101 protein-coding genes and 2 pseudogenes (2 of these 103 only partly in view) are annotated in these 115,343 nt (G+C 72.3%); 36 read left to right on the top strand and 67 right to left on the bottom strand.

From position 1 onward, the window contains the following. A protein-coding gene (locus tag AB0K03_RS11065) for an alpha-amylase family glycosyl hydrolase (protein ID WP_364683045.1) crosses the window boundary here: on the top strand, window positions 1-139 show its end. It extends 1,118 nt beyond the left edge of the window; the window shows 139 of its 1,257 coding nt (coding positions 1,119-1,257); its start codon lies beyond the left edge, outside the window; its stop codon occupies window positions 137-139. 168 nt (window positions 140-307) lie between these two features. Here AB0K03_RS11065 and AB0K03_RS11060 read toward each other — a convergent pair whose 3' ends face one another. Continuing rightward, complete coding sequence (locus AB0K03_RS11060; protein ID WP_364683079.1) at window positions 308-2,167, bottom strand: sulfatase-like hydrolase/transferase; 1,860 nt, start codon at window positions 2,165-2,167, stop codon at window positions 308-310. A 187-nt stretch (window positions 2,168-2,354) separates the two neighbouring features. Between AB0K03_RS11060 and AB0K03_RS11055 the strand changes: the two genes are divergently transcribed. The 3 genes from AB0K03_RS11055 (at window position 2,355) to AB0K03_RS11045 (ending at window position 6,536) form a co-directional block, all read left to right on the top strand. Next, the gene (locus tag AB0K03_RS11055) at window positions 2,355-5,216 is read left to right on the top strand and encodes a GH92 family glycosyl hydrolase (protein WP_364683043.1); all 2,862 of its coding nucleotides are present in this window, start codon (window positions 2,355-2,357) and stop codon (window positions 5,214-5,216) included. 162 nt (window positions 5,217-5,378) lie between these two features. Continuing rightward, entirely contained in the window at window positions 5,379-6,050 is a 672-nt protein-coding gene (locus tag AB0K03_RS11050; protein ID WP_364683041.1) for a DedA family protein, read from the top strand. Window positions 6,051-6,101: 51 nt separating this feature from the next. After that, entirely contained in the window at window positions 6,102-6,536 is a 435-nt protein-coding gene (locus AB0K03_RS11045; RefSeq protein ID WP_364683039.1) for a hypothetical protein, read from the top strand. 80 nt (window positions 6,537-6,616) lie between these two features. On the opposite strand, the gene AB0K03_RS11040 is transcribed toward AB0K03_RS11045, so the two are convergent. Further along, window positions 6,617-7,396 carry a hypothetical protein gene (locus AB0K03_RS11040; RefSeq protein ID WP_364683037.1) on the bottom strand — a complete coding sequence of 260 codons (780 nt, stop codon included), beginning with the start codon at window positions 7,394-7,396 and terminating at the stop codon, window positions 6,617-6,619. Window positions 7,397-7,528: 132 nt separating this feature from the next. Here AB0K03_RS11040 and AB0K03_RS11035 point away from each other — a divergent pair, with 132 nt between their 5' ends. From AB0K03_RS11035 to AB0K03_RS11025, 3 genes are all read left to right on the top strand, one after another. After that, window positions 7,529-8,359, top strand: a complete 831-nt coding sequence (locus tag AB0K03_RS11035) for an SDR family NAD(P)-dependent oxidoreductase (protein WP_364683035.1) — start codon at window positions 7,529-7,531, stop codon at window positions 8,357-8,359. 66 nt (window positions 8,360-8,425) lie between these two features. Then, on the top strand, window positions 8,426-9,391 hold the full coding sequence (locus AB0K03_RS11030; protein WP_364683033.1) for an ATP-binding cassette domain-containing protein: 966 nt from the start codon (window positions 8,426-8,428) through the stop codon (window positions 9,389-9,391). Continuing rightward, the gene (locus AB0K03_RS11025; protein WP_364683031.1) at window positions 9,388-10,224 is read left to right on the top strand and encodes an ABC transporter permease; all 837 of its coding nucleotides are present in this window, start codon (window positions 9,388-9,390) and stop codon (window positions 10,222-10,224) included. The genes AB0K03_RS11030 and AB0K03_RS11025 overlap by 4 nt, the downstream gene beginning before the upstream one ends. Here AB0K03_RS11025 and AB0K03_RS11020 read toward each other — a convergent pair. After that, window positions 10,217-13,363 carry a BTAD domain-containing putative transcriptional regulator gene (locus AB0K03_RS11020; RefSeq protein ID WP_364683029.1) on the bottom strand — a complete coding sequence of 1,049 codons (3,147 nt, stop codon included), beginning with the start codon at window positions 13,361-13,363 and terminating at the stop codon, window positions 10,217-10,219. The two genes, AB0K03_RS11025 and AB0K03_RS11020, sit on opposite strands and share 8 nt — an antisense overlap. A gap of 28 nt (window positions 13,364-13,391) precedes the next feature. Next, window positions 13,392-14,145: pseudogene (locus tag AB0K03_RS11015) on the bottom strand (helix-turn-helix transcriptional regulator); the annotation flags it as partial. Window positions 14,146-14,254: 109 nt separating this feature from the next. On the opposite strand from AB0K03_RS11015, the gene AB0K03_RS11010 reads away from it, so the two are divergent. Then, a complete protein-coding gene (locus AB0K03_RS11010; RefSeq protein ID WP_364683027.1) occupies window positions 14,255-14,458 on the top strand; it encodes a 4-oxalocrotonate tautomerase family protein in 204 nt (67 codons plus the stop codon). A 21-nt stretch (window positions 14,459-14,479) separates the two neighbouring features. Here AB0K03_RS11010 and AB0K03_RS11005 read toward each other — a convergent pair whose 3' ends face one another. Together AB0K03_RS11005 and AB0K03_RS11000 are read right to left on the bottom strand one after the other, a co-directional pair. Then, a complete protein-coding gene (locus tag AB0K03_RS11005; RefSeq protein ID WP_364683025.1) occupies window positions 14,480-15,625 on the bottom strand; it encodes a hypothetical protein in 1,146 nt (381 codons plus the stop codon). Between the two features lie 7 nt (window positions 15,626-15,632). Further along, window positions 15,633-17,744 carry an alkaline phosphatase family protein gene (locus AB0K03_RS11000; protein ID WP_364683023.1) on the bottom strand — a complete coding sequence of 704 codons (2,112 nt, stop codon included), beginning with the start codon at window positions 17,742-17,744 and terminating at the stop codon, window positions 15,633-15,635. 115 nt (window positions 17,745-17,859) lie between these two features. Here AB0K03_RS11000 and AB0K03_RS10995 point away from each other — a divergent pair, with 115 nt between their 5' ends. Beyond that, window positions 17,860-18,327: a DUF6174 domain-containing protein gene (locus tag AB0K03_RS10995; RefSeq protein WP_364683021.1), complete on the top strand. Its 468-nt coding sequence runs from the start codon at window positions 17,860-17,862 to the stop codon at window positions 18,325-18,327. Window positions 18,328-18,361: 34 nt separating this feature from the next. Continuing rightward, a complete protein-coding gene (locus AB0K03_RS10990; protein ID WP_364683019.1) occupies window positions 18,362-19,579 on the top strand; it encodes a glycosyl hydrolase family 18 protein in 1,218 nt (405 codons plus the stop codon). Between the two features lie 11 nt (window positions 19,580-19,590). Here the strand turns inward: AB0K03_RS10990 and AB0K03_RS10985 are convergent, their stop codons facing one another. From AB0K03_RS10985 to AB0K03_RS10975, 3 genes and pseudogenes are all read right to left on the bottom strand, one after another. Beyond that, window positions 19,591-20,391: a LamG-like jellyroll fold domain-containing protein gene (locus AB0K03_RS10985; protein WP_364683017.1), complete on the bottom strand. Its 801-nt coding sequence runs from the start codon at window positions 20,389-20,391 to the stop codon at window positions 19,591-19,593. Window positions 20,392-20,505: 114 nt separating this feature from the next. After that, window positions 20,506-22,011 carry an MFS transporter gene (locus tag AB0K03_RS10980; RefSeq protein ID WP_364683015.1) on the bottom strand — a complete coding sequence of 502 codons (1,506 nt, stop codon included), beginning with the start codon at window positions 22,009-22,011 and terminating at the stop codon, window positions 20,506-20,508. Window positions 22,012-22,135: 124 nt separating this feature from the next. Further along, window positions 22,136-23,383 (bottom strand): annotated as a pseudogene (locus AB0K03_RS10975) (NAD(P)/FAD-dependent oxidoreductase); the annotation flags it as partial. A gap of 176 nt (window positions 23,384-23,559) precedes the next feature. On the opposite strand from AB0K03_RS10975, the gene AB0K03_RS10970 reads away from it, so the two are divergent. Beyond that, entirely contained in the window at window positions 23,560-25,362 is a 1,803-nt protein-coding gene (locus tag AB0K03_RS10970; RefSeq protein ID WP_364683013.1) for a glycoside hydrolase family 15 protein, read from the top strand. 48 nt (window positions 25,363-25,410) lie between these two features. Here AB0K03_RS10970 and AB0K03_RS10965 read toward each other — a convergent pair whose 3' ends face one another. The 9 genes from AB0K03_RS10965 to AB0K03_RS10925 all read right to left on the bottom strand — a co-directional run bounded on the left by AB0K03_RS10965 (window position 25,411) and on the right by AB0K03_RS10925 (window position 33,511). After that, complete coding sequence (locus tag AB0K03_RS10965) at window positions 25,411-26,349, bottom strand: sporulation protein (protein ID WP_364683012.1); 939 nt, start codon at window positions 26,347-26,349, stop codon at window positions 25,411-25,413. Window positions 26,350-26,357: 8 nt separating this feature from the next. Next, a complete protein-coding gene (locus AB0K03_RS10960; protein ID WP_364683010.1) occupies window positions 26,358-27,671 on the bottom strand; it encodes a hemolysin family protein in 1,314 nt (437 codons plus the stop codon). A 59-nt stretch (window positions 27,672-27,730) separates the two neighbouring features. Continuing rightward, on the bottom strand, window positions 27,731-28,984 hold the full coding sequence (locus AB0K03_RS10955) for an ATP-binding protein (protein ID WP_364683009.1): 1,254 nt from the start codon (window positions 28,982-28,984) through the stop codon (window positions 27,731-27,733). Window positions 28,985-29,102: 118 nt separating this feature from the next. Next, entirely contained in the window at window positions 29,103-30,731 is a 1,629-nt protein-coding gene (gene ptsP, locus AB0K03_RS10950; RefSeq protein WP_364683007.1) for a phosphoenolpyruvate--protein phosphotransferase, read from the bottom strand. Then, a complete protein-coding gene (locus AB0K03_RS10945; protein ID WP_364683005.1) occupies window positions 30,724-30,996 on the bottom strand; it encodes an HPr family phosphocarrier protein in 273 nt (90 codons plus the stop codon). The genes ptsP and AB0K03_RS10945 overlap by 8 nt, the downstream gene beginning before the upstream one ends. Further along, the gene (locus tag AB0K03_RS10940) at window positions 30,993-31,439 is read right to left on the bottom strand and encodes a PTS sugar transporter subunit IIA (protein ID WP_364683003.1); all 447 of its coding nucleotides are present in this window, start codon (window positions 31,437-31,439) and stop codon (window positions 30,993-30,995) included. The genes AB0K03_RS10945 and AB0K03_RS10940 overlap by 4 nt, the downstream gene beginning before the upstream one ends. Next, entirely contained in the window at window positions 31,436-32,188 is a 753-nt protein-coding gene (locus AB0K03_RS10935; protein WP_364683001.1) for a magnesium transporter MgtE N-terminal domain-containing protein, read from the bottom strand. The genes AB0K03_RS10940 and AB0K03_RS10935 overlap by 4 nt, the downstream gene beginning before the upstream one ends. A gap of 14 nt (window positions 32,189-32,202) precedes the next feature. Next, window positions 32,203-32,523: a PTS lactose transporter subunit IIB gene (locus tag AB0K03_RS10930; protein WP_364683000.1), complete on the bottom strand. Its 321-nt coding sequence runs from the start codon at window positions 32,521-32,523 to the stop codon at window positions 32,203-32,205. A 1-nt stretch (window position 32,524) separates the two neighbouring features. Continuing rightward, window positions 32,525-33,511 (bottom strand): PTS mannitol transporter subunit IICB, encoded by a 987-nt coding sequence (locus AB0K03_RS10925; RefSeq protein WP_364683077.1) that lies wholly within the window; start codon window positions 33,509-33,511, stop codon window positions 32,525-32,527. Window positions 33,512-33,993: 482 nt separating this feature from the next. Here AB0K03_RS10925 and AB0K03_RS10920 point away from each other — a divergent pair, with 482 nt between their 5' ends. The 3 genes from AB0K03_RS10920 to AB0K03_RS10910 are packed head-to-tail and all read left to right on the top strand — an operon-like array spanning window position 33,994 to window position 36,718. After that, complete coding sequence (locus AB0K03_RS10920) at window positions 33,994-34,521, top strand: SigE family RNA polymerase sigma factor (RefSeq protein ID WP_364682998.1); 528 nt, start codon at window positions 33,994-33,996, stop codon at window positions 34,519-34,521. Next, window positions 34,518-35,678 carry a hypothetical protein gene (locus AB0K03_RS10915; RefSeq protein WP_364682996.1) on the top strand — a complete coding sequence of 387 codons (1,161 nt, stop codon included), beginning with the start codon at window positions 34,518-34,520 and terminating at the stop codon, window positions 35,676-35,678. The genes AB0K03_RS10920 and AB0K03_RS10915 overlap by 4 nt, the downstream gene beginning before the upstream one ends. Before the next feature lie 20 nt (window positions 35,679-35,698). Continuing rightward, window positions 35,699-36,718 carry a lysylphosphatidylglycerol synthase transmembrane domain-containing protein gene (locus AB0K03_RS10910; protein WP_364682994.1) on the top strand — a complete coding sequence of 340 codons (1,020 nt, stop codon included), beginning with the start codon at window positions 35,699-35,701 and terminating at the stop codon, window positions 36,716-36,718. Here the strand turns inward: AB0K03_RS10910 and AB0K03_RS10905 are convergent. The 4 genes from AB0K03_RS10905 to AB0K03_RS10890 all read right to left on the bottom strand — a co-directional run bounded on the left by AB0K03_RS10905 (window position 36,681) and on the right by AB0K03_RS10890 (window position 40,942). Next, on the bottom strand, window positions 36,681-37,421 hold the full coding sequence (locus AB0K03_RS10905) for a tetratricopeptide repeat protein (protein WP_364682992.1): 741 nt from the start codon (window positions 37,419-37,421) through the stop codon (window positions 36,681-36,683). The genes AB0K03_RS10910 and AB0K03_RS10905 overlap by 38 nt on opposite strands. Before the next feature lie 97 nt (window positions 37,422-37,518). Continuing rightward, entirely contained in the window at window positions 37,519-38,472 is a 954-nt protein-coding gene (locus AB0K03_RS10900; protein WP_364682991.1) for a cyclase family protein, read from the bottom strand. A gap of 19 nt (window positions 38,473-38,491) precedes the next feature. Further along, window positions 38,492-39,079, bottom strand: coding sequence for a TMEM165/GDT1 family protein (locus AB0K03_RS10895; protein ID WP_364682989.1), 588 nt, complete (start codon window positions 39,077-39,079; stop codon window positions 38,492-38,494). A 258-nt stretch (window positions 39,080-39,337) separates the two neighbouring features. Further along, entirely contained in the window at window positions 39,338-40,942 is a 1,605-nt protein-coding gene (locus tag AB0K03_RS10890) for an alpha/beta hydrolase (protein WP_364682987.1), read from the bottom strand. 300 nt (window positions 40,943-41,242) lie between these two features. Here AB0K03_RS10890 and AB0K03_RS10885 point away from each other — a divergent pair, with 300 nt between their 5' ends. Further along, on the top strand, window positions 41,243-41,791 hold the full coding sequence (locus tag AB0K03_RS10885; protein WP_364682985.1) for a hypothetical protein: 549 nt from the start codon (window positions 41,243-41,245) through the stop codon (window positions 41,789-41,791). Here the strand turns inward: AB0K03_RS10885 and AB0K03_RS10880 are convergent. The 6 genes from AB0K03_RS10880 to AB0K03_RS10855 form a co-directional block, all read right to left on the bottom strand. Beyond that, window positions 41,772-43,187 carry an APC family permease gene (locus AB0K03_RS10880; protein WP_364682983.1) on the bottom strand — a complete coding sequence of 472 codons (1,416 nt, stop codon included), beginning with the start codon at window positions 43,185-43,187 and terminating at the stop codon, window positions 41,772-41,774. The two genes, AB0K03_RS10885 and AB0K03_RS10880, sit on opposite strands and share 20 nt — an antisense overlap. A gap of 122 nt (window positions 43,188-43,309) precedes the next feature. After that, window positions 43,310-44,299 (bottom strand): zinc-dependent alcohol dehydrogenase family protein, encoded by a 990-nt coding sequence (locus tag AB0K03_RS10875; protein WP_364682982.1) that lies wholly within the window; start codon window positions 44,297-44,299, stop codon window positions 43,310-43,312. Then, window positions 44,296-45,132 carry a carbohydrate ABC transporter permease gene (locus AB0K03_RS10870; protein ID WP_364682980.1) on the bottom strand — a complete coding sequence of 279 codons (837 nt, stop codon included), beginning with the start codon at window positions 45,130-45,132 and terminating at the stop codon, window positions 44,296-44,298. Before AB0K03_RS10870 ends, AB0K03_RS10875 begins: the two co-directional genes overlap by 4 nt. Continuing rightward, entirely contained in the window at window positions 45,129-46,061 is a 933-nt protein-coding gene (locus tag AB0K03_RS10865; protein ID WP_364682978.1) for a sugar ABC transporter permease, read from the bottom strand. The genes AB0K03_RS10870 and AB0K03_RS10865 overlap by 4 nt, the downstream gene beginning before the upstream one ends. A gap of 58 nt (window positions 46,062-46,119) precedes the next feature. Beyond that, complete coding sequence (locus AB0K03_RS10860; protein ID WP_364682976.1) at window positions 46,120-47,481, bottom strand: sugar ABC transporter substrate-binding protein; 1,362 nt, start codon at window positions 47,479-47,481, stop codon at window positions 46,120-46,122. A 69-nt stretch (window positions 47,482-47,550) separates the two neighbouring features. Continuing rightward, window positions 47,551-48,312, bottom strand: a complete 762-nt coding sequence (locus AB0K03_RS10855) for a DeoR/GlpR family DNA-binding transcription regulator (RefSeq protein ID WP_364683075.1) — start codon at window positions 48,310-48,312, stop codon at window positions 47,551-47,553. A 378-nt stretch (window positions 48,313-48,690) separates the two neighbouring features. Between AB0K03_RS10855 and AB0K03_RS10850 the strand changes: the two genes are divergently transcribed. Both AB0K03_RS10850 and AB0K03_RS10845 read left to right on the top strand, forming a co-directional pair. Next, window positions 48,691-50,952 (top strand): EAL domain-containing protein, encoded by a 2,262-nt coding sequence (locus tag AB0K03_RS10850; protein WP_364682974.1) that lies wholly within the window; start codon window positions 48,691-48,693, stop codon window positions 50,950-50,952. Window positions 50,953-51,075: 123 nt separating this feature from the next. Continuing rightward, the gene (locus AB0K03_RS10845; RefSeq protein ID WP_364682972.1) at window positions 51,076-53,313 is read left to right on the top strand and encodes an MMPL family transporter; all 2,238 of its coding nucleotides are present in this window, start codon (window positions 51,076-51,078) and stop codon (window positions 53,311-53,313) included. Between the two features lie 105 nt (window positions 53,314-53,418). Here the strand turns inward: AB0K03_RS10845 and AB0K03_RS10840 are convergent, their stop codons facing one another. The 6 genes from AB0K03_RS10840 to AB0K03_RS10815 are packed head-to-tail and all read right to left on the bottom strand — an operon-like array spanning window position 53,419 to window position 59,572. Next, window positions 53,419-54,447 (bottom strand): hypothetical protein, encoded by a 1,029-nt coding sequence (locus AB0K03_RS10840; RefSeq protein ID WP_364682970.1) that lies wholly within the window; start codon window positions 54,445-54,447, stop codon window positions 53,419-53,421. Continuing rightward, window positions 54,444-55,409 (bottom strand): hypothetical protein, encoded by a 966-nt coding sequence (locus AB0K03_RS10835; protein ID WP_364682968.1) that lies wholly within the window; start codon window positions 55,407-55,409, stop codon window positions 54,444-54,446. Before AB0K03_RS10835 ends, AB0K03_RS10840 begins: the two co-directional genes overlap by 4 nt. Then, the gene (locus AB0K03_RS10830; protein ID WP_364682967.1) at window positions 55,406-57,001 is read right to left on the bottom strand and encodes a hypothetical protein; all 1,596 of its coding nucleotides are present in this window, start codon (window positions 56,999-57,001) and stop codon (window positions 55,406-55,408) included. Before AB0K03_RS10830 ends, AB0K03_RS10835 begins: the two co-directional genes overlap by 4 nt. 18 nt (window positions 57,002-57,019) lie before the next feature. Next, on the bottom strand, window positions 57,020-58,060 hold the full coding sequence (pseI, locus tag AB0K03_RS10825) for a pseudaminic acid synthase (protein ID WP_364682965.1): 1,041 nt from the start codon (window positions 58,058-58,060) through the stop codon (window positions 57,020-57,022). Then, window positions 58,057-58,524, bottom strand: a complete 468-nt coding sequence (locus tag AB0K03_RS10820) for a GNAT family N-acetyltransferase (RefSeq protein WP_364682963.1) — start codon at window positions 58,522-58,524, stop codon at window positions 58,057-58,059. The genes pseI and AB0K03_RS10820 overlap by 4 nt, the downstream gene beginning before the upstream one ends. A gap of 4 nt (window positions 58,525-58,528) precedes the next feature. Further along, complete coding sequence (locus AB0K03_RS10815) at window positions 58,529-59,572, bottom strand: glycosyltransferase (RefSeq protein WP_364682961.1); 1,044 nt, start codon at window positions 59,570-59,572, stop codon at window positions 58,529-58,531. Between the two features lie 148 nt (window positions 59,573-59,720). Here AB0K03_RS10815 and AB0K03_RS10810 point away from each other — a divergent pair, with 148 nt between their 5' ends. Together AB0K03_RS10810 and AB0K03_RS10805 are read left to right on the top strand one after the other, a co-directional pair. Next, window positions 59,721-62,015 carry an EAL domain-containing protein gene (locus tag AB0K03_RS10810; protein ID WP_364682960.1) on the top strand — a complete coding sequence of 765 codons (2,295 nt, stop codon included), beginning with the start codon at window positions 59,721-59,723 and terminating at the stop codon, window positions 62,013-62,015. Window positions 62,016-62,052: 37 nt separating this feature from the next. After that, on the top strand, window positions 62,053-62,226 hold the full coding sequence (locus tag AB0K03_RS10805; RefSeq protein ID WP_364682958.1) for a CsbD family protein: 174 nt from the start codon (window positions 62,053-62,055) through the stop codon (window positions 62,224-62,226). 55 nt (window positions 62,227-62,281) lie between these two features. On the opposite strand, the gene AB0K03_RS10800 is transcribed toward AB0K03_RS10805, so the two are convergent. From AB0K03_RS10800 to AB0K03_RS10755, 10 genes are all read right to left on the bottom strand, one after another. Continuing rightward, window positions 62,282-64,465: an MMPL family transporter gene (locus tag AB0K03_RS10800; protein ID WP_364682956.1), complete on the bottom strand. Its 2,184-nt coding sequence runs from the start codon at window positions 64,463-64,465 to the stop codon at window positions 62,282-62,284. A gap of 87 nt (window positions 64,466-64,552) precedes the next feature. After that, window positions 64,553-65,200, bottom strand: a complete 648-nt coding sequence (locus AB0K03_RS10795) for a response regulator transcription factor (protein WP_364682954.1) — start codon at window positions 65,198-65,200, stop codon at window positions 64,553-64,555. 241 nt (window positions 65,201-65,441) lie between these two features. Continuing rightward, window positions 65,442-66,617 (bottom strand): UDP-N-acetylglucosamine--N-acetylmuramyl-(pentapeptide) pyrophosphoryl-undecaprenol N-acetylglucosamine transferase, encoded by a 1,176-nt coding sequence (locus tag AB0K03_RS10790; protein ID WP_364682952.1) that lies wholly within the window; start codon window positions 66,615-66,617, stop codon window positions 65,442-65,444. A 263-nt stretch (window positions 66,618-66,880) separates the two neighbouring features. Beyond that, the gene (locus AB0K03_RS10785; protein WP_364682951.1) at window positions 66,881-67,156 is read right to left on the bottom strand and encodes a hypothetical protein; all 276 of its coding nucleotides are present in this window, start codon (window positions 67,154-67,156) and stop codon (window positions 66,881-66,883) included. Window positions 67,157-67,209: 53 nt separating this feature from the next. Beyond that, window positions 67,210-67,959, bottom strand: a complete 750-nt coding sequence (locus AB0K03_RS10780) for a hypothetical protein (RefSeq protein WP_364682949.1) — start codon at window positions 67,957-67,959, stop codon at window positions 67,210-67,212. A 74-nt stretch (window positions 67,960-68,033) separates the two neighbouring features. Then, entirely contained in the window at window positions 68,034-69,158 is a 1,125-nt protein-coding gene (locus AB0K03_RS10775) for a DegT/DnrJ/EryC1/StrS family aminotransferase (RefSeq protein ID WP_364682947.1), read from the bottom strand. Continuing rightward, window positions 69,155-70,192, bottom strand: a complete 1,038-nt coding sequence (locus AB0K03_RS10770) for an ATP-grasp domain-containing protein (RefSeq protein ID WP_364682946.1) — start codon at window positions 70,190-70,192, stop codon at window positions 69,155-69,157. The genes AB0K03_RS10775 and AB0K03_RS10770 overlap by 4 nt, the downstream gene beginning before the upstream one ends. Then, window positions 70,182-71,195 carry a dTDP-glucose 4,6-dehydratase gene (locus AB0K03_RS10765; RefSeq protein ID WP_364682944.1) on the bottom strand — a complete coding sequence of 338 codons (1,014 nt, stop codon included), beginning with the start codon at window positions 71,193-71,195 and terminating at the stop codon, window positions 70,182-70,184. Before AB0K03_RS10765 ends, AB0K03_RS10770 begins: the two co-directional genes overlap by 11 nt. A gap of 204 nt (window positions 71,196-71,399) precedes the next feature. Continuing rightward, the gene (locus AB0K03_RS10760; protein ID WP_364682942.1) at window positions 71,400-72,077 is read right to left on the bottom strand and encodes an SAM-dependent methyltransferase; all 678 of its coding nucleotides are present in this window, start codon (window positions 72,075-72,077) and stop codon (window positions 71,400-71,402) included. A 167-nt stretch (window positions 72,078-72,244) separates the two neighbouring features. Further along, window positions 72,245-72,991: a GntR family transcriptional regulator gene (locus tag AB0K03_RS10755; protein ID WP_364682940.1), complete on the bottom strand. Its 747-nt coding sequence runs from the start codon at window positions 72,989-72,991 to the stop codon at window positions 72,245-72,247. A gap of 69 nt (window positions 72,992-73,060) precedes the next feature. On the opposite strand from AB0K03_RS10755, the gene AB0K03_RS10750 reads away from it, so the two are divergent. Then, window positions 73,061-74,158: a DUF1152 domain-containing protein gene (locus tag AB0K03_RS10750; RefSeq protein ID WP_364682939.1), complete on the top strand. Its 1,098-nt coding sequence runs from the start codon at window positions 73,061-73,063 to the stop codon at window positions 74,156-74,158. 58 nt (window positions 74,159-74,216) lie between these two features. Here AB0K03_RS10750 and AB0K03_RS10745 read toward each other — a convergent pair whose 3' ends face one another. Beyond that, complete coding sequence (locus tag AB0K03_RS10745) at window positions 74,217-74,342, bottom strand: hypothetical protein (RefSeq protein WP_364682937.1); 126 nt, start codon at window positions 74,340-74,342, stop codon at window positions 74,217-74,219. 2 nt (window positions 74,343-74,344) lie between these two features. On the opposite strand from AB0K03_RS10745, the gene AB0K03_RS10740 reads away from it, so the two are divergent. Then, window positions 74,345-74,839, top strand: coding sequence for a topology modulation protein (locus AB0K03_RS10740; protein ID WP_364682935.1), 495 nt, complete (start codon window positions 74,345-74,347; stop codon window positions 74,837-74,839). Window positions 74,840-74,877: 38 nt separating this feature from the next. On the opposite strand, the gene AB0K03_RS10735 is transcribed toward AB0K03_RS10740, so the two are convergent. Then, window positions 74,878-76,185: a sensor histidine kinase gene (locus tag AB0K03_RS10735; protein WP_364682933.1), complete on the bottom strand. Its 1,308-nt coding sequence runs from the start codon at window positions 76,183-76,185 to the stop codon at window positions 74,878-74,880. A gap of 129 nt (window positions 76,186-76,314) precedes the next feature. On the opposite strand from AB0K03_RS10735, the gene AB0K03_RS10730 reads away from it, so the two are divergent. Further along, window positions 76,315-77,418, top strand: coding sequence for a serine hydrolase domain-containing protein (locus tag AB0K03_RS10730; protein WP_364682931.1), 1,104 nt, complete (start codon window positions 76,315-76,317; stop codon window positions 77,416-77,418). 11 nt (window positions 77,419-77,429) lie between these two features. Here AB0K03_RS10730 and AB0K03_RS10725 read toward each other — a convergent pair whose 3' ends face one another. From AB0K03_RS10725 to AB0K03_RS10690, 8 genes are all read right to left on the bottom strand, one after another. Continuing rightward, window positions 77,430-77,978, bottom strand: coding sequence for a DUF1062 domain-containing protein (locus AB0K03_RS10725; protein ID WP_364682930.1), 549 nt, complete (start codon window positions 77,976-77,978; stop codon window positions 77,430-77,432). Window positions 77,979-78,156: 178 nt separating this feature from the next. After that, window positions 78,157-80,370, bottom strand: coding sequence for a hypothetical protein (locus AB0K03_RS10720; RefSeq protein WP_364682928.1), 2,214 nt, complete (start codon window positions 80,368-80,370; stop codon window positions 78,157-78,159). Beyond that, window positions 80,367-81,434 carry a glycosyltransferase family 2 protein gene (locus AB0K03_RS10715; RefSeq protein WP_364682926.1) on the bottom strand — a complete coding sequence of 356 codons (1,068 nt, stop codon included), beginning with the start codon at window positions 81,432-81,434 and terminating at the stop codon, window positions 80,367-80,369. The genes AB0K03_RS10720 and AB0K03_RS10715 overlap by 4 nt, the downstream gene beginning before the upstream one ends. Beyond that, complete coding sequence (locus AB0K03_RS10710) at window positions 81,431-82,630, bottom strand: acyl-CoA reductase (RefSeq protein ID WP_364683073.1); 1,200 nt, start codon at window positions 82,628-82,630, stop codon at window positions 81,431-81,433. The genes AB0K03_RS10715 and AB0K03_RS10710 overlap by 4 nt, the downstream gene beginning before the upstream one ends. A gap of 83 nt (window positions 82,631-82,713) precedes the next feature. After that, window positions 82,714-83,751: an acyl-protein synthetase gene (locus tag AB0K03_RS10705; protein ID WP_364682924.1), complete on the bottom strand. Its 1,038-nt coding sequence runs from the start codon at window positions 83,749-83,751 to the stop codon at window positions 82,714-82,716. Continuing rightward, on the bottom strand, window positions 83,748-85,079 hold the full coding sequence (locus tag AB0K03_RS10700; RefSeq protein ID WP_364682922.1) for an AMP-binding protein: 1,332 nt from the start codon (window positions 85,077-85,079) through the stop codon (window positions 83,748-83,750). Before AB0K03_RS10700 ends, AB0K03_RS10705 begins: the two co-directional genes overlap by 4 nt. After that, the gene (locus AB0K03_RS10695; RefSeq protein ID WP_364682920.1) at window positions 85,076-85,813 is read right to left on the bottom strand and encodes an SDR family oxidoreductase; all 738 of its coding nucleotides are present in this window, start codon (window positions 85,811-85,813) and stop codon (window positions 85,076-85,078) included. Before AB0K03_RS10695 ends, AB0K03_RS10700 begins: the two co-directional genes overlap by 4 nt. After that, complete coding sequence (locus AB0K03_RS10690; RefSeq protein ID WP_199515053.1) at window positions 85,806-86,048, bottom strand: acyl carrier protein; 243 nt, start codon at window positions 86,046-86,048, stop codon at window positions 85,806-85,808. Before AB0K03_RS10690 ends, AB0K03_RS10695 begins: the two co-directional genes overlap by 8 nt. 194 nt (window positions 86,049-86,242) lie before the next feature. On the opposite strand from AB0K03_RS10690, the gene pseB reads away from it, so the two are divergent. The 9 genes from pseB to AB0K03_RS10645 all read left to right on the top strand — a co-directional run bounded on the left by pseB (window position 86,243) and on the right by AB0K03_RS10645 (window position 94,168). Then, entirely contained in the window at window positions 86,243-87,217 is a 975-nt protein-coding gene (pseB, locus tag AB0K03_RS10685) for a UDP-N-acetylglucosamine 4,6-dehydratase (inverting) (RefSeq protein ID WP_364683071.1), read from the top strand. Further along, on the top strand, window positions 87,217-88,341 hold the full coding sequence (locus AB0K03_RS10680; RefSeq protein WP_364682918.1) for an aminotransferase class I/II-fold pyridoxal phosphate-dependent enzyme: 1,125 nt from the start codon (window positions 87,217-87,219) through the stop codon (window positions 88,339-88,341). Before pseB ends, AB0K03_RS10680 begins: the two co-directional genes overlap by 1 nt. Before the next feature lie 4 nt (window positions 88,342-88,345). Then, window positions 88,346-89,149 (top strand): hypothetical protein, encoded by an 804-nt coding sequence (locus AB0K03_RS10675; RefSeq protein WP_364682917.1) that lies wholly within the window; start codon window positions 88,346-88,348, stop codon window positions 89,147-89,149. Next, window positions 89,146-90,570: a hypothetical protein gene (locus AB0K03_RS10670; protein WP_364682915.1), complete on the top strand. Its 1,425-nt coding sequence runs from the start codon at window positions 89,146-89,148 to the stop codon at window positions 90,568-90,570. The genes AB0K03_RS10675 and AB0K03_RS10670 overlap by 4 nt, the downstream gene beginning before the upstream one ends. Window positions 90,571-90,577: 7 nt before the next feature. Beyond that, on the top strand, window positions 90,578-91,312 hold the full coding sequence (locus AB0K03_RS10665) for a cytidylyltransferase domain-containing protein (RefSeq protein ID WP_364682913.1): 735 nt from the start codon (window positions 90,578-90,580) through the stop codon (window positions 91,310-91,312). A 71-nt stretch (window positions 91,313-91,383) separates the two neighbouring features. Beyond that, window positions 91,384-92,445, top strand: coding sequence for a spore coat protein (locus AB0K03_RS10660; RefSeq protein ID WP_364683069.1), 1,062 nt, complete (start codon window positions 91,384-91,386; stop codon window positions 92,443-92,445). Window positions 92,446-92,455: 10 nt separating this feature from the next. Beyond that, the gene (locus AB0K03_RS10655) at window positions 92,456-92,761 is read left to right on the top strand and encodes a pyrophosphatase (protein ID WP_364682912.1); all 306 of its coding nucleotides are present in this window, start codon (window positions 92,456-92,458) and stop codon (window positions 92,759-92,761) included. A 31-nt stretch (window positions 92,762-92,792) separates the two neighbouring features. Further along, complete coding sequence (locus AB0K03_RS10650) at window positions 92,793-93,128, top strand: PadR family transcriptional regulator (protein WP_364682910.1); 336 nt, start codon at window positions 92,793-92,795, stop codon at window positions 93,126-93,128. Next, window positions 93,125-94,168, top strand: coding sequence for a hypothetical protein (locus tag AB0K03_RS10645; protein WP_364682908.1), 1,044 nt, complete (start codon window positions 93,125-93,127; stop codon window positions 94,166-94,168). Before AB0K03_RS10650 ends, AB0K03_RS10645 begins: the two co-directional genes overlap by 4 nt. A gap of 9 nt (window positions 94,169-94,177) precedes the next feature. On the opposite strand, the gene AB0K03_RS10640 is transcribed toward AB0K03_RS10645, so the two are convergent. After that, on the bottom strand, window positions 94,178-94,444 hold the full coding sequence (locus tag AB0K03_RS10640; RefSeq protein WP_364682906.1) for a helix-turn-helix domain-containing protein: 267 nt from the start codon (window positions 94,442-94,444) through the stop codon (window positions 94,178-94,180). 194 nt (window positions 94,445-94,638) lie between these two features. On the opposite strand from AB0K03_RS10640, the gene AB0K03_RS10635 reads away from it, so the two are divergent. Both AB0K03_RS10635 and AB0K03_RS10630 read left to right on the top strand, forming a co-directional pair. Next, window positions 94,639-95,130, top strand: a complete 492-nt coding sequence (locus AB0K03_RS10635; protein ID WP_364682904.1) for a response regulator — start codon at window positions 94,639-94,641, stop codon at window positions 95,128-95,130. A 45-nt stretch (window positions 95,131-95,175) separates the two neighbouring features. Continuing rightward, complete coding sequence (locus AB0K03_RS10630; RefSeq protein ID WP_364682902.1) at window positions 95,176-96,219, top strand: S66 peptidase family protein; 1,044 nt, start codon at window positions 95,176-95,178, stop codon at window positions 96,217-96,219. On the opposite strand, the gene AB0K03_RS10625 is transcribed toward AB0K03_RS10630, so the two are convergent. The 3 genes from AB0K03_RS10625 to alr are packed head-to-tail and all read right to left on the bottom strand — an operon-like array spanning window position 96,203 to window position 99,332. Beyond that, a complete protein-coding gene (locus AB0K03_RS10625) occupies window positions 96,203-97,249 on the bottom strand; it encodes a CapA family protein (RefSeq protein WP_364682900.1) in 1,047 nt (348 codons plus the stop codon). The two genes, AB0K03_RS10630 and AB0K03_RS10625, sit on opposite strands and share 17 nt — an antisense overlap. Further along, window positions 97,246-98,217: a hypothetical protein gene (locus tag AB0K03_RS10620; protein ID WP_364682898.1), complete on the bottom strand. Its 972-nt coding sequence runs from the start codon at window positions 98,215-98,217 to the stop codon at window positions 97,246-97,248. Before AB0K03_RS10620 ends, AB0K03_RS10625 begins: the two co-directional genes overlap by 4 nt. After that, entirely contained in the window at window positions 98,214-99,332 is a 1,119-nt protein-coding gene (gene alr / locus AB0K03_RS10615) for an alanine racemase (protein ID WP_364682896.1), read from the bottom strand. The genes AB0K03_RS10620 and alr overlap by 4 nt, the downstream gene beginning before the upstream one ends. 372 nt (window positions 99,333-99,704) lie before the next feature. Between alr and AB0K03_RS10610 the strand changes: the two genes are divergently transcribed. After that, window positions 99,705-101,102, top strand: a complete 1,398-nt coding sequence (locus AB0K03_RS10610; protein WP_364682894.1) for a hypothetical protein — start codon at window positions 99,705-99,707, stop codon at window positions 101,100-101,102. Here AB0K03_RS10610 and AB0K03_RS10605 read toward each other — a convergent pair. The 7 genes from AB0K03_RS10605 to AB0K03_RS10575 form a co-directional block, all read right to left on the bottom strand. Next, window positions 101,017-102,315 carry an acyltransferase gene (locus AB0K03_RS10605; protein ID WP_364682892.1) on the bottom strand — a complete coding sequence of 433 codons (1,299 nt, stop codon included), beginning with the start codon at window positions 102,313-102,315 and terminating at the stop codon, window positions 101,017-101,019. The two genes, AB0K03_RS10610 and AB0K03_RS10605, sit on opposite strands and share 86 nt — an antisense overlap. Next, complete coding sequence (locus tag AB0K03_RS10600) at window positions 102,312-103,382, bottom strand: D-alanine--D-alanine ligase family protein (protein ID WP_364682890.1); 1,071 nt, start codon at window positions 103,380-103,382, stop codon at window positions 102,312-102,314. The genes AB0K03_RS10605 and AB0K03_RS10600 overlap by 4 nt, the downstream gene beginning before the upstream one ends. Before the next feature lie 90 nt (window positions 103,383-103,472). Beyond that, on the bottom strand, window positions 103,473-103,886 hold the full coding sequence (locus AB0K03_RS10595; RefSeq protein WP_364682888.1) for a CAP domain-containing protein: 414 nt from the start codon (window positions 103,884-103,886) through the stop codon (window positions 103,473-103,475). After that, window positions 103,874-104,782: a GlcNAc-transferase family protein gene (locus AB0K03_RS10590; RefSeq protein WP_364682886.1), complete on the bottom strand. Its 909-nt coding sequence runs from the start codon at window positions 104,780-104,782 to the stop codon at window positions 103,874-103,876. The genes AB0K03_RS10595 and AB0K03_RS10590 overlap by 13 nt, the downstream gene beginning before the upstream one ends. Next, window positions 104,779-107,331 carry a hypothetical protein gene (locus tag AB0K03_RS10585; protein ID WP_364682884.1) on the bottom strand — a complete coding sequence of 851 codons (2,553 nt, stop codon included), beginning with the start codon at window positions 107,329-107,331 and terminating at the stop codon, window positions 104,779-104,781. Before AB0K03_RS10585 ends, AB0K03_RS10590 begins: the two co-directional genes overlap by 4 nt. Window positions 107,332-107,335: 4 nt before the next feature. After that, window positions 107,336-107,959, bottom strand: coding sequence for a response regulator transcription factor (locus AB0K03_RS10580; RefSeq protein ID WP_364682883.1), 624 nt, complete (start codon window positions 107,957-107,959; stop codon window positions 107,336-107,338). 127 nt (window positions 107,960-108,086) lie between these two features. Further along, entirely contained in the window at window positions 108,087-108,461 is a 375-nt protein-coding gene (locus tag AB0K03_RS10575) for a hypothetical protein (protein WP_364682881.1), read from the bottom strand. A gap of 392 nt (window positions 108,462-108,853) precedes the next feature. On the opposite strand from AB0K03_RS10575, the gene AB0K03_RS10570 reads away from it, so the two are divergent. Then, a complete protein-coding gene (locus AB0K03_RS10570) occupies window positions 108,854-111,175 on the top strand; it encodes a BTAD domain-containing putative transcriptional regulator (RefSeq protein WP_364682879.1) in 2,322 nt (773 codons plus the stop codon). A gap of 56 nt (window positions 111,176-111,231) precedes the next feature. After that, window positions 111,232-114,681 carry a BTAD domain-containing putative transcriptional regulator gene (locus tag AB0K03_RS10565; protein ID WP_364682877.1) on the top strand — a complete coding sequence of 1,150 codons (3,450 nt, stop codon included), beginning with the start codon at window positions 111,232-111,234 and terminating at the stop codon, window positions 114,679-114,681. On the opposite strand, the gene AB0K03_RS10560 is transcribed toward AB0K03_RS10565, so the two are convergent. Next, window positions 114,678-114,989: a YbaB/EbfC family nucleoid-associated protein gene (locus AB0K03_RS10560; RefSeq protein WP_364682875.1), complete on the bottom strand. Its 312-nt coding sequence runs from the start codon at window positions 114,987-114,989 to the stop codon at window positions 114,678-114,680. The genes AB0K03_RS10565 and AB0K03_RS10560 overlap by 4 nt on opposite strands. Before the next feature lie 68 nt (window positions 114,990-115,057). After that, on the bottom strand, window positions 115,058-115,343 hold the final stretch of the coding sequence (locus AB0K03_RS10555) for a right-handed parallel beta-helix repeat-containing protein (protein ID WP_364682873.1). It continues 3,017 nt past the right edge of the window; the window shows 286 of its 3,303 coding nt (coding positions 3,018-3,303); its start codon lies beyond the right edge, outside the window; the stop codon is at window positions 115,058-115,060.

Raw genomic sequence — 115,343 nt, 5'->3', positions numbered from 1 at the left:
GCAGTTCGTCTACGAGGCGTCGGCCGACGGGCACCGGCTGGTCATGGCCCTGAACGTGGCGGACGAACCCGCCGAGGTGCCGGCCCCGGGCGGCGGCACCGTCACCCTGGAGCCGCACACCTGGCGGGTGCTGGCCTGACGGCGAGCCCGGCGGTCTCGGCCCGTTCGGCGAGTGAACCGTCCGGGCCGGGCCTTCCTCAGCGGAAGTCGCCGCGTGGTCGCGCGCCCACTCGGCGAAGGTCAGGGCCGGCCGGCCGAGGAGCACCGGGTAGGCGCCGGCCAGCAACGCTCGCGCTTGCGGCGCCGGTCAGCGGCGCGGCGGCGACAGGGACCGGGCCACGTCACCCGAGGGGCCGTACGCGGTCAGGAACTTGTCCCGGAACTGGTTCATCGGGAACGCCGGCACGTCCGCGGCGGGACGCAGGCCGTCGGTCCAGCCCCAATCGGCGATCTTGTCGAGCACGGCCGGGTCCTTCGCGACGATCGTGATGGGCACGTCGTGGCTGGCGTCCTCGCCGACCACGATCGGTGCGGGCTGGTGGTCGCCCAGGAACACCATGACGGTGTTGTCGTCGCCGTACTTCTCCAGGTACGAGATCAGCGTCGACAGCGTGTACTGGATCGACCGGCTGTACTCGCGCTTGACCTTCGCCGGGTCCTTCCACACCGCGCCGGGCTTCTTCGCATTGGCGTGGATCTTCTCGTACACCGAGCCGTCGCCCACGTCGTTCCAGTCGATCATGCTGGGGATCGGCGCCCACGGGGTGTGGCTGGACACCAGCGGCATCTCGACGAACAGCGGCGCGTGCGACGGGCCGTGGACGTTCTTCTGCAGCCACGAGAGCGTGTACTGGTCGGGCTGGGGACCCCAGCCGAAGCGCGGGCCCGCGTACCCCATGTTGCGGGAGTCGTAGACGCGGTTGTACCCGTAGAAGTTGCCCTCCGGCCACGCCCGGGTCGCTCCCGGCATGACGCTCATCGTGTCGTAGCCCGCCTTGCGGGTCAGGCTCGTGAGCGTGAGCCGCTCGCTCGAGGTGAGGTTGCGGTAGCGCTGCTGGTTGTTGATCCACAGGCCGGACAGCAGCGTCGAGTGGGCCAGCCAGCTCCCGCCGCCGAAGGTCGGAGAGGTCAGCCAGCCGCTCTTCGCGGCGTACCCGGCCTTGGTCAGCGTCGCGGTGCCCTGGTCGAGGACCTTGACCGTCCCGGCGTTGAGCACCGGGTCCTCGACCGCCGAGCGGCCGTAGCTCTCCACGAACGTGAGCAGCAGGTCCTTGCCGCGCAGCGAGGTGAGCAGCTGGTCGCCGGGCACGTTCGCGAACGCGTCGACCTTCACCTCGCGGGCGAAGTCGGCCTCGTCACGGATGCCACCGCGGACCATGTGGGCGCGGTCCCAGGCGTACATGGCGCTGGCACGGGCGGCCACCGGCATGGTGCCGAAGACCTGGACGCCGAGCGCGAAGCAGGCCACCCAGGCGGCCGTGCCGGCCAGGGCCGTCCGCGCGGTCGCCGTACGGTGCGTCGCGGCCACCCGGGCGATGCGCAGCGCCGCCAGCGTGGTCAGCGTCATGATCGCCAGCACGAGGACGATCACGCCGATCAGCGCGCCGATCGCACCCGCCTGGCCGGCCGAGTCCCGCAGGAACGCCTCGGCGTCGTCGAGCAGCACCCAGTCGAGGACCGGGTCGAACGGGCGGGCCAGCACCTGGTAGAAGCCCATGTCCACGGTCTTCTCGACCATCAGCAGGCCGAGTCCGGCGCCGAGCACGCCGGCGACGATCCGCTTCCAGCGGCCGGGCAGGACCAGCAGCAGGCCGAGCGCGACGAAGCCCTCGATCGGCAGGCGGAAGTAGGTGCCGGGGCGCTCCAGGCGGTTGACGATGTTCGGCATGATCAGCCCGGCGAAGATCAGGGCGATCGCGCCGGCCGTGAGGGCCCGGCCGCCGATCCGCCGCAGCCGGCTGCGCGGGGGAACGGGCTCAGCGGGCGCGGCCGGCTCCTCGGCGGCCGGCGCCGCAGCCGTCTCCGCGGCCGGCTCGGCGGCGGACTCCGCAGCCGGCTCGGCGGCCGCGGGGGACGACTCATCGCCGCAGGTGGAGGGGGATTCGTCCGGGGAGGGCGGCGAGGCCGGCCGGCGCAGGCGGGTGGCCAGCACTTCCCGCAGGGACACAGACAAGACGGGGTCCTCCTCGTGGCGAACGTTCCAGGAGGGGGAACGGATCTCGCCGGGCGACGGTTCAACCACGGTCCGAGTTCACCGGGCGTACACCTTCGCGCAGGCGGTTGACACATCGGATCAAGTCGATGGAGGCTGACCTCCGACATGGTCTGACATCGATGTCATCAGGGGGACCCGCATGCTCGGACTCCGTACCGCCGCCGCCCTGGCCGGGGTGGCGCTGACCGTACCGATCGGCGCAGCCGCGCAGGCCGCCGCGCCCTTACCGCCCTTGGTCGCGGAGCCGGCGTCGTACGTCAATCCGTTCATCGGCACGACGAACCTCGGCAACACGTACCCGGGAGCGGTCACGCCGTTCGGCATGCTGGCGTGGAGCCCGCAGACCTCGCGCGGCAACCAGCTGTCGACGCCCGCGCCGGGCGGCTACCAGTACACGGCGACGCGCATCCGCGGGCTCAGCCTGACGCACCTCAGCGGCGTCGGCTGCTCCGGCGCCAACGGGGACATCCCGATCATGCCGCACGTCGGCGAGGTCGCCGGGTCGCCGACCGCGGACGCGACCGACGCCGTGTACGCCAGCACGTTCTCGCACGCCAATGAGGCCGCCAAGCCGGGCTGGTACAAGGTCGGGCTGGACAGCGGCGCCGGGGCCGAGCTGACCGCGACGCCGCGTACCGGGTTCGGGAAGTTCACGTTCCCCGCCGACAAGCCGGCCAGCCTGCTGTTCCGCACGTCGCTGTCGGAGACCGGCAGCGAGGACGCGACCGTCCACATCGACCCGGCGACGCAGACGGTGACCGGCTCGGTGAGCGCGGGCAACTTCTGCGGCCCGCAGAGCACGAACAACTCGCACGCGTACTACACGCTGCACTTCGTCGCGAAGCTCGACAAACCGTTCGCGGCGACGGGCACGTGGAAGGACACCACGCTCACCCCCGGCGGCACGGACGCTCAGGGTGGCAGCGGCTACAGCTCCACCGGCCGGCCGAACCCGAACAAGGGCTCCGGCGGGTACGTGACCTTCGCACCTGGCACGACGAGCGTGAGCATGCGCGTCGCCATCTCGTACGTGAGCCTCGACGGCGCGCAGAACAACCTCGCCGCGGAGTCGCCGGAGCGGCTGAGCTTCGCCGCGATCCAGGCCGGTGCGCGAGCCGCGTGGTCGCAGCGGCTCAAGAAGATCGGCATCGGCGGCGGCACCGAGGATCAGAAGACCACCTTCTACACGGCGCTGTACCACTCGATGCTCGAGCCGACGCTGACCAGCGACGTCGACGGCCGCTACTACGGCGCGGACGACGAAATCCACACGTTATCCACAGGACAGAAGGCGCAATACGGGACGTTCTCCGGCTGGGACGTGTACCGGGCGCAGGTCCAGCTGCTCGCGCTGCTCGACCCGAAGATGGCGAGTGACTACGCGCAGAGCCTGTTCAACTACGCCACCCAGCGCGACGGCGAGTGGGACCGGTGGCTGCTGCAGCACGGCAAGACGGCGGTCATGTCCGGCGACCCCGCGGCGGCAGCCGTGGCGGGCATGCACGCCTTCGGCGCCCGCGACTTCGACGTCAAGGGCGCGTTCGACTCGCTGGTGCACGCGGCCACCGTGCCGACGGCCAACGACTCCAGCGACGCGGGCTGCAACGTCGAGTGCGTGGGCCAGCGCCCGGCGCTCGACAAGTACCTGAAGCTCGGCTACGTCCCCGCCGACGACTGCCATTGCTGGGGCGGCGCGGCGGAGACCCTCGAGGACGCGGCGGCCGACTACGGCATCGCGCAGCTGGCCAAGGCGCTCGGCGACGACGAGAAGCACGCGCAGTTCCTCGAGCGTTCGCACAACTGGCGCAACGTGTTCGATCCGCAGGCCAAGGCCGACCCGGGTCTCGAGCACAACATCCGGGAACGGATCACCGAGATCCAGGCCAGCGCCGAGAACGCCCCGTTCGAGGGCAAGGCGCAGGCCTTCGACGGCGACAAGGGCACCAAGTGGCTCACCTTCGCCACCACCGGCTGGATCCAGGCCGAGCTGAGCTCCCCGCTGACCGTCAACCGGTACGCGATCACCTCCGCCAACGACGTACCCGAGCGCGACCCGAAGGACTGGCAGCTGCAGGGCTCGGCCGACGGCAGCACGTGGACGACGATCGACTCCCGCTCCGGCGAGAGCTTCGACAAGCGCGGCCAGACCAAGGAGTACGAGGTCAGCGACCCGAAGCCGTACGCGTACTACCGGCTGAACGTGACCGCCAACGGCGGCGCGCCGATCGTGCAGCTCGCCGAGCTGGAGCTGGCCGACCCGGCCGTGCCGACCCCGGTGCCGGCCGACGGCTCGGCCGTGGGCTGGATGCGCGACCGCTACAGCGACGGCACGTGGGCCGAGGGTTTCAGCCCGTCCACCGGCACCGGGTTCGTCGAGGGCAGCAGCGCCCAGTACACCTGGATGGTGTACTCCGACGTGGTGACGCTCGCCGAGAAGATGGGCGGTAACGCGACGGCGATCGAGCGGCTGGACGGCTTCTTCCGCAAGCCGGACGGCACGTTCGACCTGAGCGCCACGAGCGGCACGAAGTTCGACGCGACCAACGAGCCGGACATCCAGACGCCGTACCTCTACAACTACTTCGGGGCCGCGTACAAGACGCAGGAGACGGTCCGCGCGATCATCGACGGCAAATGGAGCAACGGCACCGGTGGCATCCCCGGTAACGACGACGCCGGCACGATGAGCGCCTGGTACGTCTTCTCCGCGCTGGGCCTCTACCCCACGGTCCCGACCCGCGCCGAGCTGGCCCTGACCAGCCCGCTGTTCCCCCGCGCGGTGGTGCACCTGGGCAGCGGCGCGGATCTGACGATCGAGGCGCCGCGTACCGACGCCAAGGCGATCTACGTGCAGAAGCTGACGGTCGACGGCAGGTCGACCACCAAGGGCTGGCTTCCCGCGTCGGCGGTCACCAAGGGCGCGAAGCTCAGTTACACCCTGGGCACGACCCCGAGCCGTACGTGGGGCAGCGGCCCGGGCGATGTGCCACCGCAGAACTAACCTTCGTTGCATAGCGGTTGCTATCACCGCGTAAGCACGACATGGGGTGCCCCGGCGAGGGATCGTCGGGGCACACCCGTGTTTGGCCGCCCGCCCGGCGGATACCGTGTCAGGCCGAAGGGGCCGCCGCCCCACACCGATGACGGGAGCGCTTGAGGACCCATGCCGCCCACCGACGACCTGCCGAGCTTCCTGCACGGGGTGGCCCCGATCCTGGACAACTGGGGTTACCTGGCGGTGGCCGGCGTGATCGGGGTGGAGAGCTTCGGCGTGCCGGCGCCCGGTCAGACGATCATGGTTGCGGCCGCGATCTACTCCAGCTGGGGGCGGCTCGACATCTTCGCGGTGGCGGCGATCTCCTTCGTCGCGGCGGTGCTCGGCGACAACGTCGGTTACTGGATCGGCGTCCGCGGCGGACGCAAGGCGGTGCACCGGTTCGGCCGGTACATCTTCATCACGCCCGAGCGGCTCGAACGGGCCGAGAAGTTCTTCGCCCGGCGCGGCAACCGGGTCGTCGTGGTGGCCCGGTTCATCGACGGGCTGCGGCAGCTCAACGGCGTGATCGCGGGCATCACCGCGATGCCGTGGCGCACGTTCCTGCTGTACAACGCCATCGGGGCCGCGCTCTGGGTGGGCTGGTGGACCACGGTGGCGTACCTGCTCGGCACCCACCTGGTCGAGATCATCGACCACGCGCACAAGTACAAGTGGTGGGCGCTCATCGCGATCGTGCTCGCGATCGGCGCGTACGTCGCCCTGCACATGCGCCACATCAGGCGGCGCCGGGCCCGGGCCGCCGCCGAGGATACGGTGGAAGTCGACTCGCAGGCTTGACCGTCACCCGTCCGGGTACCGCTGAAACAGAACCGGATGGGAGTGATGACTGTGACCGACCGGACACTCGACCGCCGCCGGGACCGCGCCGGTGCCGCCGGCGCCGCCGCCGAGCGGGCCGAGGCGGCCGTGACCGACCTCGACAACCAGCTGCGGACCATCGCCGACCTGACGCTGCAACAGCGGCAGTCGCTGCGCAACGCCGTCGACGAGGCGGCCCGCCTGAAGCGCTCGCTGAAGGCCGCACGCCAGCGGCGGGCCGAGCTGCTCAAGGACCGCAAGAAGGCCGCGCTCAAGGCGGGCAAGGCGCGCGACAAGGCCCGCACCGCCGAGGCGAAGTACGACAAGCAGCTGCTGGCCGACATGATCCGCCGCGAGAAGGAACGGGACCGGGCGGCCTCGGCCCCGGATCCGCAGCCCGAGCGGGAGACCGCGAGCACCGCGACGGCCCGCCGCACTGCCGCGCGCAAGACCGCGCGATCCTGAGCTTCTTCCAGGTACGCGTCACCGAGGCGGGACAACCGCAGCACCGGGGCGCCGCCCTCGGGGCTCCCGCGGCCGGGTCCTCACGTACCGGTCGCGGCCCCACCCTGCGTGCCCTGATCCGGCGCCGCGCCGTCATCCGGCCCGCCCTGCGACAGCCCGCCACCGTCCCGCTGCTGTGCGCCGGCGAGGTCGGAGTCGATGACCGCGGTGGCCGTGGCCGTGTCCCCGGACCTCGTCGCGACGACCCGTACGGTGTGCCCGCTCTGCACGTCGGAGATCTGGTCGGCGCCGTTGTCCACGGTCGTCGAGCCACCGACGACGTACGTCCGGCTGTAGCCGTCCGCGCTCTTCACCGTGATCGAGGTCGAGCTGACCGCCGACACCGTGCCGGTCTGGGTCTCCTGGGTCACGTAGCCGCCGTTGCCGTCCGGCACGACGTACGTGCCGTGCAGCGCGGCGGCCATGCCGGGACCGCCGCCGCCACCGCGACCGAACTGTCCGCGGTCACCGCCGCCGGGCAGCCCTCGGCCCCCGTCCTGAGGGTCCCGCGAGCCCTGGTCCCCTGACGATCCGCCGGCCGCGGCGCTGGTCGTACCGCCGCCCTCGCCTCCGGAACCGACCACTGCGGCCGTCACCCCGGCGGTCGCGACCACCGCGGCCGCGACAGCGCCGGCCAGCACCAGCTTGCCCCTCGCTCCCCTGCGTGGTGCGCCGGGCTCTGCGGGCTGCGCGGTCACCGGCGGATGCCATTCCGGCGGCCCGCCGGACGAGCCCGCGGTGACCGGATAGGCGTCGATCACCGTAGGTTCGTCCGCGGGCCGGGCTTGCATGCTGTCGGTCGGGCGGTCGTTGACGGTCATCGGGTTCGACGTCTCCTCGGGTTCGGTTCGGCGCTGCTGGAACCACCGTGACCGGGCGGCCTGTGCGCGGCCTGTGCGACCAGTAGGCGTCACATGTGGCCCGGTGCGCCGCCCTGCCGCGATAATCGATCGATGGAGCGATTCGCGTTCGCGGGGCGTACGTGTGTGATCACCGGCGCGGCGAGCGGCATCGGCGCCGCGCTCGCCCTGGACCTCGCGAAGCGCCGGTCGGTGCTCGTGCTGGTCGACAAGGACGCCGACGGGCTGGCGCGGGTCGCCGAGACGGCCCGGCAGATCGGCGCCGCGCAGGTCGGCACGTTCGTGATCGACCTGGCCGACGGCGGCGACCGGGCCGACCTGGCCGCCGAGGTCGCCGCCCGGCACGGCGGCGCGGACCTGCTCGTCAACAACGCCGGCGTCGCCCTCAGCGGCACGTTCGACCAGGTCAGCCTCAAGGACTTCGACTGGCTGATGGAGATCAACCTGCACGCGGTGGTACGCCTGACCAAGGCGTTCCTGCCGCAGCTGATGGGCCGCCCCGGCTCGCACGTCGTCAACATCTCCAGCCTCTTCGGGCTCATCGCGCCGCCGGCCCAGGTCGCGTACGCGACGAGCAAGTACGCCGTCCGCGGCTTCTCCGAGGCGCTTCGGCACGAGCTGGCCGGCCGCGTAGGCGTGACCGTGGTGCACCCGGGCGGCGTACGCACCAACATCGCCCGCAACGCGCGGCTCAGCGGGCCCGACGTCGACGGCCGGCAGGCGGCGCAGATCGAACGGTTCACCGAGAAGGCGCTGACCCTGCCCCCGGAGGAGGCGGCCCGGCAGATCGTCGCGGCCGTGCAGGCCCGCAAGCCGCGGCTGGTGATCACCCGGGTCGCGAAGCTGGCCGACCTGCTGGCCCGGTTCGCGCCGGGACGCTACTGGACCGTCATCGAGCGGCAGATCCGCGACCGCGGCTTGTAGGAGCCTGTCAGGCCGTGTCGGCGCGATGTCGGCGCCGTGTCAGCGGCGCCGCGCACGCTGGGCGGCATGACAACAGACCTGGTGATCGAGGCCGAAGGCCTCGTCAAGCGCTTCGGCGCGACGAAGGCGCTGCAGGGCGTCGACCTGGCCGTACCGCGCGGCACGGTGCTGGGGGTGCTGGGGCCCAACGGCGCCGGCAAGACCACCGCCGTGCGCATCCTGTCCACGCTGCTCACCCCCGACGGCGGCTCCGCGCGGATCGCCGGCCACGACGTGGTGCGCGACGCCGAGCGGGTCCGGCAGGCGATCGGCCTCACCGGCCAGTACGCCTCCGTCGACGAGGACCTCACCGGCCGGCAGAACCTGGAGCTCTTCGGCACGCTGCTCGATCTCGGCCGGGCCGGCGCGCGGCGGCGGGCCGCCGAGCTGCTCGAGTGGTTCGACCTGACCGACGCGGCCGACCGGATGGCGAAGACGTACTCCGGGGGCATGCGGCGGCGCCTCGACCTGGCCGCGAGCCTGGTGGGCTCACCTCAGGTGATCTTCCTCGACGAGCCCACCACAGGCCTCGACCCGGCCAAGCGCGAGGACATGTGGGACGTCGTCCGCACGCTGGTCACCGGCGGCGCGACGGTGCTGCTCACCACGCAGTACCTGGAGGAGGCCGACGCGCTGGCCGACGCGATCACCGTGATCGACCACGGCCGGGTCATCGCCCACGACACCCCGGACGGGCTCAAGCGGGTGGTCGGCGGCCAGACGCTGGAGGTACGCCCGGCCGCTCTCGCCGATCTGGGGCGTACCGCGGCGATCCTCTCCGAGGTCTCGACGGGCGCGGCGGCCGACGAGATCCGCAAGGGCGTCCTCGCCGTCCCGGTGGCCGGTGACGCGGCGCTGACCGAGGCGGTCGCACGGCTGGCCGGGGCGGGCGTACCCGTCACCGAGCTCTCCCTGCACCTCCCCAGCCTCGACGAGGTGTTCTTCACCCTCACCGGCGCTCCCCACCACGAGAAGGAAGAGGTTGCCGCATGACCACCACCATCGCCACCGAGCCGCCCCGTTCCAACCCGGTCGTGCCGGCCGAGGCCGTACCCCGGAAACGCCCGCTGAGGTTGTTGCGGCATTCACTCGCCCTGACGAAACGCAGCCTCATCAAGACCGCGCGTACGCCCGAGGCGCTCATCGACGTGACCCTGCAGCCGGCGCTGTTCCTGGTCATCTTCGTGTACATCTTCGGCGGCGCGGTGGCCGGCTCCACCCACGACTACCTGCAGTTCCTGCTGCCCGGCATCCTCGCGCAGACCATCGCCACCGGCTGCATCGCGATCGGCGTCAACCTCAACACCGACCTGCAGAAAGGCATCTTCGACCGGTTCCGGTCGCTGCCGGTGCCCCGGTCGGCCCCGCTGGTCGGCGCGGTGCTCGGCGACATCGTCCGCTACGTGATCGTCACCGGGGTGACCCTGGCGATGGGGTACGTGATGGGCTTCCGCATCACCACCGACCCGCTGAGCGCGCTCGCCGGCTGCCTGCTCGCCGTACTCTTCGCGCTGTGCCTGAGCTGGCTGCCGGTCTTCGTCGCGATGAACGTCCGGACCCCCGGCGCGGTGCAGGGCCTGATGTTCGCGCTGATCATGCCGCTGAGCTTCGCGTCGAACGTCTTCGTCGGCACCGACACGCTGCCCGGCTGGATGCAGGGCTTCGTGGACGTCAACCCGCTGACCCACCTGGTCGGCGCGACCCGGGGACTCTTCCTCGGTACGCCGATCGGCGACCACGTGTGGTGGACGCTCGCCTGGTGCGCCGGGTTCGTCGTGGTGTTCATGCCGCTGGCGCTGCGGGCGTACCGGCGGAAGGCTAGCTGAGCAGGCGGGCCATGAGCTCGTGGATCCGCGCGACGGTCGCCGCCACGGTCTCGTCGGCGCAGGCGGCCAGCAACGCCCGGCGGTGGTCCTCGTCCCCGAGGGCCACCGCCAGCCGGCCGCTGTCCCCGGAGGGGAACATCATCCGGTCGTACGCGCCGATCCGGCGTGCCGCCGCCCAGAGCTCCCCGGCGCTGTCGGCGTCCCCGCGGTACGCGGCCAGCACCGCCCCGCCCAGCCCCCACCCGCCCGCGAACTGGGCGTCCTGCAGCGGCAGCCCCTCGTCGCGGACCTGCGCGAGCAGCGCCGTCGCCCGCGCGTCGGCCCCCTCGACCGGCCGCTCACCGGCGACCGTCACGTACAGGGCGGCAACGGTGACCGCGAACAAGACCCGCAGCTGAGGCATCGGCTCGGTGAACCCGCCGAACGTCCCGATCACCGCGTCGGCGTACCGCAGCACCTCGTCGTGCTCCCGCCGCTGCCACGCCACGTGGGCGAGGCCGAGGTACGCCTGAGCGACCTGCTCCGGCTCGGCGTGGCCCGACGTCACCGTCTCGTGCAACCGGCGTTCCGCCTCGGCGTCGCCCGCGCGGGCGAGCTGCCCGTCCAGCACCACCCGGAACGACCGGGCGTCCTGCGCGGCGCCCAGCATCTCCATGTGCTGCACTCCGCGCCTGAGCCACCGCACCGCCTCGTCATGCCGCGGCGGCATCGCCTGCCCGATCGAGCCGGCCGCCATCGCCATGCCCCAGTGGTCGCCGACCGCCTCGAAGCGGGCGTACGCGGTCCGGGCGTCGGCCAGCGACTCCTCGGGCATGCCGCCGTTGTCCCGCAGCACCGCGCGCATGAACAGCCCTAGAGCCTGCACGTACGGGTCGGGGTGCCCGATCAGCGTCTCGGCGCCCGCCAGTCCCTCCCGCGAGTCGAACGGGTCGAGCCGGGGAAGCTGCGCCGCCAGCGCGAGGTAGCGCGACGAGATCTCGGCGGACCGCTGCTTGACGACCCGGTCCAGGGCGCGCCGGGCCAGGACGGAGAGCCGTACCGGGCCGGTGATGCCCGCGTTGATCCCCAGCATCAGGCACAGCCCGGCCAGCCGGTCGGCGTCCGGCGGCTCCTTGCCCTCGGCCGGCCCGCCGGCCAGCGCCGAGCGGGTCCGGGCGACCGGGTCGTCGATGTGCAGCAGCGTCCGTGCCCAACCGGAGACCTCGACGTGCAGGCCCCGGACCTGCCACAGATAGAACAGCGCGGCACTCACGTCGACCACGGCGGCCTCGTCGTCGTGGTCCATCGCCCAGCGCAGCGCCGCGGTGAGATTCTCCTGGTCCCGGGCCGTCGCGGCGAGCACCTCGAGCTGCCGCGGCCCGATCTGGCCGGCGGCCAGCTCCACCGAGCGGGCGCGGGCCCACGTGACCAGGCCGGCCATCGCCGCACCGCGGTCGCCGAGGCGGGCCTCGCCGTACTCGCGCACGGTCTCGAGCATCCGGTAGCGCGGCGGACCGCCGTCGCCGTCCTCCAGGGTGAGCAGGGACTGCTCCACCAGCACGGCCAGTCCCCGGCGTACGTCGGGCACCTCCGCGACGGCGGCCGCCGTGCCGGCGGTGAACGCGGCGGGGATCACGGCCAGCCGCTGCATCAGCTCCTGGTCGGCGGGCTTGAGCAGCTCGCGGCTCCAGTCGACCATCGCCCACAGGCTCGCGTGCCGCTCGGGCAGCCCCCGCAGGGCGTCGTCCAGCAGCGCGAACCGGTCGTCGAGGCCGGTCAGGACATCCTCGAGCGGCATGTGCCGCAGGCGGGCGGCGGCCAGCTCGAGGGCGAGCGGCAGATTGTCGAGACGATGGCACAGGGCGAGCGCCTGCCGGCCGTCCCAGGTGGACGGCGCGCCACCGGCCCGGGCCCGGGTCTCCAGCAGGTTCAACGCCTCCGCGTCGGGCAGCATGCGCAGCCGGTGCACGACCTCCCCGGCCAGCCCGAGCGGCGCCCGGCTCGTGGTCAGCACCGCCAGCTCCGGCGAGGCGACCGCGAGCAGGTCGGCGACCACGGCGGCCGCGGCGTCCAGGAGGTGCTCGCAGTTGTCCAGCACGAGAAGCCCGTCGAGCTCCGGCGCCGCCGCGCGCAGCCGCTCCTCCGGGCTCAGCACCCGCCGGTCCCGGCTCAGCGCCGGTGCCGCCACGGCCGTCTCGGCGCCGCCCAGCGCGGCGAGGACCGCGGGCAGAACCTCGCCCGGTGCCCGGACGCCGGCCAGCTCGATGACGCGGACCGGGCCGGGCGCGCGGCGGGCCACCTCGGCCGCGAGCCGGGTCTTGCCGGCGCCTCCGGTCGCCACGATCGTCACGAGCGGCGCTTCGCGCAGCGCCTCCTCCACGGCGGTCACATCGGCGTCCCGGCCGACCAGTGCGGTGCCGGGACGCTGCCACGAACGCGGCATCGTGGCGCGGGCCGGGTGGCGGGGCGCCGCTGCGGGCTTGAGCTGCCCGCGCAGCAGAGCCAGGTGGACCTCCGCGATCACCGGGGACGGGTCGGTGCCGTACCGGTCGGCCAGCTCGCGGCGCAGGTCGTCGACCACCGCCAGCGCCTCGGCGTCTCGGCCCTGCGCCGCCAGCACCCGGACCAGCAGCGCGGCGGCGGGCTCGTCCGGCGGCGTACGCCCGGCCAGCAGCCGCAGGTCCGCCTCGTCGTACGGGCCCCCGCCGGCCAGCGCCACACCGGCCCGCAGCGCCGCGACGTCGCCGAACAGCCGGAGAGTCTCGGCGCCGGTCAGCTCCGGCACCTCCGGGAACAACCCGCGCGCCTGCTCGGCTGCTCGGCGCGCGTCCGGCACCGCGCCGGCGCTCAGGGCGGCACGGCCCTCGTCCACCAGCGCCCGCGCGGCGACGACGTCGATCTCGACCTGGTCGGCGGGCACCCGGTAGCCACCCGCCCCGGCCACCACGGGCAGGCCGAGGCGGCGTACCCGGGAGATCAGCGCCTGCACCGCGCCGGTGGCGTCCTCGGGCGGATCGCCGTCCCAGACGGCGTCGACGAGCGCGGCCGCGGAGACCGGGCGGCCCCGGGCGGCGGCGAGCTCGCGGATCACCGCGGCGAGGCGCTCCCCGCGCACCGGCCGGCCGTCGACGGCCAGCGGGCCGAGCGTCGTGATCCGCACCGGCTCATTGTGTTACACCGGGCAAGGGCGTGAAGAACTGGAGGCGCTGGCGGCCGTCCTCGCTGAACAGGTTCTCGCAGATCACCGTGAGGGTGCCGCGTACCGGATGGTTGATGCGTTTCCGGTCGCCGCGCCGGACCGCGACGTCGCCGGTCTCCCACAGCGCGCGGAACTCGGCGCTGGCCTCGCGGAGGCGGGCCACCAGGTCGGAGGCGTCCGTGTGCGGACCGCGGCGGGCGACCGCCGCGCGCAGGTCGTGGACGAGCACGCGGGAGTGATGCGGGTGGTCCTCGGCCGGGTAGACGTCCCGGGCGGCCGGGTCGGTGAACCAGCGCTCGACGAAGCTGTCCGGCTCGGGCTCGCCGAGCAGCTCGGTGGCGAGGTCGTTCTGCGCGAGGGTCTCGTGCAGATCGGTGAGGACGCGGGCCGGGGTGGCGGTCGAGGCGGTCGAGCAGCGACCGCAGGGCCGGCTGGACCTCCTGCGGCGTGGCCGACCGCGGCGGCGGGGCGAGGTGACCGGCGAGCCGGAAGAGGTAGTCGCGCTCGTCCTGGCCCAGGCACAGGGCCCGGGCCAGCGCTTTGAGCATCTGGGGCGAGGGCTGCGCGCCGCGACCGCGCTCCAGCTCGGTGTAGTAGTCCACCGACGCCCCGGCGAGCACCGCGACCTCGTCCCGGCGCAGGCCCGCGACGCGGCGGCGCGGGCCGGGCGGCAGACCGACCTCGGCGGGCGTGATCCGCGCGCGCCGGGACTGCAGGAAGGCGCCCAGCTCGGGGAGATCCATCTGCCCAGTGTCGCCGCACCGGCAAGGCTCATCCAGGGGTTGGTGTCCCCTGGTTCCGCCCCGGGCGGCCGGTGATCGTGGAGCCGGTAACCACGACGAAGGAGACACCATGCCGTTCGCGAATCTCAAGGTGCCCGCCGGCCTGCTCGACCACGCGCAGAAGGAGGAGCTCATCACCAAGGTCACCGACATGTACGCCGAGGCCTTCGGCGACGACGTCCGCGCCAACACGATGGTGCTGGTCGACGAGGTCGCCGACGGCGGTTGGGGGATCCGCGGCGAGGTGCTCACGCTGGCCAGACTCCAGCAGTGAGCACCTGCGCCGGGCCCCCGGTCAGTGGAAGGACGCGTACCGCTTGCGGTTCTGGCCGCCGATCGTGGTGAAATCGCCGCCCGCGCCGATCGCCCCGCGGCTCCGGTCCACCGCCAGGGCCCGGACGCCGATCACGCCGTTGGCCTGCGGCGCCCAGCCGGTGAGCACACCCTTTCCGCTGATCGCGGCGAGCTTGACGCGCGACACCGAGCCGTCGGTGCAGGCGCCGTGCGCGCCGTTGTTGACGGTCGTGCAGGCCCGGTCGAAGTGCCCGCCCACGTAGACGGTCCCGCCCAGCGTGGCGATGGCCGCCGCGTCGCCGTCGAAGACCCGCTGCCAGCGCATCGCGCCGCCGGCGGTGTACGCGATCGCCCGGCCTCCCTGGCCGCCGGTGGCCGCGTACACCCCGGCGGAGTCGGTGGCGAGACCGTTGACCTGCGCCGGGGCCGTCGGCAGGAAGCCACGGTCGACGGCCCCACCGGACGGGCTGAGCGCCGCGACGCGCAGGGTCCGGCTGACCCCGTTGATCTGGTGGAACGCGCCGCCCACGTAGACCCGCGAGCTGGTGACGGCCAGCGCGTGCACCGAGTCCTCGGCGCTGGGCCGCCAGCCGCGGTCCAGGGCGCCGCTGGACAGCGAGAACGCGGCGAGGTTGCGCCGGGCCGAGCCGTCCACCGCGGTGAAGCTGCCACCGGCGTAGAGCCGGCCGTTGCCGGCGGCGAGGGCGTACGGCGCCCCGCTGACCCGGTGCGCGAAGGCGCCGACCGCGCCGCTGACCGCGTCGAGGCGGGCGAGGTTGTCCCGGGAGCGGCCGGAGACGCTGGTGAAGTCGCCACCCGCGTACACCGCGGAGCCGCTGACGGCGAGGGCTCGTACGGTGCTGTTGGCCGTCGGCGCCCACGGCAGCAGCACGCCGGAGGACGCGTCGAAGGCGGCGAGGCGGGCCCGCGCGTACGTGCGTCCGCCCCAGCTGACGCTGGTGAACGACCCGCCGACGTACGCCGTCGCGCCGCGGTACGCGATCGCGTACACCGAGCCGTTGAAGAGCGGAGCCTTGTCGGGGCCGGCGCCGACAGCGAGCGCGGGGGCCGGTCCGGAGGCGGTGACCAGGGTGGTGGCGGCGAGCGCGGTCAGCAACGCCCGCCGAGCAAAGTGGATGAAACGCACATTTCAATCAACCATCACGGCTGTGTGAAAGTCGCGCCGCCGCGCCGTCGCGGTCCTCCCCGGCGACCGCGAACTCCTCGGCCGCCGGCGTGCCGGCCGCGGTGAGTTCGTCCTGCCGCGGGCTCTGCGTCCGCAGTCCCAGCAGGTCCAGCCAGTCCACCAGCTGCCGGTGCACGGCGTCCGGCCCGTCCAGGTCGCCCTGGGTGATCTGCCACTCGGCCGGGTGCACCAGCATCGCCTCGGTCTGCCAGCCGCCCAGCCCGCCGTGCGAGCCGACCAGCTCCTCGAACGCGGCGACCTCGCTGGTCACCGGGTCCACCGTGCTGATCAGCACCAGGTCGCCGACGTGCTCCGCGCGCTGGTGGCGCAGCAGGTCGGCGCGGGCCAGCGGGCCGTACGGCAGCAGCGGGTCCACGCCCTCGACGGTGCCGTCCGCCAGCCGGTGACTGCCGGCGGAGCCGTACGCGATCGGCCCGTCCTCGTCCTGCACCACCACGAGCCCGATGCCGGGATGCCCGGCGAGCCCCGGGATGAGCCGCGGGTAGACCCGCTCGATGCCCGCGCGGTCCAGCCGCTGCGGATACCGGGTCAGGTAGATCAGCGCCAGGTTGCCCGAAGAGACCACCAGCACCGGAGCGACCGGCGACGTCGGGTATTCCGGCTCCTTCGTCGCCTCCTGCTCGGCGGGTGAGCGGGGCGCCTCGGCCGGGTCCGGCTCGCAGAACCGCGCGACGGCCTGGTCGAGCGTCTCGCCGTGGCGCTGCCGGAACGTGGCGCCCTGGCTCTGCCCGTGGTCGGAGACCACCACGATGCGGTACGCCCGCGCCGCCTCGGCCCCCAGCCGTTCCAGCACGCCGAGCATCCGGTCGAGGCTCTCCAGCTGCCGCATCGTCTCCGGCCGGGCGGGCCCCGCGTGATGCGCCACCTCGTCGTAGTCGACGAGGTCGCAGTACACGACCGGCGCGCCGCGGGCCATCTGCTCGGCCACCAGCGACACGTTGACGTCGCGCAGCAGCATCGAGGCGGGCCGCAGCGCCAGGAACGCGCCGGACCGGCTGACCCGCGGCTGCAGGTTGCGGCGGCGCTGCAGGCGGGCCTGGTGCAGCTCGGTGAAGACCTCGCCGACGCCGAGGACCAGCGCGCGGGTGAAGCCGAACGGGCTCGCCATGAACGCCGCCCAGCCGCGCGCCGAGCGTCCCGGCAGCGCCGCATGGCTGACCGTGAGCAGGTTGATCGCGGCGTCGCCGGAGAACGCGTTGCCGATGCTGACTCCGCCGTCGCGCAGCAGGCCACGGCCGTCGGAGAGGCGCGGCTCGATCACCGCGGCGTCGCGGGGGCGGTTGGAGACCATCAGCCGGCCGGCCTCCTTCTCGTACCACCGGAAGCCGGGGATCTTGCCGGAGGCGCCGTGCAGGATGCCCGCCTGGGAGGCGGGCGTGGTCGACGGCAGGCCGGTGTGCCAGCCGCGCATCGCGTGGGTGCCGGAGCGCAGCCAGCGGCCGATGGTCGGCAGATTCCCCGCGCGGACGGCCCAGCGCAGCACCGGCTCGCTGACCCCGTCCAGCTGGATGATGAGCAGCCCCGGCTCGGCGCCCGGCCGCGGGCGGCGCAGCGTCAGCAGCCGGCCGCCGGCCTGCCGGGCCTGGCGGCGCCGGATGCCGCGCATGAGCCGCCGGGCCTCCTTGATGAAGGTGTCCTCGGTGCCGCTGTCCACCATCCAGTCGAAGATCGCGGCGCAGACCACCGCGAGCAGCGCGGCGACCCCGACGGTGGGCCACCCGCTGAGCCGCTTCGAGGGGTCGAGCTCGAGGGCCACCGCCATCACGGTGACCTGGGCCACCACCCCGAACAGCATGGCGCCCCAGCCGCCGAGCGCGATGATCCCGGCCAGCAGCAGCGGCCGCAGCACCGCGCCGACCAGCGCGACGAGCAGGACGAGGCCCATGGTGTCGACGACGTCCGTGGCGCGTACGCCCGGCATCAGCCACAGCGTCACGGTGAGCACGACGAAGGTCGTCACGCCGTTGCGGATGACCGCCTTCACCCGGTCGTAGACACGCGGCCAGGCGAACAGCGCGCGCAGCTCGTCCCTGCGCCTGCCACCTGGTTGTACGGCCACGAGAAAACGATCGCACAATGCGTCGCAGCTGCGCCGACCGCGTCGGGAACGGGCACTGGAACCGTGCCGCGGCCGTGGCCGTCGGACCGGGTACGTCGACTCCCTGGAGGAACCCGTGCGCCGTCTTCTTCCGTACGCGACTCTGGCCGTGCTCCTGGGCGGCTGCGCGAACGCCGAGCCCGCCACCCCGGCCGCGGCGCCGGCGACCTGGACGCCCCCGGCCAAGTACGCGTTCACCCTCAGCTCCGAGTGCGGCGAGCGCGCGCTGATCGGCCGGTTCCGCGTCACCGTGGAGGACGGCAAGGTGGCCCACGCGGAAGGCCTGGACCAGGCGGCGAAGCGGGCCCTGATGCTGCGCATCGCGAACCTCGTGCCCACCTTGCAGCAGCTCGAGGAAGAGGCCGCCAAGGCGAAGAGCGCGGGTGCCGACGTGGTGCGGGTGGATCGGGACCCGGCGGACGCCCACCCGGTGCGCATCACGATCGACCCGGCGGCGGACGCGACCGACGACGAGGCGTGTTACACGATCCAGGACTACACGATCGGGTTAGCGGCCACGCCGTCCACGTCGCCGTCGAGATAGGTTCGCCGGACCTGCGAGGGATGGGGAGGCCCGCGTGCGGGTCGTACCCGTTCTCGCCGCCATGGCGCTGCTGGCCGGCTGCTCGGCACCGGACACGCCGGATCCCGGGCCGTCGGCCACGCCCGCCGCGCGCCCGGCGCCGCGCGTGGTCGCGTATTTCACGGACTGGGGTGTCTACGGCCGCGACTTCCAGGTGCGCGACGTGGAGACCTCCGGCGCGGCCGGCCGGCTCACCGATCTCGTGTACGCCTTCGGCAAGGTCACCGACGGCGCCTGCAGCACCGGCGACACGTGGGCCGACCAGGGCAGACCGATAGCGGCGGCGGCCAGTGTGGACGGTGCCGCGGACGCGCCGGGGCAGCGGCTACGCGGCAACTTCGGGCAGCTGCGCAAGCTCAAGGCACGCCATCCGGGGCTGCGGGTGCTCTGGTCGTTCGGCGGCTGGACCGGCTCCCGGGGGTTCACCGAGGCCGCGAAGGACCCGGACGCCTTCGCCCGCTCGTGCGCCCGTCTGCTCCGCGACCCGCGCTGGGCCGGGCTCTTCGACGGCATCGACGTGGACTGGGAGTACGCCAACGCCTGCGGGCTGAGCTGCGACGAGAGCGGCCCGCGGGCGCTGCCGGAGATCGTGTCGGCGCTGCGGCGCGCGCTGGGCCCGGACGCCGTGATCAGCGCCGCCGTGCCCGCCGACCTCGGCAAGCTGCGCGCCACGGACTACGCCGCGGTCGCGCGGGACGCCGACTGGCTGAGCGCCATGACGTACGACTTCTTCGGCACGGGCGGCGGCGCCGGGCCCACCGCGCCGCATTCACCGCTGACCGCGTACCCCGGGATCCCGCGGCAGACCGCGACCACCGACGCCGCCGTGCGCGGCCTCCTGGATCTGGGGGTTCCGCCGGAGAAGGTGCTGCTCGGCGTCGGTTTTTACGGCCGCGGGTGGGCCGGGGTGTCGGCCGCGGCGCCGGGCGGCCGCGCGACCGGACCGGCGCGCGGCCGCTACGAGAAGGGCCTCGAGGACTACGACGTGCTGCGCCGCACCTGCCCGCCGACCGGCACGATCGGCGGCACGGCCTACGCCTTCTGCGGCGACCGCTGGTGGAGCTACGACACCCCTGACACGATCAAGACCAAGATGGCGTACGCCGTCAGCAACCGCCTCGGGGGCGCCTTCGCCTGGGAGCTGTCCGGTGACACCCCCGACGCGCAGCTGGTCACCGCGATGGCGACGGGGCTGGGCGCCGGCCGCTCCTGACGACCGTCCCGTCAGCCGATCCGGACCCAGATGTTGTCGAGGATGCCCTGGAACTGGTCGTTGTCGGCGTACGCGCCCTTGGCCCCGATGCTCAGCGGGCGGCTGTTGGCGATGGACAGCTTCGCCGAGATGACCCGGCTGCCGCGGACCGCGCCGTCGACGATCACCCGCAGCGCGGTGCCGGTGCGCCGGCATTCGACGGTGTGCCAGCTGCCGTCGGCGACCGAGACCGAGCTGCGGACGATCTTGATGCCCGGGCCGGCGCCGACCAGCACGCAGCTGGGCCGGCCCGCGGCGCCGTCGATCTGCAGCTTCCACTGGCTGCTCGTGGTCGAGTAGCCCTTCTGGACGATGTTCTGCCCCTTGCTCGTCTGGCTGCGGGCCAGCAGGACCTCGGCGCCGAACGAGATGTTGCGGGTACCCGGGTTGAGGTCGGCCGAGCTGGGGCTCTGCAGGGCGGCCCGGGGGCACCTCGTGCCGGCGCCGCACTTGGCCGGGAAGCGCAACGCCTGACCGCTGCGGTGCGGCACGGCGCGGACCGTTCCGCCGTTGCCGGAGACGAGCCGCAGGGTGTGCCCGCGGCCCGACTCGTCGCGGATCGAGCTGGACCGGCCGCCGTCGAAGCCGTACCGCGCCACCACCCTGCCGCTCACCGCGCTCGCGGTGGCGGCGGCCGCGGTCATGGCGGCCGCTGCCCGGACGGCGGCCGCGTGCGCCGACGCGGCGGGCGTGGCGGCGGCGGCCGGTACGCCGAGCAGCGCACCGCTCAGCAGACCGGCCACCGCCGTGGAGAGTGCACGACAAGATCCCATGCCCGAATTATGACTTGTAAAGCCGTTTTGCCCCGGCTCATCGCCTACACCGGCCGGGCCGAATCGCCGCCCGAATCGCTCAAACTCCCCAGAATGGGCTAAACGGGACGGCGGTCACCCCACGTGCGCCACGGCCTCGCCGGCCGGCAGGTCCTCCCGGCTGACCTTGATGAAGACCGCGGTGACCACGGACGCCAGCAAGATCAGCGCCGCCGCCCAGGTGAACGCGTCGGCGTACCCGTCGACCTGCGCCGACAGTGCGGCCTGCTGCCCCTCCTGCGGGCTGCGCGGCGGGTGCGCCGCCAGGTACGCCGTGATCGCGCTCGTGGCGATCGTGTTCAGCAATGCGGTGCCCAGCGAGCCGCCGACCTGCTGGGTCGCGTTCAGCGCCGCACTCGCCGCGCCGGCGTCGTGCTGCGGGACGCCGACCAGCGCCAGGCTCGACAGCGGCACGAACGTGAAGCCGAGGCCCAGCCCCAGCAGCACCTGCGCCGGCATCAGATGCGCCCAGAACGAGGTGTCCAGGTCGATGAAGCGCAGCGAGATCATGCCCGCCGCGGCCAGCACCGGACCGACGATCATGAGCGGCTTGGGGCCGGTCCGTGGCAGCAGGTTCGACGCGACCGTCGCGGAGATCAGCACACCGACCGTGACGGGCAGCGACGCGAAGCCCGCGCGCAGCGGCGTGTAGCCGAGCACGTTCTGCAGGTACAGCGTGAGGAACAGGAACGCGCCGAAGAGCCCCGCGCCGACCAGCATCGACGTCACGTACGCGCCGCCGCGGTTGCGGTCGAGGACGATGCGCAGCGGCAGGAGCGGGTTGCGGGTGCGGCGCTCGATGCCCACGAACAGGATCAGCAGCACCACACCGGCGCCGATGAAGCCCCACGTCGTGCTCGAGTCCCAACCCTGGTCCGGCTTGGCGGCCTCGGTGAAGCCGTACACCAGCGAGGCCAGGCCCAGGGTCACCACGATCGCGCCGGGAACGTCGTACGTGGTGTCGCCGTGCGCCTTGCTCTCCGGGACCAGCGGGATCGCCAGCGCCAGGGCGACCAGCGCGATCGGGATGTTGACGAGCAGGCACCAGCGCCAGCTCGCGTACTCGGTGAGCACGCCGCCGAGCAGGAGGCCCACCGCGGAGCCGCCGCCCGCGATGGCGCCGTACACGGCGAAGGCCTTGGCCCGCTCGCGGGCCTCGACGAACAGGACCGTCAGCAGGGCGAGCGAGGCCGGCGCGAGCAGCGCGCCGAAAGCGCCCTGCAGCGCGCGGGCGCCGAACAGCAGCGGCCCGCTCGTCGCCAGGCCGCCGATCGCCGACGCGGCGGCGAAGCCGATGGCGCCGACCATGAAGGTGCGCTTGCGGCCCCAGTAGTCGGCGATGCGGCCGCCGAGCAGCAGCAGGCCGCCGAACGCGAGCGTGTACGCGGTCACCACCCACTGCTGGTCGGCCACCGTGATGCCGAGATCCGCCCGCGCGCTGGGCAGCGCGATGTTCACGATCGTCGCGTCGAGCACGACCATCAGCTGCGAGATCGCGATGACCCCGAGGGCGGCCCAGCGGCGCGGGTGCGGCCCCGCGTCGCGCTCGGGTATTCCTGCCTCTGTTGCTGTAGCCGACATCCGCCGGTCCTTCCCCGTGCCTCTGCCGATCGTCGACCGGCGCCTGGAGCGTGATCGTAGGGAGAATTGCGGCCGGCTTCCGACCGCTGAGCAGCGAATGAGACGCGGCTCGCAGCTCCCGCGCCGCAGCCGCCGAGACCAGCCCCAGCTGCACCCCCTGCCGCGGCAGCACGGCGTCGAGCAGCCAGTCCGCCGCCACCCGGATCCGGTTGCCCGGCATCGAGAGCAGGTGGTAGCCGCGGGTGACGACCTTGGCCGGGAAGCCCCGCAGCGGCACGCCGAGCGGGTCGGCCGCCGAGTCCAGGCCGCCCAGGTCCACCACGAACCCGAGATCGTGGTGCTTGTACGCGCGGCGCCGGCCCTTGCCGTACGAGGCGGCGATGTTGTGCGCGGCCGTCCTGCCCTGGCGGGTGGCGTGCTGCGCGGTCATCCCGGTGACCTCGCCGGGGCGGGTCAGGTCGGGTACGGCCGCCGCGTCGCCGATGGCGTACACGTCGGGGTGTCCGGGGACGGTGAGGAACTCGTCCACCACCAGCCGGCCGTGCTGAACCTCCAGCCCGAGATCGGCGACGAGCGGGTCGGGGCGTACGCCGACGCACCAGATCAGCGACCGGGTGGGGACGAAGTCGCCGTCGCTGAGCCGTACGCCGTGCGGGCCGGCCTCCTCGACCGAGCTCTTCAGCAGCACCTCCACCCCGCGGCCGCGCAGCACCTCGCCGGCGGCCACGGCGAGGCGCGGGTCGAGCGAGGGCAGCACCCGGTCGGCCGTGTCGAGGAGCAACCAGCGCGGGTGCACCCCGGGGCGGTGCCGGGTGAGCGCCTCGGTGAAGAGCACTCCCTGCGCGGCCACCTCCGTACCCGTGTAGCCCGCACCGACCACGACGAACGTGGACCGGGCCTCCCGCTCGGCCGGGTCCTCGGCCGTCTCGGCCATCTCGATCTGGCGGGTGATGTGGTCGCGCAGGTACAGCGCCTCGGGGATGCCGCGGAAGCCGTGCGCGTACTCGGTCACCCCGGGCACCGGCAGCAGCTTGTTGACGCTGCCGGCGGCGATCACGAGACGGTGGTAGCCGATGCTGCCCTTGCCGCCGTCGGGGTCGGCGTACGAGACGGTCCGCGCGGCCAGGTCCAGGCCGTCGACCTCGCCGAGGATCACCCGGACGCCGGGCAGCGTCGCGGCGAGCGACACGGTGACCCGGCGCGGCTCCAGGATGCCGGCGGCGACCTCGGGCAGCAGCGGCAGGTAGAGGAAGTAGTCGGTGGGATTGACGATCACGATGTCGGCGGCGCCGCGCGCGAGCCGGGAGAGGCTCCGCGCGGCCTCGAAGCCGGCGAAACCGGCGCCGACGATGACGATCCGGGGGCGAGCCATCTGCACTCCTTCCGACGCCTGGTCCTCCGGACGGCGCGGAGAACCCGGGCATCGAGGTTCTTCCGTCGAGGTCGACCTAGGCCCGCCCGACGCTACTCGCGGGCCCGGTCACCACTAGGACGATGCGGCGAAGCCCGATGTGACAGTCGGCCGCGGCGCGGGTATGTAAGCAGGTCATGGCGCTGCCCATCGAGGAGTACGCGATCATCGCCGACACGCAGACCGCGGCGCTGGTCGGGCGGAACGGATCGATCGACTGGCTGTGCGTGCCGAGGTTCGACTCGGGCGCGATCTTCGCGGCGCTGCTCGGCACCGAGGACAACGGGCACTGGACGATCGCCCCGGCCGCCGAGCCGGCCGCCGTGCGCCGCCGCTACCGCGACGACACGCTGGTGCTGGAGACCGAGTTCGAGACCGCCGACGGGGTCGTGCGGCTCATCGACTTCATGCCCCCGCGCGGGGAGGCACCCGACGTGGTGCGCGTCGTCGAGGGCGTACGCGGCGAGGTGCCGATGCGCATGAACCTGCGGCTGCGCTTCGACTACGGCCACGTCGTCCCGTGGGTGTACCGGGAGAACGGCGACCTGGTGGCCGTGGCCGGGCCGGACGCGGCGTGGCTGCGCACACCCGTGGAGACCCGGGGCGAGAACATGTCCACCCGCGCGGACTTCACCGTGTCGGCCGGCGACCGTACGCCCTTCGTCCTCACCTGGCGCCCGTCGCACCTGCCGCCGCCGGAGCCGATCGACGCCCTGCACGAGCTCGGCGCCACCGAGGGCTACTGGCGGGGCTGGGTCTCCGCGTGCACGTACGAGGGCGAGTGGCGCGACGCCGTGGTGCGGTCGCTGCTGACGCTCAAGGCCCTCACGTACGCGCCGACCGGCGGCATCGTCGCCGCGGCCACCACCTCCCTGCCGGAGAAGCTCGGCGGCGTCCGCAACTGGGACTACCGCTTCTGCTGGCTGCGCGACGCCACCATCACCCTGCAGTCGCTGCTCTACTCCGGCTTCCAGAGCGAGGCGAAGGCGTGGCGCAAGTGGCTGCTGCGGGCCATCGCCGGAGACCCCTCCGAACTGCAGATCATGTACGGCGTGGCCGGCGAGCGCCGCCTCGACGAGTACATCGCCGACTGGCTGAGCGGCTACGACGGAAACCCCGTACGGATCGGCAACGCCGCCGCCGAGCAGTTCCAGCTCGACGTCTACGGCGAAGTCATGGACGCGCTGCACCAGGACCGGCGGGCGGGCCTGCGGACGAACGACAACGCCTGGGGCCTGCAGGTCAAGCTGATGGAGTTCGTCGAGCAGCACTGGACCGAGCCGGACGAGGGCATCTGGGAGGTGCGCGGCGAGCCCCAGCACTTCGTGCACTCCAAGCTGATGGCGTGGGTGGCCGCCGACCGCGCGGTCAAAGCGGTCGAGGACTTCGGCCTCGACGGCCCGCTCCAGCGGTGGCGCAAGCTACGCGACGACATCCGCGACGACATCCTCGCCAAGGGGTACGACAAGGAGCGTCGCACCTTCACCCAGTTCTACGGCTCGGAGGAGCTGGACGCTGCCCTGCTCATGGTGCCGCTGGTCGGCTTCCTCCCGGCGACCGACGAACGGGTGGTGGGCACGGTGGAAGCGATCGAGCGGGAGTTGCTGAAGGACGGCTTCGTGCAGCGCTACACCCAGCACCCGGCCACCGATGTGGACGGCCTGCCGCCGGGTGAGGGCGCGTTCCTGGCGTGCACGTTCTGGCTGGCCGACAACTACGCGCTGATGGGACGGCACGAGGAGGCGCGCGAGGTGTTCGAACGCCTGCTCGCCCTGCGCAACGACGTCGGCCTGCTCTCCGAGGAGTACGACACCGGGGAGCAGCGGCTCGTGGGCAACTTCCCGCAGGCGTTCAGCCACGTGCCGCTGATCGACACCGCCCGTACCCTCACGGACGCGCTGGCCGCCAGCGAGGCCCGCGCCCGTGAGGGGCTGAAGTAGCCCATCCGACCACCCCACCGCCACCCACAACCGGACTGAAGGCGAGTCTCAGTCCTCGCCCTCGAACTCGTCGAACACCTCGTCGATGACCTCGCCGGCGACGAAACCCGCGGCCATGCCGCCGGCGACGCCCGCCACCATGCCACCCATGCCGACACCGCCGTGCCCGCCATGGCCGTACCCGTGGCCGTGGCCGTAGGCCGGCGCACTCTGGTAGTGGGTCAGAGCCTCGCGCACCCAGCCGTCGACGACCCGGGCCCAGTCGGTGGTGTCCGCGTCGGCGTGCGGGACGGTGTAGCGGCCGTACGAGTCGTGGCCGCCGCTGAACATGCCGCCGCGCTTGTCGAACTCCAGCACCACCTCGACGGTGTGCGGGTTCGCCACGAAGGTCAGCTCGACCTCGTTGATGCCGTGCGCGTACTGGGCCGGCGGGTAGTACTCGATCTCCTGGAAGAACGGCAGCGTCTGGTGCACGCCGGCGATCTGCCCGTACTCCAGGTCGGCGTTCTTGAACTGGAAGCCCAGCCGGGCGAACGCCTCCAGGATGCGCTCCTGGATCGGCAGCGGGTGCACGGACACCGGGTCGAGGTCGCCCTTGTCGACGGCCTTGGCGATCGCCACCTCGGTACGCACGCCCATCGTCATCCCGCGCAGGTGCTGGCCGTACACCGTGGTGATCGGCGTCTCCCACGGCAGCACGATCTGGAACGGCACGGATGTCTGCTGCCCCTCGCCGAGGCGCATCGGACCACTGACCGTGACACGGAAGAACTCGCCGGTGGCGCCGTACTCGCCGCTGCCGCCCTCGACCTCCACGCGCGTCACCAGGGCCAGGGTGATGTGCTCGATCTCGACGTCGTGGCTGCCGCCCGTCAGGTTCACCGACCCGGCCAGCGGCATGCCCGGCCGCGCGTCCGGATCCGTCAGCACCGTGTCGACACTCGGGCCGCCCACACCGAAGGCGCCCAGCATCCTCTTGAGGCCCACAACTCTCCCTACGAAGGACTGTCAGGTCGGGCAGAAGCTAACAAGTCCGGCTGAGTGGATGCTGGGAGCGGGCGCAGCCGTACGGCGGTGATCGCCCGGCCGGTGACCTCGGCGACCTCGGCCGTGTGCCCGTCGAGCGTGACGGTCTCGCCGGTCTCGGTCGGTATGTGCCCCAGCAGGGACAGCACCAGCCCGGCCACCGTGGTGAAGCCGCCCTCGGCCGCCTCGACGTCCACCCCGATGTCGGGCAGGTCGTGGATCGGGAACGTGCCCGGCAGCAGCATCGCGCCGTCGTCCTCGTGCACGACCGCGCGGACGTCCCGGTCGGTCTCGTCGTAGATCTCCCCGACGACCTCCTCGACCAGATCCTCCATGGTCGCGATGCCGCCGACCGAGCCGTGCTCGTCGACGATCAGCGCGAACTGCCCGCGCTGCTGGCGCATCTGCCGCATGGCGTCGGAGACCTTCAGGGTGCCGGGCAGGTACAGCGGCTGGAAGACGACCCCGATGACCGGCCCCTCGGCGTCGACGAGGTCCCGCAGGTGCACGACGCCGAGCACGTCGTCGAGCCCCAGCGGGCCGGTGACCGGCGCCCGCGAGTGCCCCGCCTCGACCAGCCTCCGCAACGCCTCGTCCGCCCGCAGCACGGCCGGCAGCGTGAACACGTCGCGCCGGGGCACGAAGATCTCGCGTACCGTCCGATCCGCGATCTCGAAGGCGCCGCTGATGATCGTGCGCTGCTCGGCGGAGAAGTTGTCCTGCACCGCGACCATGTCGCGGATCTCCTCGCTGCTCACCTCCTCCCGGCCGGCCTCCGGGTCACCTCCGGCGAGACGTACGACCAGGTCGGTCGCCTTGCCGAGCAGCCACACCGCGGGCCGGGTGAGCCCGGCGAGCACATCCAGCGGCCGGGCCACGGCCAGCGCCCACCCCTCGGCCCGCTGCATCGCCACCCGCTTCGGCGCCAACTCCCCCACGACCAGCGTGAAGAACGTCAGCACGACGGTGACCAGCACGATCGCGGCCGGCCCGGCGGCACCGCCGAGAAAACCCAGCGGCCCGACCAGCGGCTGAGCCAGCGACACGGCCGCGGCCGCGGAAGCGAGAAAGCCGGCGAGCGTGATGCCGATCTGGATGGTGGCCAGGAACCGGTTCGGATCCCGCGCGAGCCGCGCCAGCCGCACACCGGTCCGCGACTCCCGCTCCAACCGCTGCAACTGACTCTCCCGCAGCGACACGAGCGCCATCTCGCTGCCGGCGAACACCGCATTGAGCAGAACCAGGACCACGACGAGCGCGACCTGCCAGCCATAACCACCCATCCGCGACCCTTACCCAGAACGCCCGCCCCTCAGACCAGGGCCATCGCGGCACCGGCCGCTCAGGGCGCCGCGACTTGCCACAGCGCGCTGACCGGCATGGCGCGCAGTCTGTCGCCGAACGACAGTGTGGAGGTTCCGGTGTAGAGGACGATGCCAATGACGAAGTCGTCTCCAAGGCGACCGGCGAGACGCCGCAGGCCACGGAAGTCGTCGGGGCCGACGGTCGTGGCCGCTTTCACCTCGATACCGACGACCTGGCCGGACCTGTTCTCGAGCACCGCGTCGACCTCGTACCGGCCCTGGTCCCGGTAGTGGGAAAGGTCGACCAACTGCTCGGACCAGGTGAGTTGACGGGCGAGCTCGGACACGACGAAGGACTCGAGCAGTGGACCGAAGGGTGCGCCCGGCCGCAGCAACGCCCGGGCGTCGGTGGCCAGCTCGTTGGCGGCGATACCGGAGTCGACGAAGATCAGCTTCGCAGCGGCGGTGGTTCTGGTCCCGAGGTTGCGGGACCAGCCAGGGATCCGCTTCACCAGGAAGATTTCTTCCAACGCCCGGAGGTAACGGCTGATCGTCGGCCGGCTCAAGCCGAGCGCCGACTCGAGCGAGTTGGCGGCGATGATGGTCCCGGCTCTCGCAGCGAGCAGGCGCACCAGCTTGCGTATCTCACCCTTGTGTTGAATGTCGGACAACTGCCGGACATCACGGTCGATGAGCGCCTGGACGTACGCATCGAGGAACCGCTGGCGTCGGCGCGGGTCTTCGCGGGTCGTCGCCTCAGGCAGACCACCACGGACGATTCTGGCCGCGTATCCGGCACGGGTCTCGGTCGACTCGTGCCGGAGCTCGGGCCCCGAGGCGAAGACGGCGTCGATGAAACCGTCTGGTTCACCGTCGAGCTCCCCCTGGGAGAACGGCCAGAGCTCGACCGTCTCCATCCGGCCGGGCAGCGCGTCCGGAGCGGCCACCATGCCGAACAGCCGCGATGAACCGGTGAACAGATACCGGCCGGGCCGTGGGTCCTCGTCGACCGCGGCCTTGATGGCCAGGAGCAGCTCCGGATCGCGCTGAATCTCGTCGATCACCATCAGCCCGGGGGAGTCGACGAAGCCGACGGGATCGGCGAGCGCGGCGGCCCGGTCCTGGGCGCGGTCGAGGTCGCGGCGCTCGGCAAGCCGGTCTGCGGCGACGATGCGGACCAGCGTGCTCTTGCCGGCCTGGCGGGCTCCGCTGACCAGCACCACGCGGGTGTCAGCCAGTGCGGCGTTCAGCTGCGCCGCGGCACGACGCGGGACCAAGTGCGAAGCGGACACACGTCATGATAACTCGCCGCTTTCGATTTGCGCGGGCCTTGGCTTTCGATTTGCAATACCTTGGATGTTCGATCTGCGCACCCTCTGGCGTTCGGTTTGCAAAGCCGGGCAGGATCTCTCAGATCCGGGTGACGGCGGCGCGGGCCGCCGCGGGGTCGGCGGCCGCGAGGGCTCGCTGGGCCGCCGCGCGGCACTCGTCGAGGGTGTGGGCCGCGAGCGCCGCCCGCACCGCCGGGACCGCCGGTGGCGACATGGACAGGCTGGTGACGCCGAGGCCGGCCAGCACCACGGCGAAGGCCGGGTCGGCCGCCGCCTCCCCGCACACTCCCACCGGGCGGCCCACCGCCGACCCGGCCGCGGCGCACAGGGCGATCAGCGACAGCAGGGCCGGTTGCCACGGGTCCAGCAGGTCGGCGAGTTCGCCGCTGCGGCGGTCCGCGGCGAAGGCGTACTGGCTGAGGTCGTTGGTGCCGACGCTGAGGAAGTCGACGACCTGGAGGATCTCGGCGGCGCGGACCGCCGCGGCCGGGACCTCGATCATCACGCCGACGGTGGGCAGGCCGGCGTCGCGGCACAGGGCCGTGAACTGGGCCGCCTCGGAGACGGTCGTGACCATCGGGGCCATGACGGCCACGCGGGCCGTCGATTGGCGGGCGGCCGTGGCGATCGCGGCGATCTGGGTGCGCAGGATGTCGGCGCGGCGGCGGGCCACGCGCAGGCCGCGGATGCCGAGGGCCGGGTTGGGTTCGTCGCGCTCGCGCAGGAACGGCAGCGGCTTGTCGGCGCCCGCGTCGAGCGTGCGCACGATCACCTGCCGGCCCGGCATGGCCGCGAAGACCTGGGCGTACGCGTCGATCTGTTCGGCCGTGGCGGGTGGGTCGATGTGGTGCTGGAACAGCAGTTCGGTGCGGAAGAGGCCGACTCCCTCGACGGCGGCCCCGGCGAGCTCGGCCGCACCGCCGATGTTGGCCAGCAGGGCGACGTGGTGGCCGTCGGCCGTACGACCGCGCAGGTCGGCGGGCTCCTCCGGCGGCGCCGGCGGCGGTTCGCCGGCCGGGGCGGCCACGGTGCGGCCGACGGTGACCCGGCCGGCCGTGCCGTCGACGGTGACCACCGTGCCGTCGGCGATCTCCAGCGCTCCGCCGCAGGCCACGACCGTCGGGACGCCGCGCGCGCGGGCGAGGATCGCGGTGTGGCTGACGAAGCTGCCGGCCGACGTGACGACGGCCAGCACCCGGGACGGGTCGAGCAGCGCGGCGTCGGCGGGGGCGAGGTCGACGGCGATCAGCACGAACGGGCAGCCGGGCTCGGGCAGCGCCGGCATGGGCAGCCCGAGGCAGTGTGCGACGACCCGGTCGCGCAGGTCGTCGAGGTCGGCGGCGCGGGCGGCGAGCAGACCGCCGGCCGCGAGCAGGGCGGCCCGGTGCTCGGCCAGGACGGCCGCCACCGCGTGCGGCGCCTCGTGGCCCGCGCGTACGGCCGCCGCCACCCCGTCGCGCAGCGTCCGGTCACCGGCGAGCACGGCCTGCACGCGCAGGATCTCCGCGGCCGTCTCGTCCGCGGTGGCGGCCGCCCGGCGGCTGATGTCCCGGCAGACCGCGTCGATGGCGGCGTACGCCCGGTCCACCTCGGCGTCCGGGTCGGTCACCGGGCGCGGGGCGGGCAGCCGCGGCGGGTCGGCCAGGCGGTACGCGGGGCCGGTGGCCGCACCGGCGCTGGCGCCGAGCCCGCGCAGCAGGTCAGGCACCGGCGACGTCCAGGTCGGTGGCGAAGAGCCCGGCAAGGGTGTCGAGCGACTCCGCCGCGCCCGGGCCGTGCGCCTCGAGGATGAGTTCGGTCCCGCAGAGCGCGCCGAGGCTGAGCAGGGCGAGCACGCTGTCCGCCGGGACCGCGGGCCGGTCCATGGTCCGTACGGTGACCGCCGCCGGTGCCAGCGCCGCGGCGACCGCGATCCGGGAGGCGGCGCGCAGGTGCAGGCCGGCCCGTCCGGCCAGCAGGACCGAGCGGATCACAGGTCCTCCCGCGCCAGCATGGCCACGATGGCCTCCGGGTCGGTGGCCTCGCGCAGCTCCCGGGCGCGCTCGGGGTCGAGGAGGATCTGCGCGAGCGCCGCGAGCAGCGCGACGTGGCCGTCCCCGCGGGCGGCGACGGCCACGCAGACCGTCACCGGAGAGCCGTCCCAGTCGACTCCCTCGGGGAAGCGCAGCAGGGCGAGCGAGTCGCGGCGCACCAGGGCCCGCGACTTGTCGAGGCCGTGCGGGATGGCCACGCCCGCACCGATGTACGTGGACATGGCCCATTCCCGGTCGAGCATCGCCTCGCGGTACGTGGGGTGCACCGCCTCGATCTCCTCCAGCACGTCGGCGCAGCGATGCACGGCGGATTCCCGGTCGGCGGCCGTCTCGTGCAGCCTGATCCCGCGCACCTCGAGCACGGGCCGCACGTTCGTCGTCATCCGGCCAGCCTCACGAGCGCACGTCCCAGCACGCCGTCATTGTCGTCGGGATCCCAGGTGACCACCAGCGCGGGTGTCCCTTCGTACCGGGGATCGGTCACGAGTGTCACGGCCTGCACGCTGGGCACGGCGTTGGTGACGATGAGCAACCCGTGCACCTGCTGCGCGGCGAAGACCTCCTGCGCGGCGATCACGGCGGCCGATTGCAACGGACCGGAGTCCACATAGCACAGTGAGACGCCGAAGAGCCGGTGGAAGACGCCCGCGAGCAGGTTGCTGCCGCAGTCCCCGGGCACCCACTGCAGACCGGCGGCGGTGCGGCGCAGCGATTCGATGACCCTTTTCTCGTACGCCACCCGGCGCAGGTCGCGGAGGCGCAGCGGATCGAGCACGTCCACCAGCCGCTTGCGTTGCGGGCCGGGCATGGCGTCGAGCAGCATCGCCAGGTGCTCGGAGGTGACCCGCTCCAGTTGCGGCCGGGCCCGCGCCGCCGGCAGGGCGGCCATCACCGCGGCCGCCTCCACGAGCGGCAGCAGCGCCAGCTCGGCGGCGAGCCGCGCGTCGTCCAGATGGCTGAGCAACGCGGCCCGCTTCTCCGGATCGGCGGCGATGAGCAGCTTGGCGATCAGCCGGCCGTCCATGGCGGCGAGCAGGGCGTCGATGCGGTCACGGGGCATGGACAGCAGCACGCCGACCGCGCGCTGCGGCGGCGAGGCGCCGAGCATCGTGACGACGTGTTGCGTCGGCATGGAGCCGAGCACGCTCAGCCTCCCGTGGTGCCGACGACCACGCCACCCTGCTTGACGGCGGCGACGACGCGGGCCACGGCGGGGTCGCCGAGGAACATGCGGAAGCCGACCACCACCGAGCCCGGCGCGCCGGCCCGGGCCCGCTCGGCCAGCCCCGCCTGGCAGAGCACCACGTCGGCGTCCGCCGGGATGGCCGCGACCGGGTGGTGCTCGACCGTGACGGACGTCTTGCGCAGCTCGCGGCGGAGCTGGCCGGCAAGCATGACACTGCTGCCCATGCCGGCGTCGCAAGCGACCACCAGCTTGCGGATCTGCCCTCCGTCGATGCTGCTCATCTCACATGCCCTCCTCGTCGCGGGCCAACCGGCCGAAGCCGAGCAGGAGGGAACCGACCACGAAGGACACCCCGGCGGCGACCACCACCCCGGCGAGCACACCGGCGTAACCACCGCGCGGGGTCTCGGCCAGGTACGCGAAGATGCTGCCCGGCGACGGCGTGGCGACCAGCCCGGCCCCGGTCACCATGAACGTCAGGATCCCGGCGCCGCCGCCGCAGATCGCCGCCAGGACCATGCTCGGCTTCATCAGCACGTACGGGAAGTAGATCTCGTGGATGCCGCCGAGGAACTGGATCGCCATCGCCGCGGGCACGCTGGGCCGCAGCGACCGGGGCCCGAACAGCAGGTACGCCAGCAGGATCCCGAAGCCGGGCCCGGGGTTGGTCTCCAGCATGAACAGGATCGACTTGCCGCTGTCGGACGACTCGGCGATCCCCAGCGGGCCGAGCACGCCGTGGTTGATGGCGTTGTTGAGGAACAGCACCTTGGCCGGCTCGATGAGCACCGCCGCGGCCGGCAGCAGGTGGTGCTGGACGAGGAAGCGCACGCCGTCGCCGGCCGCCTCGGTGAACACGCGCATCACCGGCCCGATCGCGAGCACTCCGGCCAGCGCGGAAAGCGCGGCGACGATGCCCGCGGAGAAGTTGTCGACCAGCATCTCGAAGCCGGGCCGGATGCGGTCGGCGGTGCGGGCGTCGACGAGCTTGAGGACGTACGCGGTCAGCGGCCCCACGATCATCGCACCGAAGAACATGGGCGAGTCGGAGCCCACCACCAGGCCCATCGTGGCGACCGCACCGACGACCGCGCCGCGCTGACCGTGCACCATGCGGCCGCCCGTGTATCCGATGAGGACCGGCAGCAGCACGTGCGACATCGGATCGATGAGCGCGGCGAACTTCTCGTTCGGCGCCCAGCCCTTCTCGAAGAAGAGCGCCGTGATCAGGCCCCACGCGATGAAGGCGGCGATGTTGGGCATCACCATGCCGGCGAGATGGCCGCCGAAGCGCTGCACGCGCGCCTTGACGCCGGTGTCCTGGGCAGCAGGCGCGTACAGCTCTGCCACGGCACAGCTCCTCAAAGGGGGGGAAGGTGCGTTTGTTGTACCGACGAGATCACCTACTGTCAATTGCTGGACGGCGTCCCTCCCGCATTTGCCGCGCCCCGTGCGCGAAGCTGCGCGTACCGTCGATCCGGCCGTCGCCTATGAACAGATATCTCCCGTTCCGGGACACCCTGACCGTTCGGACAGTCATCGAATCAGCCGAAGGTGCTGTCACCCGGCGTCCGGCGGATCAGCGTCTACCCATGCGTACGCCGCGAGGGCCGGTACCGAAAACGGGGGGTACCGGCCCCCGCACCGATGTGGACGCACGGGAAGAAGTGGACGTGGTGAGCGCTGACGCGGTGATTGACCGGCCGCTGTACGCTCACGACTCTTTCCGCACGCCGATCGGAACACGGGGAATGCTCGACGCGCGCGACGCCGCTTATGCGACCTTCGTCCGTGAGCGCTCGCACGCCCTGCTCCGCTCCGCCTTTCTGCTCACCGGCGACCAGCATCTCGCCGAGGACCTCGTGCAGGAGGCTCTGGCGCGTACCCATCGGGCCTGGTCCCGGCTGGAGCGGCCGGACCACGCCGAGGCGTACGCCCGCAAGGTCATGTATCACGCCCAGGTCTCCTTCTGGCGGCGGCCGAAGGTGGCCGAGGCGCTGCCCGGCGAGAACCTCGAACGGCACGGCGGCGCCACCGACGATCCGGCCGACGCGGCGGTCCGCCGCGTCGCGCTGCGCCGGGCCCTGCTGTCGCTGAGCCCGAAGCAGCGCGCCGTGGTGGTGCTGCGCTACTTCGAGGACCACACCGAGGCCGAGGCCGCCCAGATGCTCGGCGTCTCGGTGAGCACCGTGAAGACACAGTGCTCGCGCGCGCTCGACCGGCTCCGCGGCCTCGTGCCGGAGCTGCGGTCCCTGGCCGACGCCGAGGGCTCGCGATGACCGCCGCCGGCCCGCTGCACGACTCGCTGAGCGACCTCGCCGACTCGGTCGTCCCGATCGACCTGTACGAAGGGTCGCTGCGACGCTCGCGGCGCATCGGCCGCCGGGAGGCCGCGGTCGGGACCGGCGCCGCCGTGGTCGCCCTCGGGCTGCTGGGCAGCGGGCTGTGGCAGTTGCCGCAGTCGTCGAATGACTCCTCCGCCCGCGGAGTCGCCGCCGCACCGCTGAGCCCGTCGCCGGGTGCGGCCGGCGCGCCCGACGCGGCCGCCGGATCCGTGCCGGTGCAGTCGCGTGAGCCGGGCCGTGCGACCTTCCGTCCGCACCGGACCCGGCCCGCGGCGCCGCCGTCGTCGAAGCCCCGGTCGACCTCGCTGTCCGCCCTGCCGGGACAGGTGTTCTACGAGGACGCCGGCACGCGGGGCGACCTCGTCCGCCTCACCCGCGCCGGCGAGCCGGAGACCGTCCTCTCCGCTCCGTTCTCCACGGTCGGCGTCTCCCCCGACGGCACCCGGGTCGCGTACGTCACCGAGGGTCAGGTCATGGTGGTGGGCACCGGCGGCGGCGAGCCGCAGCAGGTGTACGCGGGCACCGCCTCCGACCGGCAGGCGCCGGCCTGGTCCCCGGACGGCGACCGGCTGCTCATCGACACCACCGACCCCGGCGTGCTCGACGTGGCGACCGGGGCGCTCACCCCGCTGCCCAGCGGCCTCGACGGGCAGCACTTCCGGTGGTCCGGCGACGGCACCACGCTCGTGTACGCAACCACCTCGTGCGGGCTCGAGGTGGCCGGCGTGAACGCCCAGACCGGCACGCCGGTGCCGGCCACCGGGGACACCGGCGGCGCGGCGGCCTGCCGGCCGGTCAGCGTGGACACCACCGGCGACCTGGTGACCGTACGCACGGAGCAGGCCGGCGCCGCGGACACCGGCGCGCCCGCCGACGCGGTGCTGGACACCTCGACCGGCGAGGTCGTCGACCTGCCGGTGCCCGGCACGGTCATCGGGGCGGTCTTCGACGCGCAGGGCAACCTGCTGGTGCGCTCGGTGCAGCAGGGCGGGGCCCGGCTGTCCCTGTTCGACCCCGGCTTCACGCTGCTCCTGCAGGCGAAGGAACCCGCCGCGCTGAAGGACCTGGATCTGGTCGCGTACACCCGCTGAGGGTGCGACGATCACGGGTGATGCCCGAGACCGCCCCGCCCTGGTGGCGCCGCGGACCCGTCGTGGCCGCGGTGGTGGCGCTGATCCTGCTCACCGAGCTGCTGATCGGCTGGCGGGCGCTGGTCGACGCGGTCGTGCAGCTGCGGACGCCGTCCTGGAACTGGGTCGCCGGCGCCCTGGTCGCCGAGATCGCCTCCATGGGCAGCTACGCGCGCATGCAGCGGGCGCTGATGCACGGCGCCGGGACGAAGGTGAAGATGCGCCGGCATGTCGCGCTGGCGTACGCGGCGCACTCGCTGAGCGTGACCCTGCCCGGCGGCCCGGTCTTCTCCACCACGTTCAACTTCCAGCAGATGCGCCGCTTCGGGGCTTCCTCGGCGGTGGCGTCCTGGTGCATCGCGCTCAGCAGCGTGCTGTCGGCGGGCGCCCTGGTCGTGATCGGCGCGGTCTTCGGCATCCTGACGCGCAGCACGGGCAGCTGGCGGACGCTGGTGCTGTACATGGGCGGGGCGCTGGTGGTGGCGCTGGCCGTACGGTTCCTGGCGCAGCACCCGGAATGGCTGATCAACCCGGCGCGGGTCCTGCTCAGCCGCGTCAACCGGGTGCGGCGGCGGCCGGCCGACACCGGCCACGCCCGCCTGGTGGGCTTCGTCGACCAGTTGCGCTCGGTGCGGGTCCGGCCGGGGCATTTCGCGTACGCGTCGCTGCTGGCCGTCGCGAACTGGCTGCTCGACGCGCTGTGCCTGTGGATGTGCTGCATCGCCGTGGGCGCGCACGACATCCGGCCGACCCAGCTGGTGATCGCGTACTGCGCGGGGATGGCGGCGGCCAGCGTGCCCATCGTGCCCGGCGGCCTCGGCGTGGTCGACGGCGCGCTGGTGCTCGGCCTGGTGGCCGGCGGGCTGACGAGCAGCTCCGCGGTCGCCGCGGTGGTGCTCTACCGGCTGATCAGCTTCGGCTTCATCATCGGGATGGGCTGGCTGGTCTGGCTGGTCCTGCGGTCTAGGGCAGGTATTCCTCGGGACGCGCCGGCCCGCTAGCCGCGCTGTCCTTGCGCCCGAAGAGCTTCCAGCCGCGCTTCTTCTTCTCCGGCCCCTTCACGGCCTCGCCGTTCAGCACGGCGAGCCGGTGCTGGGCGACCGGGTTCTCGGGTTCCAGCGCCAGCGACTTGAGGAACGCCTGCCGGGCCTGGTCCGAGTGGCCGAGCGCGTCCAGGGCGACGCCGTGGGTGAAGTAGTAGTGCGCCTCGTTCGGGTCGAGGCCGACGGCGGTACGCGCGGCCTGCTCGGCGTCGGCGTACTGGCGGTCGGCGGCGAGCAGCGACCAGGCGACCCGGTCGTGCCACAGCGGGTTCTTCGGGTCGGCGATGACCGCCCGGTACGCCATCGTGACGGCCTCCTCGTGCCGTCCGAGCAGCGTGAGGGCCCGGCTCGCGATGGCCAGCGGCCGCGGGTCCTCGGCCGCGAGGTCGATGGCCCGGTTGGCCGCGTCGAGCGCCTTGTCGACCTCGTCGAGCACCAGCCGGATGCGGGCCATGAGGATCCAGCCGGCCGCGGCCCGCGGGTCGGCGGCCAGGATCGGCTCGAGGTGCCGCGCCGCGGCGGCCGGGTCCACCCGCTCGAACAGGGCGGCGGCGCGGGCCACGCCGATCTCCGTGGGGTTGCTCAGCCCCGGCTGCTTCTCCCCGTTCGCGTGCCGGCGAGCCCGGTCCGGGGCGACGCGCGCCGCGTCGACGTCGGTCATCGGAGCTGCCCGGCCCAGGAGAAGTCAAAGCTCACACGGGCATCATCGGCAGGTTCGGGGCTGTTCTGAGCCGCTTTGCGCGAAAACCACCCTCGGGTCACCCCTCCCCGGCGGGCAGCCACCCACCGGAGCGGCGGTGGTCGTGCGGCTCGATCGCCGGCACCGACGCGTACGCCCGGACCGGGAAGGTGCCGAAGCCGGAGACCCGGGGCGGTGCGGCGGTGAAGCGAGCACCGGTGGGCGGCAGGTCGCCCAGGTTGGTCAGGTGCTCGACGATCGGGATGCCGGCCGCGAGCAGCCGGGTGTGCGCGGGCCGGGCGCCGCCCGCCGCCGGGGAGGCGTCGTCGATGTTGACGGCGTCGATGCCGACGAGCGCCGCCCCGTGGTCCACCAGCCGGCGGGCGCCGGCCTCGGTGAGGAAGGGTGCGTCCTCCGCGTACGCCGGGGTGCCCCAGTGCGCGTCACCACCGGTGTGCAGGAGCACCGCGTGGCCCGCCACGGTCAGGTGCTCGAGGGCGTCCACGCCGACCCCGCGTACGCCCACGGCCCGGACCACCACCGCGGGGAGGTCGACGAGGCGTTCCAGCGGCAGGCCGGCCAGGTCCGTGCCGTCGGCGTACCGGTGGAACGGGCTGTCGAGGTAGGTGCCGGTGTTGCCGACCATGGAGATGCGGTCGATCGCGAATTCGGTGCCCTCCGCGTAGACGTCGCGGGACGCGTCCCGGGTCAGATGCGGCGTGATCTCCGGCGCCGGCAGCCCCGGATACGTGACCGTCCCGGCGCCGATCACGTGGCTGAGCTCGACGAACCGGGTCCGCGGCGCGGACGGCCCGCCGGGGGTGCCGAGGTGGGGCTCGGCGAAGACCCGGATGCCCGACAGCTCGACGCGGTCGACCATCAGCAGCCGGCAGGCCGTGACGAACAGCGACGCGAGCTCCGCCTCGGTGACGTCGGAGTGCGGGACGTCCACGCGGAATCCCTGGGTCTGCAGCCCGCCGCCGTTGCGGAACGTCACGACGGCGTCGAACTCGGCACGGTACTGCAGCGGCACGCCCGCCTCCTCAGGACGATCAGGTCAGCTCGATCAGCGCCTCGACGAGGAGCCAGATGCCGAAGATAGCGAAGAGCGCGGCCGCGCCGTACTTGATGATCTTCTCCGGGAGGTGCCGGCCCAGCAGACGGCCGACGAGGATCGCGAGCGCGTCGGCGGCGACCATGCCCACGGTCGAGCCGAGCCAGGTGCCGAACCAGCCGTACGTGGTGGCCAGCGTGATGGTCGCGAGCATGGTCTTGTCGCCCAGCTCGGCCAGGAAGAACGCGCCGCCGACCGCGAGGATGGCCGAGCCGGTGGAGCGCTCCGCCTTGCTCTTCTCGTCGTCGGTGAGCTTGTCGCCGCGCAGCGTCCACGCGCCGAAGGCCAGGAAGGCGAGGCCGGCGACCAGGGAGATCCAGCCGGTCGGCAGGGTGGCGCCGAGGCCGTACCCGATGCCCACGGAGACCAGGTGGACGACCGCGGTGGCCACGGTGATGCCGATGAGCACCGGCACCGGCTTGAACCGGGTGGCGAAGGTGAGCGCCATGAGCTGGGACTTGTCGCCCAGCTCGGCGACGAAGATGACGGCGAAGCTGACCGCCGTCGCGACGAGGAAACCGTCCATGGGGAAGTGCAACTCCCGGTGTGCTCGGACCGGGGCGCGGGCGCGGGGCGACCTCGACCCGGCCACGTGGAAATGGCCAAGTCGAAGGTCTCGCTCGCCCCGGCGGGACCGGGGCCGCGTGGCCGGATCGCCGGGACCGCACGGGCACCGGTGGATCAGCATGTCGACCACGACGTTGGGAGCTACTCCCCTTCGCGCCGGTCAGCCTACCCGGTAGGCGCGGCCTCCGGCACGCAAGGTGACGAAGGCCGCGTGATCTCACCGGGTGGAGACGAGCGCCTGAAGCTCCAGCCGGCCGAGCGAGCCCGACCGCTCCATCCGGGCGGCCCGGGCCGACGGGTCGGGCTGCGGCAGCGGCTCGCACCGCTTGTCGGAGGTGTTCGCCTTCACCCGCTTGGGCAGCTTGCCCGTGGCGAGGTACGCGGCGATCGTGTCGTCGACGCAGGCGTTGCCGAAGAGCGAGCCCGCGTGGGTCGTGCCGCCGACACCCTCCACCAGCACCGAGCGCGGGAACCGTTTGCGCACCTCGAGGCTGCCCGGGAACGGCGTCGCGGCGTCCAGCGTCTCGCTGATCAGCAGCACCGGCGGCGCCTTCGCACCGGTCACGGCGACCGGCTTGCCGGCCTTCGAGCCCCAGGTCAGGCAGGGCGCGTTGTACCAGGCGTTGCCCCACGTCTCGAACGGCGCAAGGGCGTGCACCCGCCAGTTGTCCGCGCGCCACTTCTGCCAGGACGCCGGCCACTGCACGTCCGTGCACTGCACCGCGAGGTAGACGGCGTACCCGTTGTCGGCGCCCTCCTCCTGCGGGCTGCCCTGGTCGTAGAGCGACTTCAGCGGCGCCGGGTCGCGGTCGTGCACCCAGGCGGCGAACGCGGAGGCCACCGCCTCCCAGCCGAACACGTAGTAGCCGGCCTGCAGGAACACGTCGCTCAGCTCGGCCGGACCGATCACCCCCGCGGCCGGCTTGGTGATCAGGCGCGCCTGCTCGCGGTAGAACAGCCGCTCGACGGCCTTGCCGGTGGAGCCGAGGCCGTACACGTCGTGGTGCCGCGCGAGCCAGCGGAAGTAGATCTTGATGTTGCGGTCGAACGCCACGTCCTGGTCGAGGTTGGCGTCGTACCAGACCCGGGACGGGTCCACGACCCCGTCGAGCACCATCCGGCGGACGCGCTCCGGGTGCAGGGTCGCGTAGACCTGACCGAGGTACGTCCCGTACGAGAAGCCGTAGAAGTTGATCTGCTCGGCGCGGAGCGCGATCCGCAGGGTCTCCATGTCGGCGACCGTGTCGGTGGTGCGCAGGTGGTCGAGGAGCGTGCCGCCCGCCCGGTCGCAGGCGGCGGCATAGCCCTTGGCCCGCTTGAGCCACGCCTTCTCGATCGCGGCGGAGGTCGGCACGTACGGCGGCCGGTCGTACCCGAGGTAGTCGCCGTCGCACGCGAGCGCGGGCTTGCTCTCCCCCACCCCGCGCGGGTCGAAGCCGATCCAGTCGTACGCGGCCCCGGCGTCGCCCGGCACGAACTCGCCGAGCACCGACAGGGTCAGACCCGAGCCGCCCGGACCGCCGGGGTTGACCAGCATGACGCCCTGGTACTTGCTGTCGGGCACGGTGTGCCGTACCCGCGACACCGCGAGCTTGATCTTCTTGCCGCCGGGGTGGGCGTGGTCGAGCGGCACGCTGAGGTACCCGCAGTCGGCGCCGCGGGCGCGCAGGCCGGGGCTCTCGCACGCGCCCCAGGCGATGGCGGCGTACCCGGCAGCACCGCGGTCGGGTGCCGCGCTGCGGCCGGACGGGGCGCCGGCGGCCGCGGCGGCGCCGCTCAGCACCAGACCGATCGTGGCGGCGGTCGCCAGAAGTCTTCTCATGCGTAGCCCTTCGTGTGGGATTCGCCCCATATGCTCCGGCGTGGAGCAACCGATGAGGGCCGTCCACGCCGGGGCGTTACCACGAAAGAGCCGGCGTCAGGCCCGGCGTACCCGCTGCGCGACCGCCGCGGTGAGCGGCTCACGGACGGCGGCGAGCCGGGCTGGGGTCAATTCGGGCGCCACCGCCCGGGCCGTGGCGGCCGTTCTGCTCGACGCGGCCACCGCCTGCGCTCGATAAAGCCCCCGACGCGCCATCCGATATGCACCGACTGAGCGCAATTGTGGTGCCACCATGCGGTGATGGACTCCTGGGCTCGCGCACCGCGCTGGCTGCATCCGCACATGGGAACGATCACGGTCGACGGCCGGGTGCCGCAGGCGTACATGGTGGCGCTGCAGCACGTGGTCGTGACGCTGGACGCCGATCCCGCCTGGGGACGCTGGTGGCGCGACTCCGGCGTACCGGAATGCGAGCTCGGCATCGTCGCCGAGGGCCATCTGGACCATCTGCGGCCGAGCGCCGACATCCGGAAGGTACGCGGCAAGGTCCGCGCCAACTTCACCTGCGCGGCCCCGGCCGGGGCGGGCCGCCGGCCGGCGGAGCTCTTCCCGCTCGCGGTCCGGGAGGTGACCGGCATGTTCGAGGTCATCCGCGAGGCCATCGGGCTGGGGGCGCTACCTCCCGTGCCGCCGCTGCCGGAGCTCCCCGAGCAGGCGCGCGACCCGGAGGTGACCTGCAAGCCGCTGCCGGCGGACCCGGGCGAGGTCGAGCAGCAGGGCTACCTGACGCTCACCCAGATCCAGGAGTTCTTCGGCGACGAGCAACCGGTCAACCGGCCAGCCGATTGACGCGTTCCGGCCGATGCGCCCCGGGCAGCCGGGGACGCGGTACCGGCACGGCCGGCGGGGTCACCACGACCGCCCGGCCGCCGAGCCCGATGCCGGCGTAGACCACCGGGCGAGACAGGCGCAGGACGATCGCGTACGCGACCCCGAGCACGAACGCGGCAGCCGACACGATCATCAGCTCCCGGAAGTGCTGGTACGCCAGATAGCTGAGCGCGCCGAACCCGACGGTCGCCACCCCGGGCGACACGAACCGGCGCAGGAACCCCTCCCCCTCCGGACGGCGGTTGAGGAAGAGCAATGTGGCCAGTGACGTCCCGGTCATCAGCAGGAGGACGCCGAGCCCGCCGCCGAGCGCCAGCCGCTGACCGAGCGGCACGACGGCCTGCAGACCGGTCAGCACGCCGCCCGCGATGACGAGCCCCGCCGTGAGGCTCTGGGTGAGCGACGCCGGGCGCACCCGCGACAGTCCCGCGGGCAGCACCCGCTCTCGGGCCAGCGCGACGATGTAGCGCACGACCGTGTGGTGCAGCGCCAGCATGGCGGCGAGCAGCCCGGTGACCAGCACGATCCGGCCGGCGGTGACGGCCGCCGGGACGAAGCGCGCGGCGGCCAGGTCGAAGACGAGCTCGGGCCCGCGGGCGGCGGCGCGGGCGGCGATCCGGTCCGGCCCGACGGCGACCGTCATCGCCCAGCTCGCGCCGGCGTACAGCAGGGTCAGCACGAGCACGGAGAGCGCGGCCGCCCGGCCGACCCGGCGCCTCGGACGGACCTCCTCGCCGTAGGCGGCCGTCGTCTCGAAGCCCACGAAGGCGAGCGCCCCGGCGACGAGCAGCAGGCCGAGCACCGGCCGGGAGACATCGAGGTACGCCGGATCCAGCGCCGCCGCGGTCAGCCGCCCGCCGGGCGGGTCGAGCAGGTTCGCGACGGCGTACCCGGAGATCACCGCGATCTCGGCGACCACCAGCACGGCCAGGACCCAGGCCGTGACCTCGATGCGGACGAGCCCGGAGACCGCCACCAGGGCCCAGCACGCGAGCGCCACCGTCCACCAGGGAGCGCGCACCAGGGGCGCCGCGGCCGCGCCGACCACGCCGTAGAGCCCGATCTGCAGAGCGTTGTACGACAGCAGCGCCAGCCATCCGGCCCCGACGCCGAACGGACGCCCGAGGCCGCGGGCGATGAAGCAGTACAGGGCGCCGGCATGCGGCAGGCGGCGGGCCATGCGGGCGTACCCGGGGATGCCGATGAGCAGCAGCAGGCCGAGGCCGGCGAAGAGCAGCGGGAGGGCGAGCGGGCCACCGCCGGCGTACGCGGCGGGCACGGCGACGGAGACGATCGTCAACGGGGTCGCCGTGGCGAGCGCGAAGAACACGAGCGGCGCGGGTCGCGGAGACATCGCTCCATTGATCCCGATCGCGGGCACCGCTGACAACGTCTTGTGACGATGAAATAACTAATAGTGAGAGGATTGGCACGAACACCGGCCGGCCCCCGCCCGGGCCGGCCGATGTCCGCGACTCAGGGCTCGATCAGGATCTTGCGGCCCACGCCGGCCCGGAACTGCTCCAGCGCCTCGGCGTACGACGCCAGCGGGAACCGGTGGCTGACGAACACCTCCGGATCGAGCAGCCCGGACGCCATGAGCTCGCCGGCGCGGTCGAAGCTGTGCAGCACGGCCATGGACCCGGTGATCGTGATCTCGCGGCGGTAGATCTCGTACGGCTCGATCTCCACCCGGGCGTCGTACGCGGAGACCCCGAACTGCAGGAACGTCCCGCCGCGACCGACCCGGCCGAACCCGTCCTTGATCGCGGCCGGCACGCCCGTGCAGTCGATGACCACGTCCCACCCGCGCGGGGCGTCGAACTCGTCGGCGCTGGTGGCCGCGGCGGAGCAGCCCAGCCGCTTCGCCGTCTCGAGCCGGGCCGGGTTGAGGTCCACGACGGACACCGACGCCGCGCCGGCCCGCTTGGCCAGCTCCAGCATCATCAGGCCCATCGTCCCCGAGCCGTAGATGAGGAACGTGTCGGCCATGTTCCGCGGCAGCACGTCGAAACCGCGGACCGCGCACGACAGCGGCTCGATCAGCGCCGCGTCCCTCGCCGACAGGTGGGCGGGCAGCTTGAACAGGTTCGCCATCGGGGCGAGGACGTACTCGGCCGCCCCGCCGCTCTTGGAGACGCCGATCGCGTTCCAGTTCTCGCACTGGTTGCCGCGGGCACGTTTGCAGTAGTAGCAGTGCCCGCAGTACAGCGACGGGTCGACCGCGACCTGGTCGCCGACCGCGTACCCGCTGACCTCCGCGCCCACTGCCACGATCTCCCCGGCGAACTCGTGCCCCGGGACGATCGGGAAGGCCGGCGCGAACTCGCCGTCCATGATGTGCAGGTCGGTGCCGCAGATCCCCACCGCGGCCGGGCGGACGACCACGTCGGTGGGGCCGGGCGCCGGGTCCGGCAGGTCCTGGATCTCGATCGTGCCCGGCGTGACCACCACGGCTGCCTTCACTTCACCGCTCCCATCGACAGACCACGGACCAGTTTGTTCTGCGCCAGCCAGCCGGCGATGAGCACCGGCAGCGAGAGCAGCGTCGCCGCGGCGCAGAGCCGGGCGAGGAACAGGCCCTCGGAGGAGATGAAGCCGACCAGGAAGATCGGCGAGGTGCCGGCGTTCGTCGCGGTGAGGTTCACCGCGAGGAAGAACTCGTTCCAGGCGAAGATGAAGCAGATCAGCGCCGTCGCCGCCAGGCCGGGCGAGACGATCGGCAGGATGATCTTCCGGATCGAGGTGAGCAGGCCGGCGCCGTCCACCTCGCCCGCCTCGAGCACCTCGCGCGGCACCTCCAGCAGGAACGAGCGCATCATCCAGACCGCGAGCGGCAGGTTCATCGACGTGTACAGGATGACCATCGTCCAGATGTTGTCGAGCATGCCGAGGTTCTTCACCAGCAGATACACCGGCAACAGCGCGGCGACCGCCGGCATCATCTTGGTGGAGATGAAGAAGAACAGCACGTCGGTCCACTTCGCGACCGGGCGCAGCGACAACGCGTACGCGGCCGGCGTGGCCAGCACGATCACGAGCAGCGTGGAGAAGACACTGGCCATGAGCGAGTTCAGCAGGAACGGCGTGATGTTGCGGTCGAAGACCGTGGCGTACTGGTCGAGCGTCGGCGTGAACACCCACGTCGGCGGGTTGCTGGCGGCGGCCTGCTCCTGCTTGAAGCTGGTCAGCACCATCCAGATCACCGGGAACACGAAGACGATCCCCGCGATCCAGGCCACGATCCCCCAGACCGAGCTGGCCAGCCGGCGCCTCGCGGGCGCGGCGAGCGTGGTCATCGGCTCTCCTCCATCCGGAACAGGCTCGAGATGACGCGCAGGGCGAACGTCGCCACGATGATCGTCAGGATCACCACGATCACGCCGGCGGCGGAGGCCTCGCCGTACTCGAACTTGCGGAACGTCGTCAGGTAGATCTCGTACGGCAGGTTCGTGGTCGCCGACCCGGGCCCGCCCTGGGTGATGCTGAAGACCGCGTCGAACGTGTTGACCAGGTAGATCGAGCCGAGCAGCGCGCCCAGCTCGAGGTACTGGCGCAGGTGCGGCAGCGTCATCCGGACGAAGATCTGCCAGGCGTTCGCGCCGTCGACCCGGGCGGCCTCGAGCACCTCCTCGCTCTGCGACTGCAGCCCGGCGAGCAGGATCAGCATCATGAACGGCGTCCACTGCCACACCAGCGTGGTGATGACCGCCGCCTTCGGGTACGACGAGATCCAGTCGGTGGAGCCGCCGAAGAGCCCGTTGATGAGGCCGTACGCCGGGTTGTAGATCGCGTGCTTCCACAGCAGCGCGGCGGCGATCGGCATGACCAGGAACGGCGTGATCAGCAGCGTGCGGACCACCGACCGGCCGACGAACTTTCGGTCCAGCAGGACCGCGAGCATCAGCCCGAGGATCATCGAGAAGATGACCGCGCCGGCGGTCAGCAGCACCGTGTTGAGCAGCGCGGACCGCAGCCGGCTGTCGGTCAGCACGGTGACGTAGTTGTCCAGGCCCACGAACGGGCGGTCGCCCGGGCGCAGCGCGTTCCAGTCCAGGGTGGACAGATAGATGGTGACCAGGAACGGCACCTGGGTCACGACGATGGCGAAGATCAGGGCGGGCAGCAGCGGCGCCCGGCGGACCCAGCGCTCCTTGGCGCTCCCGCCCTTGGCGGGCGCGACCGGGGCCTGCGGCTTCGGATCCGTCCGAGTGATGACATCGGTCATTGGTCGGCCTTCCGGTAGGCACGGGGGCGCCGCGCGAACGGCGGCGCCCCCGTGAGCGCTACTTGTAGTTCTTCGCCACGTCCTCGGCGAGCTTCTGACCGTCCGTGAGGGCCTTGTCGACCGTGCTGCTGCCGGCGATCGCGGCGCTGACCTCCTGCGACACCTTGGTGCCCAGGTCGGCGAACTCGGGGATGCCGACGAACTGCACACCCAGCGCCGGCCGCGGCTGCACGCCCGGGTTCTGCGGGTTGGCGTGCTCGATGGAGCCGAGGGTCACGTCCGCGAACGCCTTCGCCGACTCCTTGTACTCCGGGATCGAGTACGTCGAGGTGCGCTTGCCGGAGGGCACCCGGGACCAGCCGAGGTTCTTGCCGACGAGCTGCTCGTAGTCCTTGCTGGTGGCCCAGGAGATGAACTTCCAGGCGGCGTCGGCCTTCTTGGTGGTCTTGGGCATGGCCCACGCCCAGGTCCACAGCCAGCCGGAGTACTCGGTCTTGTTCACCGGGGCGTACGCGTAGCCGACCTTGCCGGCGACCTTGGAGGCCTTCGGGTCCTCGAGCGTGCCGGCGGCCGAGGTGGCGTCGTACCACATGGCGGCCTTGCCCTGGCCGAAGGTGTTCAGGCACTCGGTGAAGCCGGCCTGCGGGGCGCCGGACTCGCCGTACTTCTTGATCAGGTCGACGTAGAAGTTCGTGGCTTCCTTGAACTCGGGGGCGTTGACCTTCGGCGTCCAGTCCTTCTCGAACCAGGTGCCGCCGTACGTGTTCACCACGGTGGTCAGCGGGGCGAAGAGCTCACCCCAGCCCGGGAGGCCGCGCAGGCAGATGCCGGCCACGCCGTTCTTCTTGTCGTCCAGCTTGCTCGCGAAATCGGCGACCTGGGCCCAGGTCGGCTTCTCCGGCATCTTGAGGCCCTTGGCCTCGAACATCTCCTTGTTGTACATGAGGAACGACGACTCGCCGTAGAAGGGCGCCGCGTACATCTTGCCGTCGTCGCCGGTCAGCGACTGGACCATCGGCTTGATCAGGTCGGCGGAGTCGTAGTTCGCGTCGGCGCCGGCCTGCGTCGACAGCTCGTGCAGCCAGCCGTTCTTGGCCCAGATCGGGACCTCGTACGCGCCCACCGTCGCGACGTCGTACTGCCCGCCCTGGTTGGCGACGTCCTGCGTCACCTTGTCGCGCAGTTCGTTCTCCGGGAGGATCGTGAACTTCACCGTGATGCCGGTCTGCTTGGTGAAGTTGTCGGCGGTCAGCTTCTGGATGTCCTCCATCTGCGGGTTGCCGACCATCAGCGCGGTGATGGTGTTGTCCGAGGAATCGCCACCGCCGGTCGAGCCGGCGCCGGAGCAGCCGGAGAGCGCCAGCGCTCCCGCGGTCGCCCCCGCAATCAGTATCGAGAGTCTCTTACCTGGTTTCTGCACGACAGATCCTCCGTTTTAAGACATGCGTGAGCCGCGCCGATCAAGCGCTGATTGCGTTTTGTACCGAGGTCAGACCCGGATCACCTGAGGACCGAGTCGTGAATAGCGGTGCGCCTCGGACGCCGGTAAACCGGTGTCCGTGACCAGTGATTCGAAATCGGATACCTCGGCGAAACGGCAGAACGTCCGTACGCCGAATTTCGTGTGCAGGCCGACGAAAATGCGCCGGCGGGCGGCCCGTACCGCCTGCGCCTTCACGTCGGCGACGGCCGGGTCCGGGGTGGTCAGGCCGGCCTCCCGGGAGATGCCGTTCGCGCCGACGAACGCGAGGTCGATGACGAAGCCCGCCAGCATCGTGCTGGCCCAGTGGTCGACCGTGGCCAGCGTGCGCCCGCGGACCCGGCCGCCGAGCAGCAGCACGGTGACCGGGGTGTTGGTGGACAGCCAGGCCGCGGTGTTGAGCGAGGCGGTCACGACGGTCAGCGGACGGTCGGTGGGCAGCGCCTCGGCGATCAGCTGCGGCGTGAACCCCTCGTCGATGAAGATGGTCTCGGCGTCGCCCAGCAGACCGGCGGCCGCGGCGGCGATGCGCCTTTTCTCGGGGACCCCGCGGGTGGTGCGGATGGCGAGATCGGTCTCGAATTTCGCGGTCTCGACCGGATAGGCGCCGCCGTGCGTACGCCGCAGCAGTCCGTGCTTTTCCAGCAGCCGCAGGTCACGACGAATGGTTTCCGCGGAGACGGCCAGTTCGGCGGACAGTTTCGCGACGTCGACCTCACCTTGCCGCCGCGCCAGGGCGACGATCTGATGCTGCCGCTCCTCCGCATTCAATGCGCACCTCCGGCCACCGGTATCGGCAGGTGAGCGCTCCTGCCGTGGACCATTTGTAACACCGGGGAAACGTGTGGTCCCCATCACAAGCCACGGTGATTCGGTGGGTCTCTGACCGTTTACCTGTGGCCCGGGTCCGCGCAATATCATCTCACGAACGGACGAAAACGGACGAAGGTGGTGCCCGAATGGTCGAAAACGGTGCCCGCTTCGTGCCCGCCGGTGTGAGCTCGGTAGCCCGCGGTGTGTGGTTTCGGGCGTGAGATGGACCTCAGAGCCGCTCTCGGCGGGTTCTCCGGGCGCCGCGCCGGTGCCGCTTGACCAAAACGGTCACGGAAAACGCTCAGCTCCCCGGGCCCCGGACCGACAAACGGGGTCATGGGCATGCTCGCAACCCGGCAACTGACGGCGTTCCTCTCCGCGGTGGCCGACCGGCCGGACGGACCCGCGGCGCAGTACGCAGCCGTGGAATGCGCCGCGCGCGCCCTCGGCGCGGACATCGCCGTGCTGACCATCGACTCCGGCGTCGTCGCCTCCGTCGGGCTGCCCGCCGAGCACGTGCCCGTCGCCGCGCTGCAGGAGATCGCCGCCGGTCACCGCAGCAGCCTCGAGCTCAGCGAGACCTCGTACGAGGTCGCGTACGCACCCGTCGACGGTCCGGCGGCCGGACTGCTCGTGCTCGGCCGGGTCGAGGGCGCCTTCTCCGACGAGGAGGTGTGCCTGCTGCGCGGCATGGCCCGCGTCCTGGAACTCAGCCTGCAGGCCCTGCACCTCATGGCGGCCGAACGCCTGCAGGCCGAGGAGAACGGCCGGCTCGCGGAGACGCTGCACGAGCGGCAGCGGCTCTTCGACCACCTCACCCGCGTACAGCGGCTCATCGCCCGCCGGGCGCCGCTGCAGCACATCCTCGACTCCATCACCACTTCCGCCGCGGACCTGCTCGGCGTCGAGATGGCCTCGCTCAACCTGCTGGAACGCGACGACCCCTCGGTCGGCACGATGGTGTCCAGCGTCGGCTTCGCGCCCGACATCCTGCCCCGCATGCACCGGGTGCCGCTGCCGTCGGCCGGCGTCGCGGGGCTCGCGGTGATGGGTGACGAGCTCGTCATGGTCGAGGACTACGCGAACTCCCCGATCGCGATCCCCGAGGTCGTGCGCTCGCACATGAAGGCCGTCATGGCGGTGCCCGTGCACGAGAACGGCACCGTCATGGGCTGCCTCACCGTGGGGACGTACATCGCCCCGCGCGAGTGGGACAAGCCGGCGCAGGACATCCTGCACGCGTTCGCCGAGCACGTGAGCCTCGCGCTGACCGACGCGCAGACGCTCGAGGCGATGAACCAGGCGTTCCACGACTCGCTCACCGGGCTCGCCAGCCGGGCGCTGTTCATGACCCGGCTCGAACGGGCCTTCATCGCCGCGGCCGAGGCGCGCGCCGGGGTCGCCGTCCTCTTCGTCGACCTCGACCGTTTCAAGGTGGTCAACGACTCCCTCGGCCACGCGGCCGGCGACCAGCTGCTGGTCGGGGTGGCCGAACGGATCACCGCCTGCCTGCGCTCGGCCGACACCGCGGCGCGCCTGGGCGGCGACGAGTTCGCGGTGCTGCTGCCGATGGCGCACGGCGTGGACGAGGCCGTACCGGTGGCCGACCGGATCATCGAGGCCCTGCGCGAGCCGTTCGAGCTGGTCGGCAAGGAGACCTTCGTCAGCTGCAGCATCGGGGTCGCGTACCAGCCGGCCGCCGGGGTGGAGGACGCGCAGGAGCTGATGGTGCAGGCGGACCTCGCCATGTACCAGGCCAAGAAGCACGGCAAGGACCGCGTGGAGGTCTTCGAGCCGGCGATGCAGGTGTCCTTCCAGGCCGGGCTGCAGCTCGAGGCGGACCTGCGGCGCGCCGTCGTACGTCACGAGTTCCAGCTGCGCTACCAGCCGATCGTGCACCTGCGTACCGGCGAGATCATCGGCCTGGAGGCGCTGGTCCGCTGGCAGCACCCCGAGCGCGGCATCATCCCGCCGCTCGACTTCATCCCGCTCGCCGAGGAGACCGGGATGATCGTGCCCATCGGCGAATGGGTGCTGCGCGAGGCCTGCCGCCAGGTCGCCGTCTGGAACACCCGCCGCGGCGACCGCCGCCCGCTGAGCGTCAGCGTCAACATGTCCGCGGTCCAGCTCGACCAGCCCGACCTGCCGGCGATGGTCGCGTCGGCGCTCGAGAACAGCGGCCTGCCGGCGAGCTGCCTCGTCGTCGAGCTCACCGAGTCGCTGCTCGTCGACCACCGCCCGTCGACGCTGCGCCAGCTCGAGCAGATCAAGGAGCTGGGGGTCCGGCTCGCCATCGACGACTTCGGCACCGGCTACTCGTCGCTGGCGTACCTGCGCCGGTTCCCGGTCGACATCATCAAGATCGACAAGAGCTTCGTGGACGACGTCGGCGACGAACCGGCCGCCGCGGCGCTCACCCTCGGCATCATCCAGCTCGGCCAGGCCCTGAGCCTGTCCACCGTCGCCGAGGGCATCGAGGACGCCGGCCAGCTCAGCGAGCTGACGGACGGCAACTGCGAGCTCGGGCAGGGCTACTACTTCGCGGAACCCCTGACCGAGACGGCCATGGACGACCTGCTCTTCGGCGACCGCGCCTAGGGGTTGCCCTGAGAAGACCCTCGGCCCGATTGGGGGTGCAGCGCGGGTCCGACCCGGATGTTCCCAGCTCCCGCCCTGCCTAGGTTCAGGTGCGACACAGCATCGAGCAGGGGGGATCCAGCGATGGGCGGGCGACCGGTCACAGTACGGCTGGCGCGGTGGAGCGCCGAGCATCCGTGGCGAGCGGTGGCGTTGTGGGTGGTGTTCGTGGCCGTCTGCTTCGCCGGGGGCAATGCCGCGGGGCTGCAGGAGGCCACCGCGAAGGACATGTCCGTCGGCGAGTCCGGACGGGCCGGCGTCATGATCGAGGAAGGCCGGTTCGCGGACGAGCCGGCCGTCGACAACGTCCTGATCACCGCCAGGTCGGGCGCCCTCGACAAGAAGGTGGCCGGGGACGCCGCGAAGGCCGCGGCCGACCGGCTGCGGACCGTGCCGGGGGTGGCGAAGGTCGGCGAGGCGATCCCGGCGACCGACGGCTCGGCGCTGCTGGTGCCGATCACCATGGGCGGCGACCCGGAGACCGCGTCCGACCGGGTGGAGCCGCTGCGCGCGGCGACCGCCCAGGTGCAGTCGCAGTACCCCGCGCTGCGCGTCGAGGAGGTCGGCGGCCCGTCGATCAACAAGGCGCTCGACGACACGCTGGGCAAGGACTTCCAGCGGGCGGAGCTGCTGAGCCTGCCGGTGACGCTGGCGATCCTCGTCATCGCGTTCGGCGCGCTCATCGCCGCCGGCATCCCGGTGCTGCTGGCGCTGTCCTCGGTGGCCGCCGCGATCGGCTTGTCCACCGTGGCGTCGCATCTGATCCCGGCCAACGACTCCACCTCCAGCGTCATCCTGCTCATCGGCATGGCGGTGGGGATCGACTACTCGCTGTTCTACGTACGCCGGGAGCGGGAGGAACGGGCCCGGGGGCGCGGCCACGTCGACGCCGTCGAGCTCGCCGCCGAGACGTCCGGGCACGCCGTGGTGGTCTCCGGCACGGCGGTCGTCATCGCCATGGCGGGGCTGTTCCTGGCCAACGACGCCATCTTCTCCTCGCTGGCGGTCGGCTCGATCCTCGTGGTCGCCGTCGCGGTGATCGGCTCGCTGACCGTGCTACCGGCCGTGCTCGCCAAGCTGGGCCGCTGGGTGGACCGGCCGCGGGTGCCGCTGCTGTGGCGCCTGGCCGCGCGGCGTACCACCGCGGACGGTCAGGTGCAGCCCAGCCGCTTCTGGTCGGTCGTGCTGCGCCCGGCGCTGCGCCGGCCGCTGCCGACCCTGCTGGTCAGCGTCGGCCTGCTGCTCGCCCTCGCGGCGCCCGCGCTGGGGATGCAGCTCAAGTTCCCGGGTACGGAGGACCTGCCCCGCACCACCCCGGCCATGCAGGCGTACGACCGGCTGACGGCCGCGTACCCGAGCAACGGCACCACCCACGTCGTGGCCGTGCAGGCCCCGGCCGACCGGGCGCCCGCGGTCAAGGCGGCGCTGACCCGGCTGGCCGAGAGCACCGAGGGCGACCGGCTGTTCGCCGCCGCCGAGCAGACCGGGCCGGACATCGAGGTCTCCCCGGACCGGCGGGTCACCGTGCTGTCGCTGGCCACCCCGTTCACGTCCCGCAGCGACGAGGCGGTGCAGTCGCTGCACCGGCTGCGTGCGGACCTGGTGCCGGCCGCGCTGGGCGGGCTCAGCGGCGCCTCGTACGCGGTCGGCGGCGGCGTGGCCGACAGCGAGGACTACGCCACGCACATCTGGCACAAGCTCCCGATCGTCGTCGGGTTCGTGCTGCTGCTGACGTTCCTGGTGATGGCATGGACGTTCCGTTCGGTGGTCGTGGCGCTCACCTCGATCCTGCTGAACCTGCTCTCGGCGGGTGCGGCGTACGGCCTGCTCGTGCTGGTCTTCCAGAACACCTGGGCGGAGGGCGCGCTGGGCTTCACGTCGATGGGCGCCATCGTCACCTGGCTGCCGCTGTTCCTGTTCGTCGTCCTGTTCGGCCTGTCGATGGACTATCACGTGTTCGTGGTGAGCCGGATCCGCGAGGCGGTGCTGCGCGGCGTACCGAACCGCGAGGCCGTGGCCGAGGGCATCACCGGCTCGGCAGGGGTGGTCACCAGCGCCGCCATCGTGATGGTCGCGGTCTTCTCGATCTTCGCGACACTGTCCACGATCGACATGAAGCAGCTGGGGGTGGGCCTGGCGGCCGCGATCCTGCTGGACGCCACGCTGATCCGCGCGGTCGTGCTGCCGGCGCTGATGACGCTGCTGGGCGACGCGAACTGGTGGACCCCGCGCCTGCTGCGGGGACGCGGCCGGCACGCCGCGCCGGGCACGGTCGTCACGCCGCGCACCGAGCAGGCCCGGGAGCTGGTGGACGTCGGCTGATCCGGCGGGGGTGCGGGAGGCCGGGGGTGGACGTGGCGGCGTTCACCCCCGGCCTCGTTCTGCGCCCGCCGGGCGGAAACCCATGAAAAATTTCAGGAGCGTCAATTACACCGACGGTTTGGCAGCGACCCTACAGCAGGCACCCGGCTCTGTGGAGTGATCCGATGCGGTGACGATGTCGCGCAATGTCACACCCTCGGCCCGCTCCACGACGACCGGCGACCACGAGTCGCCGGTGCCGGTCCCGCGCAGGGTGCAGTCGCGGATGGTGGTGTCGCGGTAGCGCAGGACGCTGACCAGGCCATCCACCTCGCTGCGGCCCCAGCCCGCGACGCGGACCGCGTACCTGGGGCCACGCCAGCGCACGCAGACGCCGGAGATGTCGATGGCCGCGCCGACCGCGTCCGACGTCACGAAACGGTCGGTGTTGTCGCCCGGGAGGAGGCGGAAGCCCATCTCCACGTCGCGCAGGCAGGCGCCCTCGACCCGTACGTCGTGCACCGAGCTGAGGTAAAAGCCCTCGATCGCGTCGCTGACCCGCAGGTCGGTGACGGTGAGCCGGTGCGGGTGGTACGTCGGACCCTCGATCGTGGACACGTCCGCACCCACGGCGCCCCAGTGCACTGCGACGCCGGTGTAGCCACCGCGGATCGTCACGTCGTGCACGGAGATGTCGCGTACGGCGCCCATGAGCGCGATGCAGTTGGCGTGCTTCTCCCCGGCACGCTCGACGTGCACGCGCCGGATGTCCACGCCGCCGATCCACTCCGGAGTCGCCGGGTAGAGGTAGTCGCCGACGGTGATCGCCGTGCCGCGGTCGCCGCCGTGCTCACCCGGGTCGGCCGGCGGCGGGCGCAGGCCCAGGTCGCTCACGGACACGTCGGAGCCCACGATGTGCAGCACCGGGTGGCCGGTGCTGCCGGTCGACTCCAGCCAGGTGCCGGGGGGACCGCCGTTGGCGCCCGCCACCTCCGAACCGCGCACGGTCCAGCCGGCGGGAACGCGCAGGCCGTCGGCGACGACGTGCGTGCCGGGCGGCAACTCCAGCTTTCCGGCCGGAACCGTGTCCAGCACCTCCTGCAGCCGGCGGCGGTTGCGGCCCGGGTCGGCGCCGAGCACCGGTCGGTGGATCATCGGCGCGGCGCCACGACGCGGCAGGACAGCCCCCGGTCGGCCGGGTCCAGGCCGACCAGGACCGGCCCCTCGGCCGGGCCGGTGCGGCGCAGCTCAAGGCCGCCGGCATCGCGGCCCACGACCTCCAGCCCCACGGGTACGCCGGTCAGCAGGTCGACGGCCAGCACCCCGCCGCGGACGTCGGGGCGGGACTTGTGCACCTCGGCCACCACCCGCGTCCCGGCGCGGCGGGCGGCCCGGAGCACCTTGAAACCGGCGCGCGCGGGCTTGCGGCGGGTCCACCTGTTCGACGGGGACCGGGGCAGCGGCGGTGCGGGTGTCACCGGGGTCAGGTCGAGGCGGAACCGCTCGGACGCGTCGAGGGGCACGACGGCGAGGTCGCAGCCCGTGGACGGGGTGTCGGCCGGTGCTGCGGTTGTGGATTGCTGTGCCCGTACCGAAATCTTGTCTATCCGCACGCCGAGCGCGGAACGCGCGGAATAGCGGCCGTCGGCCCACGCGGGTCGCGGGGGTTCGGCGAGCTCGACCATCAGCAGGCCGTCGCCTTCGAGCTCGGCCGCGGTCAGGTCGAACTCGAGCGTGAGTTTCGCGCCGCCCGCGCGCCGCAGTCCCTGCCGCCGGGCCAGCACGGCCGCGCCGCGCAGCCGGCCCTGCGCGCGCAGCAGCACGACCCGGGGCAGCTCGGGGGCGAGCCGCGACGGCCGCACCCGGTCGGACCACCAGCGGGTACCGACCTCGTCGAGGTGGATCTGCACGGCGACCCGGGTGGCCGCGCCGGGGCTGCTGACCTTGAGCCCGACCGCGCCGTGGTCGCCGGTCACCCGGCCGACGATGCCCTGCCCGCGCACCACCTGGTCGACGATGCCCAGGCCCGGGTCGTGACCGCTGGTGACCTCGATCGGCAGACCCTCGATGACGTGCTGCGGCTCGTCGTAGTCGGTGCCGAACCAGGCGCCGATCATGCGCCGGTCCCGAGGGTCCGGAAGTCGGTGCGGGTCAGCATCGGCTCCCTGCGCGACCACATGCGCTCGACCGACGCGAAGAGCGGGTCGGCGTCGGCCTCGATGTGCCGGAAGGTCGCCCGCATGGTCTTGAGCAGCGTGTCGGCCGGCCAGACCTCCCACTGCGGCACGAGCGGGGTGACCACGTCGGTGCCGCTGCGGTAGAGCCACAGCCACAGCCGGGCCCGCCGTACCTGCTCCTCGCTCACCAGGTCGACGCCGTCGCGGATCGCGGCGATGCTCTGCTCGAGGGTCTTCCAGTACGCGTCCTGGTCCTCGACGACCGTGGACAGCCCGCACGAGCTCCACTCCGACCAGCCGGCCTGGATGACCGGGATGCCGTACGCCGGCAGCTCGTTGCTGACGCTGCCCCGGACGGTGACGCCGAGGTCGGTGAGGCTCCACAGCGCGTTCTTGCTCAGCGTGGCGCTCGGCCGGAACGCCATGTGCTTGACGCGCTTGTACGTCGCGGCGACCGAGTCGAAGAAGCCGGTCGAGTCGTAGAGGGCCTGGCTGGGGTGGTCCAGGAAGAGCCACTGCGCGTCGGTGTTCTCGGCCGCGTGCGCGGCCGTGTCGGCGAACCAGTCCGCGAGGCTCGGGAACAGCTCGCGGTTGGTGCCGAGCGCGTCCGACACCGCGTGATTGAAGACCGTGACCACGGGCCGGGCCGGGTCGAAGCCCAGCCGGTCGACGACGTGGGTGCGCAGCCGCGCCCGCTCGGCCGGGTTGTTGAGGTCGACGGACGCGGTGACGCCGCCGCGCCACCAGCTCGGCCGGCCGAGGTTGACCTTGGCCCGCCAGGCGACCAGCTCGGCGCTGGGCCGGAGCTTGTCGTTCCGGGGCCAGATCTGCGTCTCGAAGACGTCGCCGATCTGCCGGGTGAGCTCCTCGCGGAACGTGCCGGTGCCGGTGTCGGTCTCCGGGTAGAGGCCGTACGCCTTGAGGCAGCCGGTCTGCTGGGTGTGGATGATCGGGATCCGCGCGCGCCGGGCCGACTCGACGGCCAGCCCCCACTGGTCGTAGTCGACGTGGCTGGTGACCAGCGCGACGACGTTGCGCCGCATCAGCTCCTCGTAGAAGTCGGCGAGCCGGGTCGCGTACGTGTGCCGCAGCTTGTAGTCCGGCCGCGCCTGGTAGCCGTCGGGCAGCCGCGGCACCTTGGCCAGCCGGCAGTACGTGGCGTCGGTGTAGGCCAGGATCGTCTCGTCCGCCCGGGCCGGCGTGGCCGACTGCCGGACCCGGTCCCACACGTCGATGACCTCGGAGGCGGCGAACGCCTCGGACACCTTGCGGACCACCCCGACGTCGAAGCCCTTCCACAGCGTGCGCATCCAGGCGTCCTCGACGCCGGTGAGCACCACCATCCGCGCCGGGTGCAGCTTGCGGATGGCGTTGGCGAACGCCAGGTTGCGCAGGTTCACGCGGATGTCCTGGTGGAAGGCCTCCACCACGACGACCGCGTCGTCAGCGGGGTGCGGGAGGTTCTTCTCCCAGTAGACCGCCGCCGACTCCAGGAACCACTGGAGCTCCTTGCTGTTCGCGTTCAGCCACACCGTCTTGTTCCGTGCCTCTCAGATCAGGTCCCAGGACAGCGGCGTGCCCTTGGCCGCGTCCCGCTGGAAGGTGCGCCCGAGCACCAGGCCGATGGCGTCGGGGGCCAGGCCGCCGGTCGGGCGGATGGAGCGGACGTTCTCCTCGGTCACCGGGTCGCCCGCGCGGACGTCGGTCACCACGTACAGGGAGCGGCGGAACCGCAGCCCCTCCTTCTCCGCCTCGGTGGGGCCGATGGCGGTCGTGCCCAGCGCCTGCCAGGCCCGTTCGGACTCGACGACCAGCGCGGCCAGCTCCTGCGGCTCCAGCGAGAAGGCCGAGTCCACGCCGCCGTCGCCGCGGTCCAGCGTGACGTGCTTCTCGATCAGGCACGCGCCGAACGCCACGCTGGCCACCGGTACGCCGATGCCGAGCGTGTGGTCGCTGAGCCCGATCGGCACCCGGAACGTCTCGGCGAGCACGGGGATGCGCCGCAGGTTGGTGTGCTCGGGCGGGGCCGGGTACGACGCGGTGCAGGAGAGCACGACGATGTCCCGGCAGCCGGCGCCGCGGGCGGCGTCCACCGCGGCGGCGATCTCCTGCACACTCGCCATGCCGGTGGAGATGATCAACGGCTTGCCGGTGCTCGCGCAGAGCCGGATCAGCGGCAGGTCGGTGATCTCCGACGACGCGATCTTGTACATCGGGGCGTCGAGCTTCTCGAGCAGCTCCACCGCGGTGCGGTCGAACGGGCTGGAGAACGGGGTCAGCCCGCGCTCCCGGGCCCGGTCGAAGATCGCGTCGTGCCACTCCCAGGGCGTGTGCGCGCGCTCGTACAGCTGGTAGAGGTACTCGTCGCCCCACAGCTCGTGACCCTTGGAGATCTGGAAGCGCGGGTGCTTGACGTCCACGGTCATGGTGTCGGCCGTGTACGTCTGGATCTTGATGGCGTGGGCCCCGGCCTCGGCCGCCGCGTCCACCAGCGCCAGCGCGCGGTCGAGCGAGCCGTTGTGGTTGCCCGACATCTCGGCCACGATGTACGGCCGCCGCCCGGCGCCGATCTCCACGTCGTCGACGATCACTGCTCAGTTCCCCTCTCGGTCCACACCACGGTCTGCGGCGTGCCGTCGATCAGCCGTTCGTAACGCCGGGTCTCGACGAACCCGAAGCGCCGGTGCAGGGCGATCACCTGCTTGTTGGTGGCCAGCGTCTCGCCGCCCAGCCGGGTCAGGCCCAGCTCGCCGAACGCGTACCGGACCGCGGCCTGCTCCAGGCGCATCCAGGTCGGCAGGAGGTCCTTGCCGAGCCCGGCGACGTCCAGGTAGAAGCTCCAGCTCGGCGGGTCCTCGCGCAGGTCGAAGATGACGACGCCCTTGTCGTCGAAGATCAGGATGTGCCGCCGGGGGTCCGCGAGCGCGGCGTCCCACCACTTCGCGTGCTCCTGGTGCGTGATGACGTGCGTGGTCAGGCTGACCGCGCGGACGTCCGGGTGGTTACGCCAGGTGAGGACGGTGTCCCGGTCGGCATCGACGGCAGCTCGCAGCACCGCGTCACCGTAGGGAGGCTGCTTGAGCCCGCTGTGGCGTGGAGGCGAGGGCCGGGGAAACCACAGGTGACAGCTCGGGGTCGCGCCGGGTCATCCGGTACGCCTGCCGGAGCACGGCGTACAGCGGGTAGTTGTCCAGGCGCACCAGGCGGTGCTTGATCCCCGCGTCCCCGGGGTGGCCCGCGGGCAGGTGGCGGCGGTGGTGCGCGGCCAGCCGCTTGAAGAACGCCCGCCGCGCGCCCGGCTCCAGGCGCCCGTCGTTGCCGGCCACGACCAGCAGGTGGTTCACCATCAAGGTGAACAGCTGGTTACGCAGCCACGGCTCGGGGTTCCGGGCGTCCACCCAGGCGAGCATGCGGTCGTACTGGTCGAAGGCCTCGAAGTGGCGTTCACTGCGGGTAGCGGTGATCGCCCCGAGCCGGCCGATGCGGTAGTGGTAGCAGACCCGGTCGAGCACGGCGACGGTCCGCGCGCCGATGAGCACCGGGTTGCTGAACGGGACGTCCTCGTACCAGCCGGGGAGGAAGCGCAGATCCAGCTCGGCCAGCAGCCCGCGGCGCACGATCCGGTTCCACGCGGTGTGCTGCACCTTGATCAGGCTGGGCAGCCGGGGGTCCTTGAGCGCGGAGCTGCTCGCGTCGGGCTCCAGCCGGCCGTTCTCGTACACCCGCAGGTGGTCGACGAGCAGCACGTCGGGGCGCTCGGCGCGCAGCCGCTCCAGCACCGCCCGGACCGAGCCGGCCGGCAGCCAGTCGTCGCTGTCGACGAACCAGACGTACTCGCCGGTCGCCTCGGCCAGGCCGGCGTTGCGGGCCGGCCCCAGGCCGACGTTGCTGCTCAGGTGCACGACGCGCAGGTCGCCGTGGCGGGCCGCGTACGCGTCCAGCATGTCCCCGCAGCCGTCCGGCGAGGCGTCGTCGACCGCGATGACCTCGACGGAGGCCGACTCCTCGGCGGTCAGCCCGGCGCGGATCGACTCCAGGCACTGGTAGAGGTAGCCCTCGACCCCGTACACCGGGACGATCACCGACAGCAGCACGGCATTCATGCCCATCACGCTCGACGGCCAAGGTGACGAACGGCGAAACCGGGGTTGGCCGGGACACGTCCGGGGCGAGGCGAGCCGCAATTCCTCACGCGGGCCCTCCGGCGACCGATCTGTGCGGTACCGGACCTGACCGCTTGAAGGGGTGCACGTGACGACCGATCGCCTGTTGCGCGCATCCGGCGCCTGCGCGGGTCTCGCGGCGGCCTGGTTCCTCGTGTACTTCGTGCACCCGGTGGGCCCGCGCGTGCTGCTCTGGCTGCCGAGCGTCGTCGGCGGGGTCATCCTCTTCGTCGAGCTGGTCCGCACGGCCCGCACGGAGACCCTGCCGCTGCCCACCCGGCGGTTCTGGCGGCACGTGGCCGCCGCCCTGGTGTTCATCTGGGTGGGCATCTCGTCCCAAGCCGTCGACGTGCTCGCCGAGGCCGAGCCGCGCGGCGGGCAGACCGGGGCGGTCATGCTGGGCACGTGCGGGCTCGGCGTGCTGATCATCATGTACGCCCTGTTCCGCCTCCCCCTGGACCGCCAGTCGCCGGGAGAACTGGTACGCGTGGTGCTGGACGCGGCCACCGTGATGCTCGCGGCGGCGGTGTTCCTCTGGCACTTCAGCACCCAGCCGGCGCTGCGGCAGAACGACGGCACCCGTGTCTACCTGTCGCTGATGGTGACCGTCATCGCGATGCTCGCCGTGTTCGCCGTGGCGAAGTTCGTGGCCTCCAGCCATACGTACATCGCCAACTCGGCGCTACGGCTGCTGGGCGTCGCGATGTTCGTGGGGTCCGTGGCGCCGATGTCCCGGCCCACCTTCGAGGCCGTCGACGTCAATCTGTTCCCCGACATGGTCAGCACCCCGCTGATCTACTGGATCGCCGCGATCGCCGCCGCCCGGCAACGCAGCGCGGCCACCCGCCGGACCCGCGGCACGGTCGAGCCCCGGCGGCGGTCGTTCAGCCTGCTGCCGTACGCGGCGGTCGCCGGCGTCGACGGGCTGCTCGTGTGGGTCACCTGGACGCACAGCTCGGACACAGGGGTGGTGGTCGGCTCCGCGGTGCTGCTGACGGCGCTCGTCGTCCTCCGCCAGCTCATCGCGTTCCGCGACAACAGCCGGCTGCTGGCCCGCCTCGACCACAGCGCCACCCACGACGCCCTGACCGGGCTGGCGAACCGGGCGCTGTTCCAGACGCGGCTGCACAAGGCGCTGACCGCGCCCGGGGACCGGCCGGTGGCCGTGGCGCTCATCGACCTGGACGACTTCAAGGAGGTCAACGACACCCTCGGGCACGAGGTCGGCGATCTGCTGCTGACCGAGGTGGCACAGCGGCTGGCGGCGTGCGTACGGGCCGGCGACACGGTCGCGCGGCTGGGCGGCGACGAGTTCGTGGTGGTCCTCGACGACGCCGACCCGCACGCCGCTGACCTCGCCGCCGACCGCATGGTGCAGGCGCTGCACGAGCCCGTCCACGCCGGCGGCCACGAGCTGCCGATCCGAGCGAGCATCGGGATCGCCGACGGGCACACCGGCGACGACCAGTCCGTGCTGCTGCGCCGCGCCGACGTCGCCATGTACGCCGCCAAGAAGCTGACCGGGACGGCGTACCTGCACTACGTCCCCACGATGGCGACCGCGGGCGCGGACCACGCGCACCTCGGCGCCGAGCTGCGCGAGGCCATCGCAGACGATCAGCTGTTCCTGCTGTACCAGCCCATCGTGGCGCTCGACGACGGCCGGATCATGGGCGCGGAGGCGCTGGTCCGCTGGGCGCACCCGCTCCGCGGCGCGCTGGCCCCCGACTCGTTCATCCCGGTCGCCGAGCGCACCGGGCTGATCGTGCCGCTGGGCCGGTGGGTCATGCGGACGGCGTTCGCCCAGCTCGCCCGGTGGATGGCCGAGCACGGCGACGCGGCCCCCGGCGTCCTCAACGTCAACGTGTCGGCGCGTGACCTGCGCGAACCCGGCTTCGCCGACGAGGTGGCGGCCCTGCTCGCCGAATACGGCCTGCCCGCCGACCGCGTCGTCCTGGAGATCACCGAGACGATGGCGCTCGAGGGCGGCCAGCCGGTGGTCACCCTGCACCGGTTGCGGGCGCTGGGCGTGCGCATCTCGCTCGACGACTTCGGCACCGGCCACTCGACGCTCACCCTGCTGCACGACTGCCCGATCGACGAGATCAAGCTGGACCGCTCGTTCACCCAGTCGGAGATCGACGACCGGGTGCCGGTCTCGGCGGCGGTGATCCACCTCGCCCAGGCCCTCGGGCTGCACGCGGTGGCCGAGGGCGTGGAGACGGCCGACCAGGCGGAGCAGCTGCTGGCGCTCGGGTACATCGCGGCGCAGGGCTACCACTTCGCGCGGCCGATGCCGCCGGAGATGCTCGGCGAGCTGCTCGCGGCGGGCGGTTCGCTCACGCCGGCCCTTCCAGGGTTGCCGGTGGCCGGTCGCGGGTAGGAGAAGGTGCGTACGCACGCTTCCCTTGGAGGTTCGCATGGGCACCGACGACAAGATCGACAACAAGGCCGAGGAGCTCGGCGGCAAGGTCAAGGAGGGCGTCGGCCGGGCGACGGACGACGAGAAGCTCGAGGCCGAGGGCAAGACCGACCAGAGCTCCTCGAAGCTCAAGCAGGCCGGCGAGAACATCAAGGACGCGTTCAAGAGCTGAGCACGGCACCGACGACAGGGCGACCGCCGCGGCGGTCGCCCTGTGCTGTCCGGCGTCAGGCGACGGAGACCAGCTCCCGGTCCTCCTGCGTTTCCGGCGCCGCCGGGAGTTCGTGGGCGACCGTCGGCAGCCACCCGAGCCAGCGCGGCAGCCACCAGTTCCGCTCGCCGAGCAGCGCCATCACCGCCGGCAGCAGCACCGCCCGGATGATCGTGGCGTCGAGCAGGACCGCGGCGGCCAGCCCCACGCCCAGCTCCTTCGTCGAGACCAGCGGCAGCGTGGCGAACAGCGCGAACACCGCCACCATCACCACGGCCGCGCTGGTGATCACCCCGGCCGTGCCGCCGATCCCGCGGGCCACCGCCTCCCGCGTCGGCAGGCCGCGGTCGTGCCCCTCGCGGATGCGGCTCAGCACGAACACGTGGTAGTCCATCGACAGCCCGAACAGGATGATGAACAGGAACAGCGGCATCCAGTTCGTGATCCCGCCGGTCGCGGTGAAGTCCAGCTGCGACTCGAAGTGGCCGTACTGGAAGACCCAGACGAGCATGCCGTACGCCGCGGCGACCGACAGCAGGTTCAGCACCACCCCCGTGGCCGCCACCACGACCGAGCGGAACGAGACCAGCAGCAGCAGGAACGCCAGCCCCAGCACGAAGCCGAACACCCACGGCATCGAGGCGTCCAGCCGCTCGTTGAAGTCGACGTTGCCGGCCGTGTCACCGGTCACCGCCACCGTCGCGCCCGCCAGCTTCCCGAACGTCTGCGGCACGACGCTCTCCCGTAGCGTCCGCAGCGCCGCTTCCGACGTACGGTCGTTGCCCGTGCCGGCCAGGCCCACCGACACCACCGCGACCGTCCCGGCGGGGTTGACCCGCACCTCGACCGGCTCCCGCAGGCGTCCCGTCGCCGCGGCCGCCCGCTTGAACTCGGCCAGCCGGGCGCCGAACACCGCGCCGCGCACGGTCGGCGCCTGCACGACCACCTCGGCCGGCGAGGTCTCGGCCGGGAAGGCCGCGTTGATCCTGGTGTACGCCTGCACGATCGGCACGTTCGTCGACAGGTCCTCCAGCCCCTCGCCCTTCGTCCGCAGGTCCACCATCGGCGCGGCCAGCGTGGCCAGCGCCGCGACCGCGACCACCGCGGAGAGCAGCGGCTTGGCCAGCACGATCCGCAGCACGGCGTTCCACACCCGCCCGTCGGTGCGCCGCCGGTGGAGCCCCGGGATCCGCACGGCGTCGACCCGGTCGCCCAGCGCCGACAGCAACGCGGGCAGCACTGTCAGCGAGCCCAGCACCGCGGTCGAGACGACGAGGATCGTGCCCACCGCGAAGCTGGTGAACGTTGCGTCGTACGTGAAGAACATCCCGGCCATCGCCACGATCACCGTCAGGCCCGACACCCAGATCGAGCGTCCCGAAGTCTGCGCGGCGACGACGAGCGCCCGGTGCGGATCGGCGCCCTTGCGCCGCTCGTCGCGCTCCCGGCGGATGTAGAACAGGCAGTAGTCGACGCCCACCGCGAGGCCGACCAGCAGCATGACGTGCATCGTCGAGTCCGTCGTGGGCGCCAGCCGGCTCGCCCCCGCGAGCAAGCCGATGGCGGCGACGACGGCGGTGACGGCGAGCCCGACCGGCAGCAGCGCGGCGACGACCGCGCCGAAGGCCACCAGCAGGATGCCGAGCGTGATCGGGATGGACAGCAGCGACAACCGCGTCAGGCCCTCGTCCAGGGCGTCGCCGATGAGCTTGTCGCCGCTCGCGTCGCCCGCCTCGGCGACGTAGAGACCCGGATGCCTCGCCTGCACCCCGGCGACGGCGTCCAGCACCGGCTGCACGCGGTCCTTCGCGGTCTCCGGGTCACCCTTGATCGTGAACGGCACGAGCGTCGACCCGCCGTCCTCGGAGGTGAGCGCATCGGCGACCCCGTCGACCTCCGGCCGCGCCTTCAGCGTCCGCGTCACGTCGGCGACCGCCGCTTCGCGACCCGCTCCCTGGACGAGGACCATCTCGCCGGCGGGGCGTACGGGGAAGCCGGCCTGCTCGACGATCCGGTCCGCCCGGCCGGACTCGCCGTGCCCCATGTCGGCGGAGCCGGCCTCGCGGGTGCCGATCTGTCCACTCAGGATGGTGACGCCGACGACGAAGGCGATCCATCCGAGGATCGCCAGAGCGCGGTGCCGCGCACTCCAGACAGCGGCGCGGGCCGCTATTCCAGTGACGTTCTCCCTGTTCCTCATGGGTTTTGACGCTATGGATCAGCAAGCGACGAAACGAACCGGCCACCATCCCGGTCCGGGGTAGGGCTAACCCCACCAACCCGTTGCTCAGCCCTGCTGCAGGTAGGCCAGGACGGCCAGGACGCGGCGGTGTTGTTCGTCGTCCGGGGGGAGGTCGAGCTTCGTGAAGATGTTGCGCACGTGCTTCTCGACCGCGCCGTCGGTGACCACGATCTTGCGGGCGATCGCGGTGTTGGAGCGGCCCTCCGCCATCAGCCCGAGGACCTCGCGCTCGCGGGGGGTGAGGTTGCGCAGCGGGTCGTCGCGGCGGCGCCGGACCAGGAGCTGGCCGACCACCTCGGGGTCGAGGACCGTCGCGCCCGCGGCGACCCGGCGCAGCGCGTCGAGGAATTCGGCGACGTCGGAGACGCGGTCCTTGAGTAGGTAGCCGACCGCGCCGAGGCGATCGGCCAGGAGGTCGTCGGCGTACTCGACCTCGACGTACTGCGAGAGCACCAGGACCGGACTGCCGGGCACCCGGCCACGGGCCTCGACGGCGGCACGCAGGCCCTCGTCGGTGTGGGTGGGCGGCATGCGGACGTCCACGATGGACACATCCGGCTCGTGCCGGGCGATCGCCTCGACCAGCGACGGCCCGTCGCCGACCGCCGCGACGACGGTGCAGCCGTTCTCCTCGACGAGCCGGACCAGCCCCTCGCGCAGCAGCACGGCGTCGTCGGCTATCACCACCCGCATGGCGACGAGCCTAGCGGGCGGACCCGCAGCCAGAGGGGGCTAGCTGGCGATCTCCGCGACTGCGGTGGCTGTGAGGAGAGGGTAGCGGCGCCCTCGTGCGGGGCGGTGTCGCGACGCCGACAAGGTGACCTGGTCAGATGGTCACCGGCGGCAGCCCGTATCTGACGATCTTCTAACCACCGATGGCTCGGCGGCGCCTTCGGCTCTGCGCGTGACAGGCTCCATCGTCGTGGAAGCGGTGTCAGCGGCTGGCGTGGGCCGCGACCGCCAAAACCTCTGTGACGACCTGGGTGGCGGCGGTGGGTCGGCCGTGGGCTTTGGCTGCGGCGGCGAGCGCGGTGCGGCGGTGCGGTTCGGCCAGTAAGGAGCTGATCGCGTTGTGCAGATGTGCGGGGGTGGCTTGGGCGCCGTCGAGCATGATGGCGGCGTGTTGTTCGGCGAGATGGCGGGCGGTGATGCGTTGTTCGTCGCCGGCGGCGTGAGGGTAGGGGATGAGGATGCAGGCTTTGCCGAGGGCGGTGAGTTCGGCGACGGTTCCGGCGCCGCTGCGTGCGACGACGATGGTCGCTGCGGCGAGCAGGTCGGGCATTTCGTCGTGGATGAAGTCGACGATGTGGTAGCGATGTGCCAGATGGGGGGGTAGCGCCCGGGCGGTGTCTTGCATCTCGGCATGGCTGAGGCTGCCGCATTGATGAACGATCTGGCAGTGGGACAGGAGGTCGGGTAGAGCCGCGGCGAGCATCCGGTTGACTTGCTGGGCGCCGGATGCGCCGCCGGTCACGAGCACGAGCGGGACGGCCGGGTCAAGCTCGAAGGCGGCCAGCCCTCTCTCCGGGTTGCCGTGCAGGACCGCCGGCCGGATCGGGTTGCCAGTGACGACCGCCCGGCTCCGAGCCCGAGCTGGGAGGTGGTCGAGGGATGCTTCGTGGCTGAGCAGGATGCGGGTGGCGAACCGGGCGAGGATGCGGTTGGCCAGCCCGAGGATGAGGGTCTGCTCGTGTAGCAGGTAAGGCACACCGAAGAGCCGGGCGGCGAGCCCGATCGGGACGGAGACGTATCCGCCGGTGCTGAGCACCACCGCAGGCCGGGTACGAGCAACGGTGAACGCGGCTTGGGCGACGCCCAGGGGGATGCGGAAGGCGTCGACGAGGTTGCGGAGCACGTCGCGAGGGTTGAGCGAGCGCCGCAGTTTGCCGGTGGTGATTGCTTTGAAGGGAATGTGGTGGCGCTGGGAGACGGCGGCCTCGAGGCCGTGGGCGACGCCGACCCACAGCAGTTCGGGCGCGGCGCCGGCTTCGGCGAGCCGGGCCTGAAGGGCGGTGACCGCGGTGAGGGCGCAGTACGTGTGTCCGCCGGTACCGCCCCCGGTGACGATCATGCGCAGGGCATGGAGGCGTTGCGCGCTGTGAAGGGACATGCCTGGCCACTCCGAGAGGGATTGCGAGGGCTTACCGGATGAGTTGGGGCAGTTTAGCGACCTCGTTGTGCCGGGAACGCCTGATCGTGGAGTAGGGAAATGTCAAGGTGCTAGGCCGCGCCGACATCGACAAGGGCCACGGATGCGGCGAAATCGGCAGCCGCCTTTCCCCAAGGGTCGGGCACGTCGGCGCCGGTGAGATAGGTGCGGATCTTGGGCTGGCTGGCCGGTGCGGCGCGCAGCTGGAGCTGTTCGGCGACCGCCTAATCCATGGCCAGGATCAAGTCCGCCCAGCCGAGCAGGTCTGCGGTGAGCTGGACGCCACGGTCGTCCGTAAGGTCGTAGCCGATCTCGCGGGCCGCGGCGACCATCAGTGGATGGGCGGGCCGGTCGACGTGTTGGGGGGCCTGCCCAGCCGAGTGCACCTCGACGGCGCTCCCGCCGCGGCGGGCCAGGACGGCCGCGGCGAGCGGGCTGCGGCAGTGGTTGCCGAGGCAGACGACCAGGATCCTGCGGGCGGCAGACGTGGTGGACGGCATGGAGCGTGCTGCTTCCCGGTGCACGGCATTGGCGGCGGTGCGAGCCGCCCGGGTCAGAGGCATGCGAGGTAGCGGCGCAGCCGATCGGCCAACTGGTTCGCGGTGTACGGCTCCTTCAGCAGCCGGTAGCCCTCACCGTGGCGAGCCTGCTCGGTGTAGACGTCCGAGCCGTCGCGTTGCAGCGTCCCGGTGAGGACCAGCGTGGCGACCGGCTGGTCGGTCTTGATCGGCGCGATGCGGTGCAGCTCGTTGAGGTCGTAGCTGTAGTACATGGTCGCGGGGAAGCAGCCGTCGAAGGTGATGACCAGATTGACCGTGTCGGCATGGTTACCGGCGCAGGCGCCGGTGTCGCCGTAGCGGTACGGGTAGTGAAAGAAGGGTGTGCCTTTGCCGGACGGACGGTAGGTCCTGAAGTGCAGGGCGCCGGACAGCACACGGGAGGCGAAGCTCCAGGCGTGGTTATGGACGTCCTCGGTGACCAGTTGGGTCTCGGGCCACCAGATGTGAAGCCGGACGCGGTGGCTGGGCAGGCTGTTCTCCAGCACGATGGAGTCGAACCCGTTCGGGTGGGCAAAGGACTGTGCGGCAATCTCGGCCAGGTGTCCGCGGTCGCTGAGGATGCGCCGGATGGTCTCCGCGGTCCAGCTGGCGGTGTCCGGTCGGGCGACGAACTCGCGCATGGCCGCCAGCTGCAGGGCCGGTTGCGGGCGGAGGTGGTTCAGCTGAGCTGACAGCTCGGTGGCAAGCACTTTGGCGGTCGTGGGCCGCAGGGGCGCGATGCTGTGCTGCAATTCAGGACGCATGACGAGGAGATCCTTTCGGGATTGACGCGGCCGCCCGGCGTCGACGGCTTAACGTGCGCGTTGCCGGGCCGGCGTCAGGCGGTCAGCGCATCGCGCAGAGCCGTGACGACCTGCTGAAGATTGCCGGAGTTGAGCGAGGGGTGGAACGGCAGGCTGATGACCTGGCGTCCGATCTGCTCGGTCGCAGGAAGGCTGGTGGACCAGCGCGCGAACGCCGGCTGCAGGTGGTTGGGCGGGTAGTGCACGCCGACGCCGATGCCGGCCTGGCGCATCCGGTGAAAGACCCGGTCGCGGTTCGGGACCTGCACGACGAGGTTGAACGGGACGGTGTGCGCGATGTCGACGTCGGTCAGCTGAACGTCCGGCGTGCCGGCCAGGGCGGCAGCGTAGGCCGCCCACAGCTGCCGGCGGCGGGTGCGTGCGTCGTCGAAGCGGGCGAGCTGGACTAGCCCGATGGCGGCGGACAGCGAAGACAGGTGGGCGCGTAGCCCGAACCCGGCGACTTCGTAGCTGGTGGCTTCGGCGCGCTGGGCGAGGCTCTGGGCGATGCCGACGGTCCGCAGCCGGCGCAGCAGGTCGGCTTCCTCGGCGGTGCGGGGCACGATCGCGCCGCCCTCGCCGCAGGTGAGGTTCTTGGTCGGTCCGAACGAGAAGCACGTCATCAGCTTCGGATTGGTGCCGATCAGGCGGCCGGCGAGATCGGAGCCGAACGCCTGCGCGGCATCCTCGACGATGGTGATGCCGCGCTCGTCGAGCTGCTGCTGGATGCCGGTCAGGTCGACGGCCCGGCCGGAGAACAGGACCGGCAGGACGGCCGCGGTTGCCGGGGTCGCCGCGGCGAGGACGTCGTCGGCGCGGACGCAGAGGGTGGCCGGGTCCACCTCGACGAAGCGGGGCCGGGCGCCGGTGGCGACGATGGCCTGCACGCAGGCGCAGAACGTCATCGACGGCACGATCACTTCATGCTTGGGGCCGACGCCCGCGGCGAGAAGCGCCAGGTGCATGGCGGTGGTGCCGGAGGCGACGGTCACGACGTCCGCGACGCCGAGGAACGCGGCGAGCGCGTGCTCGAAGTGTTCGGTGAGGGGTCCGTGGCCGTAGTGTCCGGCGCGCAGTGCGTCGGCGACTGCGTCTATCTCTGGGCCGTGCAGGATCGGGCCGGCGTTGCGTCCTGCGCCGCCGGTGAGCGTCAGCGTCATCGGAGGCCTCCCGCGATTACCTCGGCCGGGATCGGCGAGCCGACCGGCCGGGCCGCGGCCAGCGGCATCGCGCCGGCGGCGAGCGTCTCCACATACTTGACCAGGTAGATCTCGGGGCTAAATCGGAGCCGGTCGTGGTCGACGGGCAGCGAGAACGCGCCGTTGAGGAACTGGCCGACCAGGTCGGCACCCGCGGCGACGCTGACGGGGAACGCGCCGGCGATCCGCGCGTTGACTTCGGTGATCACGATCCGATCCGGGCTGTCGGTGAGGAAGCCTTGCACGCAGCACAGCCCGGTCATGCCGACGGCGCGCACGGTGGCGGTCACCGCTTCCGCCACCTGGTCGTCGCGGAAAGTCGCGGCGGCCACCGCGAGCCCGTTACGGACCCTAAGGCGGCGGCGCGGGATCACCGATACGGTGCCGGTGCGGTCGGCGAGGCAGTCGGCGGTGAACTCCGTGCCGGTGATGCGTTCCTGCACGATCGGGTCGTCGACGAGCTCGCACAGCAGCCGCGCCTGCCGGGCGGTGCGGCAGAACTGCACCTGCTGTGCGCCGTGCCCGCGGCGCGGCTTCACGACCAGGTCCAGACCGTCGGGGATCCAGCCGAGCTGATCCGGCAGCCACGTGCGGGGCGTCGGGATGCCGTGCTCGCGGGCCCGCTGGTGGAAGACGGCCTTGTCGTGGCAGGCGCTCACGGCGTCGTGGGTGGGCAGCCAGGTGCGCACGTCGAGCGCCTCGATCCGCTCGCGCACGTCGATGAGCCGCAGGATCTCACCCTCGTCGGTCGGAATCAGCGCGGCAGGACGGTGCGTGCGGCAGAGCTCGAGTAGCGCGGCGGCATAGTGGTCGGCGCCGCTGAGCGGCAGCACGCGGGGGGTGACGCCGGGCAGGAACAGACCGGCCGCGTACGGGTCGGCGTCAGCGGCGATGACGGGGTAGCCGCGGTCCAGCAGCATCCGGGCCAGGTCGAAGCCCGGTGCCCCGCCGACGGCGGTGACCAGGATCGGCCGGGCGGTCAGGTCAGCAGGCATCGCCGGACCCCTCCGTGCCGGCTCTCGCGCCGACCGTAACGGGCTGCGGGGTGTCCCAGCGGTCGCGGTGTTCGCGGTACCACTGCACGGTCTGGGCGAGGCCGTCCTGCAGCGTCCAGGTGGGCTGGTAGCCGAGGTCTTCGCGGGCCTTGCTCCAGTCGACGGCGTACCGGATGTCGTTGGCCTGCCGGTCCGGGCCGTACTCGACGGCGTCCCAGCCGGCGCCGCACGCGGCGAGGATCATCGCGGTGAGGTCTTTGTTGGTCTTGGTGGTGCCGCCTCCGATGTTGTACGTCTCGCCGGGCAGACCGGTGCGCATGACCAGGTCGATGCCCTGGCAGTTGTCCTCCACGTGCAGCCAGTTGCGCACGTGCTCGCCGCGGCCGTGCAGGGTCACCCTCCTATCCGATAGCAGCCGCGTGATGAACAGCGGCACCAGCTTCTCGTGATGCTGGCCGGGGCCGTAGATGTTGGACGAGCGGGTCACGCAAACCGGCACCTGGTAGGTGTGGAAGTACGACATCGCGATCATCTCCGCGGCCGCCTTCGACGCCGCGTACGGCACGGTAGGTCGTAGCGGGTCGTCCTCGTGGGCCGTGCCGGTGCGCACCGGCCCGTACACCTCGTCGGTGGAGACCTGCACGAACTTGTCGACCCCGTGGGTGCGGGCCGCGTCGAGCAGGTGATAGGTGCCCAGCACGTTGGTCTGTACGAAGCTGCCGGCGTCGCCGAGCGAGCGGGTCACGTGCGACTCGGCCGCGAAATGCACGACGGTGTCGTGCCCGGCGACCAGATCCTCGATGATTGCCCGATCGTTCAGCGAGCCTTGCACGAACGTGACTCGGCCGTCCTCTAGGGCGGCGGCACTCAGGTTTCCGAGGTGGCCGGCGTAGGTCAGTGCGTCGAGGACGGTGATCCGGGCGCTGCCGCCTGCGCCGAGCAGCCGCCGGACGAAATGCGAGCCGATGAATCCGGCGCCGCCCGTGACCAATATCTTCAGCACGGTCTTCTCTCCTCTGCCTGTGGCGTGATTTCGGTGGATTCCTCGAGGATTTGTCCCGCGACTGCTCGCCCCTGCGAGCAAATCCGATGGTTAAGGCGGGCCGCTGGAATCGGCGGAGTCAAATGGCCAGCGGCGGCCTCGCATCATGGGTCTTGCGGGCGACACCGGCGTAGGCGGCGACCTGCTCCGGAGGGGCTGGTGTGCTCACCGGTGGCGGGCGCCTTGGCTGGCGACAACAAGGCCTGGTGCGACGAGGTCAAGGTCGCCGAAGAAGCGTTCCACCTGCTGGTGGGTGCGGCTGGTGAAGTCACCGCGGCCGGGGATGTCACCGCTGGTGAGAGCGTCGGCGGTCTCCGGTGGCAGGAGTTCGAGACTGGCGTGTGAGAGCACGAGATAGCTGCCCGTAGGGAGCCGGTCGAGCAGGGTCGTCACGACGGTATGGGGGTCGTCGTGGTCGGTGAGGAAGTGCAGGACGGCCACGAGCAGGAATGCGACTGGTTGAGTGAGGTCCAGGGTGGTCTTCAGGGTGGGGTCGTCGAGGATGGTTTCCGGATATCTGAGGTCGGCATCGATGTACTCGGTGCGGTCTAGGGGGTGGCTGGTGAGCAGAGCGCAGGCGTGCGTGAGGACGATTGGGTCGTTGTCGACGTACAGCACGCGGGCGTCGCTGGCGTGGCGTTGGGCGACTTCGTGGGTGTTGTCGGCGGAGGGTATGCCGGTGCCGACGTCGAGGAATTGGCGGATGCCGGCCTCGGCGGTCAGCCAGCGCACCGCGCGTTGCAGAAACCGGCGGTTCTCGATTGCCGAGGTGCGGATGTGGGGGAAGATTTGTCGACCGCGTCGGCGGAAGCGCGCCCAGGACGGCGATGCCTCCAACGACAATGAGCAGCAACATTGACGCCTCCTCACAGCTTGCAGTTGGTGCTCTCGCATGACGGAATCGGTGGCGCTGGTCCCAGTTCGGCGCCCAAGGGGTGGACTATGCCGCTTCATCCACAGTGGCATAGTCCACTTCACAGAGTCAACCTCTGATTTCGCCCCGCGCCCGCTTAGTCGATCGGGTACTCCTGCTCGATGGTCCAGACTTCGGGCGGGTACACGGCCTCGGCGAACTCGAGCGGCTGATCAGAGCGGTCGTAGACGGTGTGCCGGTACGCAAGCACGGCGCTTGGCGACTCCAGTTTGAGCACTTCGACCTCCTGCGGTGTAGCCAGACGAGCTGCCACCTGATCGCGGGCATAGGCCGCTACCCGGCCAGTCACCGACTCGACGTAACGGACGCTCCCCATGCCGCCGAGGGACTCAGGCTCAAGCAATCGTGGGCACTGGCCAGCAAGACTCGCCGGCCACCACGAGGTGGCAATCTCGATCAGCTCGGAGTCGCCACGCGAGATGATCCGCTCCCGGAGCATCGCCTGAGCGCCAACATCCAGTCGCAGCGCCTGCGCCACATAGTCGGGTGCATCGACGATCTCGGCTCGAACGATGGCGAGGCGTTCGCCAGGACCGTACTGACCGCCCATCTGACGGTACCGGTGATAGCGATGCAGCGGGCGGCGGTGGGCCTGGACATCCCGAACGTACGTACCGGCCCCCTGGCGCGATTCCAAAGTCCCTTCACGGCGGAGCGTGTCGAGGGCCCGCGACGCGGTCGGACGCGCCACTCTCCACTCCTGGGCGAGCTGACGTTCACTCGGAACCTCGGCGCCCGGCGCGAGGTCTCCTCTCAGAATCTGTTCACGCAGGTGGTTAGCGATCTGCAAATACTTCGGCAAGGCGACCTGGATCTCAGGCACGGCAACCTCCAGGCGACCCAACGGCATAGTCCAGTGGCCACTCTAGCCGGATGGTCGTAAGGTGGCCGCGTGAGCAGACCCGTGTACGTGGCTGCAGGCGGTGGCGGTGACGCGCTGGCGTCCCTGATGTTCCGGAGCGCGGCCGGCCCGTTCGGCTCGACGGCAGTCGTGGTCAGCTACTCGTGGGACCGCTACATCATCGATCCCCATCCAGGACCGCGGACCCCGGCGGACTTCCAGCGCCTGACACAGATCAGTGAACATTGCTGGGTGGTCAGCGGTGACAGCCTGCTGCCGGCTGGAGGGACTTCCGGCCTGACGCTGCTCGCCCGACACACCGACGCACAGTTTGTACTTATGGACCCCAGCTGCGGCGCCCAGGGCATGCGACAACAGCTCACAGAATTGCTTGAGGCGCTGAATGCCGATGAGGTCGTTCTGGTCGATGTCGGAGGAGACGTAGCCGCGCGGGGCGACGAGCCCACCCTTCTCAGCCCCCTTGGCGACTCACTGGCGCTGGCCGCAGTAACCGCTCTGCCGGTCCCAACGACCGTCGCTGTCCTCGGCCCGGGCCTCGATGGTGAACTCGCGGCAAATACGGTTCATCACGACCTCATCGAGGCCGGCGCCACCTGCCTGCAACTGGATGTCACCAACGTGGATCCCTATCTTGGCGCTCTCGAATTCCATCCCTCGGAAGCCACCATGTTGATCGCAGCTGCAGCGAAAGGCGTAGGGGGCCACGCCGAGATCAGGGACAAAGGCGCCCTTATTGCGTTGAACGCAGCAAGCGCCACGGCCTACACATTGGCGAGTTCTTCCGTCCTCCGCCTCAATCAAGTCGCGCAAGCGCTCATTAGCACACGCACCTTTGCCGAAGCTGAGGCCATCACCAAGACGATGTGCGGACGTACGGAACTCGATCATGAACGCCGCAAGGCTGCGGCGTTAGCCCTAAGTCGCCCACCTGAGCCCGGCCACGCTGAACTGACCTTGCGCTTCAAGAACTACTGCGCTGCTGCAGCGGACCGTGGTGTAGACCTCGTGAGCTTCAGGCGCATAACGGAAGTCATCGGCAAACACACATACGACCCGCCTGCTGTCCGGGAAATCGCCGGTGATCTCGCCTACGGCGACTTGCCTTTGTGCCGCACCTCGAAGTTGTAACGCCGCTGCTGGGACTGAGGCACGCTGACCCGGCATTGTTCGAGTCCATACCTCGATCTCACTCGGCGGCGACCTCCCTGCGGTTGGCGCGAATATGGATAACGCCGGCAAGCACGAACTTCATGGTGCCGTCAACGGTCGGCGCGCCGGTCTTGCCCGACGAGTGAAGGACTACGGTCGCCAACCGTGGACAGAATCGCCATCAGCGGCTGCGGCAGTTCGCGCAGGACCGTCCTCGCCCGCCACCTCGGCATGAGCGTCACCAACCTCGACGCCCTGTACTACGACGAGGCCTGGAACCCCACCCCGCCGGAAAAGTTCGCGGTCCTGCAACACGAACTAGTAGCCGCCGACCGGTGGACCATCGAGGGGAACCACGCCTCCATTCCGTCAATCCGGGTGGCACGCGCCGACACCCTCATCTTCCTCGATTTGTCCGCTCGAACCTGCTTGTGGGGTATCGCGCAGCGCTGGCTGCGCTACCGGGGCGGTCAGCATGCCGATGACGTCTACAACCGCATCACCTGGTCATTCATCAAGTACACCCTCGGGTACCGACACAGCATGAGGCCCCGCGTCACGCCCCTGCTCCATGAGTACGGCAACCGCGCCAACCTCGTCCGGTTGACCAACCGTCGGCAAGCCAACCGCATCCTCCAGCAACTCCCGGCAACCACCTGAGCTGACCTGACACCGCGGTGCCCTGGCGCTAGCTCTAGTTAGAGGGGGAGGGCGACCGTCAGCGTCGTACCCGAGGTGGCGGGGCTGTCGACGTTCATCACGCCGCCGGCGGCCTGGACCCGGTCGGCCAGGCCGGCGAGGCCGTGGCCCTTCGCGAGGCTGGCGCCGCCGACACCGTCGTCCGCCACCGTGATCATGAGCCCGGTGGGTGAGCGGCGGACGCTGACGTGCACCTCGCTGGCGTGGCTGTGCTTGGCGACGTTGGTGAGCGCCTCGGCGACCACGAAGTACGCGGTCGACTCGACCGCCGGGTCGAGCCGCGACATCGGCTCGGCGTCCAGGTCCACCGGTACGGTCGACCGCCCGGCCAGCGCGGTGAGCGCAGCCTTCAGGCCCCGGTCCACCAGGATCGGCGGGGCGATGCCGCGCGACAGCGCCCGCAGCTCGTCCAGCGTCTCGCGGGTCTGGGCCAGCGCCTCGGCGACCGTGGCCCGGGCCGCGTCCGGGTCGGTGGCGAACTGCTGCTCGGCGCGGCCCAGGTCCATGGCGAGCCGGACCAGCCGCTGTTGCGGGCCGTCGTGGATGTCGCGTTCGAGCCGGCGCAGCGCGGTCGCCTCGGCGGAGACGGCGGCGGCCTTCTGCGCCTGGGCGGTGTCGCGGGCGGCCTCCGCCTCGGCGACCTGTTCGCGCAGCTCGTTGACGCCGCTGAGCAGGCCGCGGGCGAAGAGCCCCTCGAGCAGGGCGGCCCCGCGGATGACCGGGTAGAGCGTCCCGAGGAAGAAGAAACCGGCGGCCATGTAGAAGGCGACCCGGGTGGACCAGGCGTCGCCCATGCCCAGCAGCTCCGGCAGATCGGTGTTGTCCGGCCCGCGCGGGATGGACCAGTCCCACAGCGGGAACGTCAGCCCGCCCAGCGCGCCGGCCCACCAGGTCACAGCGAAGGAGAAGGCGATCGTGCTGGGGATGAACCGCAGCACCCCGTGCAGCAGGTCGAGCCACGACTGGCCGTCGGTCAGCGGGGTCAGCGTGCGCCGGGCGAACGACGCGCCCGCGCCGGCCCGCTTGTAGTACGGGTGCGGCAGCCGCCGGCCGATGACCGGCGCGATCCGGGCCCGTTCGACCGTCGCGAAGCCGCGCGCCAGCATGATCGTGCCGATCAGCAGCGGGACCCCGACCCAGATGACGGCCGTGCCGAGGCCGACGGCGAACCCGGTCAGGCAGACCACGAGGGTGACCAGGCCGAGCGGGAAGCCGAGCAGGATGAACTGCGTGTCGAGGGCGAGCTGCCGCAGGAGCCGCAGGCCGGGGACCCGGCGCTCCGGCGCGGGCAGGATGCTGGTGGTCATGGCGTTGACGCTAGTCACCGGAGGCCCGCGCGCCGATCCCGCTGACCGGCCGACCGGCGGTAGGGTTAACCCGACCATCCGGCCGCCATTCGCCTGCTGGACCGCCGGTGGGTGCGCGATGCTGGGCTCGTGGACGACTGGGCGGGCCTGCGCGGCGAGGTGCAGCGGCGGATCGACGGGCTCGTCGGCGCCGGGCGCGAGATCGGCGTCCAGGTCGCGGCGTACCTGGACGGGCGGCTGATCGTCAACCAGGTGTCCGGGCTCGCCGACGAGGCGACGGGCGCGCCGGTCACCCCGGACACGCCGTTCCCGAGCTACTCGATCGGTAAAGGTCTGACCAGCACCGCGGTGCACGTCCTGGCCGAGCGGGGCACGCTCGGCTACGACCTGCGGATCGCCGACGTGTGGCCGGAGTACGCCCGGCACGGCAAGCAGGACACCACGCTGCGGCACGCGCTGACGCATGCGGCGGGGGTGCCGCAGCTGCCGCCGTACACGACGGCGGAGGATCTGCTCGACTGGGACGCGATGTGCCGGACGATCGCCGGGTCGGTGCCGCTGTGGGAACCGGGTACGCGGCACGGTCTGCACGAGTGGACGTACGGCTGGCTGATCGGCGAGGTGGTCCGCCGCGCCGCGCACAAGCCGATCGCCTGGGTGCTGGCCGAGGAGGTGGCGCGTCCGCTCGGCGCCGACCGCGAGCTGTTCTTCGGCGTACCCCCGGAGCAGGTGAACCGGGTCGCCCGGCTCAAGGACCGCAACTGGTCCGCGATGCTGCAGACGCTGAGCGAGCAGCTGGAGAACTTCGACACGGTCGCGCCGCCCGGCGTACGCCCCGACGCCGCGCTGGCGAACCGCCGGGAGATCCTGCGCGCCCACATCCCCGCGATCGCGACGGTGAGCGCCCGCGCCGTCGCCCGCATGTACGCGGCGCTGATGGGCGAGGTCGACGGCGTACGGCTGATCTCCGCCGAGCGGCTCAAGACGATCACGACGACGCTGACGTGCGGTCCGGACTGGGCGGTCGGCGGCGACCTGCCCAAGACCCTCGGGTACGTGGCACAGCCCGGTTGTGACCGGATCGGCTGGAGCGGCGACGGCGGCGGCCTGTCCGGCTGCTATCCCGCCTTGAACCTCGCGATCGCCGTGACGAGGAACCACCTGTCCGCGGGCGACGGCGACCCCCTCGAGGAGATCGCAGCGACGATCCATGCCGCCGTCGCCCGGGGCTGAGCCGGCTCAGCTCAGCGCTTGAGCGTGAACGTGAAGTCGCCGGAGAGCTTGCCGCTCAACCGGACCGAGGAGACGAGACTCCCCGCCACGATCAGCCGCTCGACCTCGGCCCGCGGCAGGCCGAGGCCCTCGGCGATCAGCCGCACCGGCCGGACCGGAATCCGCGCCGCGAAGCGGACCGACACGTCGATCACCTCGCGCTCCGGTTCCTCCGGCTCGCCGGTGTCGAGCCGCCAGGCGCCGTCCCAGTCGAGGGCGATGCGGTTACGGCGTGCCACGACCGGATCCTGGAGCAGCTCGGCGGCCAGGCCGAGGTCGTTGTGATGGAGCCGGTCGAGCAGCTCCGGCCGTACGGTTCGCACATCGGCCCGCTCGAAGATCGTGAGCTTCGCAGTCTCCCCGCACCCGGTGCAGAGCACGAGGAGCCAGGCGTCGAGCAGCTTGTGGTTGGCGTTGACGCGGAACTTGCCGTTCGCTCGGAAACGCTCGGACGCGCAGGCGTGGCAACGGCGGATGACAAGAGGAAGGCAGGTGGGCACGACTGCCCAGGTCTGAGACATGGCAGTACACCGGTTTCAGTGAGGAGTCCGCAGCAGAAGCACGCGCGGCGCGGGAGGCGCGACGCGCGAGATGGATCAGTGCTCGGCAGGTCTCACAGGGTGTACAAGGGTGCGCCTCCGGCTGGACGACTCGGCTGGGCAGCACGCTAACGCCGCACGGCGACGCCGCTCCACCGGTTTACAGCTCGTAGATCGTCACCGGGCCCGAGGTGAGGCGCAGCGTCGCCCGCTCGGCGAGGAGCGGGGAGATCTCGCCGGCCCGGCTGTCGGCGAAGAGCCAGCGGACCCCGTACGTGTCGTGCAGCGTGCGGAGATCGGCCGGGTCGGCGGCGGCGAAGACCCGCTCGTTGAGCTCGAACGTCGCCGGGTCCGGGGGCGGCTGCAGGACGTACTTGAGGCCGTCGGCGCCGTTGGCCGCGACCGCCGCGTCGGAGTACGCCCAGCTCTCCACGAGCGCACGGCGGCCGCCCAGCCCGGCCACCCAGAACGCGCGGGCGTCGCACGGCTTCGCGCGGTTCATCGGCGTGCAGTGCACGTTCGTGGCCACGACGTCATCGGCACCGGCATGGTCGTCCAGCCAGAGCGCGGCGGTCATCTCCTCCGCGGTGAGCAGGCGGGACGTGGGCGGCTGGGGCCACGACGGGCCGTACGCGTCGCGCCACACGATGCTCCCGGACCCGATCGCCGCGGCGGCGAGGCTCGCACCGAGCACCGCCGCAGTCACGGCCGTGATCGCCGGCCGGATCCGGCGCCGCAGCGCGAGCGACAGCACCACCGCCGCCGCCACGAAGCCGAGCGCGCGCAGCACCGGCAGCTCCAGCGGCCACGTCCAGTCGCGCCACCACATCGGCATCGCGGGCGGGTGCACCCGGGGCGCCCCGATCTGCCAGGCGGCGCCGGCCGCCAGCCCGGCGGCCGGCACCCACCAGCGGCGCGCCTGGTCGGCGAGCAGCCAGACGGTCAGCACCACCCCGAACGGAGCCGCGCCGAGGAAGAAATAGAGCTGGCTGGCCGACGGGTGCCAGAGCAGCCACGCCGCCGCGGTTCCGGCGACGGCCATGCCGGCCAGCAGCCAGGCCGCGGGGTCGCGGCGCAGCCCGCGTGCGCCGAGCCCTGCGACGCCGAGCAGGCGGGGCGCCTGCATGAGCAGCCACCACACCACCACCCAGGCCACGAACCACCGCGCGTCGATGTCGAGCCCTCGGACGCCGGGCGGCAGGAAACCGTTGGGGGCGACCCCGTCCCACTGACCCAGGCTCTCGCTGTACGGCTCGATCCAGCGCAGCAGGCTCAGCGGCTGGATCCCGAGCGTGCCCGCTCCCCCACCGGCGAAGAGCCGCATGCCACCGAGCATCGCCGCCGCCACGAGCACCGTGAAGGCGCCGGTCCGCAGGAACCGCCGGGGGGCCGCGACCGCTCCGAGGACCAGCCCGGCGACCAGCGGCGGAAGGGCGCTGGCCTTCGACCCGGCGCACGCCAGCGCCAGCGGGGCCACCAGGAACCAGGCCGGGCCGAGCCGGCGACCGCGCACCACGTCGGCCGCCATCGTGACCAGCAGGGCCAGCAGCGGCAACACGTACGTCTGCGACGGGCTGTTGAAGGCCAGCGCCGAACCGCCGTACGCCTCGACCGGCCCGCCGAGGGTGAGCGGCATGCCGACCATGGCCGTCGTCCCGGCGAGCGGCCCGGCCCACCACTTCCCGGTGAGCTCGCGGGTGAGTGCGGCCACGACGAGCAGCCCGATCGCGCCGATCGGCACCAGCCACAGCCGGAGCAGGATCGTCGCCGGTGCGATTCCGCTGATCATGCTCGCAGCGGCCATGTCGGCGTCGGACAGGTAGTGGTAGCGCAGGGTCTCCCCGGCCAGCTGCGGCACCTCGAACGGCATCGCGCGGGTCATCTCGTGCACGAGCGCCAGGTGGTACATGAGGTCCGGGTAGTAGGCGGTGTCCGCGGGCGGCAGCGGCACCGACGTCCAGGACGAAGCCGCCCAGAGCAGCACGAGCAGCAGGCCGCCGCAGACCATCCAGGACCAGCGCGCCGGAAGCGGCCCGGGCTCGGCGATCCGCCAGTGCCGGCGCAGCGGCGGTACGGCCGCGAACACCGCGATCACGAGCAGCGGCCAGTACCGCAGCCACGGCTGCAGGCCCGTGGCCGCGGCGATCGCCCAGCCGGCCAGCTGGACCAGCAGCCCGGTCGCGGCGCCCAGTCCCAGGTCCTCGGGCAGGTTCCCGCGGCTGCCCCGGACCGCCCGGTGCACGAGGGTCCCCGGCACAACGACGGCCACCGTCAGGTATGCCGCGTAGATCCCGATGTCCCCGGGCGGTGTGCCGGTCCGGAGCAGCGCGAAGACGGTCGCGGCCGCCACCGCCACCCACGGGACGATCGTCACCGCGCTGCGGCCGCCGAGCGCTGCTGCGGGATCTCCATCGGGCCGGGCTGCGCGGCCGAGTCGAACCCGACGTGGAAGGTGGGGCGGTTCTGCACGGTCTGGTAGATGCGGGCGACGTACTCGCCGAGCAGGCCGAGACAGATCAGCTGCACCGCCGACAGCAGCAGGACGGCCAGGAAGAGCGAGGTCCAGCCGGGGATGACCGTGCCGTTGGCCCACACCACGACGCCGAAGACCATGAGGCCGAGGCAGATGAGGAACGCGAGCGCGCCGAGCCAGGTGGCGATCCGCAGCGGGGCCGCCGAGAAGTCCGCCGCGCTGTTCCAGGCGAGCGCGACCATCTTGCGCAGCGGGTACTTGGTCTCACCGGCGACGCGTCTCTCGCGGGCGTACGGCACCGCGGCCGAGGCGAAGCCGAGCGACGGCACGAGCAGCCGGTACACGGGCGTACGCTCGGGCAGCACCTTGAGGACCTCGACCACCTCGCGGCTGAGCAGCCGGAAGTCGCCGGCCTGAGCGGGCACGTCCGCACCGACGAGGCGCCGCATCAGCCGGTAGTACGCGCCCGCGGTGTGCCGTTTGAAGACCGAGTCGGTGCTGCGGTCGGAGCGGACCCCGTACACGACGTCGAGGCCCCGGTCCCGGGCGAGCCGCAGCATCTGCGCGATGGTCTCCGGCGGGTCCTGCAGGTCGGCGTCGATGCTCACCACCCAGTCGCCGCGGGAGCGCTGCAGCCCGGCGGTCAGCGCCGCCTGGTGCCCGCTGTTGCGGCGCAGCTTCACGAGGCGCAGCTGCGGCCACGTACGGCCGTGTTCGAAGAGCAGCGCGGCGGTGCGGTCGGCGCTGCCGTCGTCCACGGCGACCACCTCGTACGCGACCCCGAGCCCGTCGAGCACCGGCCGCAGCCGCTCGACGAGGGCGGGGATCACCGCTTCCTCGTTGTACATCGGCACGACGACCGACAGGACGATGCCGCTCACGAGCTTGATGGGCATGCTCTCCCGGCCCTCACCGTCGCGGCCGTCTCCGGCCTGCGCACCTGCCGGTTCGGTGCAGTCGATCATGCCGTCTCGAGCGTCGTGAGCCGGGTGAACTCGTGCGGCAGGTCGTAGCCGTCCCAGATCGCGCTGAACGTGAGCGCGGAGCCGAACGGCACGATCCGGTCGACGCCGCGTCCGCCCAGCGCGCCGGCGAAGGCGCGCAGCTCGGCGGGCTCGAACCCGAAGTGGCTGAACGTCTGGTCCTGCCGGTTCATCGCCGGCACGAGGTCCGCCAGCGCGCCGACGTGGGCGAACGGGAACGCGCCCGCCCCGATCCAGCGCCGCGGCGCCGCAGCCGGTCCGGTCAGCGACAGCGAGGTGACGGCGTTGCCCGGGAACGCCAGCGTGGTCGCCGCACCGGTGGCCGCGAGGCCGTACGCGTGGACCCGCTTCTCCACGGCCATGGCCGCGTCGACGCTCCAGCCGCGCTCGACGACCACTTCGCCGAGCAGCGTGAGGAAGTCGTCCTGGGCCTGCTGCGCGCGCCCGGCGTCGCCGCCGACGAGGAAGACCGTACGCGGCGAGGAGCACGCCGCCTGATCGAACCAGTACGCGTCGTTGGAGAACCCGACCACCGCGCGCCGGCGGGCCTCCGGGTCGGCGGCGAGCCAGCCCGGCACGGAGAGCGCCGCCCAGGACGTACGGTCGGGGAACGTCAGGTCGCGGGCGGACGGGCGCAGCGGGTGCCGGCGGATCGCCTCGACCGCGCTGTCGCCACCCCAGATCACCCGCAGGTCGCACCACGCGCTGAGGGCGGCGGTGAGCGCGTCGTCCCGGCCGTACGTGACCATGCGCTGGGTCCGGCCGATCACCGGGTCGGCGTCGGCCAGCGTGGCGTTCAGCGTGGCCAGCACGGTCTCCGCGGCGCCCGCCGACCGGGACGAGATGCGCACGACGTTGTGGTTGCCGGCCAGCGCGGACAGGGCCCACGAGTAGACGAAGATCGTGTCCACATTGGTCGGTGGGACGTGGAAGACGTTGCCGCGCGGGAACACGTACGTGTCGTCGCTGCGCCGCATCCGTCCGGCCACCCGGTTCAGTTCGGCCGGCCGCAGGAAGAAGCCCAGCGAGCCCAGCTCGGGGTGGCGGCGCGCCACGGCCGGCGCGAGCAGCTTGCGGGCGAACCGCGACAGGAAGTCCACGACCCGCGGATCGCCGACGGCCAGCCGGTCCGCCGAGGGCGCGGTCAGCTCTCCCGGCTCACCGAAACGGAACCTCATGCTGAGCATGCTGGGCATGCCCTCCTGGCCCTCGCCGTCGCGGCCGTTCACCGCTTGCCGTGAGCGTGGCTCGGTGCAGTCGGTCATGCCGTCTCCCGGTACGTGTCGGAGCAGCCGCGCGCCTCAGCGCGGGGCAGGCGGCCGAGGACGGAGAAACGCTTGCCCGGCCAGTCGCCGTCGTCGACGCCGTCGAGCACGCCGAGGTCCTCGGTCAGCAGGACGTGCCCGGGGTACGACGTGGGCAGCGTGCTCACCACTTCGATGAGCCCCGGCTCCCCCACCGGCTGCTCCTCCCACGTCTGCGGGTTGCGGATGATGACGTCGGCGAAGTCGGGGCAGTAGAGCGAGCCGCCGGACGGCCCCTCGAGGAAGATCGTGCCGATCTGCTCGACCATGCCGTAGAAGTTGTGCATCCGGCTCAGCCCGGTGTCCTCGCGCAGCCGCCGGCGGAACTCGGCCGGCGACACCGCCTGGTCCACGAGCTTCTTCCAGCCGCCGGAGTGGATGAGGATGCCGTTGCTCAGGTCGAGGCCGTGCGCGCGGGCCACCTCGTACAGGTGCAGCCAGACCAGATAGGTGAAGCCGAAGATCAGGAACGGCTCGCCGCCGTGCTGCTCCAGGAACGAGGTGAGCGCCGCGAGGTCGGGGTTGCCGTCGGCGTCCAGGGCCCACGCGTGGTCCCGGCCGAACGTGGCCATGCCGAGCACTCCGGCACCGCGGGCGCTGAACGAGCGACGGTCCTTCAGGATGCCGCGGGAGTCGGCGAGGATCATCGGCAGCCGCTTGCCGCCGAGCACCGTCTGCAGGGTCGCGCCGAGCTGGCGGGTCTGCGTCGCGGCGGCGGCCTTGTCGAGGTGGATGCGGCTGACGTCACCCGTGGTGCCGCTCGACGTCAGGACCTTGAAGACCTCGTCGTCGGGGATGCTCTTCAGGGTCAGGGTCTTGAAGAGGCGTACGGGCAGCCACGGCAGCTCCGCCACGGTCGCGGCCGAGGTGAACCCGGAGGCCGAGAGGATCCGGTCGTACTCGGCGCAGCGCTCGCGGTGATGCTCGGTGAGCTCGGAGAGTTCCTTGTGCAGCAACGTTTCCCGGGCCGCCTGCGGCAGCGTGAACACGCTCATCTGAGGGCCTCCAGGGACCGGTAGTCGACCTTGCCAGTCGGCAGCAGCGGGAGCGCGTCGATGCCGCGGACGTCGAGGCCCGAGAAGTGGGTGCCGAGGAAGGCCGCCAGCTCGCCGCGGACCGAGCGGGCCAGGTTCTGGTCGGCGCCCTCCACGAACACGTGGAGCTTGTCCTCGCCGGCGACCGCGGCGACCGCGCCGTGCGGGGCGAGGGACCGCTCGACGTCGTCGAGGTTCACCCGGACCCCGAACACCTTGCCGATGCGCTTGAGCCGGCCGGTGAGGAACAGGAACCCCTCGTCGTCCAGGCGGCCCAGGTCACCGGTGCACAGGACGCCGCCCAGGTCGTCGCCGCGAGCCAGGTCGGCGGCGCTCTCGGCGTACCCCATCATGACGTTGGGCCCGGAGAAGACCACCTCGTCGTCCACGATGGACAGCGAGCCGCCGGGGATCGGGAGGCCGGCCGAGCCGAGCTTGTCGGCGATCCGGTCCGGCGGCAGCACGGTCATCCGCGCGGTCGCCTCGGTCTGGCCGTACATGACGAAGAGCCGGCCCTCGACGGCCGCCATCCGCTGCGCGAAATCCTCGACCAGGACCGGGCGCAGCCGGCCGCCGGCCTGGGTGAGCGTGCGCAGGCTCGGGTGCGCGGCCGGGTCGAAGCGCAGCCGGCGCAGCATCTCGCACTGGTACGGCACCGCCGCCAGCGAGGTGACGCCGTGGGCGCCGACGGCCGTCCAGAAGTCCCGCTGGAGGATGCCGCCGCGCTCGAGCACCACCGTGGCCCCGCGCAGCACATGACTGTTGAGCACCGACAGCCCGTACGTGTAGAAGAGCGGCAGGGTCGTCGGTGCCACGTCGTCACCGGTGATGCCGAGGCTGTCGCCGATGGCGGCGGCGTTGGCGAACACGGCCGAGCGGGAGAGCCGCACAAGCTTCGGGTTGCCGGTCGACCCGCTGGTGGTGAGCAGCAGCGCCAGATCCGGGTGCGGTGCGACGGCCGGGCTCTCGCGCACCCAGGTGTCACCGTCGGCCCGGTAGCCGTCCGGCGGCGCGGTGCGGATCCCGGTGACCTGCACCGGCTCGAAGCGGTCGACCAGCCCGCGCAGGACCGTCTCGTCCAGATCGGGGTCGAGCAGCGCGACGGGACGCCCGGCCGCGAGCGCACCGAAATAGCGCGCGACGGCGCCGACCTCGGTCGGCGTGAGTGCGAAGACGACGCCGGGTGGCAGCTGCGCGAACGCGGCCGCCGCGGCGTCGACGTGCTCGGGCCGCAGGGTCTCGCCGGTGACCGCGTCGACGACCCGGGCCTCGGGATGGAGCAGGTTCACAGCGTGAGTCCTCCGTCGACCCCGAGCACCTGGCCGGTCACGAACCGGGCCTGCTCGGAGAGCAGGAACGCCACGACGTCGGCGACCTCGTCGGCCTCGCCGAGCCGGCCGAGCGCGGTGTCCGCGATGCGCTTCGCGCGGCCCTCGTCGCCGAGCGTGCCGAGCATGTCGGTGGCGATGAAGCCGGGCGCCACCGCGTTCACCCGGATCCCGCGCGGGCCGAGCTCCTTCGCCGCGGACCGGGCCAGGCCGCTGACCGCGGCCTTCGAGGCGGCGTACACCGCCTGACCGGCGATCCCGGTGGTCCCGGTGATCGACGAGACGAGCACCACCGCGGGGTTGCGGCCACGGCCGAGCAGCCGTACGGCGCCCTGCAACGTGTACGCGGCCCCCGCGGCGTTCACGGCGAACAGCCGCTGCACGGTCGCGTCGTCGGTCATGCCGAGCACACCGGCCGCGTGCGTGCCCGCGTTGACCACGAGCGCGTCGAGCCGGCGGAAGTTCTCGAACGCCACGCGCATCAGCGCGCGGCTGGTCTCCGGGTCGGCGATGTCACCGTGCGCGGGGACTGCCTGCACGCCGTACTTGTCGGCGAGCTGCGCGGCCGCCTCCTCGATGACGTCGGCGCGGTGGCCGTGCACGACGAGGTCGTGGCCCTGCTCGGCCAGCCGCTGCGCGACCGCCCGGCCGATGCCGCGGGACGCTCCGGTGACGAGCGCAACCCGATCAGGCATCGAAGTCCACCCCGTATTTACCGAGAATTCGCACGGCCTCGCCGAATGAGGACATATTGATGACGTCATCGGTGTCGATCATCACCGAGAATTCATCTTCGATGGCCGCCACGAGCGACATGTGGGCCAGCGAGTCCCACTTGTCGTTGTCCTGGTAGTGCAGATCGTCCACGGGCGCGTCCGGCGCCAGGTCCAGCGACGTCCGGAACGCTTCACGCAGTCTCTGCAGCTCGATCACGGTGTTACTCCAAGGGTTCCGCGGGCGAAGGAAACCACCTTGCATCAGCGGTCGCGACGCGGCGACAAATCCGAGTTGAACTGGACGTGAATTGCGACTGTCCTTTTTTCCGACCGCTGGAATAGTCGTCCGTCGTGGTTATGCTTTCGCCGTTCATTGCCCGTGCCCACCCCCGGGAGCAATTCATGAGTGTGTTGAGCGGATCGTCGATCCTGGTCACCGGTGCCACCGGTTCGTTCGGGAAGGCCTTCCTGGGCCACGCACTGGCGAACCTGGACCCGCAGCGGATCGTGGTCTTCAGCCGCGACGAGCTGAAGCAGTACGAGGTCCGCCAGATGTTCGGCGACGACCCCCGGCTGCGCTTCTTCATCGGCGACATCCGCGACAAGGACCGGCTCGACCGGGCCATGCACGGCGTCGACCACGTCGTGCACGCGGCCGCCCTCAAGCAGGTCGACACCGCCGAGTACAACCCGTCGGAGTTCATCGCGACCAACATCAACGGCTCGCAGAACGTCGTCGACGCCGCGATCAACGCCGGCGTGCAGCGGGTCGTGGCGCTCTCCACCGACAAGGCGTCCAGCCCGATCAACCTGTACGGCGCGACCAAGCTCGTCGCCGACAAGCTCTTCATCGCCGGCAACCACTACGCGGCCACGCACCCGACCCGCTTCTCCGTCGTGCGCTACGGCAACGTGATGGGCAGCCGCGGCTCGGTCGTGCCGTTCTTCCGCAAGCTCAACGCCGAGGGCAAGAGCCTGCCCGTCACCGACAAGCGGATGACCCGCTTCTGGATCACCCTCGACCAGGCGGTGAAGTTCGTCGTCGACTCGTTCGACGTGATGCAGGGCGGCGAGCTTTTCGTGCCGCGCATCCCCAGCATGCGCATCCTCGACCTGGTCGAGGCCGTCGCGCCGGACGCGCCCACGCACGAGACCGGCATCCGCCCCGGCGAGAAGCTGCACGAGGAGATGATCGCCTCGGACGACAGCCGCCGGACCCTGCGCTTCCCCGACCGCTACGTGGTGCAGCCGGTCGTCGCGAGCTGGGGCTACCAGACCCCCGAGGGCGGCGAGCCGGTCGCCGACGGCTTCAACTACCGCTCGGACAACAACGACCTGTGGCTGGAGGTCGACGAGATGCGCGACCTCATCAAGGAGAAGTGATGCTGCCGTACGGACGGCAGAACGTCACCGACGCCGACGTCGAGGCGGTCACCGCGGCCCTGCGCAGCGACTGGCTGACCACGGGACCGGGCGTCGACTCCTTCGAGCAGGACCTGGCCCGGGTCGCCGGGGCGCCGTGCGTCGCGGTCAGCAACGGGACGGCGGCGCTGCACACGGCGTACGCGACCGCCGGGATCGGCCGCGGCGACGAGGTCGTCACCACACCGATGACCTTCTACGCCACCGCGGGTACGGCCTCGATGCTCGGCGCGACCGTGGTGTTCGCCGACGTCGAGGAGGACACGGCGAACCTGGACCCGTTCGCGGCGGAGGCGGCGGTCACCTCCCGGACCCGCGCGATCGCGGCGGTCGACTACGCCGGGCACCCCGCCGAGTACGACGACCTGCGCAAGGTCGCGGACAGCGCGGACGCCGTGCTCATCGCGGACGCCGCGCACGCCATCGGCAGCACGTACCGGGGAAAGCCGGTCGGCACGTTGGCCGACCTGACGACGTTCTCGTTCTTCCCCACCAAGAACCTGACGACCGGCGAGGGCGGCGCGGTCGCGTCCCCCGATCCGGAGCTGCTGCAGCGGGCCCGGGTGTTCCGCACGGTGGGGCTCGTCCGCGACCGCGCGGTGATGCGCCACCCGGACGAGGGCGGCTGGCACCAGGAGGTCCACGAGTTCGGCCTGAACTACCGGCTGCCGGACGTGCTCTGCGCGCTGGGCAGCTCGCAGCTGCGCCGGCTGGCCGCGTTCAAGGCGCGCCGGCAGGAGCTGACCGCGCGCTACGACGAGCTGCTCGCCGGCGTGCCGGGGTTGCGGCTTCCGGTCACCCGCGACCACGTCGACCCGATGCGGCACCTCTATCCCGTACGCGTCCTCGACGGCCGGCGCCGGGAGGTGTTCGACCGGCTGCGCGCCGCGGGCATCGGGGTGCAGGTCAACTACGTGCCGGCGTACTGGCACCCGGTCTACGAGGACCTCGGCTACCGGCGCGGCATGTGCCCCAACGCCGAGGCCTTCTACGCCGAGGAGCTCTCGCTGCCGCTCTTCTACGACCTCACGGACGCCGACCAGGACCGGGTGGTCGAGGCCCTGCGTACCGTCCTGGAGAGCTGAGCCCGTGCACCACGCGAACCACTTCTACGGCCATGCGCACGTGATGGCCGAGTACTGCGGGCTCGACGGCGATCCGCCGCGCATCGACGGTTACCTGCAGCACGGCTGGAACGTGGTGGACGGACTGGGCGCGGGCACCCCGTACGTCTCGGGCCGGCCCATCTTCGTGTGGTCGGAGCAGACCCGGCGGCGCGCCTGGTCGATGGGCCGCCGGTACGCGACGGTCGTCGGCGCGCCCTTCCTCTATCTGCTGCGGATGACGGACGCCGACGACGGCGGCCCGCGCGAGGGCACGATCTGGTACCCGTTCCACGGCTGGGAGGGCCAGCACATCGCCGGCGACCACCAGCGGCTCATCGACGAGATCCTGGAGACCGAGGACGGCCCGGTGACGTTCTGCCTCTACTGGCACGAGTATCGCGACGACCGGGTCCGCCGCCGGTACGAGCGGGCCGGCCGGGTGATCTGCCACGGCTACCGCGGTTTCCGCTGGCGCGACACCGACCCGAATTTCCTCCGGAGTCAGCTCACCGAGCTGCGCCGGCACCGCCGGGTCGCCTCCAACCGGCTGAGCAGCGCGGTCCTCTACGGCGCGGCGGTCGGCTGCGCGCCCGCGGTGTACGGCGACCCCATGCACCTGGCCGGCGAGGTCCGCGCGACCGCCGAGCGCATCCGCCGCCAGTGGCCGGAACTCCACGGCAAGTCCCCCGATCCGCACCAGGCCCGGGAGTCGGCGCTGGCCGAACTGGGCGCCGACGTCCTCGCCTCTCCGGCCGAGGTCCGCGCGATGTTCGGGTGGGCCGCGTGAGCCTTCGACACATCGGCGGTGAGATGGCCGGCTGGTCCGACACCACTCCCGCCGGCGGACCCTCGTACGGCCACCTGCTCGACACCCTGCACCCGCTGCTCCCCGAGGGCGCCCGCGTCCTCGTCGCCGGGCCGCACGATCCCTCGCTGCTGACGGTGCTGCCACCCGACGCCGAGGTCACGTGCCTGGTCCGCGCCGAGTCCGACGCCGACGCCCTGAATCGCCGCGTCGCCACCGTCCTCTGTGGATCGCTGTCGAAGCTCACCGAGACCGACCACTACGACGTCGTCATCGCGCTCGACGGCGTGGACCGGCTCTGCTCGGTCGAGGGCCCGCAGTACGACTGGGCCGAAGCGCTGCAGGCCCTGCGCCGCGTGCTGCGCCCGGGAGGCGCGTTGCTGCTGGCCGTCGAGAACGAGCTGGGCGTGCACCGCCTGGTCGACCGCACCGCAGTGACCTTCGCGCACACCGACGCCGACTGGCGCCCGGTCGGCGAGTACGGCACCAAGCCCGGCAGCCCGGCCCGCCTGCGGCAGCACCTCGCCGCGGACGGCCTGACCGTCGCCTGGCTCGCCGCGGCCTGGCCGCTTCCCTCCGCGCCCGGGCTGATCGTCGACGAGCCGACGCTGCGCGACGGGCCGGCGGGTGCGCTCGCCGCGGCCGCCTCCGCCGTGACCGGGGCCGCGTACGCGGACCGCCCGGTGCTCAGCGACCCCCGCCGCCTGGCCGCCACGGCGATCCGCGGCGGGCTGGGGCCCGAGTTCGCGCCGGCGTGGGTGGTGCTCGCCTTCCGCGGACCCCCCGCCCGCGTCACCCCGCCGGCCGCGGTGCTCGGGGCCGGGCCGATGCCGCCGATGCCGCCGGGACGGCTCCTGGAGGAACTGCTCATCGGCGCGTGCCTGCGCCACGACCTGCCCGCGCTGCGGTGCCTGCTGTCGGCGTGGGTCGCGGAACAGCCCGCCGCCGCCGCGGACAACGTGCTGGTCGACGGCGACACGTTCGCCGTGTTCGACGCGGCGCGACCGCTGGTGGAGCCGGCTGTGGCGATCCGGCGCTTCGCGGAGACGCTGCTCGCCGGTGGATACGACCAGCCATGGCCGGCGGCCCGGGACACTGCCGCGCTGACAGCCGTGCTGCTCGCCGCGGCCGGGCTCTCCCCTGCGGCCGACGTTCCGGAGCTTCTTCCTCCGGCGCCGGACTGGCTGCGCGAGCACGAGGAACGCGTACGCCGCCTGGAGGAGCAGCTGGCCGACGCGGGCGAGCGGATCCGGCACGTCGAGTCGGAGCTGGTCAAGCGCGACGGCGAGCTGCGCCGGGCCCAGCTCCAGATCGACATGTTCAGCGGCACCGTCGGATACCGCATCACCAAGCTCGGCGCGCGCGCCGCCCGCGCCGTCCGCCGCAACCTCAAGAAGCGATAGGACCGATATGCGTACCCTCGGCATCGTCCAGGCCCGGATGGGCTCCTCGCGGCTGCCCGGCAAGGTGCTCCGGCGCCTCGGCGGGCGTACGGTGCTGGACCGGGTCGTCCGCGCCGCGCACGACAGCGGGGTCCTGGACGACCTGGTCGTCGCCACCACCACGGAGACCCGCGACGACGCGGTCGTCGCCGAGTGCGAGGCCATCGGCGTGGCGGTGCACCGCGGCCCGGTCGACGACGTGCTCACCCGCTTCCTCGGCGTGCTGGACGAACGCGCCGACGAGTCCGACGCGGTGCTGCGGTTCACCGCCGACTGCCCGCTGCTCGATCCGGAGCTCATCATGCTGGCGGCCAACGTCTTCGCGGCCACCCCGGACCTCGACTACCTGAGCACCTCCATCGCGCGGACGCTGCCGCGCGGGCTCGACGTGGAGATCGTCCGGACCGAGGTGCTGCGGCAGATCGACAAGCTCGCCACCGACCACCACCGCACCCATGTCACCTCGTACGTCTACTCGCACCCGTACGACTACAGCGTGCTCGGGCTGACGCTGCAGCCCGACCTGTCACACTTGCGGCTGACCTTGGACACCGAGGACGACTGGCGGCTCATCGAGACGGTGGTCGCGCAATTCGGGGACCGGCCGGTGCCCGTACGCACGCTCGCCGACTGGCTCGCCGACCGCCCCGAGCTGGCCGGAATCAACGCACACGTACGGCAGAAGGAGCTAGCGCAAGCGTGAGCGACTGCACCGAACAACGCCGAGGGCAATCGGTGAACGGCCGCAACGGTGAGGGCCAGGAGGGCACGCCAATGCAGCACAGCGTGAACATCGGGATTCGGTGTGATGCGGGGGCTCGTACCGGGGTCGGGCATCTCGTCCGGTGCGTGGCACTCGCCGAGGAACTGACCTCGCGCGGCGTCGGCGTGCACTTCCTCAGCGACCTCGGCGGCCTGGAGTGGGCGGAACGGCAGCTCACCAGCCGGGGCCTGCCCTGGCATCCCGCGCCGTACGACACCGTCGGGCTCCTGGCGGCCGCGGACCGGCTGCGGCTGGACGCGGTGGTCGTCGACTCGTACGTGCTGCCGCCCGCGCACTCGACCGCCCTGCGCGCGTCGGGCCGGGCCGTCCTGGCCATCGTGGACGGTGATCTGCGCGGCCAGGAGGCGGACGTCTACGTCGACCAGAACCTGGACGCCGAGCTGCTGACGCCGGAGCTGCCCGCGGGTGCGGCGCGCCTGGCGGGGCTCGATCATGCGCTGCTGCGCCGGGCCGTCCGGGACCTCCGGCCGCCGGCCCCGCCACTCGCCGGCCCGGCCGGCACACCCCGGGTCGTGGCCTTCTTCGGCGGCACCGACGCGTACGGTGCGGCGCCCGTCGCCGGACGCCTGATGATCGGCACCGGCGTCGCGTTCTCGGCGACCATCGTGGCGGCGACCGACGAGCTGCGCACCGAACTGCTCGCGCTGCGGCCCACCGAGGGCCAGCGCCTCGACATCATCGCGCCGACCGACGACCTGCCGAGCCTGCTCGCCGACGCCGACCTCGTCATCAGCGCGAGCGGCACCTCGACCTGGGAGCTGCTCTGCCTCGGCCGGGCGGCGGCGCTGGTCTGGGTCGTGGACAACCAGATCCTCGGGTACGACCGCACGACCGGCCGCGGACTCGCCGCCGGTCTCGGGCACCTGCCGGCCCTGCGCGACTCCCCGGCCGAAGTGGTCGACCGGATGCGCGAGCTGCTCTTGAATCCCGCGGCCCGGGCCGAGCTGGCGGCCCGGGCCTGGGCGGCGGTCGACGGCCAGGGCTGCTCCCGCGTCGCCGACGCCCTCCTCGGCGCCGTCCGCTCGAGGATTTCTGTCGGGCCCGCGCGGTAACTTACGCGGCATGGACCTGCGCCGACTGTCCGATGACGTCGAGAGGGTGTCCGAGCGTTATGCCGAGGCCTTCGGCATCCGCCGCGACGACACCTGGTTCCTGCTGAAGCTGCAGGAGGAGGTCGGTGAGCTGACCCAGGCCTTCCTGATGCGGGCCGGGCAGGCGCGGGACAAGGGGCGGTCGCCGGCCGACCTGCACGCCGGGTTCGCCGCCGAGGTCGCGGATGTGGTGTGTCACGCGCTGCTGCTCGCGCGGCACTGCGACGTGGATCTGCCCGCCGAGATCGAGCGGAAGTGGCTGTCCCGGCTGCGTTGACCCATAGTCAATTGATCTTTATATTGCTCGCATGGCGACGTCGATGCGGGAACCGACCTTCTGGATCCTGACCGCCCTGGCGACCCGGCCCCTGCACGGGTACGGGGTGCTCCAGGAGGTGGGCCGGCTGTCCGAGGGGCAGATGAAGCTGCAGGCCGGCACCCTGTACGCGGCCCTCGACCGGCTCAGCGCCGAGGGCCTCGTCGAGCCGGACCACGACGAGGTCGTCGACGGGCGCACGCGGCGCTACTACCGGCTCACCGACCACGGCGCGGTCGCCCTCGACGCGGAGACCGAACGGCTGCGGCGCAACGCGCGCACCGCCGCCCGGCAGTTGTCCGTACGCCACGGGCTGGAGACCGCGTGAACGGGTATCGCGTGGTGCTGCGGGCGTACCCGAAAGGGCCCCGCAGGGAAGAGCTCTTCGACACGCTGACCGAAAGCGGTCGCACCCGGCCGGCGCTGCGCGAGATCCCGAACCTGCTCCGGCACGGCATGCGGGCCCGCCTGGGCCGGCCGGCCGGGCGCGGCATCGTCGTGATCGCGGTGCTGATCGCACTCTCCACCGGCCTGCTCGGCGCGGCCGTCGCGTCCCGGCTCGCCTGGGAGACCGCGCCGGACTTCCCGCACGGCGCGCGGCTCGCCGCCATCCAGGAAACCGTCTTCCCGGGCATGCGGCACCGCGCCGAACGCGACAGCGACGCCCTGTTCCTCGACATACGCGAGCCTTCCGTGACCGAGGTGCTGCTGCACGGGCACGACGAGGACGTCGCCTTCGCCACGCTGGCCATCGGCCCCGAGGACCGGTTCGTCCGTGGCGACTACCGGGCGTGGACGGAGACGACCGCCGCCCGGCTCGCCGCGTCCGGCTGGGACGTGGGCCCGACCGTCCCCACCGGCGCCACGGAGATCGCCACCGGGCGGCTCATGCAGGACGGCACCGACCTGAAGGCCACCCGCGGCGGCATCACCATGACGGTCGAGGCGCTGACCTCGGTGGTCGACACCCCGCCGGGCAGCTTCGAGGCCACCGCCACACTGGAACGCCGTACGCCGGCCCACGTGAGCGTGCTGACCTGGCTCGGCTGGCTCGCCGGTGCGCTCGTCGGCTGGCTGCTCACCGGATGGGTGAGCCGCCGCACCGAACACGCGAGCGCGGGCGTGCGGTCCCTGACCCGCGAACCGGCCGTGGTGGCGCTGGTCCTGCTGACGCCGCTCACCCTGGCCGGCACGCTGATCCTGCTCGTCCAGACCGCCGGCGGCCCGCCCGGCGTGCCGTTCTGGTTCTACTCGGTGACCTACGGGTACGGGCTGACCCGCATCGCGGCCCTGATCAGCCTGGTGCCGGTGGTGGCGGCGGCCCTCTGCGGCGGGCGTGACGCGGCGCCGGCCGAGGCTCCCTCGTAACCGGCTCGATCAGCCCGGGCGGCGCTCGAACCGGCTCAGGTAGACGTCCAGGTCCAGGTCGGATTTTGGCGCCGTGTTGATCTCCAGGATGAGGTCGAGGGCGGCGACCAGTTTGAGCACCAGGCCGACCTCCGCCGTGGCCTTGCCCGCCTCGAGGTCGGACAGCCAGCGACGGCTCAGGCCCGCGCGCGCGGCGACGGCTGCCTGGCTCAGGCCGGCTCGCCGCCGGACCTCGCGGAGGTGGTTGCCGAGGTCGGAGGGCCGGTCGATGCGCATGCCACCTCCCGATGTGAACGTACGCGCACAGCGTAGCTCATGTGCACGTACGTTCCCACTTGCGCGAATGCGCGCGTACGTTCCCATAGCCGTGAATGTGAGCGTACGTGCGCATCCGGTTATTCGGCTAAGTGATTCCGGGGGCGGGCCGAACAGAGCTGCGGACTCCCTGCGGGCCGGATCGAGGTGTTGCCGTGACCACCGTTCTCGTCGCCGATGATGATGCCGATCACCGCGAGCTGCTGACCCACGCGCTCCGGCGGTTGGGGCACCGCGTGGTCGCGACCGCCGACGCGGAAGCCGCCCGGCGCGCCCTGGGCGCCGGGGGGATCGATGCCGTGCTGCTCGACGTCCGGATGCCCGGCGAGTCGGGGATCGATCTGTGCCGCCGGCTGCGGACCGATCCGGTCACCGCGGAGTTGCCGATCATGCTGGTCAGTGCCGATGTCAACGGGCGGCGGATGCTGGCCGGGATGGACGCCGGCGCCGACGACTACCTGACGAAGCCGTACTCGCGGTCCGAGCTGGGCGCGCGGGTGGAGGCGCTGCTGCGGCGGCGGAGCATGAGCGCCGCGCTGCCTTCGACGGTGGCGAACGCCGCGATGCTCGCGGCTCGGGCGGCGCTGCCCGCCCCCGTACCACTCGCGCCGGCGCAGACCGAGCGAACCCTGCCCCGCACGGCCTGACGAAAACGGCGTGCGATGTCGTCGGCGCGGCTGCTTGAATGCGGCATGCGTCCCGACTTCAGCCCGCCACCCAAGCTCGCTCCCGGCGACCGCGTCGCCATCGTCTCGCCTTCCTTCGCCGCGCCGGCCGTGTTCCCCGCCGTTCACGAGTTGGGCCTGCGGCGGCTGCGCGAGGAGTTCGGGTTGGAGCCGGTCGAGTATCCGACGACCCGGCGGCATGCGACGCCGGCCGAGCGGGCCGCCGATCTGATGGACGCGTACGCCGATCCGGGCATCCGCGCGGTCTTCGCCACCATCGGCGGTGACGACCAGATCACCGTGCTGCGGCACCTGGACCCGGCGCCCTTCGTCGCCGATCCGAAGCCGTTCCTCGGCTACTCGGATAACACCAACCTGCTGAACTGGTTGTGGCACCACGGCGTGGCCGGCTATCACGGGATGTCCACGATGGTGCACCTGGGCCGGGGCGCCGGGGTTCACCCGGTGGTCGCCGATTCCCTGCGCGCGGCGCTGTTCACCGGCGGCGACCTCGTCGTACGCCCGGTGGCCGACTTCACCGACGAGGAGCTCGACTGGGCCGATCCCGCCGCCCTGACCGGATCCGCGCCGAGGTATCCCAGCCCGGAGCGGGTCTGGCACCACGCGGACCGGGTGGTGAGCGCGCCGACCTGGGGCGGGAACCTGGAGATTCTGCATTGGACGCTGGCGGCGAACCGCTGGGTCCGGCCGGTGGCCGACTACGCCGGCTGCGTGCTCCTCCTGGAGACGTCGGAGGAGATGCCACCGGCCGAGGAGGTGTTCCGGATGCTGCGCGACTTCGGCGAGCGCGGCCTGCTCGAGCAGTTCCCGGCCGTCGTGGTCGGCACGGCGAAGGGTACGTCGTTGCGCCAGGCGCGGAATCCGGAACAGCGAGCCGGCTACCGCGAGGAGCAGCGGGCCGCCGTGCTGCGGGCGTTCGAGGCGTACCACCCCGAGGCCATGATCGTCTTCGGGGTGGACTTCGGGCACACCGACCCGCAGTGGGTGCTGCCGTACGGGGGTCGCCTGACGGTGGACGGGCCGGCGCGGACCGTCACTGCTCACTACTGACGGTGCCGAGGCCGGCGCAGTCCCGCAGGTCGGTGAAATTGTCCCGGGCGAGGCCGGCGCGCCATCCGGTGAGCACCGTCGGCTGCCCCGTGCCGGAGACGACGGTGGGCACGAACGCCGAGCTCACCACCCGCCGGTCTCGGACGGTCAGCCGCAGCACCCCGGCCCGCGCGCTGTACGGCTGGAACAGCCCCGAGCTGTACCAGAGGAAGTTGCCGAGCCCGTACGCGATGTAGGCGTCTCCGGACCGCCCGGCTCCCTGCAGCACGTGGGCGTGCGCGCCGACGATGATGTCGGCACCGGCCTTGACCAGCGCGTCGGCGAAGTCACGTTGCAGCCGGTTCGGGCACCGGTCGCCCTCGGTCCCCCAGTGCGGGAGCACGACGACGAGGTCGCTGTCGGCACGTGCGGCGCGGACCGCGGCCAGCGCCCGGCCGGTGTCGAACGCCATGGCGAGACCCGCCTTGCCGTCCGCGGCCGCCCATTCCGCGGCGAGGTCGTCGACCTGGCTGAAGGCGAAGACGGCCAGGCGCACGCCGCGGACCGTACGCCGCCACGGCTTGTAAGCCTCGGTGGCGTTCTTGCCGGCGCCGACGGTGCCGATCCCGCCCTTGCGCGCCGCGGCCATCGTGTCGGCGAGTCCCTGCCGGCCGTAGTCGAGGCTGTGGTTGTTGGCCAGCGAGACCGCGTCGATCCCCGCCGCCTTGAGGGCGGGCACGGCGGCGTCGCGGGCCCGGAAGAGGTACCGCTTCGGTTCGGGCTTGCCACGGCTCGTGATCGGCGTCTCGAGGTTGACGAAGGTCAGGTCGCCCTTCGCCAGTTCCGTCGCGACCGGCCCGAACGCCGTGGCCGGGTTCGCGAGCAGCTTGTCGACCCGGCCCTCGAAGTGCACGTCGCCGGCGAAGGTCAGCGTCAGCTCGGTGGCCGCGGCGCCGGCCGTCTGCGGCGGGTCGCCGCCGGACGAGGAGGCGCACCCCGCGGTCGCGATCAGCAGGAACGCACAGGCCGCCGCCGTCAGCCGCCGAATCATCGGGACACCCCCGCGAACGTCCGGGCCCGTACCTGCCGGGCCAGCGCCAGCAGCACCAGGCCGCCGGCCGCGATGCCGGCCGTCAGCACCAGCGGCTCCGCCAGTGCCACCACCAACTGCACTGCGGACCCCATCGCCGACAACCGCGCCAGCAGGACCTTGTCGGCCAGACCCAGGACCGGGACGAGAAGCAGATAAACCGGTACGGCCGCAGCACCCACCGCCGTCAGGGCACGGAACCGTAGTCGCGCCGCGACGGTGAGCGCGAACGGCAGGGCGGCCAGACCGGCGACGACGACGGCGAGGCCGGCCGGGAAGCGGTCGACACCGAGCACGCAGGCACCGACGACGGCCACGACAGCGCGCGCCGCCACCTCCCGCCAGGACGACGGCTCCGCCGCGCGCTCGATCTGCCGGGCGAACCGGAGGCCGACGGCCAGGAAGACGAGGAATGACACCGCGCTGGTCAGCAGGGTTGCCGCGCACAGCACCGCGACGAGCGCAGCTCCGGGCACCCGCTGCGTCGCCTTGGCGATCAGCGGGAACAGCGCGAGCGCCCACAGCAGGGACAGCTCCGGCGGTGGCAGCAGGGCGATGCCGAGCAGCTCGCGGGAGTCCCGCATCGGGACGCCGATCAGCCCGGGATCGATGCGGCGCAGCAACGTCACGGTGAAGGCCAACCACGCGTAGTGCGCGACCAGCACCGGAAGAACCGAGGTCAGCAGCAGCCGGCGCCAGGGCAGGGCGACGAGCCGTTCCGTCTGGCGCCCGAGGAAGACCAGGAACAGCGGCGCCCCGGCCACCCCGGCGGCGCCGGCCACCGCCCACCAGGCGAGCGGCACGGGAACGGTGATCGCCCACTCGATCTGCAGGTAGTGCCGGGCCACGACGTACTGGGCGAGCGCGGCGCAGACGCCGAGGCCCGCCGCGGTCGCCAGCGCCTGCGTGGTCTCGCGGGGATGCGTCACGGAGCCCCTTCGTAGCGGCGCGTCACCCGGGCGCCGATGCCGGTGAGGATGTCGTTCGGGTTGGTGCCCGCCCAGGCGGCCCACTCCGCGGCGGTCGGCTCGCCCCGGTCCCCCGGACCGAACATGATCGCGTACTCCCCCGCGCGCACGGGCAGGTCGCCGACGTCGAGCACCACCTGGTCCATGCTGACCCGGCCGGCGACCGGGCATCGGACACCGTGGACGAGGAACTCGGCACGGCCGGCCGCCTGCCGCGGCACACCGTCGGCGAACCCGAGCGGCACCAGGGCGAGCGTGGTCTCCCGATCGGTGAAGAAGTCGGGACCGTACGAGACCCCCGTGCCCGCCGGCACCCGCTTGGTGAGCAACACCTGGGCCCGTACGGTCATGGCCGGCCGCAGCCCGAAGCTGCGTCCCGGCACGGGTTCGATGCCGTACAGGCCGATGCCGGCCCGGAGCAGGTCGTGGCGTGCCTCGGGGACCTGCAGCCCGGCGGCCGAGTTGGCCAGGTGCAGGATCGGCGGGTCGATGCCCGCGGCGAGGGCGGTCTGCCGACCGACCTCGAACTCCCTTAGCTGGCTGCGCAGGTGCGCGCTGCCGGGGTCCTCCGCGCCGGCCAGGTGCGACCAGAGTCCGCGTACGCGCAGCAGCCCGGCGCCCTCGAACTTGCGCGCCCACGTGAAGAGCTGCGTCCACTCCTCGACCGGCGCGCCGCCCCGCGACATACCCGTGTCGATCTTGAGGTGGACGTTGGCGACCGTGCCGGTCCGGTCCGCGGCGTCGGCCACGGTCTCCAGGGCCTCCACCGCGCCGACGGACACGTCGATGCCGGCCCGCAGCACGTCCTCGAACGTCTCACCGGGTGGGTAGAGCCACAGCAGCATCGGCGCGGTGAAGCCCAGCCCGCGCAGTGCGAGAGCTTCCGCCACCGATGCGACGCCGAGCCAGGTGGCACCGTGCCGCAGCGCGGTACGGGCGACCTCGGCGGCCCCGTGCCCGAAGCCGTCGGCCTTGACCACGGCCATCATCCCGGCGGGACCGGACGCGGCGGCGAGCACGCCGGTGTTGTGGGCGATGGCGTCCAGATCGACGACGGCCTCGGCCATCGCCGTCATCGCCGGACCCTCGGTCGGGACGTGGAGTTCAGCACCGGCGCATGCTCCGGGAGGGCCCTGCTCGATTGGAAGGTCATTCTCTGCTCAATCCGCCACCGTCACGGACTGTGTCAGCATCGCGACGCACTTGCCGGAAAGGGCCATGATGTCCACACGCGGGGGCAGAAGCCGGACGGCGGAGGCGGCGCGCGTGCTCGACTGGCGGCAGGACGACACGGCCGAGAGACCCACAGAGATCATCTCGCCCGGAGGGAGAAGCGTACGACGATGCAGACCGGATGCAGAACGACGATCCGCGCAGACGTCCACGGGATCCCGCCACGCTGGGCGCGGGGCGGGCCGCCGCAGGGCGCGCCTCGGGAGGAGCACGCGGTGACCCGCCTGGAGCAGTACCTGCGCTCGGCCCGCAACCGGGCCTTCGTCGGCCGCGCGGCCGAGATGGCGGCGTTCCGCGCCGCGCTCGCCGGCGGCGAGGTCTTCACGGTGCTGTACCTGCACGGCGCGGGCGGCACCGGCAAGACGACGCTGCTGCGCCGCTACGCGGTCGAGGCGGAACGGGCCAACCGCCAGGTCGTCCGGGTGGACCGCTACGAGCCCGGCGACATGGCGGCCGGACTGCTGTCCACCGTCGCGCCCACCCCGGCCGGCAGCGCCGGGCCGGTGCTGCTGATCGACGGCTTCGAGCGCTGGCAGCCCCTCGAGTCGTGGCTGCGCGACGAGTTCCTGCCCGGCCTTCCGGTCGGCAGCGTCGTCGTGCTGGCCGCCCGCACCCCGCCGGCCGTCGAATGGACCGCCGATCCCGGCTGGAACGCCGTGCTGCGCGTCCAGCAGGTCGGCGCGCTCGCCCCGAGCGAGGCCAAGACGCTGCTCGACCGCAACGTGGTGCCCCGCCAGCGGCAGCCGTTCCTGCTCGACCTGGCCGGCGGCAACCCGCTCGCGCTGCGCCTCGGCGTCGAGGCGGTCACGGCCGGCAAGGAGGACGACGAGGTCCGCCTCGCCGTCGCGCAGGCGGTGCTGTCCCAGGTGGTCGGCGACCTGCCCTCGGCCGCGCACCGGCATGCCCTCGAGGTGTGCGCGCATGCCGAGACGACCACCGAGAAGCTGCTGCGGGCCACCGTCGCCGACGGCGATCCGGTCGAGCTGTTCCGCTGGTTGTGTGCCCTGCCGTACGCCGACTACGGCCCCGCCGGCGTCAGCGTCCAGGCCTTCGTGCGCAACGCGGTGCGTACCGAGCTGAAGTGGCGTGACCCGGTCCGGCACGACGCCGTCCTGGCGCGGCTGGAGCAGGACGCCGCGCTGGCCACGCCGGTGCGCGTCGAGTCGCTCCCGCGGCCCGAGTTCGACCAGGCCGTCCGCGACGCGCTGCGCTCCTGGCGGCGGCCCGACCTGCTCGCCACGAACCCGCTCGTGCACAGCCGCATGGTGGCCGCGGCCGAGCCCCAGGCCGACCCCGTCGACGCCGTGCGTACGGTCCTGAAGTCCACCCTGGACGACCTCGGCGAGGACCCCCGGCAGCACAAGTCGCATCGCGCGCTGATCGCCACGTACCTGGGCGGCGCACCCACGCAGGAGGCCGCCGCCGAACGGCTCGGTCTGCCCTTCAGCACCTACCGGCGGCACCTCAACCGAGGGCTCGAGGTGCTGTGCAGCCTGCTGTGGCGGCGTGAGACCCACGGCGTCGACCTCACCTGGCCTGCGGGAGAACCATCGTCGGCTGCTCGTCCCACATCGGCTCGGGAGAGGGCTCGACCGGTTCCGCGACGGGAGTGACCGGCTTGGCCGGCTCCGACGACTTCTTCGCGGACGGCAGGTCGAACAGCCACGTGCCGCCCGCCGAGCGGATCCAGCCGTTGAGCGTCAGGCAGACCCCCGCGAGCAGCCCTGTGAGCACCAGCGGCAGGAAGAGGGCGAGCATGATCTGGATCGGGGTGCTCGCCGACGAGAACGGCCGCAGCAGCGCCGCGTGCATGAGGGCCAGCAGCGGCATGTGCATCACGTAGATCGGCAGCGTGTTGCGGCCCAGCTTCGCCAGCAGGTCACCGACCCGGGTCAGGCGTTCCAGCTGGACGGCCGCGGCGACGCCGACGACCACCGCCATCGCGCTGACCACCGGCCACACCCCGAACCACTGCTTCGCGCCGAGCTGGCGCAGCGCCAGCATCACCACGAGGTAACCCGCGCCGCCGACGAGCAGCATGCGCAGGTTCGCCGTCCGGGCCCAGCGCTCGACCCAGGGCTTGAGCCGCAGGCCGGCGAGGAAGAAGAAGAGGTTCTGGTAGAGCTGCCCGCGGTTGCCCGGTGCGGCCAGCAGGCCGGCCGACGCCGTGGCGGAGAGCAGGAACGCCGGCACCAGCACGGCCGCCACCGGAAGGTTGCGGCTCAGCTTGGCGACGACGAAGTAGACCGCGAGCGCCACCAGGTACCACAGGTTGGTCGGCGTGATGGTCACCTGCTCGAGCACGTCGAGGGCGCTGTGCGCGGCCAGCGTCTCGAAGCTCGGCACCATCGCGAGCACGGTGGTGTGCACGACGAACCACACGACGTACAGGTAGTAGAACTTCGCGATGCGGCTGCGTGCCGTGACCTTCCACGAGCGCTGCACCGCGGCGGCCGCGAAGAGACCGGAGATCGTGAAGAACACCGGCATGCGCAGCGGCAGCAATTGGTCGCCGAAGGTTCCCCACAGACCCGGGATCGGGGCCGGCAGGTGCCAGTCGATCTGCAGGTAGTGCTTCATGATGACGTGCCACATCACCACGAGCAGGATGCAGACGCCCTTCGCCACGTCCGCCCAGCCGGCCCGCGGCTTGGCGGCGGGAACGGTCGGGGCCTCCGCGGCCGGCGCGGGCTTCTCCTTCACCGCGGTGATCACCTGGGTCGCGTCGTCGTCCCACGCGGTGGCGGAGGAGCCTTCCCACGCTGGAGCGGCGGACGAGCCCAGGCCGCCGGGCAGCCAGCCGCCGGCCCGCTCCGGGCCGGTCACGACGGCAGCGCCGGCGCCGGCCGGCGCGCGCCGGCCAGGGCGGTCTCGATCAGCAGGTCCAGCAGCTCCGGGTACGGCGTGCCGGCCGCCTTCCACATCCGCGGGAACTGCGACATCGCGGTGAGCCCGGGCATCGTGTTGACCTCGTTGACGGTGAGCGACTTACCGGGCTCAACGAAGAAGTCCACCCGGAGCAACCCGGCGCAGCCGAGCGTCCGGAAGACGCGGACCGCCTCGGCGCTCAGCCACGCCGTCGTGTCGGCGTCGAGGTCGGCCGGGATGACGAACTCGGTGAGGCCCTCGCGGTACTTCGCGTCGTAGTCGAAGAAGCCGTGGTCGTCGGCGACCCGGATCTCCAGGGGCGGGCTCGCCACGAGCCGGCCGTCGGGCAGCTCCAGCACGCCGACATCGATCTCGCGGCCCGGCACCCCGGCCTCCACCAGCACCTTGGTGTCGCACAGGCGGGCCGCCTCGACCGCCTCCGGCAGCGCGGCCCAGTCGCCGACCCGGGAGACGCCGATGCTCGACCCGCCGCGGGCCGGCTTGACGAACGCGGGCAGCCCGAGGGTGGCCCGGTCGGCGTCGCTCACCTCGTCGCCGTCGCCGCGCAGCACCACACCGTCGGCGACGGCGATGCCCTCCGCGGCGAGGATCTTCTTGGTGAACTCCTTGTCCATCGACGTGGCGCTGGCCAGCACGCCGCTGCCCACGTACGGGATGCCGGCCAGCTCGAGCACGCTCTGCACCGTGCCGTCCTCGCCGTACGGCCCGTGCAGGATCGGCATGACGACGTCGACATCGCGCAGCGCCTCGAGGGCGCGGAAGAGGCTCTCCACGATCGTGGGACGCCAGCCGTCCGGCTCCGGGGTCATCTCGCGCAGGGCGGCCTCGTCGACGACAGCTGTGGCGCGGTCCTCGCCGACGATCCACTCGCCCTCGACGGTGATGCGTACGGGCACGACCTCGTAGCGGCTGCGGTCGAGATACTGCACGACGCTCGCCGCCGAACGGCACGACACGTCGTGTTCGGTGCTCCGCCCGCCGAAGAGAACCGCCACTCGGGTCATTGGGGGCACGTCGCATCACTCCACGGTCGGACTACTTCAGCACTCTGGGCGTGGATCGTGCGGCAATCGACTGCTCACCCGGAAGGTCAGTTACTGATCAATCCCGGGAACGGCGAAGTTCTGGGTCCAGACGAGCACGCCGCGACGGTCCGCGGCCAGGCCCACACCGATCTGGGTGTACTCGGGACTGAGGATGTTGGCCTTGTGCCCGCGGCTGTGCATCCACGCGGTCATGACCTGCCGGGCGTTCTCGTGCCCCCAGGCGATGTTCTCGCCGACCAGCGCGAAGACGTAGCCGGTCAGCGCGACCCGGTGCCCGGCCGTGGTGCCCTCCGGGGAGTGGTGGCTGAAGTAGCCGCGGGCGGCCATGTCCTCGGAGTGCGCCCGGGCCGCCTCGGTGAGCAGCGGATCGGTGGTGAGCCGCGGGAGCCCGGCCTTGCGCCGTTCCTCGTTGACGATGCTCGCCACCTTGCGCTCCAGATCGGTGCGGATCAGGGAACGCACGACGCGGGTCGCTCGAACCGGTTCTCCGCGAACCGGAATCCCGTGTACGCCTCGAACTGCGCCACCGTCCGGTGCGGACCGACGCCGTACCGGCCGGGGGCGGGGTGCAGCAGCAGGTTGCGCACGCGCCGGCGGCTCTTGAGCTCGTGGTCGTACCAGGTGCGGCCGGCGGCGGGGTCGTTGTGGTCGTCCCAATGCCGGACCCGGCCGTGGCCGCCCCACAGGTGCCACATCACCGTACGGGTCGGCGCGGAGACGTCCCATCCCCACGTGAAGGCGCGGACCGCCGTGGTGATCTCCTCGCCGTAGAAGTAGATGTGCGGGTCGTTGGGCACCTCGGCGACGAACGACGCCGCGGCGAACATCAGGTGCCCGCAGACGAGCCCGGTCGGCACCGGTTCGGGCCGTTCACGCCAGTCGGTGATGGGGTCCACGTCGAAGAACGGCATCCCGGTGGGGTCGAAGGAGTCGAACCGCATGCGCAGCGGGTCGGCGGGCTCGGGTGGCCGGCCGGGCGCGTAGCCGGGGCACCAGCTCGACAGCAACGGCTTGTCGCCGGGGGCCCGGGAGAGCTGGTCGAGCAGGGTCTCGTCCCAGTCCGGCGCGAACCGCTGGTGGCTGTCGGTCTGCAGGTAGTAGTCCTCCCCGCCGTACAGTCGCAGGGTCTCCGCCCGGGCCCAGCCGACGCCCCGGCTGGACCGGTGGTCGACCTCGATCACCGCGACCCTCGGGTCGCCGCGCAGCGGCCCGAGGTCGTCTCCGGCGGCGCGCTGCCAGCAGATGCCGACCCGGATCCGGCCGGGGCGGCGCGCCTTGGCGAACAGGTCCAGCACGGTCGGCACCAGCTCGCTGTCCCGGTACGCCGGGATCGCCACGAAGATCGACGCCGCGGTCACCGGCGCAGCCCCGGGACGGCCCCGAACCGGCTCGCGGCGGCCGGGCTGATCCGGCTGAACGAACCGGCGCTGCCGACCTGCTCCATGGCCCGGCTGAGCGAGTTCAGGGCGAGGTCGTCGAAGGGCACCCGGCCGCGGTCAGGTTCGTCGGCGGCCAGTTCGCGCAGCAGCAGCCGGCCGCGTACGCCGGGACCGGGCAGCACCGCGTCGAGCACCTTGAAGCTGGTGCCGGGCAGGAACACGACCCGGGACTCGGCGCGGCGGTCGTCCTCGGGCTCGAGCAGCCGGGTGCGCCGGGCCGTCATGGACCAGATCAGCACGTCCAGCTCGCCGGGCAGGTTCAGCGGGGGTTCGGTGAGCGCGTGGGTGAATCCCCAGTCGGTGAGCACGCCGCGCTCGCGGATCCGGGCGACCTCCTCGGCCGTCAGGTCGGACACCAGCGAGGTCGCGCCCCGGTGCGACGGCAGCCGGCGCAGGCCGGCGGCGACACAGCGGGCGAACGGGACCTGCGGTCCCACGTCGCCTTCGCGGAGGGCCTCGTCGAGACCGTCACCCACTGCGGACAGATAGAGCCGTACGGCCACCGCGTCGACCATCGTGTCCGGGTCGGCCTGGAACCCGGGGTACTCCGAGAGCAGCCGCGACACCGAACTCGCCGCAGCGTCGAACTCCCGGGTCAGCGTGCTGCGCAGCCATGCGCGTTCCTCGGCGAGCCCGGCCGGGGTGGGCAGGCCACGCGCGTCCGGGTCGGGCTCGGCCTGGAAGGACACGGGGCCCGGCGGCCGCGCCCGGTCGAGCGCCACCAGGACACGCTCGGCCGTCTCCGGGGGCAGCACCGAGGGCTCGCTGTGCTGCTGGGGACGGTGAGCCGTCGGAGCGACACGCGAAGGCAACGCGTTCTCGCCGGCTTCGACGGACGCCGGGGCAGGGGCGGGGGCAGGGGCGGCTTCGTGCCGGGCGCGGGCCGGCCCGCTGGTCACCACGGCCGGCGAGACGGGAGCGACGGACTCCTCCCACAGCGGGACCTCCGCGGTGCGGCCGGCCCCCGGTAAGGACGGGAGGACGAGCGGCGGCAGGTCGCTAGCCTGGGGCGCCGGCCGAGCCGGTGCCGGCTGCAGGCTTCCGCCGGCGCGGCCGCGGGAGCCGGTGCCCAGTGTCTTCACCTCGGGCGCGGGCACGGTCAGACCGGTCACCTCCTCGGCGGGCGGCGCCACCGTGGCCAGCGCCTCGTCGAGGGCGAGGTCGGCAGCACTGAAGCGGTACGTCAGGCCGTCGGTCAGCTCGCCGGTGGCCGGGGCGACCCGCGGCGCGGCGGGGACCAGCGCGGAGGCGAGGTGCAGCGTGCAGCGGTCACGGGTGGGCGGGTCGAGCCGGGCCGCGAGGTCCTCGGCCAGTTCCCGGAGCCGCGCGACGCGGGCCGGCTCGGCGTCGTCCACGATCAGCGCGTGGTGCCGGGGATCGGCGGTACGCGCGCGGATACGGTCGGCGTACCGGGGCACGGTCGCGGAGCGCAGCCACAGTCCGGACTGGACGATCTCGACCACGGCGTCGTCGGCGTAGCGGTAGACGCGTGGCCCGTCCGCCTCGCCGAGCATCATCGGCGCGCGGTAGCTGAGGATCTGCGGCAGCGGCGCCGCCGCGTTGACGCTGCTGCGGGGCCGGTAGCCGAGCTCCCGGACGAGCACCTGCCAGCCCAGCGCGCCGTCGCTGTCCACGGTGTGGATGCGGGGACGCTCGGGCTTGCCCACCGGTACGCCCGTGAAGCAGGCGATCGGCGTCTCCAGCAGGTCGGCGAGCGCCTGGCCGAGGACCTCACCCTCGGGCAGCTGCACCGGTCCGTAGTGGACGAAGCGTGCCCGGTCGCGGCCCTCGTCGCCGATCGTGCGCCAGAAGCGGGCCACGTCGTCGAGCGGCAGCGGCGCGGTTCCCGGGCAGCCCAGCACGATCGTGAAGGCCTGCGGCTGGCACGGCACGGACGACGCCAGCAGCTGCCAGTGCGCGCGTACCGCGGCCTCGTCGCGGCCGTCCCGGATCCACACGCCGGCCGGCAGCGGCTCGACGGCGCCGTGGGCGCTGGTGGGCAGGAACTCGGCGGCGGCCGTGTCCCAGTCCGGGCGGGGGTACCGCTTCGCCTCCCAGTGCGGCGGCCGGCCGGGGTTGTACCGGACCCAGCCGCTGCCCTCGGCGGCGTGCACGAACAACGCGCCGGAGGCGCCGCGGATCAGATGCCCGTACGGCGCCACGACCGGCCGGCCCAGCCGGTCGGACAGCCACTGCCCGGCGAGCACGGAGGTGTCCTGGCGGGTGCCGCAGACGACCAGGCGGATGCCGCCGCGGCGACGCCGGTGCAGAGCGCCCGCGACCGACTCCCAGATCCCGACGGGCAGGTCGTCGTGCAGGTCGAGAACGACGATCTCGTTCTCCGCGTCGTGCGCCACGGCGAGCGCCAGCGACTGCGCCTCGGAGCTGATCCGTTCCCGGGCGTGCAGGACGAGCGCGTTGCCGACGGTGTGCTTGCCGATCGTGACGGTGGGCGCTGAGCTGCGCATCGGCTCAGATCATGCCGGCGCGCAGCGCGTACGCGACCGCGTGCGAGCGGTTGCGCAGCTTGAGCCGGTGCGTGACGCCGTAGATCACGTTCTTGACCGTCCGCTCCGAGTAGCACAGCTCGCCGGCGATCTCGTTGGTGTCGAGGCCGTCGGCCATCAGCCGCAGCACGTCGATCTCGCGCGGGGTCAGCCCGGAGGCGTTGAGGCCGTTGGGGGTGAGCACGTCGCGCTGCAGCCGCTCGATGTGCTTGAGCAGCTCGCCGACCAGGTTCGGCGGCATGACCCCGCCGCCCTTGGCCGCGGTGAGCACGCTGTGCACGAGACGCTCGGCGGTCACGGCGACCCGGGGCAGGATCGCGACGACCCGGCACTCGACGGCGGTCAGCAGCTCGCTCTCGGTGATCTCGTTGGTGATGAGCACGACCGGGGAGCCGATCTCGGCCGCCGAGCGGCGCAGCATCGCGACGACGTCGGTGGTCAGCCGGTCACAGGAGACGACGAGGACCTTGGCCTCGGCGCGCTCGGTGCTGCGCAGCAGCATGAGCTCCGGACGCGACTGAAGATAGCTGGCGATGCCCGCCTGGCTGAGCGGATCCGACGCCTGCAGGGCCACCCGAACCTGTTCCACTACTACCTCCGCTGATCGTTACGGCGGGGCAAGTGTGGCGGAGAGGGCCTTCAGAAAATCTCCACGCCGTCTTCACGCCGGCGTGAAGGTCGTGAAGGTTCAGGCATCGACGCAGGTCATCATGGGTCTATGCCGACGTCTGCCCGTCGGCGTCGGCACGCTCACCGGTCCGGCCGCGGGCCCGCGCACGCCGCAGCGCCTCGATGTACTTGGGCAGTTCGGTGACCGCCTCCTCGAGGCGGCCGGGCGCGAGCTGATCGGCGAACACCGCGTCGACGACGTCCCGGGCCAGTTCCTCCGGGAGCTCGTCGACACGCTGCGTGGGCGAGTGCTCCCAGATCCGGATGATCCGCAGCCGGGCCCGCAGCAGCGACAGCGTGCGCTCGAGGCCGGCGATGGCCTGGTCCGCACGGGCCGGGTCGAGGACCAGGCGGCCCTCGGCGGCGAGCGACAGGAACAGCTCACCGGCGAACGGCGCGGAAACGTCTCGATCGGGCGGCACCCCAGAAGTTCACCAGCACCGGCGACGCACGGGAAGGCACGCAGCACCGCGATGCCCTGGCCGACCGCCTTTCTTGCCCCCTCCGCCGCGGGTGCCCTCACCGCGGCGGCCGCGGGCTCTCGCCCCGCCGGCCGCGGGCGTGGTCACGAGCAGTCACGCGAGTCGATTGGCGCGGCTGATCCAGCACGGTTAAGAATGACTTGAGGGCTATGGTGGTTCCCGCGCGGTATTCAGCTTGCGGGCCGGGGGTAGAAATGTCATCGCGCGTGAAGGATCGCGGCGACGCATCACGAGGCACCTGACGGGGACGTTGGTCGACGGCGGGCGAAAGCTTGTAACTTCAACCGTCGAGCTGATCGGGAGAGATCCCACGACGACGAGGTTGGGAAGCCATGTCGGCAGAGCACGAGGGCATCGACCTCCGCCTGCTGGGCCCGGTGCGGGCATGGCGGGACGGTAGCGAGCTCGCGCTCGGTTCCGCCCGCCGGACGGCGGTCTTCAGTGTGCTCGCGTTGCACGCCGGGCACGCGGTCTCCCGTGAGCAGCTCGTCGCCGCGGTGTGGGGCGAGGACCCGCCCGCCAGTGCGACCGGCAACGTCTACACCTATGTCTCCGCTCTGCGCCAGGTGCTCGAGCCGGCCCGCGACCGCTGGGCGGCCGGGCAGCTGCTCACCTCGGGCGGTGGCACCTACCGGCTGCACGTACGCCCGCAGGACGTCGACGTGTTCCGGTTCGAGGCGCTGCGCGAGGAGAGCAGGTCACACCGCCGCGCCGGCGACCGGCCCGCCGAGCTCGCCGCCCTCGAGTCGGCACTTCAGCTGTGGCACGGCGACGCGCTCGCCGGGGTGCCGGGGCCGTACGCGGAGGCGCAGCGGCTGCGCCTCACCGAGCTCCGGCTCGCCACCGCCGAGCGGCAGGCCGCGGTGCTCGGCGAGATGGGCCGCCACGACGAGGCGATCGTCGTGCTGCGCGGCCTCGTCGAGACGTACCCGCTGCAGGAGAACTTGCAGGACATGTTGCTGTCGGCGCTGCACGCGAGCGGCCGCCGGGCCGAGGCCGTCGGCCTGCAGGCGCTGCGGTCGGGGACGACTCGGGGTTCCGGCACGACCGAGGAGGCAACGGCCGCCGCGTCGTACGCCCGCTCCACCGACCGCGCCGCGCTGATCGGCCGCGATGCCGAGGTGCGGTTCCTGCGCCGGGCCGCCGCGGAGGCCGCGGCCGGCCGGGGCCGCAGCATCCGGATCGAGGGCTCGCCGGGCATGGGCAAGTCGGCGCTGCTGACCGTGGCGCTGCGCGGCGCCACCCCGGTCGGCTGCCGCACCGGCTGGGCCGTCGGCGACGAGCTGGCCCGGCGCATGCCGCTCGGCGTGCTGCTCGAGTGCGTCGAGTCCGCCATGGCCGGCGACACGGCACGCACGGTGGTCAAGCAACTCTTCACGGTCGCCGCCGACACCCTGGACGGGCCGTCCTCCGGCACCGTCGAGCGGGCGGTCGCGGTGATCCGGCAGGCCGCCGAACAGGCGCCGCTCATCCTCGTCGCGGACGACCTGCAGTGGGCGGACGCCGGCACGCTGCGGGTCTGGGCGGCGCTGCACGAGGCCACCGCGGAGCTGCCGCTGCTGCTGGTGAGCGCGGCCCGCCCCGGCTTCCCCGAGGTGTCCGGCGTCCCCGCCGACGACGTCGTGGACCTCGCCCCGCTGGCACCGGAGGCCGCCACCGCGCTGGCCCGCGCGGTCGCCCCGGAGCCGCCGGACCCGGACACGCTGCGGTGGCTGCTCGCCGACGCCGGTGGCAACCCGTACTACCTACGGCATCTCGCCGCGGCCGAATTCGGCGACGGGCACCGGTCCACCCCGGCCGACCTCGTCGCCGCGATCGGCATCCAGCTGTCGTCGTTCACCGAGGAGACCCGGCAGCTGCTGCGCGCGATCGCCTTCCTCAACGCCGGCGACGCCGCGACCGAGGACGAGGACGAGGACGAGCCGGTCCACTGCACGCTCGGCGAGGTCGCCGCGGTCACCGGCCGGCCGGCCGGCGAACTGCTGCGCGGCCTCGAGCCGGCCGTCGCGGCCGGGGTGGTCGCCCGCTCCGGCGACCGGCTGATGTTCCGGCATCGCGTGGTGTGCCGGGTGCTGCACGAGGGCACCCCGGCCTCGCTGCGGGTGATGCTGCACCGGTCCTTCGCCGAGCGCATCGCCCTCGCCGGCGGGCCTCCCGAGCGGGCGGTGGCCCAGCTGCTGGCCGCTCCCGTGCCGCTGGACGCGCAGGTGGCCTGCTGGCTCACCGAGCACATCGAGCAGCTCGCCAGCCGCGCGCCGCGGATCGCCGTCGCCATCCTGCAGCGGGCCCGCTCGCAGCACATCGCCGACTCCGGCGAGCGGCTCGTGCTGACCGCCTGGCTCGCGAGGCTGCTGCTGCGCCAGGGCGAGAACGCCGTGGCGGAGGCCAACTGGGTGGCCGCCCGCACCTCGGACCCCGACCTCGAGGGCGAGATGCGCTGGGTGGCGGCGGCGGCGCACGAGCGGCGCGGCGAGTACGACGCCGCGGCGGAGATCGCCCGGGCGGTGCTGAGCGAGCGGCGCATCCCGGTCCGCTGGCTCGACCGGTTCCGGATCCTCGTCGCCCGGCTGCGCCCGCACCTGTCCGGGAACCCGACCGTCCCGCACATGTCCCGCTCCGCACTGCTCGGCGACCAGGTTTCCGTTATCCGATGACGAGCCGGTGGTCCCCAGAGGCCGAGGCGTCCTCGTACCCGCGAAACGGAGGACACGTGGCGACATCGTCCGATGAGCGGCTCCGCGTCTCGGTGCTGGGCCCGGTCCGGGCCTGGCTCGGGGAGCGGGAGGTCGACCTCGGCCCGGCGCGGCAGCGGGCGCTGTTCGCCGTCCTCGCCGCGAGCGTGGGCCGGCTGGTCGGACGCGACGAGCTGATCGGCGGCATCTGGGGCGAGAAGCCGCCCGCGACCGCCACCGGCAGCGTCTACACGTACATCTCGGGGCTGCGACGCAGCCTGGCGCCGCGGGACTCGCCGCGGTCCGGCCACGACCTGCTCGTCTCCGGCCCGTCCGGGTACGCGTTGCGCCTGCTCCCCGAGGACCTCGACAGCGCCCGGTTCACCGCGCTCTGCGCCGAGGCGGAAGAGCTGCAAGCGACGGGTGACCTGGCCACCACCGTGGCCAAGCTGGACGAGGCGCTGCGGCTGTGGCACGGCGACGCGTACGCCGGCCTCTCCGGTGACCGCCTGGAGCTGGAACGCGCCCACCTGGGTGAGCGCCGCCTGGCCGCGGTCGAGCGCCGCGCCCGGATCCGCATGGAACTGGGCGACGACGGCCTGGTCGCCGACCTCGCCGGCCTGGTCCGCGACCACCCGCTGCACGAGCCGCTGCACGAGTTGCTGATGCGTGCGCTGCACCGCACCGGCCGCCAGGCCGAAGCCCTCGAGGCCTTCCGCAACGCCCGCCGCACCCTCATCACCGAGCTGGGCGTGGAGCCCGGCCCCGAGCTGCGCGAGCTGCACCGCCTGATCCAGGAGGGTCCCGCCGAGCCGGTCCGGCCGGTGCCGCAGGTGGTGCCCACCCAGGTGGCCCGGGCCCTGCGGGACGGGGTCGCCGGGCGTGCCCTCGTCGGGCGCAAGGCGGAGCTGAGGGAGCTGCGCGCGCTGGTGCGCGAGGTCGCCGAGGGGCACGGCACCGCCGTCTGGATCGAGGGCGAACCGGGCATCGGCAAGTCCGAGCTGCTCACCGCCGCCTTCGCCGAGGCCGGCGCCGCCGGGTGCCAGCTGGCCTGGGGCGTCGCCGACGAGCTGGACCAGCACGTGCCGCTGCAGGTGGTGACGCGGGCGCTCGGCCTGGAGACCACTTCGACGGATCCGCGGCTGGCGGCCCTCGCCACCGACCTGCACGGCACCGACGCCGACGACACCGGGCCCGCGGCGGTGGCCGACCGGGTGCTCGCGTACGTCCGGGCCGCCTGCGCGGTCGCGCCGCTCGTGCTGGTGATCGACGACCTGCAGTGGGCCGACGAGTCCAGCGTGCTGTTCTGGGACCGCCTGGTCGCCGCGACCCGGCGGCTGCCGCTGCTGCTGGTGGCCGCCGCCCGGCCGGAGCCCAACGGCCGCGAGCTGGCCCAGCTGCGCCGCGGGGTCCAGGCCCGGCAGGGGCACGTCCTGAAGCTGCAGGCGCTGTCCGCGCAGGCCGTGGAGGAGCTGATCGCCGGGCTGGTCGGCGCCCCGGTCGGCCCCAACCTCGCCATGATCATCCCGCGCTCCGGGGGCAATCCGCTGTGCGCGCGGGAGCTCACCACGGCGCTGATGCGCCGCGGCGTGGTCCGCATCGAGGACGGCCGCGCCGACATCGACGACTCGGTCCGGATCGACGCGCCCCGATCGCTGCTCGCGGTGGTACGGGCGACGCTCGACTTCCTCAGCGACGACACCCAGGAAGTGCTGCGGATGGCCGCGCTGCTGGGCGCGGAGTTCGCGGTCGACGACGTGGTCGCGGTGACCGGCCGTTCCCCGTTCGACCTGATGACCAACCTCGAGGAGGCGCTGGCCGCGAACGTGGTGGTCGACGCGGGCACCGACCTCGCGTTCCGGCACCCGTTCCTGCGCCAGGCCCTGTACGAGAGCATCCCCGCCCAGGTCCGGGCGACCCTGCACCGGCACACCGCAGAGGTGCTGGACCGCGGTGGCAGCCCGGTGACCCGGGTGGCCGAGCAGCTCGCCGCCGAGACGCCGGTGGTGGACGCGTGGGTGGTCTCGTGGCTCACCGCCCACCGCGCCGAGGTGGTCAAGCGGGTGCCGCGGATCGCGCACCACCTGCTGCGGCGGGTCCTCGCCACCGACCTGCCCGACGCCGCGCAGCGGGAGACCCTGCTCGTCGCCCTGGTCAAGCTCGACTTCCGGTACGACCGATACCCGATGGACGAGGCCCGCGAGGCGCTCGGCATCGCGACCGACCCCTCGGACCGGGCCGAGATGCGCCAGCTCCTCGCCGCGATGACGTTCCGCCGCGGCGACGAGGAGACCGCGATGGCCCTGCTCCGCGACGCGGTGCACGACCCGGCGGTTCCGGAGATCTGGCGTACGCGGCACCGCGTGCTGCTGGCCAACTTCCGCCGCGGCAGCCTCGACGACCTGGACCGGGCGGACCGGACCGCGCGCGAGGTGCACGACGAGGCGGTCGCCGCGGGTGAGCCGTACGAGGCGGCCTTCGCCCTGCAGACCACCTGGCTGACCAACTCGATCCGCCGCGACCACGAACGCGCCCTGGAGTACGTCGACCGCGCACTCGACATCATGCGCGACCACCCGGACTTCGCGGGCATGTACTTCGACCTGCTCGACAACCGCATGTTCACGCTGCAGAACCTGGACCGGCTCGACGAGGCCGAGCGGACCCTGCGCGAGGCCGCGCTCTTCGCGATCCGACACCGCCTGCCCGGCAGCCTCCAGGTCGCGTCGGCGGTGCAGTACTTCTGGCTGGGCCGCTGGGACGACGCGCTCGCCGAGGTCAGCGCGGTCACCGACGACGCGCCGGGCATCACCTTCCTCGGCACGCGCGAGCCGGGCGCGGTCACCATGCTGCTGCACGGCGTCGCCGCCCTGATCGCCGCGCACCGCGACGACGCCGACCTGGCCGCCGGCCACCTGGACGCCGCCGACACGGGCCCGGCCACCGACGCGGAACGGGAGAGTTGCGACTTCCTGCTGGTCGCCCGTGCGCTGGTGGCCGAGCAGCAGCGCCGCCCGGCCGAGGCGCTGGACCTGCTCGCCCCGCTGCTCGTGCCCGAGTACGCCCCGATGATGCTGCGCCACCAGTGGCTGCCCGACGCGATCCGGCTGGCGCTCGAGCTGGGGCGTACGGAGGTCGCCGAGCGGGCCAGTGCGATCTGCGCCGCGGAGGCCGCGAAGGAGGTGCGGCCCGCCCGGGCGTTCGCCGCCTCCGAACGATGCCGCGCGCTCGTCGGCAACGACCCCGAGCCCGCCCTCGCGGCCGCCGCGCACTACCGGTCGGTGGGCAGGGTGCCCGAGCTGGCAGCGGCTCTGGAGGACGCGGCCGTGCTGCTCGCCGCCAACCGGCGCCCGCACGAGGCGGCCCGGCACGGCGCCGAGGCTGCGGAGCTCTACACGGTCCTGGGCGCCCGATGGGATCTGCGCCGCACCCGCCGCCGCCTGGACGACTACGGGGTCCTTCTCGAGCGCGACGTGGCGCGCCGTTAGGAGAGGTTGACTTCGACGTCGCCCATGCGCTGACCGGCGAGGTTGCCGGCGTTCGTGCCGGCGGCGCGGATCGCCTCGAGGATCGCCTGCTGCAGCTTCCCCTTGTCCCGCTCGTCGAAGACCCGGTTGTCGACCTTCACCGCGCTGACCCGGCCCATCCCGTTGCACAGCACGGTGACCGTGCCGTCCTCGGAGCGGCCGGTGACGAGGGCCCGCTCCAGCTCGGCCTGGGCGGCCGCCACCTGGTCCCGATAGGACAGCGCGGTCTTGACGATGTCCTCGAAGTTGAACTTGTCGCCGGGTTTCACGGTTCCTCCTGGAGGGGCGGCGGGGTCAGCCGACGGCGGCGAGGCCACCGGACTGGCGGGCGGCGGGGTCAGCCGACGGCGGCGAGGCCACCGGACTGGCGGGCGGCGGCCCGGCCGGGCTCGGCGCGGTTCATCAGGCCGTTGAGGTCGGCGAGGGCCAGCGTGCGGGAAGCGGCCGCCCGCGTCAGGCCCCAGGAGAACAGGTGGGCCGCGCGTACGGTGGGCTCCGGCAGGCCCGCGGCCAGGTCGGCCAGCGCGGCACGGACGTCGTCGGGCACCTCGTGGCCCCGGCGCACCAGGTGCCGCACGACGATCTCGGCGAGCTCCGCCGTGCTGTACGCCGGCATCGCCCAT

The organism is Actinoplanes sp. NPDC049316, assembly GCF_040677315.1.
Lineage (GTDB): Bacteria > Actinomycetota > Actinomycetes > Mycobacteriales > Micromonosporaceae > Actinoplanes.
Note: the sequence above shows the minus strand (reverse complement) of the source record. Positions and strands in the feature narration are given on the sequence as shown.

Coding starts and splice junctions, on each gene's coding strand:
- AB0K03_RS11010 (WP_364683027.1), top strand. CDS start 14,255: ATGCCGTTCGCGAATCTCAAGGTGCCCGCCGGCCTGCTCGACCACGCG.
- AB0K03_RS10850 (WP_364682974.1), top strand. CDS start 48,691: ATGGGCATGCTCGCAACCCGGCAACTGACGGCGTTCCTCTCCGCGGTG.
- AB0K03_RS10710 (WP_364683073.1), bottom strand. CDS start 82,630: ATGAGGTTCCGTTTCGGTGAGCCGGGAGAGCTGACCGCGCCCTCGGCG.
- AB0K03_RS10870 (WP_364682980.1), bottom strand. CDS start 45,132: ATGACCACGCTCGCCGCGCCCGCGAGGCGCCGGCTGGCCAGCTCGGTC.
- AB0K03_RS10880 (WP_364682983.1), bottom strand. CDS start 43,187: ATGTCTCCGCGACCCGCGCCGCTCGTGTTCTTCGCGCTCGCCACGGCG.
- AB0K03_RS10795 (WP_364682954.1), bottom strand. CDS start 65,200: ATGCGGGTGGTGATAGCCGACGACGCCGTGCTGCTGCGCGAGGGGCTG.
- AB0K03_RS10805 (WP_364682958.1), top strand. CDS start 62,053: ATGGGCACCGACGACAAGATCGACAACAAGGCCGAGGAGCTCGGCGGC.
- AB0K03_RS10705 (WP_364682924.1), bottom strand. CDS start 83,751: ATGAGCGTGTTCACGCTGCCGCAGGCGGCCCGGGAAACGTTGCTGCAC.
- AB0K03_RS10775 (WP_364682947.1), bottom strand. CDS start 69,158: ATGACGCTGACGCTCACCGGCGGCGCAGGACGCAACGCCGGCCCGATC.
- AB0K03_RS10570 (WP_364682879.1), top strand. CDS start 108,854: ATGTCGGCAGAGCACGAGGGCATCGACCTCCGCCTGCTGGGCCCGGTG.
- AB0K03_RS10935 (WP_364683001.1), bottom strand. CDS start 32,188: ATGCCGACGCAACACGTCGTCACGATGCTCGGCGCCTCGCCGCCGCAG.
- AB0K03_RS10845 (WP_364682972.1), top strand. CDS start 51,076: ATGGGCGGGCGACCGGTCACAGTACGGCTGGCGCGGTGGAGCGCCGAG.
- AB0K03_RS10665 (WP_364682913.1), top strand. CDS start 90,578: ATGCGTACCCTCGGCATCGTCCAGGCCCGGATGGGCTCCTCGCGGCTG.
- AB0K03_RS10970 (WP_364683013.1), top strand. CDS start 23,560: ATGGCGCTGCCCATCGAGGAGTACGCGATCATCGCCGACACGCAGACC.
- AB0K03_RS10840 (WP_364682970.1), bottom strand. CDS start 54,447: ATGATCCACCGACCGGTGCTCGGCGCCGACCCGGGCCGCAACCGCCGC.
- AB0K03_RS10780 (WP_364682949.1), bottom strand. CDS start 67,959: ATGCGTCCTGAATTGCAGCACAGCATCGCGCCCCTGCGGCCCACGACC.
- AB0K03_RS11055 (WP_364683043.1), top strand. CDS start 2,355: ATGCTCGGACTCCGTACCGCCGCCGCCCTGGCCGGGGTGGCGCTGACC.
- AB0K03_RS10790 (WP_364682952.1), bottom strand. CDS start 66,617: ATGTCCCTTCACAGCGCGCAACGCCTCCATGCCCTGCGCATGATCGTC.
- AB0K03_RS10815 (WP_364682961.1), bottom strand. CDS start 59,572: ATGAATGCCGTGCTGCTGTCGGTGATCGTCCCGGTGTACGGGGTCGAG.
- AB0K03_RS10660 (WP_364683069.1), top strand. CDS start 91,384: ATGCAGCACAGCGTGAACATCGGGATTCGGTGTGATGCGGGGGCTCGT.
- AB0K03_RS10600 (WP_364682890.1), bottom strand. CDS start 103,382: ATGACCCGAGTGGCGGTTCTCTTCGGCGGGCGGAGCACCGAACACGAC.
- AB0K03_RS10985 (WP_364683017.1), bottom strand. CDS start 20,391: ATGGGATCTTGTCGTGCACTCTCCACGGCGGTGGCCGGTCTGCTGAGC.
- AB0K03_RS11035 (WP_364683035.1), top strand. CDS start 7,529: ATGGAGCGATTCGCGTTCGCGGGGCGTACGTGTGTGATCACCGGCGCG.
- AB0K03_RS11025 (WP_364683031.1), top strand. CDS start 9,388: ATGACCACCACCATCGCCACCGAGCCGCCCCGTTCCAACCCGGTCGTG.
- AB0K03_RS10865 (WP_364682978.1), bottom strand. CDS start 46,061: ATGACCGATGTCATCACTCGGACGGATCCGAAGCCGCAGGCCCCGGTC.
- AB0K03_RS10735 (WP_364682933.1), bottom strand. CDS start 76,185: ATGACCACCAGCATCCTGCCCGCGCCGGAGCGCCGGGTCCCCGGCCTG.
- AB0K03_RS10695 (WP_364682920.1), bottom strand. CDS start 85,813: ATGCCTGATCGGGTTGCGCTCGTCACCGGAGCGTCCCGCGGCATCGGC.
- AB0K03_RS10640 (WP_364682906.1), bottom strand. CDS start 94,444: ATGCGCATCGACCGGCCCTCCGACCTCGGCAACCACCTCCGCGAGGTC.
- AB0K03_RS10650 (WP_364682910.1), top strand. CDS start 92,793: ATGGCGACGTCGATGCGGGAACCGACCTTCTGGATCCTGACCGCCCTG.
- AB0K03_RS11040 (WP_364683037.1), bottom strand. CDS start 7,396: ATGACCGTCAACGACCGCCCGACCGACAGCATGCAAGCCCGGCCCGCG.
- AB0K03_RS10800 (WP_364682956.1), bottom strand. CDS start 64,465: ATGAGGAACAGGGAGAACGTCACTGGAATAGCGGCCCGCGCCGCTGTC.
- AB0K03_RS10910 (WP_364682994.1), top strand. CDS start 35,699: ATGCCCGAGACCGCCCCGCCCTGGTGGCGCCGCGGACCCGTCGTGGCC.
- AB0K03_RS10585 (WP_364682884.1), bottom strand. CDS start 107,331: ATGCGCAGCTCAGCGCCCACCGTCACGATCGGCAAGCACACCGTCGGC.
- AB0K03_RS10960 (WP_364683010.1), bottom strand. CDS start 27,671: ATGGGTGGTTATGGCTGGCAGGTCGCGCTCGTCGTGGTCCTGGTTCTG.
- AB0K03_RS10925 (WP_364683077.1), bottom strand. CDS start 33,511: ATGGTGATGCCCAACATCGCCGCCTTCATCGCGTGGGGCCTGATCACG.
- AB0K03_RS10930 (WP_364683000.1), bottom strand. CDS start 32,523: ATGAGCAGCATCGACGGAGGGCAGATCCGCAAGCTGGTGGTCGCTTGC.
- AB0K03_RS10915 (WP_364682996.1), top strand. CDS start 34,518: ATGACCGCCGCCGGCCCGCTGCACGACTCGCTGAGCGACCTCGCCGAC.
- AB0K03_RS10980 (WP_364683015.1), bottom strand. CDS start 22,011: ATGTCGGCTACAGCAACAGAGGCAGGAATACCCGAGCGCGACGCGGGG.
- AB0K03_RS10920 (WP_364682998.1), top strand. CDS start 33,994: ATGCTCGACGCGCGCGACGCCGCTTATGCGACCTTCGTCCGTGAGCGC.
- AB0K03_RS10835 (WP_364682968.1), bottom strand. CDS start 55,409: ATGATCGGCGCCTGGTTCGGCACCGACTACGACGAGCCGCAGCACGTC.
- AB0K03_RS10785 (WP_364682951.1), bottom strand. CDS start 67,156: ATGCCGTCCACCACGTCTGCCGCCCGCAGGATCCTGGTCGTCTGCCTC.
- AB0K03_RS10940 (WP_364683003.1), bottom strand. CDS start 31,439: ATGACGACGAACGTGCGGCCCGTGCTCGAGGTGCGCGGGATCAGGCTG.
- AB0K03_RS10625 (WP_364682900.1), bottom strand. CDS start 97,249: ATGATTCGGCGGCTGACGGCGGCGGCCTGTGCGTTCCTGCTGATCGCG.
- AB0K03_RS11050 (WP_364683041.1), top strand. CDS start 5,379: ATGCCGCCCACCGACGACCTGCCGAGCTTCCTGCACGGGGTGGCCCCG.
- alr (WP_364682896.1), bottom strand. CDS start 99,332: ATGACGGCGATGGCCGAGGCCGTCGTCGATCTGGACGCCATCGCCCAC.
- AB0K03_RS10890 (WP_364682987.1), bottom strand. CDS start 40,942: ATGAGAAGACTTCTGGCGACCGCCGCCACGATCGGTCTGGTGCTGAGC.
- AB0K03_RS10885 (WP_364682985.1), top strand. CDS start 41,243: ATGGACTCCTGGGCTCGCGCACCGCGCTGGCTGCATCCGCACATGGGA.
- AB0K03_RS10770 (WP_364682946.1), bottom strand. CDS start 70,192: ATGCCTGCTGACCTGACCGCCCGGCCGATCCTGGTCACCGCCGTCGGC.
- AB0K03_RS10905 (WP_364682992.1), bottom strand. CDS start 37,421: ATGACCGACGTCGACGCGGCGCGCGTCGCCCCGGACCGGGCTCGCCGG.
- AB0K03_RS10630 (WP_364682902.1), top strand. CDS start 95,176: ATGCGTCCCGACTTCAGCCCGCCACCCAAGCTCGCTCCCGGCGACCGC.
- AB0K03_RS10715 (WP_364682926.1), bottom strand. CDS start 81,434: ATGATCGACTGCACCGAACCGGCAGGTGCGCAGGCCGGAGACGGCCGC.
- AB0K03_RS10680 (WP_364682918.1), top strand. CDS start 87,217: ATGCTGCCGTACGGACGGCAGAACGTCACCGACGCCGACGTCGAGGCG.
- AB0K03_RS10725 (WP_364682930.1), bottom strand. CDS start 77,978: ATGTCTCAGACCTGGGCAGTCGTGCCCACCTGCCTTCCTCTTGTCATC.
- AB0K03_RS10895 (WP_364682989.1), bottom strand. CDS start 39,079: ATGGACGGTTTCCTCGTCGCGACGGCGGTCAGCTTCGCCGTCATCTTC.
- AB0K03_RS10655 (WP_364682912.1), top strand. CDS start 92,456: ATGGACCTGCGCCGACTGTCCGATGACGTCGAGAGGGTGTCCGAGCGT.
- AB0K03_RS11030 (WP_364683033.1), top strand. CDS start 8,426: ATGACAACAGACCTGGTGATCGAGGCCGAAGGCCTCGTCAAGCGCTTC.